Annotated in this window: 86 protein-coding genes and 1 pseudogene (2 of these 87 cut by a window edge); 52 read left to right on the top strand and 35 right to left on the bottom strand. The window is 41.8% G+C overall.

Annotated features, from left to right (window positions below):
- The 4 genes from gmk to miaE form a co-directional block, all read left to right on the top strand.
- Nucleotides 1-142: the 3' end of a guanylate kinase gene (gene gmk / locus HH214_RS07835; protein ID WP_390622377.1), read on the top strand. The gene continues 422 nt to the left of window position 1, outside the view; the window shows 142 of its 564 coding nt (coding positions 423-564); the start codon falls outside the window, past its left edge; it ends in the stop codon at nt 140-142.
- A 125-nt stretch (nt 143-267) separates the two neighbouring features.
- The gene (nadD, locus tag HH214_RS07830) at nt 268-840 is read left to right on the top strand and encodes a nicotinate (nicotinamide) nucleotide adenylyltransferase (RefSeq protein WP_169606793.1); all 573 of its coding nucleotides are present in this window, start codon (nt 268-270) and stop codon (nt 838-840) included.
- A 51-nt stretch (nt 841-891) separates the two neighbouring features.
- Nucleotides 892-1,842 carry an FUSC family protein gene (locus tag HH214_RS07825; RefSeq protein WP_169606792.1) on the top strand — a complete coding sequence of 317 codons (951 nt, stop codon included), beginning with the start codon at nt 892-894 and terminating at the stop codon, nt 1,840-1,842.
- 79 nt (nt 1,843-1,921) lie between these two features.
- Nucleotides 1,922-2,521 carry a tRNA-(ms[2]io[6]A)-hydroxylase gene (gene miaE / locus HH214_RS07820; protein WP_248282232.1) on the top strand — a complete coding sequence of 200 codons (600 nt, stop codon included), beginning with the start codon at nt 1,922-1,924 and terminating at the stop codon, nt 2,519-2,521.
- 22 nt (nt 2,522-2,543) lie between these two features.
- Here the strand turns inward: miaE and pnuC are convergent, their stop codons facing one another.
- Both pnuC and HH214_RS07810 read right to left on the bottom strand, forming a co-directional pair.
- Nucleotides 2,544-3,170, bottom strand: coding sequence for a nicotinamide riboside transporter PnuC (gene pnuC / locus HH214_RS07815; RefSeq protein WP_169606791.1), 627 nt, complete (start codon nt 3,168-3,170; stop codon nt 2,544-2,546).
- Between the two features lie 158 nt (nt 3,171-3,328).
- Nucleotides 3,329-5,383, bottom strand: a complete 2,055-nt coding sequence (locus HH214_RS07810) for a M13 family metallopeptidase (RefSeq protein WP_169606790.1) — start codon at nt 5,381-5,383, stop codon at nt 3,329-3,331.
- A gap of 137 nt (nt 5,384-5,520) precedes the next feature.
- On the opposite strand from HH214_RS07810, the gene HH214_RS07805 reads away from it, so the two are divergent.
- A complete protein-coding gene (locus tag HH214_RS07805; protein WP_169606789.1) occupies nt 5,521-6,033 on the top strand; it encodes a shikimate kinase in 513 nt (170 codons plus the stop codon).
- Here the strand turns inward: HH214_RS07805 and HH214_RS07800 are convergent.
- From HH214_RS07800 to creD, 7 genes are all read right to left on the bottom strand, one after another.
- Nucleotides 6,030-6,332: a type II toxin-antitoxin system RelE/ParE family toxin gene (locus HH214_RS07800; protein ID WP_169606788.1), complete on the bottom strand. Its 303-nt coding sequence runs from the start codon at nt 6,330-6,332 to the stop codon at nt 6,030-6,032. The genes HH214_RS07805 and HH214_RS07800 overlap by 4 nt on opposite strands.
- The gene (locus HH214_RS07795) at nt 6,322-6,561 is read right to left on the bottom strand and encodes a hypothetical protein (RefSeq protein WP_169606787.1); all 240 of its coding nucleotides are present in this window, start codon (nt 6,559-6,561) and stop codon (nt 6,322-6,324) included. The genes HH214_RS07800 and HH214_RS07795 overlap by 11 nt, the downstream gene beginning before the upstream one ends.
- A 24-nt stretch (nt 6,562-6,585) precedes the next feature.
- Entirely contained in the window at nt 6,586-7,095 is a 510-nt protein-coding gene (locus HH214_RS07790) for a phosphoribosyltransferase family protein (RefSeq protein WP_169606786.1), read from the bottom strand.
- Between the two features lie 117 nt (nt 7,096-7,212).
- Nucleotides 7,213-7,602 carry a hypothetical protein gene (locus HH214_RS07785; protein ID WP_169606785.1) on the bottom strand — a complete coding sequence of 130 codons (390 nt, stop codon included), beginning with the start codon at nt 7,600-7,602 and terminating at the stop codon, nt 7,213-7,215.
- Nucleotides 7,603-7,648: 46 nt separating this feature from the next.
- Entirely contained in the window at nt 7,649-9,058 is a 1,410-nt protein-coding gene (rlmD, locus tag HH214_RS07780; protein ID WP_169606784.1) for a 23S rRNA (uracil(1939)-C(5))-methyltransferase RlmD, read from the bottom strand.
- 341 nt (nt 9,059-9,399) lie between these two features.
- Nucleotides 9,400-9,702 carry a hypothetical protein gene (locus HH214_RS07775; RefSeq protein WP_169606783.1) on the bottom strand — a complete coding sequence of 101 codons (303 nt, stop codon included), beginning with the start codon at nt 9,700-9,702 and terminating at the stop codon, nt 9,400-9,402.
- A 55-nt stretch (nt 9,703-9,757) separates the two neighbouring features.
- The gene (gene creD, locus HH214_RS07770; RefSeq protein WP_169606782.1) at nt 9,758-11,122 is read right to left on the bottom strand and encodes a cell envelope integrity protein CreD; all 1,365 of its coding nucleotides are present in this window, start codon (nt 11,120-11,122) and stop codon (nt 9,758-9,760) included.
- 293 nt (nt 11,123-11,415) lie between these two features.
- On the opposite strand from creD, the gene HH214_RS07765 reads away from it, so the two are divergent.
- Both HH214_RS07765 and HH214_RS07760 read left to right on the top strand, forming a co-directional pair.
- On the top strand, nt 11,416-12,396 hold the full coding sequence (locus HH214_RS07765) for a glycoside hydrolase family 5 protein (RefSeq protein ID WP_169606781.1): 981 nt from the start codon (nt 11,416-11,418) through the stop codon (nt 12,394-12,396).
- Between the two features lie 241 nt (nt 12,397-12,637).
- Entirely contained in the window at nt 12,638-13,609 is a 972-nt protein-coding gene (locus HH214_RS07760) for a hypothetical protein (protein ID WP_169606780.1), read from the top strand.
- Between the two features lie 246 nt (nt 13,610-13,855).
- Here the strand turns inward: HH214_RS07760 and HH214_RS07755 are convergent, their stop codons facing one another.
- The 4 genes from HH214_RS07755 to kbl are packed head-to-tail and all read right to left on the bottom strand — an operon-like array spanning nt 13,856 to nt 17,161.
- Entirely contained in the window at nt 13,856-14,437 is a 582-nt protein-coding gene (locus tag HH214_RS07755) for a TetR/AcrR family transcriptional regulator (RefSeq protein ID WP_169606779.1), read from the bottom strand.
- A gap of 3 nt (nt 14,438-14,440) precedes the next feature.
- Complete coding sequence (locus HH214_RS07750; protein WP_169606778.1) at nt 14,441-14,863, bottom strand: Rieske (2Fe-2S) protein; 423 nt, start codon at nt 14,861-14,863, stop codon at nt 14,441-14,443.
- Nucleotides 14,863-15,912 carry a phenylalanine--tRNA ligase subunit alpha gene (pheS, locus tag HH214_RS07745; RefSeq protein WP_169606777.1) on the bottom strand — a complete coding sequence of 350 codons (1,050 nt, stop codon included), beginning with the start codon at nt 15,910-15,912 and terminating at the stop codon, nt 14,863-14,865. Before pheS ends, HH214_RS07750 begins: the two co-directional genes overlap by 1 nt.
- Nucleotides 15,913-15,970: 58 nt before the next feature.
- Nucleotides 15,971-17,161 carry a glycine C-acetyltransferase gene (kbl, locus tag HH214_RS07740; protein WP_169606776.1) on the bottom strand — a complete coding sequence of 397 codons (1,191 nt, stop codon included), beginning with the start codon at nt 17,159-17,161 and terminating at the stop codon, nt 15,971-15,973.
- A 132-nt stretch (nt 17,162-17,293) separates the two neighbouring features.
- Here kbl and HH214_RS07735 point away from each other — a divergent pair, with 132 nt between their 5' ends.
- Nucleotides 17,294-19,807, top strand: a complete 2,514-nt coding sequence (locus HH214_RS07735; protein ID WP_169606775.1) for a DUF5686 family protein — start codon at nt 17,294-17,296, stop codon at nt 19,805-19,807.
- Nucleotides 19,808-19,881: 74 nt separating this feature from the next.
- Here HH214_RS07735 and asnS read toward each other — a convergent pair whose 3' ends face one another.
- On the bottom strand, nt 19,882-21,330 hold the full coding sequence (asnS, locus tag HH214_RS07730; protein ID WP_169606774.1) for an asparagine--tRNA ligase: 1,449 nt from the start codon (nt 21,328-21,330) through the stop codon (nt 19,882-19,884).
- A gap of 145 nt (nt 21,331-21,475) precedes the next feature.
- Between asnS and HH214_RS07725 the strand changes: the two genes are divergently transcribed.
- The 4 genes from HH214_RS07725 (at nt 21,476) to HH214_RS07710 (ending at nt 25,492) form a co-directional block, all read left to right on the top strand.
- Nucleotides 21,476-21,961 carry a DUF6882 domain-containing protein gene (locus HH214_RS07725; RefSeq protein WP_169606773.1) on the top strand — a complete coding sequence of 162 codons (486 nt, stop codon included), beginning with the start codon at nt 21,476-21,478 and terminating at the stop codon, nt 21,959-21,961.
- A 154-nt stretch (nt 21,962-22,115) separates the two neighbouring features.
- The gene (gene dnaG / locus HH214_RS07720; protein WP_169606772.1) at nt 22,116-24,044 is read left to right on the top strand and encodes a DNA primase; all 1,929 of its coding nucleotides are present in this window, start codon (nt 22,116-22,118) and stop codon (nt 24,042-24,044) included.
- 1 nt (nt 24,045) lies between these two features.
- The gene (locus tag HH214_RS07715; RefSeq protein ID WP_169606771.1) at nt 24,046-24,414 is read left to right on the top strand and encodes a YraN family protein; all 369 of its coding nucleotides are present in this window, start codon (nt 24,046-24,048) and stop codon (nt 24,412-24,414) included.
- A gap of 10 nt (nt 24,415-24,424) precedes the next feature.
- Nucleotides 24,425-25,492, top strand: a complete 1,068-nt coding sequence (locus tag HH214_RS07710; RefSeq protein WP_169606770.1) for a glutaminyl-peptide cyclotransferase — start codon at nt 24,425-24,427, stop codon at nt 25,490-25,492.
- 90 nt (nt 25,493-25,582) lie between these two features.
- Here HH214_RS07710 and HH214_RS07705 read toward each other — a convergent pair whose 3' ends face one another.
- Nucleotides 25,583-25,891 carry a hypothetical protein gene (locus tag HH214_RS07705; RefSeq protein WP_169606769.1) on the bottom strand — a complete coding sequence of 103 codons (309 nt, stop codon included), beginning with the start codon at nt 25,889-25,891 and terminating at the stop codon, nt 25,583-25,585.
- A 167-nt stretch (nt 25,892-26,058) separates the two neighbouring features.
- A complete protein-coding gene (pgi, locus tag HH214_RS07700; protein WP_169606768.1) occupies nt 26,059-27,708 on the bottom strand; it encodes a glucose-6-phosphate isomerase in 1,650 nt (549 codons plus the stop codon).
- Between the two features lie 254 nt (nt 27,709-27,962).
- Between pgi and HH214_RS07695 the strand changes: the two genes are divergently transcribed.
- The 10 genes from HH214_RS07695 (at nt 27,963) to HH214_RS07650 (ending at nt 42,868) form a co-directional block, all read left to right on the top strand.
- A complete protein-coding gene (locus HH214_RS07695) occupies nt 27,963-28,400 on the top strand; it encodes a hypothetical protein (protein WP_169606767.1) in 438 nt (145 codons plus the stop codon).
- Nucleotides 28,401-28,739: 339 nt separating this feature from the next.
- A complete protein-coding gene (locus HH214_RS07690) occupies nt 28,740-29,096 on the top strand; it encodes an RNA recognition motif domain-containing protein (protein WP_169606766.1) in 357 nt (118 codons plus the stop codon).
- A gap of 253 nt (nt 29,097-29,349) precedes the next feature.
- Nucleotides 29,350-29,745 (top strand): hypothetical protein, encoded by a 396-nt coding sequence (locus tag HH214_RS07685; protein WP_169606765.1) that lies wholly within the window; start codon nt 29,350-29,352, stop codon nt 29,743-29,745.
- A gap of 126 nt (nt 29,746-29,871) precedes the next feature.
- Complete coding sequence (locus tag HH214_RS07680) at nt 29,872-31,008, top strand: efflux RND transporter periplasmic adaptor subunit (protein WP_169606764.1); 1,137 nt, start codon at nt 29,872-29,874, stop codon at nt 31,006-31,008.
- Between the two features lie 68 nt (nt 31,009-31,076).
- Nucleotides 31,077-34,250 (top strand): efflux RND transporter permease subunit, encoded by a 3,174-nt coding sequence (locus HH214_RS07675; RefSeq protein ID WP_315853199.1) that lies wholly within the window; start codon nt 31,077-31,079, stop codon nt 34,248-34,250.
- A gap of 11 nt (nt 34,251-34,261) precedes the next feature.
- Complete coding sequence (locus HH214_RS22265) at nt 34,262-35,704, top strand: TolC family protein (RefSeq protein WP_169606763.1); 1,443 nt, start codon at nt 34,262-34,264, stop codon at nt 35,702-35,704.
- Between the two features lie 377 nt (nt 35,705-36,081).
- Nucleotides 36,082-39,207: a SusC/RagA family TonB-linked outer membrane protein gene (locus HH214_RS07665; protein WP_169606762.1), complete on the top strand. Its 3,126-nt coding sequence runs from the start codon at nt 36,082-36,084 to the stop codon at nt 39,205-39,207.
- Between the two features lie 10 nt (nt 39,208-39,217).
- Complete coding sequence (locus HH214_RS07660; protein ID WP_169606761.1) at nt 39,218-40,795, top strand: SusD/RagB family nutrient-binding outer membrane lipoprotein; 1,578 nt, start codon at nt 39,218-39,220, stop codon at nt 40,793-40,795.
- 17 nt (nt 40,796-40,812) lie between these two features.
- Complete coding sequence (locus tag HH214_RS07655; protein WP_169606760.1) at nt 40,813-41,730, top strand: DUF4397 domain-containing protein; 918 nt, start codon at nt 40,813-40,815, stop codon at nt 41,728-41,730.
- 112 nt (nt 41,731-41,842) lie between these two features.
- On the top strand, nt 41,843-42,868 hold the full coding sequence (locus HH214_RS07650; RefSeq protein ID WP_169606759.1) for a S66 peptidase family protein: 1,026 nt from the start codon (nt 41,843-41,845) through the stop codon (nt 42,866-42,868).
- 130 nt (nt 42,869-42,998) lie between these two features.
- On the opposite strand, the gene HH214_RS07645 is transcribed toward HH214_RS07650, so the two are convergent.
- The 5 genes from HH214_RS07645 to HH214_RS07625 all read right to left on the bottom strand — a co-directional run bounded on the left by HH214_RS07645 (nt 42,999) and on the right by HH214_RS07625 (nt 54,315).
- Nucleotides 42,999-43,511 (bottom strand): hypothetical protein, encoded by a 513-nt coding sequence (locus HH214_RS07645; protein WP_169606758.1) that lies wholly within the window; start codon nt 43,509-43,511, stop codon nt 42,999-43,001.
- Complete coding sequence (locus HH214_RS07640) at nt 43,508-47,056, bottom strand: DUF6443 domain-containing protein (protein WP_169606757.1); 3,549 nt, start codon at nt 47,054-47,056, stop codon at nt 43,508-43,510. Before HH214_RS07640 ends, HH214_RS07645 begins: the two co-directional genes overlap by 4 nt.
- 74 nt (nt 47,057-47,130) lie before the next feature.
- Nucleotides 47,131-50,418 carry an RHS repeat protein gene (locus tag HH214_RS07635; RefSeq protein WP_169606756.1) on the bottom strand — a complete coding sequence of 1,096 codons (3,288 nt, stop codon included), beginning with the start codon at nt 50,416-50,418 and terminating at the stop codon, nt 47,131-47,133.
- On the bottom strand, nt 50,415-52,331 hold the full coding sequence (locus HH214_RS07630) for a hypothetical protein (RefSeq protein WP_169606755.1): 1,917 nt from the start codon (nt 52,329-52,331) through the stop codon (nt 50,415-50,417). Before HH214_RS07630 ends, HH214_RS07635 begins: the two co-directional genes overlap by 4 nt.
- 922 nt (nt 52,332-53,253) lie before the next feature.
- Nucleotides 53,254-54,315: a helix-turn-helix transcriptional regulator gene (locus tag HH214_RS07625; RefSeq protein WP_169606754.1), complete on the bottom strand. Its 1,062-nt coding sequence runs from the start codon at nt 54,313-54,315 to the stop codon at nt 53,254-53,256.
- A gap of 99 nt (nt 54,316-54,414) precedes the next feature.
- Between HH214_RS07625 and HH214_RS07620 the strand changes: the two are divergent.
- From HH214_RS07620 to HH214_RS07605, 4 genes and pseudogenes are all read left to right on the top strand, one after another.
- Nucleotides 54,415-55,869: pseudogene (locus HH214_RS07620) on the top strand (RtcB family protein).
- Between the two features lie 69 nt (nt 55,870-55,938).
- Nucleotides 55,939-56,775 (top strand): hypothetical protein, encoded by an 837-nt coding sequence (locus HH214_RS07615; RefSeq protein ID WP_211166328.1) that lies wholly within the window; start codon nt 55,939-55,941, stop codon nt 56,773-56,775.
- Between the two features lie 111 nt (nt 56,776-56,886).
- Nucleotides 56,887-57,402 (top strand): hypothetical protein, encoded by a 516-nt coding sequence (locus HH214_RS07610; RefSeq protein ID WP_169606753.1) that lies wholly within the window; start codon nt 56,887-56,889, stop codon nt 57,400-57,402.
- A 172-nt stretch (nt 57,403-57,574) separates the two neighbouring features.
- Nucleotides 57,575-59,155 (top strand): TROVE domain-containing protein, encoded by a 1,581-nt coding sequence (locus HH214_RS07605; RefSeq protein ID WP_169606752.1) that lies wholly within the window; start codon nt 57,575-57,577, stop codon nt 59,153-59,155.
- Nucleotides 59,156-59,792: 637 nt separating this feature from the next.
- On the opposite strand, the gene HH214_RS07600 is transcribed toward HH214_RS07605, so the two are convergent.
- From HH214_RS07600 to HH214_RS07585, 4 genes are all read right to left on the bottom strand, one after another.
- The gene (locus HH214_RS07600) at nt 59,793-60,287 is read right to left on the bottom strand and encodes an SRPBCC family protein (protein WP_169606751.1); all 495 of its coding nucleotides are present in this window, start codon (nt 60,285-60,287) and stop codon (nt 59,793-59,795) included.
- A gap of 25 nt (nt 60,288-60,312) precedes the next feature.
- On the bottom strand, nt 60,313-60,804 hold the full coding sequence (locus tag HH214_RS07595) for an SRPBCC family protein (RefSeq protein ID WP_169606750.1): 492 nt from the start codon (nt 60,802-60,804) through the stop codon (nt 60,313-60,315).
- Between the two features lie 12 nt (nt 60,805-60,816).
- Complete coding sequence (locus HH214_RS07590) at nt 60,817-61,122, bottom strand: ArsR/SmtB family transcription factor (RefSeq protein WP_169606749.1); 306 nt, start codon at nt 61,120-61,122, stop codon at nt 60,817-60,819.
- A gap of 808 nt (nt 61,123-61,930) precedes the next feature.
- Nucleotides 61,931-62,986 (bottom strand): AI-2E family transporter, encoded by a 1,056-nt coding sequence (locus tag HH214_RS07585; RefSeq protein ID WP_169606748.1) that lies wholly within the window; start codon nt 62,984-62,986, stop codon nt 61,931-61,933.
- A 206-nt stretch (nt 62,987-63,192) separates the two neighbouring features.
- Between HH214_RS07585 and HH214_RS07580 the strand changes: the two genes are divergently transcribed.
- From HH214_RS07580 to HH214_RS07555, 6 genes are all read left to right on the top strand, one after another.
- Nucleotides 63,193-63,630, top strand: coding sequence for a hypothetical protein (locus HH214_RS07580; RefSeq protein ID WP_248282231.1), 438 nt, complete (start codon nt 63,193-63,195; stop codon nt 63,628-63,630).
- Between the two features lie 33 nt (nt 63,631-63,663).
- On the top strand, nt 63,664-64,137 hold the full coding sequence (locus tag HH214_RS07575) for a BON domain-containing protein (protein WP_169606747.1): 474 nt from the start codon (nt 63,664-63,666) through the stop codon (nt 64,135-64,137).
- 83 nt (nt 64,138-64,220) lie between these two features.
- Nucleotides 64,221-65,732 (top strand): trypsin-like peptidase domain-containing protein, encoded by a 1,512-nt coding sequence (locus tag HH214_RS07570; protein ID WP_169606746.1) that lies wholly within the window; start codon nt 64,221-64,223, stop codon nt 65,730-65,732.
- 809 nt (nt 65,733-66,541) lie between these two features.
- Nucleotides 66,542-67,525, top strand: coding sequence for a helix-turn-helix transcriptional regulator (locus HH214_RS07565; protein ID WP_169606745.1), 984 nt, complete (start codon nt 66,542-66,544; stop codon nt 67,523-67,525).
- 98 nt (nt 67,526-67,623) lie between these two features.
- Nucleotides 67,624-68,691 (top strand): alkene reductase, encoded by a 1,068-nt coding sequence (locus tag HH214_RS07560; protein WP_169606744.1) that lies wholly within the window; start codon nt 67,624-67,626, stop codon nt 68,689-68,691.
- Between the two features lie 26 nt (nt 68,692-68,717).
- Nucleotides 68,718-69,608, top strand: coding sequence for an NAD(P)H-binding protein (locus HH214_RS07555; protein WP_169606743.1), 891 nt, complete (start codon nt 68,718-68,720; stop codon nt 69,606-69,608).
- A 35-nt stretch (nt 69,609-69,643) separates the two neighbouring features.
- Here the strand turns inward: HH214_RS07555 and HH214_RS07550 are convergent, their stop codons facing one another.
- The 4 genes from HH214_RS07550 to HH214_RS22060 form a co-directional block, all read right to left on the bottom strand.
- Nucleotides 69,644-70,768 carry an FAD-dependent monooxygenase gene (locus HH214_RS07550; RefSeq protein ID WP_169606742.1) on the bottom strand — a complete coding sequence of 375 codons (1,125 nt, stop codon included), beginning with the start codon at nt 70,766-70,768 and terminating at the stop codon, nt 69,644-69,646.
- Nucleotides 70,769-70,846: 78 nt separating this feature from the next.
- Nucleotides 70,847-71,740, bottom strand: coding sequence for a helix-turn-helix domain-containing protein (locus HH214_RS07545; RefSeq protein ID WP_248282230.1), 894 nt, complete (start codon nt 71,738-71,740; stop codon nt 70,847-70,849).
- A gap of 464 nt (nt 71,741-72,204) precedes the next feature.
- Nucleotides 72,205-74,628 carry an ABC transporter permease gene (locus HH214_RS07540; RefSeq protein ID WP_169606741.1) on the bottom strand — a complete coding sequence of 808 codons (2,424 nt, stop codon included), beginning with the start codon at nt 74,626-74,628 and terminating at the stop codon, nt 72,205-72,207.
- Nucleotides 74,629-75,055: 427 nt separating this feature from the next.
- Complete coding sequence (locus HH214_RS22060; protein ID WP_248282229.1) at nt 75,056-75,331, bottom strand: hypothetical protein; 276 nt, start codon at nt 75,329-75,331, stop codon at nt 75,056-75,058.
- A gap of 563 nt (nt 75,332-75,894) precedes the next feature.
- Between HH214_RS22060 and HH214_RS07530 the strand changes: the two genes are divergently transcribed.
- The 4 genes from HH214_RS07530 (at nt 75,895) to HH214_RS07515 (ending at nt 86,549) form a co-directional block, all read left to right on the top strand.
- The gene (locus HH214_RS07530) at nt 75,895-79,119 is read left to right on the top strand and encodes a SusC/RagA family TonB-linked outer membrane protein (protein ID WP_169606740.1); all 3,225 of its coding nucleotides are present in this window, start codon (nt 75,895-75,897) and stop codon (nt 79,117-79,119) included.
- 11 nt (nt 79,120-79,130) lie between these two features.
- Nucleotides 79,131-80,876: a RagB/SusD family nutrient uptake outer membrane protein gene (locus tag HH214_RS07525; RefSeq protein ID WP_169606739.1), complete on the top strand. Its 1,746-nt coding sequence runs from the start codon at nt 79,131-79,133 to the stop codon at nt 80,874-80,876.
- Between the two features lie 259 nt (nt 80,877-81,135).
- A complete protein-coding gene (locus HH214_RS07520) occupies nt 81,136-84,315 on the top strand; it encodes a glycoside hydrolase family 2 TIM barrel-domain containing protein (protein ID WP_169606738.1) in 3,180 nt (1,059 codons plus the stop codon).
- 101 nt (nt 84,316-84,416) lie between these two features.
- Nucleotides 84,417-86,549, top strand: coding sequence for a GH92 family glycosyl hydrolase (locus HH214_RS07515; protein WP_169606737.1), 2,133 nt, complete (start codon nt 84,417-84,419; stop codon nt 86,547-86,549).
- Between the two features lie 233 nt (nt 86,550-86,782).
- On the opposite strand, the gene HH214_RS07510 is transcribed toward HH214_RS07515, so the two are convergent.
- Together HH214_RS07510 and HH214_RS07505 are read right to left on the bottom strand one after the other, a co-directional pair.
- Nucleotides 86,783-88,384, bottom strand: coding sequence for a glycoside hydrolase family 76 protein (locus tag HH214_RS07510; RefSeq protein WP_169606736.1), 1,602 nt, complete (start codon nt 88,382-88,384; stop codon nt 86,783-86,785).
- A 377-nt stretch (nt 88,385-88,761) separates the two neighbouring features.
- Entirely contained in the window at nt 88,762-92,931 is a 4,170-nt protein-coding gene (locus tag HH214_RS07505; protein WP_169606735.1) for a hybrid sensor histidine kinase/response regulator transcription factor, read from the bottom strand.
- Between the two features lie 234 nt (nt 92,932-93,165).
- Between HH214_RS07505 and HH214_RS07500 the strand changes: the two genes are divergently transcribed.
- The 3 genes from HH214_RS07500 to HH214_RS07490 all read left to right on the top strand — a co-directional run bounded on the left by HH214_RS07500 (nt 93,166) and on the right by HH214_RS07490 (nt 96,301).
- Nucleotides 93,166-93,690 carry a glycoside hydrolase family 125 protein gene (locus HH214_RS07500; protein ID WP_211166327.1) on the top strand — a complete coding sequence of 175 codons (525 nt, stop codon included), beginning with the start codon at nt 93,166-93,168 and terminating at the stop codon, nt 93,688-93,690.
- 388 nt (nt 93,691-94,078) lie between these two features.
- The gene (locus tag HH214_RS07495) at nt 94,079-95,308 is read left to right on the top strand and encodes a site-specific integrase (protein ID WP_169606734.1); all 1,230 of its coding nucleotides are present in this window, start codon (nt 94,079-94,081) and stop codon (nt 95,306-95,308) included.
- Nucleotides 95,309-95,311: 3 nt separating this feature from the next.
- Nucleotides 95,312-96,301 (top strand): hypothetical protein, encoded by a 990-nt coding sequence (locus tag HH214_RS07490; RefSeq protein WP_169606733.1) that lies wholly within the window; start codon nt 95,312-95,314, stop codon nt 96,299-96,301.
- Nucleotides 96,302-96,350: 49 nt separating this feature from the next.
- Here the strand turns inward: HH214_RS07490 and HH214_RS07485 are convergent, their stop codons facing one another.
- Together HH214_RS07485 and HH214_RS07480 are read right to left on the bottom strand one after the other, a co-directional pair.
- On the bottom strand, nt 96,351-96,524 hold the full coding sequence (locus HH214_RS07485) for a hypothetical protein (protein WP_169606732.1): 174 nt from the start codon (nt 96,522-96,524) through the stop codon (nt 96,351-96,353).
- Nucleotides 96,514-97,098: a zeta toxin family protein gene (locus tag HH214_RS07480; protein WP_169606731.1), complete on the bottom strand. Its 585-nt coding sequence runs from the start codon at nt 97,096-97,098 to the stop codon at nt 96,514-96,516. The genes HH214_RS07485 and HH214_RS07480 overlap by 11 nt, the downstream gene beginning before the upstream one ends.
- Nucleotides 97,099-97,317: 219 nt before the next feature.
- On the opposite strand from HH214_RS07480, the gene HH214_RS07475 reads away from it, so the two are divergent.
- The 4 genes from HH214_RS07475 to HH214_RS07460 all read left to right on the top strand — a co-directional run bounded on the left by HH214_RS07475 (nt 97,318) and on the right by HH214_RS07460 (nt 99,850).
- A complete protein-coding gene (locus tag HH214_RS07475; protein ID WP_169606730.1) occupies nt 97,318-97,668 on the top strand; it encodes a helix-turn-helix domain-containing protein in 351 nt (116 codons plus the stop codon).
- 251 nt (nt 97,669-97,919) lie between these two features.
- Nucleotides 97,920-98,324, top strand: coding sequence for a plasmid mobilization protein (locus HH214_RS07470; RefSeq protein WP_169606729.1), 405 nt, complete (start codon nt 97,920-97,922; stop codon nt 98,322-98,324).
- A complete protein-coding gene (locus HH214_RS07465) occupies nt 98,299-99,243 on the top strand; it encodes a relaxase/mobilization nuclease domain-containing protein (RefSeq protein WP_169606728.1) in 945 nt (314 codons plus the stop codon). Before HH214_RS07470 ends, HH214_RS07465 begins: the two co-directional genes overlap by 26 nt.
- A gap of 25 nt (nt 99,244-99,268) precedes the next feature.
- Complete coding sequence (locus HH214_RS07460) at nt 99,269-99,850, top strand: hypothetical protein (RefSeq protein ID WP_169606727.1); 582 nt, start codon at nt 99,269-99,271, stop codon at nt 99,848-99,850.
- 176 nt (nt 99,851-100,026) lie between these two features.
- On the opposite strand, the gene HH214_RS07455 is transcribed toward HH214_RS07460, so the two are convergent.
- Nucleotides 100,027-100,437, bottom strand: coding sequence for a helix-turn-helix transcriptional regulator (locus HH214_RS07455; protein WP_169606726.1), 411 nt, complete (start codon nt 100,435-100,437; stop codon nt 100,027-100,029).
- A gap of 140 nt (nt 100,438-100,577) precedes the next feature.
- Here HH214_RS07455 and HH214_RS07450 point away from each other — a divergent pair, with 140 nt between their 5' ends.
- A complete protein-coding gene (locus tag HH214_RS07450; RefSeq protein WP_211166326.1) occupies nt 100,578-101,921 on the top strand; it encodes a HEPN domain-containing protein in 1,344 nt (447 codons plus the stop codon).
- 797 nt (nt 101,922-102,718) lie between these two features.
- Here the strand turns inward: HH214_RS07450 and HH214_RS07445 are convergent.
- A complete protein-coding gene (locus HH214_RS07445) occupies nt 102,719-103,804 on the bottom strand; it encodes a hypothetical protein (protein ID WP_169606724.1) in 1,086 nt (361 codons plus the stop codon).
- A 644-nt stretch (nt 103,805-104,448) separates the two neighbouring features.
- On the opposite strand from HH214_RS07445, the gene HH214_RS07440 reads away from it, so the two are divergent.
- From HH214_RS07440 to recC, 8 genes are all read left to right on the top strand, one after another.
- Nucleotides 104,449-106,119 (top strand): tetratricopeptide repeat-containing sensor histidine kinase, encoded by a 1,671-nt coding sequence (locus HH214_RS07440; RefSeq protein ID WP_169606723.1) that lies wholly within the window; start codon nt 104,449-104,451, stop codon nt 106,117-106,119.
- A 9-nt stretch (nt 106,120-106,128) separates the two neighbouring features.
- Entirely contained in the window at nt 106,129-106,794 is a 666-nt protein-coding gene (locus HH214_RS07435; RefSeq protein WP_169606722.1) for a response regulator, read from the top strand.
- Nucleotides 106,795-107,280: 486 nt separating this feature from the next.
- Entirely contained in the window at nt 107,281-107,661 is a 381-nt protein-coding gene (locus HH214_RS07425; protein WP_169606720.1) for a DUF6232 family protein, read from the top strand.
- A 361-nt stretch (nt 107,662-108,022) separates the two neighbouring features.
- Nucleotides 108,023-110,014, top strand: coding sequence for a phospholipase D-like domain-containing protein (locus HH214_RS07420; RefSeq protein WP_169606719.1), 1,992 nt, complete (start codon nt 108,023-108,025; stop codon nt 110,012-110,014).
- A 26-nt stretch (nt 110,015-110,040) separates the two neighbouring features.
- Nucleotides 110,041-111,024 (top strand): hypothetical protein, encoded by a 984-nt coding sequence (locus tag HH214_RS07415; protein ID WP_169606718.1) that lies wholly within the window; start codon nt 110,041-110,043, stop codon nt 111,022-111,024.
- 31 nt (nt 111,025-111,055) lie between these two features.
- On the top strand, nt 111,056-112,426 hold the full coding sequence (locus HH214_RS07410; protein WP_169606717.1) for a DUF4236 domain-containing protein: 1,371 nt from the start codon (nt 111,056-111,058) through the stop codon (nt 112,424-112,426).
- A 758-nt stretch (nt 112,427-113,184) separates the two neighbouring features.
- Entirely contained in the window at nt 113,185-114,981 is a 1,797-nt protein-coding gene (gene recD, locus HH214_RS07405; protein ID WP_169606716.1) for an exodeoxyribonuclease V subunit alpha, read from the top strand.
- A gap of 28 nt (nt 114,982-115,009) precedes the next feature.
- On the top strand, nt 115,010-115,343 hold the start of the coding sequence (recC, locus tag HH214_RS07400) for an exodeoxyribonuclease V subunit gamma (protein ID WP_169606715.1). 2,861 nt of this gene lie beyond the right edge of the window; 334 of the gene's 3,195 nt are visible here — the first part of the coding sequence; it begins with the start codon at nt 115,010-115,012; its stop codon lies beyond the right edge, outside the window.

Raw genomic sequence — 115,343 nt, 5'->3', positions numbered from 1 at the left:
ATCCAAACTGAAAGAACGTTTTGAAAAAGCTGGTAAAGAGCTGAACTATGCTCCAAAGTTTGATGTTATTCTTAAAAACTACGACCTGGAAGTAGCTTGCAAAGAGGCAGAACAACTAGTAAGTGATTTTTTAAGGAAATAAAAATATAAACCATTAGGTTACTGCGAGCAGTAAAGTAGCAGTTTCTAAACTGTTTTATCCGTGTAGAAATTGCTGCTTAATAGCTTATCATGATATTTTCTCTGGAACTGTAAACCACTGCTGACATGAAAATAGGGCTGTTATTTGGTTCGTTTAATCCTATTCATATTGGACACTTAATAATTGCTAATTATATGGCTAACCATACCGAACTGGATAAAGTATGGTTAGTGGTTACTCCGCAAAACCCGTTAAAAAAGTACGGTAGCCTGATTAATACTTATGATAGGCTGGAAATGGCCCGGCTGGCTACCGATAACGCTGAAAATATTGAGGTGAGTGATGCAGAACTGAAATTACCTCAGCCTTCCTATACTATTGATACACTTACTTACCTGAAAGAAAAATATCCGCAGCATGAGTTTGTGCTCATTATGGGGTCAGATAACCTGGCCAGTTTGCACAAGTGGAAAAACTACAAACTTATTTTACGCGATTACCGGATTTATGTTTATCCGCGTCCGGGATATGAAAACGCCGATCTGGCTTCACATCCATCCGTAACTATTACCATGACGCCGCTGATGGAACTTTCGGCTACCTTCATCCGCAACGCCATAGCTGCCGGCAAAAACGTACAATATTTTGTGCCCGATGCAGTGTTGCAATTTATGGAGAGTAAAAATTTGTATAAATAAGTATATTGCCTATGATGTATGCTGGCTCCACAGCAAGTAGGCAAATCAACCATGAAGCAAATACTTAAAGACAGAAGCTTTCAGCTTTCCATTATTTTAACTTTCATCTTTCTAGGTACAGGCATTACATTCTTGTTTCTGGGATGGGTATATTATAGCTGGGTACTTTTCATTTTGTTGCCGCTTATATTAGGTTTAGCAATAGGTGCCATACCCAATACCCGGTATGTACTGATCGGTGCTATTGTGGCTACAATCATTTGTTTGATGGGACTATACGTACCAGGGCTTTCAGGACTGCTATGTATTGTAATGACTTTACCCATTGTAGTTCCAATTATTTGTATAGGTTATATTGTTACCCATTTGGCAAAACGTTATGATGAAATTAAATCAACTAACCTGCTTCCTGTTTTGCTAATACCCCTGATCCCTTTTCTGATAGCAGCACCTGTAGAACAACGCATCCGTAAAGATGAGCAAGCTATTATTGAAGTTAAAACAGTAGGTGTGTTTAATTACACGTCGCAACAGGTATATGATGCTATCAAATCTGTAGATACTTTAGATGCTGATAAGCCCTTTTTAATGAACTTTGATTTACCTATACCTACTAAATGTGTACTGGAAAAGGAGGAAGTGGGAGGGTTAAGAACTTGTTATTTTAAAGGTGGCCGATTAAGTAATGCCGATTTTGGAGGAGGTACTATTGTTGAGAAGATTACGCGCTTGCAGAAGGGTAAAGTATTGCAAATGGATGTGGTAAATTACAACTTAATAGGCCGTAAGTGGCTGGGGTTTAAGCAGGCCATTTACTACTTTGATAGCGTAGGTGCTCACCAATGTAAAATGACCAGGATAACCACTTACACCTCTGTACTTACACCTCGCTGGTACTGGGAGCCCTTAGAAAAGATGGGGATTAGACAAGAGCACGATTACGTATTTAGTAACTTGGAGAAGGATTTAAAAAGAAAGTACCGGAGCGTTATAAGTCATTGAAATGGTTTTAATAACCATAAACTTTTTGTTGCTACCCTAACACTTGGCTGTTGATTCCATATTCTGTAATTTTGTTACTGTGAGCGAGAAAACTATCCTGAAACTGCAATTGCCTACCGACCCACGCTGGGTTACCAATGTGGTAGAAAGCAATATTGAAGAAATTTTAACCGATCATGCTTTTTGTGAGCAGAAAGCGGCTAGTAATGCCATTACCCTGATTGTACAAAATCCTGATTTAAGCGACTTAGTACAGGAAATGGCTTTGCTGGTGCAGGAAGAGATGGACCATTTTAAGCGGGTACATGATATTATTCTGGCACGTGGCTATGTGTTAGGCCGAGAACGTAAGGATGATTATGTTGGCGAACTACTGAAGTTTTTGAAAAAGGGCGGTAGCCGTAAAGAGCAGTTGATTGATCGGCTGTTGTTTGCAGCCATGATTGAAGCGCGCAGTTGCGAACGCTTTAAAGTGCTTTCAGAAAATATTAATGATGATGAGCTGGCGGCTTTTTACCACGAGCTGATGATTAGCGAGGCTACGCACTATACCACCTTTATACGCTTGGCTAAAAAACATGCCGGTGGTATTGACGTAGAATCCCGTTGGACCGCCTTTTTAGCTTACGAGGCTCAAGTTATACAGAACTATGGCAAAAAAGAAACTATACACGGTTAACAGTAAAGTTCAGGGTAAAGCTTTATGCTTTGCCTTGAGTCCCATACTCTTTACGCCAATCAAAATAGCCTAATAAGGCAATAATAGCATATACGGCAAACATGAAAGCCGTAGGCTGCAGGTGTTTGCTCAAGTAAACGCCTACGTATATAATATCCACAAAAATCCAGATTAACCAATTCTCCAGCACCTTACGGGCCATATATATTTGGGCTACCAGGCTACATACCGTACAAAAGCTATCCAGGTAAGGGTAAGCAGCCGGCTGATAATGCAATAGGGGAGCTAATTGAGTAAGCGCAAAGCCCAAAACAGGCGTAATCAGCGCAACAATCAGGATAAATGCCAACACCTGCTTGCGGCTCATGAGCTTAATAAGGACTTTAGGCGCATTTTGGGGCTGCCTGCTCCAGTAATACCAACCATAAATGTTAATAATCAGCAAATAGGCATTCTGCCCCATATCGGCATATAGTGCCGCATGACCGAAAATGTAAACGTAAATGGCCGTATTAATAATGGCAAAAGGCCAGTTCCAGATATTGTTAATGGCGGCAAGATATACGCAAAGCAAACCCGTAACTACGCCTATTAATTCCAGCCAGCTTTGCTGGTGAAACCAATCAACCAATATGTGGAATACCTGCATACTTAAATATAACAGCAGCGGTAAAGTTTTGCTTCGCCGCTGCTGAATGAATGTTGTTAGTATAAAATATGTCAACCTATATGACGGAACTGTAAAGCTCATCAATCCAGTTACGGAATTGCCACGCTACCGCTTGCCATGACATGGAAAAGGTTAACTTACCAAATTTTTACTCGCTTATCCGGATCAACCCACATTTTATCGCCGGGCTTAATTTGAAAGGCGGTATAAAATTCAGGCACGTCAGTAAAAGGTACATTGACCCGTAAAAAGCCAGGGGAGTGTACATCAGTTAAAATCTGGTTAGCTAAGGCCTCGTTACGCGTATGGCCCAACCAGCCCAATGCATAGCCTAAAAAGAAACGTTGCAATGGCGTTAAACCATTAATGGGCTTACCCTCTTTGTACTGCTGTGTTTTTTCGAAAGCCGTTAAGCCAATTACAATACCGCCTAAGTCGGCAATGTTTTCGCCTAGCGTAGCTTTACCGTTTATATGCAAGCTATCCAGCACTACTTGGTTGTTAAACTGGTTTACCAGCAACTGGGCTCGTTGAGTAAATTTGGCTGAATCCTGTGGTGTCCACCAAGCTTTCAAGTTACCTTTGGCATCAAACTGCCGGCCTTGATCGTCAAACCCATGGGTGATTTCATGTCCGATAGTAGAAGCGGCTGCATAACCATATACCACAGCATCATCTACATCAGCATCCTTAACACCTGGAATAATGAACTGTGCAGCAGGTAAGGTAATTTCATTGTTGGATGGGCTGTAGTTGGCATTGTAAGTTTGCGGCGTCATGTTCCATTCCTGGTGGTCAACCGGTTTGCCTAACTTGTTTACGCTGTTCAGATAAGCCCAGTGGCGTGCCCGAATCACATTGCCAGCGTATGATTTACGATCGATAACCAACGTGGAGAAATCTTTCCAATGGTCAGGGTAGCCCACTTTAGGGTGAACGGCGTTTAATTTGGTAAGCGCTTTTTGCTTGGTTTGCGGGCTCATCCAATCTAACTTCTCAATATGCTCGCGAAAAGCGATCCGAACATTCTCTACCATCTGCGTATAACGGGCTTTAGCCTGTACCGGGAAGTATTCCTTTACAAACAGCTGGCCTAAAATTTCACCCATGATGCCATTTTCCGTATCCAACACTCGTTTCCAGCGTGGCAGTTGTTCTTTACGACCTGATAGTACAGTACCACTGAAACGGAAGTTTTCATCTTCGATAGCCTTGCTCAGGTAACTGGCGTTTGTAGAAATTACTTTCCAGCGCAAATAAGCTTTCCAGTCATCAATGCCAAAGGTTTTTAAGGCGGTGTTTACAGCTTTATAATATTCTGGCTGACCTACAATTACTGAATCTACAGCTTTCAGCTCTAAATCTTTAAATAGTACTGGCCAACTGATTTCTGGTGTTAACTGATTAAGTTGCGCTACTGACATTTTATTGTAGTTGCGGTAAGGATCGCGCATGTCTTCCAACTTACGGTTGTTCTCAGCCAGGTACTTTTCAATTTTGAATACGCTCTCGGCACCTTGAGTTGCCATTTGCTCATTCCAGCCCGCTAACTTCAGCATGGCAGGCAAGTGCTTGGTACGGTAATCTTCCCGAATGCGGGTAGTGCGGGCATCTGTACGGAAGTAATAATCGCGATTAGCCAAACCTAAACCACTCTGACGCAGGTGCACCATCATTTTAGTACTGTTTTTAGCATCTTGCCCTACACCAGCGCCTATAATGCCGCGAGTGCCATAAGTGTTCAGGTAGGCCGATACATGCAGAATATCCTGTACATTCTTAATACCATCAATCATGGCCAGCTCGGATTGAATAGGGGCAATACCTTCCTTTTCGATGGTTACTGTATCCAAGCCACTGTAGTAAAAGTCGCCTATTTTTTGTGAGGCAGAACCTTTAGGTGCATTGGCTTTTTCGGCGTCCTCGTTAATTTTACGTAAGCGTTCACGAATTTCTTCACCTACTTCGTTACCAATACCCCAGCTGGAGTAAGCTGCCGGAATAGGGTTGCGCTTAATCCAACCGCCATTGGCATATTCAAAAAAGTTATCACCCGGCTTTACGGAAGTATCCAAGTTTTTGTAAACCGGATCATTTTTAGGATCAATAAGCGGCGCAACTGTATAGGCTGATAAGCCTAAAGCAGTAATGGTAGCCGCATAAATCAACGTTTTAGTAGAAATTTTAGTCATTATAAATGATGAGAATAAAAATCCCCTAAAATTAAGATTTAATACCTGTGAGACAGCTGTCTAAACTAATTACCTATGTATTTTTTACAAAAGCACTTAAAGAGCTATGGCAAAGTCTGTAGCTTTGAGCCATAACCATGAATAATTCGCAAATTGTTTTCCTGATTGGCTTTATGGGATGTGGTAAAACCACGTTGGGGCGCAAGTTGGCCAGCCGCTTAGGCTATCCTTTTTTTGATTTGGACCATTTGCTGGAAGAGCAGGCGGGCATGAGTGTAACCGAGTACTTTTCAAGTTTTGGTGAAACGGCTTTTCGGCTAGCCGAGGCGGAAATCTTAAAGCAAACGGCTTATGGTGAAACAGCTGTTGTTTCAACGGGTGGCGGTCTGCCTTGCCATTTTGATAATATGGATTGGATGAATGCACATGGCAAAACTATTTACATTCAGTTATCACCCAAAACCTTAGCCAGCCGCTTGGAACATGGTAAAGAACACCGCCCTTTACTGCGCGATAAACATGGTGATGAGCTGGTAACATTCATCGCTGAAAAACTGGCAGAGCGCGAAAGCTTTTACCAGCTGGCACAAATTATTGCTGATGGGATAAGTTTAACCGCAGAAAGGGTAGAGGAGATATTAAAAGGCTAAAGCTTTTTAGTAAAATCCATTCTGTTATCTAAAGCAGCAATAACAGTGATTTTTGTTTCAGATACTGTATAGTAAACAGATAATTCCTTGCTGAGTACTGCTCTGTGCAATCCAGGTTTTGTTGTACTGGCTGGATATAAATCTGGATAAATGGCTACCAATTTTTCAAAATGCTGAAGAAGCTTATAAAATTTACTAAGCTCTTTTGGTGAAAGTTTGCGAAGCAGATATCGCTTTATAGCTAAAGTGTCAGTCAGTGAACGTTTAGTCCATTCAACCTGTAACTGCTTACTCTCCATTTTTTAAGTTAGTCCAGAAATCACCAGAAGAAAATACACGGCCATTTTCTTGATCGTTAAGCCCTTCTGTAATGTGTTTCTGTTGATCTTCAGAAATATCCTGCCACCAATCATGGTTAACTTTTGAATCTTTTAAACCATCCAAAAAAGCTAACGTGTCTGAATCTGATAGTTGTTCAATCCAAGCTATCAAGTCTGTTTTGATTTTCTCAATTTCAGCTACTGACATAATCTTGCCTTTTGTTAGAATTATTTACCCCAAATAAACCGCATCCTCTTCGCCACTTTCGCTAATTGATACGTACACGTGCTCTTTGATTACGGTAGAAAGCGCAATACCAGAGTAGTCGGTGCTTACCGGAAAGCTTTTATGATTACGGTCAACCAATACTACGGTACGTAGTTTTTTAAGCGGAACGTCCAGGAAAACGCCGAAACCGTAGGCTAAGGTTTTGCCGCTGTTCAGTACATCATCTACCAAAACTACCACCTTGTTACTGCAAGTATTTACATCCTCATCAGTGCTGAACTGTAACGTGTGGCTTTGTTTATCCAGTTCAATATTAATCATGCGGCAGGTAAAGGGGGCAATTTGCTCCAGTACCTGTTTGATGCGTTGAGCAATCAGGCTACCCTGAGGCATAATACCAGCTATAATTACCTCAGGCTCATCTAAGTTATCTTCCAGAATCTGGTAGGCAATACGATCAATTTTTTGCTGTATCTGCTGATGGTTCAGTATCAGTATTCTTTTATCAGGCATGTTGGGTTGCGGATTACGGGTGGTCGGTTGCGGGTTGAATAACTATAATATTATCGATTAGTCTTTGATATCATTTTTCCTCTTTAGCATCTGTTCTCACCTTAGCGAAAATACAAATTATTCTTTGCCGTAAGGGAAATATACAAAGTTGGCACCTTCAGGCACAATCACGAACAGGCACATATAGTCGTGCGGATTTTTATAGCTCTCTATAAAGCGTTGTTTCAGTTCTTTCTTAATAATGCCGCGTTCTATAAACTCCTCCAGCGTAGAGGCATGTATGGACCATTCAGTATTCAGTTCATTTTTATCCAATACCAGTTCGCCTAAACTTACTTCATGCTGGTGAGCTATAAAAATAGGGTAGCCTGATAGCCCTTCTACCATAACTTCTACTGATACCTCACGCAATGATTCGCTATACAGGCGTAAATCAACTTCCAAACTTTTCAGCGGACTTTCCTGGCGTTTTTCGTTGTTATCATTTAATAGTTCTTCCGGATCCATGAGCGTTATTCTGTATTATTAATGTCTCGCAACAACGTGGTAGGTTTTACTTCTTTAATTCCAGTAGTACCACATTTTCCACATGCTGTGTATGCGGAAACATATCTACCGGTTGTATTTGTGTTACGTTGTATTTTTCTTTTAAAACCAATAAATCACGCGCTTGTGTGGCTACGTTGCAGCTCACATACACGATTTTTTCGGCTTCAATCTCCATCAGGCGGTTTACCACATCGGCGTGCATACCGGCACGTGGCGGGTCGGTAATAATTACATTAGGTTTGCCATGAATAGATACAAATTCGGCATCCAGTACATCTTTCATATCACCGGCATAAAACTGGGTATTATGAATATTGTTGATGGCTGAATTAATTTTGGCATCTTCAATAGCCGAAGGCACGTATTCAACCCCAACTACATTGTGTACATGGCCCGCTACAAAGTTGGCAATGGTACCGGCACCGGTATATAAATCGTACACCAGTTCATCGCCTTTAAACTGGGCAAAATCGCGCGCTACCTCGTATAAACGCTGAGCTTGCACGGCATTGGTCTGGTAAAATGATTTCGGGCCTATGCGGAACTGTATGTCATCCATACGTTCATGAATATATTCCGGACCTTTCCAGGCAATTACTTCCTGATCAAAAATAGTATCGTTCTTTTTCTGGTTCAGGATGTATAGTAACGAGGTAATTTGCGGAAACTCCTGTTCTACAAACGCCATCACCAGCTTTACTTCTTCTTCGGTAGCATAAGCAAATACCACAATCACCATTAATTCGCCGGTTACTGCCGTACGAATGATGAGGTTGCGCAAAGCTCCTTCATGAGCTTTTAAATTATAGAAGCTGATGTTATGCTGTTTGGCAAAATCGCGTATGCGCAGGCGTAAATCGTTAGATGGATCGGTTTGCAGGTAGCAATGGTGAATGTCCAATATTTTATCAAACCGTCCCGGAATGTGAAAGCCCAAGGCATCCATATTCATAGGCTCATCGGTGCGGTTTTCACCATCGTTCAGCCAGCGCTTGTTTGAAAAGGTAAACTCTAATTTGTTACGGTAATAACGATCGGCCGGTGAGGGTAAAATAGGTGAGGCGCAGCTTACCTCTACCTTAGCCAAGCGGCTCAGGGCATCAGTTACCGTTTTTTGTTTAAACTGTAACTGGGCCTCGTAGGTCATGTGTTGCCATTTGCAACCGCCGCAGGTACCAAAATGCTCACAGAAAGGCTCGGTACGGTGAACCGATGGTTGCTTAAGTGCTACAATTTTGGCTTCGCCAAAATTTTTCTTTTTACGATATACTTCCAGGTCGGCTACATCGCCTGGTACGGCTTTTTCTACAAACAGTACAAAATCGTCGGCTTTGCCAACGCCTTTGCCTTCTTCGGCAATGTCAATAATGGTTACGTCTTCAAACAGCTTGTTTGGCGCAGCTTTTTTCCTCATGAGGTTGCAAAGTTAAGCAAACCCCTTTAAATCTTTCCGGCAGGCTTATACTTTACCTGCATTAACGCTTTCCCTGCCGGATAGATTGGATGATGCTCATTGAAACAGACTTAAAATGTACAGCCAAAGCTTTTCCATTTCACTATTAACTTCTGCCGGTTCAAAGTGCTCATCAATTTGGTCTGAGAATTCAATTAGTTCACGGCTCATAGTATTTTGGTTTGATTCAAACAAATGTAAGTATATTATATACCAAATACCAAATCGGTATAGTGATTGTTTTTGAAAAATTAGAACAATGACATATATTACCTTTTAAAGAAACATCACAAGTAAAATGTTTATAGTTGAATGGTGAACTTATGCAGGCAATATTTACATTTCATCTGTTCTGATGGTTTAATAAGTACCGCAATTACGTAGCTTAAGACTAGAATAGGTATCACTATAATACTTATACCCAAAAGTAATATCAGCAGAAAGCCAAGCCATTCAGGAACATTATCAAACCATCCTGCTTCCATAGTCAAAATAATACCAATTGCAAGCCATAAAATGATAGCAATCATCCTGGAAAAATATTCCTTGTTGGATAACTGCATACTTACCCCACTACAATTTGGGCAATGAACCGCTTGTTTCATTTCTAACGTTTTTAAATAAGATCAGGAAAAAGGCAGCTATGCTGCTGGTAAGTTATTATAGGACTTCCGGTTCGGATAATTGTTCTCTGTTATTCCAATCAATTGTTCGTGAGAAATACATTAGCGTAGCAATGATGATGAACAAAGCAATACTGCCTACCAACAAAGCCAGGTCTTCAAGCTGTATAATAATAAAGATGAAACTGTAAAACAGTGTAAGTATACCGGCAAAAAGAATAGCCGCTTTTTGATGTGATAGTAGAGAGGCAACAAACCAGGTAATTAATGCTATAGTGGCTATTGCTGCAATTAAATAAGCTATATTAAAGCCAACCTGTTCAGCAAAAGAAAGCAGTAGAATATAAAAAACAATCATGGCAGCGCCAATAAGCGTGTAATTAAGCATATGCACTTTTTGTTTTTGTACCACTTCTGTTAAAAAGAGAGCCACAAAAGTGAGCGCGATAATTAGAATAGCATATTTACTGCTGCGCATGGTTTTCTGGTACTCATCTACCGGTATGCGTAGCTTTACACCAAACAAAGCATTTTTCTGATTTTTAAGGTTGTTGAGCAAAGTGTCATTATCAATCCATTGTTGTGGAAACGGACGGTTGTAGTACAGCATACGCCAACTAGCGGTAAAGCCTTTGTTATTAATTTGTCTGTTATCAGGTAAATAGCGGCCATCAAAACTAGGGCTAGGCCAATTGCCGCTTACTTCTACTGCTGTTGTTTTACCAGTATGTATAAATTTAAGTTCCTGGCTACCTTTTAAATTCAGATTAAAGCTAAAAGGGATAAGGTTACTGGAACTGTTAGCTAAATTAACGGCTACCTGCAAGCCATTGTCAAGCAGGTGGCCGTTGGTTAGAACAGGTTCGGCAGTTGATGCCTGATTCTGCACTTTTATGATAGGGTTAGATTGAAGCCCTTTTAGATCCGATACACTAAACAATAACCGAGCTTTATCCATCATTATTAAGCTAGGATCTATCTGCAGTTTGCTCAAATCGGCTTTGTTAAAGTTGCCTGTAATCTGAATACTGGCATTATATACACCAACGTTGAAGATGCCCCGGTGTAAAGTTTGTGATTGTATAGCTGCCTTAATTTTTAATGCTTCAGGCAGTACATACAGGTTTTCAGTAAACTCCTGAATAGAAACTTTATGGTTAATGTCTTCATGGCTAGTTCTTACTTTGTAAGGAATTAAGAGTACGGGACCTTGTATCATTTGCGTGCCCGACCATTTATCAGATACATCTTGATTGATTTCGCGCTGGCGGTTTGAGCGTTCTACAATTAACCCATCTATCCAAGCTGAAGGAATAAGTAGCAGAATGGCAAGTAGGGCAATGAACAATAGTTTCAGTAATACAGATTCTTGCATCCCAAAAAGTGAAGATTGATTTCTCATATATTTTCTTATTTAAAAGTGCTTTGTATTGCAAAGTAAATAATGCTAAAAAATGCCCGTCTCTGGGCCAACTGTGATTTATATACTTATGAAATCAAAGGTATGTAAAAGAACTTTGTAATGCAAAGTGAGATGTAAAAAATTATAAGTACTGTAAAATTGGATAGTGGTGAAAGTATTAAGGTTTTTTAAAACTGATGCATATTTTGCAAAATGTAATTCAAAAACGGCAATCTGAATTAATTATAAACCATAGCGTGTAGTTTTACTTTATAGCATCTGTAAACAACACTATGAAAAAGCTTCTTTTATCAATCATATTAGTAACTGGATGGGTACGCTATATGCAGGCGCAACATTTATCTGACGCTGTTACCAAAAATGGTTCCCTGCGTGTAGTGGATAGCCACATTGTAAACCAGCACGGGCAGCAGCCGCAACTTCGGGGTATCAGCATGTCGTGGAGTATATGGGGGGGGCGTAAGTATTATAACACGGATGTACAAAACTGGCTGGTAACTGATTTTAAAATTACCCTGTTGCGTGTAGCCATGGCTGTTGAGCCGGAACATGGCTATTTACAAGAGCCAGTTGCACAAACAAAATTGGTAACTGAACAGGTTGACCAAGCTATAAAGAATGGTATTTATGTGCTGATTGACTGGCACGATCATCATGCCTGGAAAAATGTTGATCAATCTAAAGCTTTTTTTAGCCGGATGGCCAAACGCTACAAGGGTAAGCCAAACGTGATTTATGAAGTATGGAACGAGCCGGAACGCATTGGTTGGGACACGATTAAAAATTATGCTACCCAGGTAATTACCGAAATACGTAAATACGACCGTAATAATTTAATTATAGTAGGTAGTCCGCATTGGGACCAGGATGTTGACGTAGCCGCTGCCGACCCAATTACTGGCTTTAAAAATATTGCTTATTCCTTTCATTTCTATGCTACCGAACCAAGCCACCAAGATGGTTTGCGGGCCAAAGCTGAAAAAGCTATGCAATTAGGCTTGCCTTTAATGGTAACTGAATGGGGGGTAGGTGAAGCCGATGGAAATGGTGAATTTAACCGGGAGAAAACCGCTAAATGGATGGATTGGTTGAATAAATATCAGCTGAGCTGGGCCAACTGGAATGTTGTTGACAAACAGGAAACTACAGCTTTGCTACAACCCGGTGCTCCTACTAAGGGCCATTGGACAGAAGATCAGCTTACACCTGCGGGATTGTATATTCGGGAGCAGTTACGGAAGTTGAATAAGTAATGTACAAAATCATTAACTTCTGCCCTCCTGTATTATTAGCTAAAATATCTGTACATAAAATCTTTAAGTTTGAATTAGCCCTTAAGATAGGGTGTTGAGTAAATTATCTATTAGTTTAATTAAGCTGGTTTTTTTATGAAGTTGGAGTGTGCTGCTTTTTTGTGTAGAAATTGTGTATTGCTTTAAACGACATAAATCCAATTAATACAAGATTTTTGTTGTAATTATTTAAAAACCAGTTATGACAAGAAAATTACTAACCTTATCGGTTGCTGCTACCATGCTGCTTTTTTCGTGTAAAAAAGAGCATAGTAACCCAACAGACAGTAGCAGCAACAAAACTTACCAGGTGAGTTTTAATGTATCTTCAGAGTTAACACAAAGTACAACGCCGCTGATCTCTGCCAGTAGCAGCCAAATGCATACCTTAGCTGCAGCAAAGCCTATCCCGGTAGCTACTGCGTACCTGACCGCCTTGTTTTATGATGCCAACTCTAAGTTGCTGCAGCGGGTAGATCAAACTAAAGCTTCTACCACTAATTACGGTACCATTTCGGTACAATTACCGGTAGGAACAGTATATGCATTTTTTATCGCTACAGATGATAATTCATATACGCTTAGTACGAGTACAAACAATAAGCAGGATGCAGCTAAAATGCCTAAGGGATACCCTGTCATTTCTTATGATAACAGTTATTTTGGCCCACCAACCACCAGCGTGTTTACTAAAGGGCAGGCACTTAATATAACTGCACCATCTACACAAGCCATAAGCTTGTCACGTGCGGCCAGCCGCCTTACTGTTGTTGTTGACGATGTGCCGCCAGCCAATACTAGTTATACATACACACAGGCTCCACCTAATAATGCATTGGATTTGCTAAGTCAAACCGGCGAACATACCAATATTTACTCATCTGTAGCACAAGGTTTAAATCCAACAGCAGGACAATCAGGTTACACCTACGAGGCAATCATCTGGCCAGGTGTTGGCAGTACTCATTCCTTTAGTGGTTATTTCCCTTCTTTAACGCCGGCTAGCATAAACAAAACATTGTTTGCAGCTACAGATACTATTAAGCCTAATACTCGGTACAGATTTGAAGGTTACCTGACCAACCTGCGCCCAACTACCAGCGTTATTACTACCGATACTGCCTGGAACCCCACTATTAATAAAACATTTAGCATAAAGCGCAATAACAATTAAATATTTACTATGAATAATTAAATCATGCAACGTGTTACATTTAACACGTGCAGGTGATAAAATGAAAAGCTCAGGTATTCAAAAGAATGCTTGAGCTTTTCATTTTCTTACTGACAAATTCCTGTATATGAACGGCTTACTAAAAATGGTACTGACAAAATAGTGCCACCACCGCCAATGGTTTGACAGTGTTTCATGGTGTTACACACTGAAACATGTAACACCTGTAACAGGTAAATAGTAAACTTAAACGGTAATAGCAGCCTTTACCAAATAAGGCAAAATTTCTTTCTGAAAGGAAACAAAGTTTTTGCGCACGTCGGCATCGCTTACTGAGGTGAAAGCAAAGCTGAATACAATGTTTTTGCTGCATTTAATCAGAAAACGGATGCGCTGCTGGTAGCTTTCGTGCTTACGCATACCGCTAAGGGTAGTAAAGGAGCTTACCAGCAAATCTTCCAGTTCGTTAGAAAGGTTACGCAAAAACTCCTGTGAGTTGGTAGATTCGCGAATAAAATCCCAACCGATAAACTCATTACATACGGTGTATGATAGCCGGCAGGTTTTCATAATCAGGTTGCTCAAGTGAGTTTCTTCATCCAGCTCTGGTGTATCACTGTGTATCAGTTCATCTACACTCACCTGAATATAATCCATCAGCAAAGAGTGCAAAATAGCCTCTTTGCTGTCGAAATATTTATAAATGGTGGCCTTGGCTATTTTAGCCTTTTTGGCAATTTCGTTAACGCTGGTTTTATGATAGCCGAACTTGCGGAACAGATCCTGCGCAGACCGTTTGATGGTATCTCTGATTTTATCGGCTTCCATGTATCAATTAGACACAAATATGGTAAAATTACTTACATATACCGAGTAAGATTTTAGTGACCGGGTAGCGGGTGCTTTCACCGGCGAACCATCAGACAATAAAAACTTAGAACCGCTGCATGGGTCGGTAGCCGTAAGTCCGGTAGCATCAATCGTTACGGCACACTTGTTTTGAGGCAAATAGCTGCTGCAGCGGTCATAAGCTACATAATCATTAGTGCCGGTACCATAACGGTATATAATTAACCCGGCTACACCATAACCGGTAATTACTGTCGAACCGCCAATGCCGCCCAGTTTGCTCAGGCGAGGGTCGGTAAGCGGAGCCGAAAAGTTAACGGCTACGCTGGGTATGTAACTGGTATCACCTTTACCGCAACCCACCAGGCACAACATCAACATGGAAAGATAAACCAGTTTACGCATTATACAATATCAGTTTTAAATTGTTTCAGGAAGCGAACGTCATTCTCAGAAAACAAACGCAAATCGCGGATCACATACTTTAAGTTGGTAATACGCTCAATACCCATACCAAAGGCAAAGCCGGTATATTTATCGGCATCAATGCCACAGTTGGTTAATACATTAGGGTCAACCATACCGCAACCTAAAATTTCAACCCAGCCAGTGTACTTACACATATTACAGCCTGCACCTTTGCAAATGGTGCACGAAATATCCATTTCGGCCGATGGCTCGGTAAACGGAAAGTAGGATGGACGGAAACGCACTTGCGTACCCTCGCCATACAATTCCTGTACAAAGTGATACAAGGTTTGCTTTAAATCAGCAAAAGATACATTCTCATCAATATACAAGCCTTCTACCTGGTGGAAAAAGCAATGGGCACGTGCCGAAATAGCCTCGTTACGGTAAACACGACCTGGCATAATAGCACGGAATGGTGGCTTGCCGCTTTCCATCATGCGTACCTGTACTGATGAAGTATGGGTACGCAAGGCAATATTGCTAGCTTCGTCTTCACCCTCTTTGGCTGGGTGAGATACAAAAAAGGTATCCTGCATATCGCGCGCCGGATGCTCAGGCGGAAAATTCAGTGCCGAGAAATTGTGCCAATCGTCTTCAATTTCCGGACCTTCAGCTACCACAAAGCCCAAGCGTTTGAAAATATCTATAATCTCGTTCCGCACCAACGATAGTGGATGGCGAGAGCCTACCGCAAAGCCTTCTCCAGGCAAGGTCAGGTCAATATCTGCTTTCTGGTTGCTTACTGCCGATTCAAAATGTTCTTTCAGCGTTTGGTATTTACTTTCGGCCAGTTGTTTAAACTGGTTCAGTACTTTACCTAAAGTCCGTTTTTCTTCGGGTGTCGTATTTTTAAACTGTTCAAAAAGATCTTTAATAATGCCTTTGGTACCCAAAAACTTAATACGGAAAGCTTCCAGTTCATCGGCATTAGCCGGAGCAAAAGCTTCTATCTCGGTAGTATATTGATTAATTTGATCCTGCATGTTCAGGGTTATAATATTCTTAAAAAAAGTTCGGCTCCTAATCTGATTACAAAAACGCTTATTGAATTACGCCCAGTTCTTTACCTACTTTGGTAAACGCTGCAATAGCTTTATCCAGATGTTCCTGCTCGTGAGCGGCTGATATTTGTACACGAATACGTGCTTTGCCTTGAGGCACTACCGGGTAGTAAAAACCGATAACGTAAATACCTTCTTCCAGCATGCGGGCAGCAAACTGTTGCGATAACTTGGCATCGTGCAGCATTACGGGTACAATCGGGTGTACGCCCGGTTTGATATCAAAGCCGGCTTTTGTCATTTTCTGACGAAAGTACTGGGTGTTGTTTTCCAGCTTGTCGCGCAGGGTAGTGGTTTCGCTCAGCATATTCAGCACGGCAATAGATGCGCCTGCAATAGAAGGAGCCAGTGTGTTGGAAAATAAGTACGGGCGTGAACGCTGGCGTAGCATATCAATAATTTCTTTGCGGCCTGAAGTGAAACCGCCCGATGCGCCACCTAAAGCTTTACCCAGCGTACCTGTAATAATATCTACCCGATCCATTACCTGATGGTGCTCGTGAGTGCCGCGGCCGGTTTTGCCCATAAAGCCTGAACAATGGCTTTCATCAATCATCACCAAAGCTTTATACTGGTCGGCTAAATCACAAATTTTGTCTAGTTGGGCAATCGTGCCATCCATCGAGAAAGCGCCATCAGTTACAATAATACGGTGACGTAAGTTTTGGGTTGCTTTCAGCTTTTCTTCCAAATCTGCCATATCATCGTGCTTGTAACGATAGCGTTGTGCTTTGCACAGGCGTATGCCATCAATAATAGATGCATGGTTCAACTCGTCAGAAATAATAGCATCCTGATCGTTAAACAAGGGTTCAAAAACACCACCGTTGGCATCAAAGGCAGCTGCATAAAGTATGGTATCTTCAGTACCTAAAAACGTAGATAATTTTTTTTCCAATTCTTTATGCACATCCTGGGTGCCGCAAATAAAGCGTACAGATGATAAGCCATACCCATGATCGTCAATAGCCTGCTTAGCCGCTTCAATCACCTCAGGGTTGGATGATAGTCCTAAATAGTTGTTGGCACAAAAGTTAATCACCTCTTGTCCGCCTAGTACTTCAATCTCGGCACCTTGGGGCGAGGTAATTACACGTTCCTTTTTATATAGTCCTGCTTTTTCAATATCACTCAGTTCTTGTTGTAAAACCGGTTTCAGGGTATCGTACATAATTCAGTATGTTAAGATGCAAATTTAAGCATTATCAGGCATTTTGACAGCCTTAACTAATACCCTGTTAAAATAATTGTGCTGTAGCCAAACATTTTTGCAGTGAAAGCTATATACACATAGAGACCCGCTATGAGAAGATCCTTTTTACTTATTGTTTTGATTATTACAGCTTTCCAGGTATCTGCCCAAAATTACCGCCTGTATGGTAATATTACAGATACTGATGGTAAGCCCGTATCTTTTGCTTCCGTGTATATCCGGAACAGTACTTATGGTAGTACGGCTAATGAAGATGGCGATTATGAATTTAAACTCAAGCCCGGAACTTATACCGTAGTATATCGTAGTGTAGGGTATTTGGAGCATCTGGAAAAAATAACCATTACTAACCATAACGAACAGCACAACATCCGTTTAGGAAATGAGCCTTTTGCTTTGCAGGCCGAAGCCGGTAGTGGTAATGAGGCTGATCCGGGTGCAGATATTATCCGCAAAGTAATAGCCAAGCGTGAGGGTTATTTAAATCAGGTACCAGGCTATTCTTGTGCGGTATATGTAAAAGGTGTACAAAGATTAGTGAGCGCTCCCAAAAAGTTACTGGAACATGGCGTAGCAAAGGCTTTGCAGATTGATACTACGGGTAAGGGTATTTTGTACCAATCTGAATCTATTTCGCAATACAATTTTGAAAATCCTGACAAGGTTCGGGAGTTTATGACTTCGTCAAAAACAGCCGGACAGAATACTGCTTTCAGTTACAACAAGGCATCTGACTTACAGGTTAACTTTTACAAAAACAGCTTCAATATCCAAGGTTTAAGTGCTCGTGCCTTCGTATCACCTTTTGCTGATAATGCTTTAAATTTTTATGATTACAAACTGCTGGGAACTTCTATTAAAAGCGGTCGGCGGATTGATAAAATTCAAGTAATCCCGAAGCATGAACATCAGGCAGTTTACCAGGGCAATGTTTACGTAATTGATGGCGACTGGCGTATTTACAGTGTGGATTTGTTTCTGACCAAAAAGAGCAACGACATTAACTTTGTAGATACTTTACAGATAACGCAACAATATATCCCAATTACTGATACAGTATGGTTACCTATAGCTACCCGATTTAATTTTCAGGGCGATGTATTCGGATTTAAATTTAAAGGGTACTATTTGGCTATTTACAACAACTACAATCTGAATCCACAATTCAAGAAAGACTTTTTTAATGGCGAGGTACTGCGTGTAGAAAGCCAGGCTAACCAAAGCAAAAATAGTTATTGGGTGAGCAATCGCCCGGTGCCATTAACTGATTTAGAAAGCAGTGATTATAAAAGAAAGGACAGCTTAGGGGCTATCCAAAATACACCACGTTATTTGGATTCGGTAAACAAAGCGCAAAATTACTTTTTTACATTAAGTAATCTGATTTACGGTTACCAGTATTATAATCGGCATACCCGCGAATCATTTTATACCTATCCGTTTTATCAAACCCTGTTTTACAATACGGTTGAGGGCTATGGCATTAACTTAAAAGTAAACTATATTAAAGGCTTTGATAATGGGCAGTCGTTCTCTCTTAGTCCGGCTATACGATATGGCTTTTCTAACAAAAAGTTCAGTGCTAACATTGGTGGTACCTATACGTATGATCCGGCTCACCAAGGCGTGTTTATGGGGCGTTTTGGCAGCGATATATTAGACCTCAACAATGTAGGTACACGTACGCTGGTATTTAACACATTGAGTTCCTTATTAAGCGAAAACAACTATGTAAAGCTATACCGCACCCGTTTCGGTATAGCGGGCTGGCAGCGTGAGTTGGCGAACGGCGTTTTGCTAAACACAACATTATCTTATGCTGATCGCCAGCAGTTATATAATACTTCGTTTAATCACATTAAAGATTTTCCGGACAAGCATTATACCGCCAACAACCCGTTAGCTGCGCCACCTACGGTAGAGTCGCCTTTATTCCCGACCAACCAAGCGCTTACATTCAAAGCTTCCGTAACCTTTACCTTGCGCCAGCAATATATAACCCGGCCTGATGGTAAATACTACGAGCCATCGGTGTTCCCTAAAATCCGGTTAAACTACCGGAAGGGTATTGATGGCATATTAGGTTCGGATGTAAATTATGATTTTGGTTCGGTTGATGTTTTTGCCGATCGCCTTAAAGTGGGTTTGGTAGGTTATTCTGCATTCAAAGTAACTGCGGGTACCTTCTTTAACCATCGTAGCTTGTACTTTATGGATTATAACCATTTTTTGGGTAATCAAGGTACTACGTTTAACCCTACTATTGGTAACTTCCACTTCCTGGATTTTTATGACTACAGTACCGATCGTTCTTTCTTAGAGGCGCACTATGAGCATAATTTTGCCGGTAACTTGCTGAGTAAAGTGCCTTACCTGCGTAGGCTGAAATTGGAAGAAGTAATAGGGGTTAACTACCTGACTCAAGCTCAGCATAGTAATTATTCAGGTGTAACCAACAATGCCTTAATACAAGGTGTGAAAAGTAATTATTCTGAGTTCTATATTGGTGTGCAACGCTTTATTTTCCGCATCGATTACGGCTTTGCTTTTGAAGGGAGTCGTCGTATTACGCAAGGCTTCCGGATATTTTATGGCTTGAGATAATAGCTAAAAAGCACATAAAGAAAACGCCATTGCTAAACTTTAGCAATGGCGTTTTTTTATAAGGATTAATGTTATTAAAACTCTGCGTTTTTTGGAAAGCGTGGGAACGGAATCACATCGCGGATGTTACCCATGCCGGTTACAAATAGTACCAAACGTTCAAAGCCTAAACCAAAGCCCGAATGCGGACAGGCACCAAAGCGGCGAGTATCCAAATACCACCATAATTCTTCTTTCGGAATGCCCATTTCATCCATACGTTGTTCCAGCTTATCTAAACGTTCTTCACGTTGTGAGCCGCCTACAATTTCACCAATGCCTGGGAACAGTATGTCCATTGCACGTACAGTTTCATGCCCATTTGCATCCTGCTCGTTTTGGCGCATGTAGAAAGCTTTGATAGCTTTTGGATAATCGGTCAGGATTACTGGTTTTTTAAAGTGCTTTTCAACCAGGTAGCGTTCGTGCTCTGATTGTAAATCAGCACCCCATTCTTCAATCAAAAACTGGAACTTCTTCTTTTTATTTTGAGTTGAGTTTTTTAGAATTTCAATAGCTTCAGTATAAGTCAAACGTTCAAAATCGTTGTTCAAGCAAAACTCCAGCTTCTCCAGCAAACTCATGTCTGAGCGTTCTTGCTGTGGCTTGCTCTTTTCTTCTTCCTGCAAACGCTGGCTTAAAAACTCAATATCTTCACGGTTGTGTTCTAAAGCGTATTTGATTACATATTTCAGTAATCCTTCAGCCAAATCCATATTATCATCCAGATCGTAAAAAGCCATTTCAGGCTCAATCATCCAGAACTCAGCTAAGTGTCGTGTCGTGTTCGAATTTTCTGCACGGAAAGTAGGACCAAAGGTGTAGATATCACTTAAGGCCATAGCACCCAGTTCGCCTTCCAATTGACCAGATACCGTCAGGTTGGTAGCCCGGCCAAAGAAGTCTTGTTTAAAATCTATTTCTCCGGTTTCTGTTTTTGGTGGATTGTTCAAATCCAAGTTGGTTACCTTAAAGGCTTCACCAGCACCTTCCGCATCTGAAGCGGTAATTACCGGGGTATGCAAGTACACAAAACCCCGTTCCTGAAAAAACTGGTGCACGGCAAAAGCCAGGCTGTTGCGTACACGGAATACAGCACCAAACGTGTTGGTTCGGAAACGCAGGTGCGCAATTTCGCGCAAAAACTCTAAGCTGTGTTTTTTAGGTTGCAGCGGGTACTTCTCCGGATCGCTGTCGCCTAGTATTTCTATTTGGGTAGCTTTTACTTCAACCGTTTGGCCTTTACCTAACGAGGCTACCAGCGTACCGGTTACACTCAGGGCAGCACCAGTGGTAATGCGTTTAAGTATAGCTGCATCGGTATTTTCAAAATCAACTACAATTTGCAGGTTGCTATTGGTGGAGCCATCATTTAAAGCAATAAACTGATTATTACGAAAGGTACGTACCCAGCCTTTCACGTTTACTTGTTGTTCAGTCGGTGTGGTTTGCAGTAATGCTTTAATTTTTATCCGATCACTCATATACAATAGTTTTTAAAGCGGCAAAAATACAATTATTTAAATATTTAGACCATTAATTGAATTTAAGAAGAGTTATTAGAGAGGAGCAGCAAGTTGTTTTATTAATGTTTAACATTGTTTAATAAATATAGTATATAGAGCTTGTATGGAAAAGATTAGTGAATGGGTTCAGCCCATTAAAACGAATGAGTTTGAATCTTTAAGTAAAAAAGCTTACACATATATGTTTGAGCAACAGGAAATTGTTCAACAGAAATATGGGTTAACAGGCTATGAGAGCTGGTACTACGATCAAGGTGCTGGAGTTCTAACTTTTTCAGATAATGGAATGGTTAAATTAAAGATAGATTATGAAGAGGTTGGAACTATTTCGAAGATAAGTAACACATGGCTTTGGTCATGGGCAAATCCACATATTGATGAAAAAGTTAAAATGGCAATTTTAGCTGTAAAGGAATATGGTATAGAAAATAACATTAAAGCACTAACCAAAGAGAAATGGTATGCAGATGAGTATGATGGTTGGGAGATGACAGCTATTGCTGCTTACCTTATAAAAGCAAAGGGTGCGTACAGAGTGCCACTTGAGAACACAATCTCTTTCATGCTTTTCAAAAATATAATTGACTAAGATAAGTTATGATAAGAGTTTTCAAGGTAAGGAAATTTAATAAATGTTAATAACCTGTTGAAAGTTCTCCAGACTCTCAATCAATCATCTTACCTAACTTCATGTTTAAATAAAAGCATGGCTTTTAGTATTTGCGTACTTTTGCTGCTCAATCATGATTACCAAATCTACCATCGACCGCATTATGGAAGCCACCGACATTGTGGAGGTGATCGGTGATTTTGTACAACTGAAAAAGCGGGGTGCCAACTACATTGGTTTGTCGCCTTTTGCTAACGAGAAAACGCCGTCGTTTACGGTATCACCAGCTAAAGGTATTTTCAAAGACTTTTCTACGGGTAAAGGCGGTTCGGCGGTTACCTTTTTAATGGAGCATGAGAAATACAGCTACCCTGAAGCGTTGAAATGGCTGGCTAAAAAGTATAACATTGAGGTAGAAGAACTTCGTGATAAGCCTGAAAACGCTGAGGCAGAAAATCACAGGGAAAGCATGCTGTTGGTAACTAACTACGCTGCCAAGTTTTTTCAGGAAACCATGTGGGATACTGCCGAAGGTAAAAACATCGGTTTAAGCTATTTCAAGGAGCGCGGTTTTACTACCGAAATCATTAAGAAATTTGAGTTGGGTTATTCGCCCGATCATTGGGAAGCTTTTACCGGCACAGCTATCAACAAAAAGTATAAGCCGGAATTACTGGAAGAAACTGGCTTATCTATAAAACGTGATAACGGCACTTTGTACGACCGTTGGCGGGGCCGGGTCATGTTCCCGATACATGGTTTTACCGGCCGGGTGATTGCCTTTGGGGGGCGTACGCTAAAAACGGATAAGAACGTACCCAAATACGTAAACTCGCCCGAGTCGGAAATCTATCATAAATCCAACGTACTGTATGGGCTGTTTTTTGCCAAGAAAGCTATTCGGGATGAGGATAACTGTTATCTGGTAGAAGGGTATGCTGACGTGCTTTCGGTACATCAGGCAGGTATCGAGAATGTGGTGGCTTCGTCGGGTACCTCGTTAACGGTAGAACAAATCAGGCTGATTGGCCGCTTTACCAAAAACATCACCATTTTGTATGATGGTGATGCGGCAGGTATCAAAGCTTCTTTGCGCGGGCTGGATTTAATTCTGGAAGAAGGCCTGAATGTAAAAGTGGTATTGTTTCCTGATGGGCACGACCCTGACTCGTATGTACGGCAGGTAGGCAGCAGTGCCTTTAAAACCTACATCGATCAAAATCGGAAAGATTTCATTCTGTATAAAACCAGCATTCTGCTTAAGGAAGCTGGTAACGACCCCATACAGCGGGCCAACGTTATTCGCGAAATTGTAGAAAGCATTGCCCGCATACCGGATTCTATCAAACAATCGGTGTTCGTGCGTGAATGTAGCCAGCAGTTACAGATTGATGAACGGATACTCTTGTCGGAGTTGAATAAAATGCGGCTGGCTAAGAGTAAAAAAGACGGTAAGCAGCCGGAGCCGATGCCTGTTGAAGAACCGCCAGCCGACCTATGGGCAGACGAGCCAGTTAAATCGAATGCATCTGAAAAAAGCACCAACCAGGAGCGCGAGATTGTGCGGTTGTTGCTTATTTACGGTAATCAAATCATCAACTGGGATAATATTGCCAATACTTACATTGGTCCGTTTATGATTGCCGAACTAAGTGATGTGGAGTTTGAGCAGCCTGCTTGTAAAGCCTTTGTAGACATTTACAAGAAGGAAGTTGAAAATGGCGTATTGCCTGGTGAACAATTTTTCATCCACTATCCGGACAAGCAGATTGTGGATTTAGCGGTAGATATGCTGGCTACTAAATATGTATTAAGCGAAAACTGGTATAACATGCACCGCATTATGGTGCATGATGAGCAGGGTAATATGAAGGCAACTATACTGGGTGCTATTTTCCATTTAAAAAAGCAGAAAGTAAGCCAGATATTGGAAAAGTTACAGGCTGATTTACAAAATGCGCAGAATGCTACCGATCAGGACATGATTATGATGCAGTATCAGCAAATGAAAAAGATTGAAAAGCATATATCCGACTATCTGGGTTCGGTTATTTTAAGATAAGATGGCCCGACATAATGAACTAGGCCGACAAGGGGAGGAGCTGGCCAAAACCTATCTGGAAAAATCAGGTTATGAAATACTGGATGAAAACTGGACGTTTGGTAAAGCCGAAGTTGACCTGATTGTGTATAAGAATCAAGTGATTATATTTACCGAGGTAAAAGCCCGTACTAGCAACAGCTTTGGCGAACCTGAAGATTTTGTAGATAATCGCAAGCAAAAGCTGTTGGCCCAAGCTGCCGACGAATATATTTACCTGATGAACCACCAAGGCGAAGTGCGTTTTGATATTATTGCGATACGATTTCGGCAGGATGGCAGTTATACCCTAAAGCATATTGAAGATGCCTTCTGGCCTTCGGCCGATTAAAATTGAATAAATGAAAAATAAGATACTAACCGCAGGAGCAGCCCTGCTGCTGCTGGCTTATAGTTGTAAACAAAAAGATCAGACTAGTGAAGCTACTTTAAGCCCGGAAGCAGGCACCACTTACAAGCAAGGTGATAAAGTAACTGTAAAGTTAAGCAACGTGGCTGATGGCAAAGCAGATTCGGTAGTTTACCAATTAGATTCGGTAAAGATTGAAACCAAAAAAGATTTATCTGCTATCAGTATTGCTACTGATACGATGCCTTTAGGCCCAAGGGTGGTTACTGCTAAAGTTTATCAGGGGGGGCAAGTGCAGGAGGTAAGCACCAATTTTAATCTGCTGGCTGCCAAAGCACCTGAAGAACTGACTTACCAGGTAGAAAAGGTGTTCCCGCATGATACCAGCAGTTATACTGAAGGTTTGCTGTACCAGGATGATTATTTATATGAAAGTGATGGCGGCCGGCTTAGCGAAGGCGAAGGTAGGTCGAGTTTGCGCAAAACAGATTTGGCTACCGGTAAAGTGGTACAAAAAGCTGATGTTGCTCCGGAGGTTTTTGCTGAGGGAATTTCTATTGTAGGCAATAAAATTATTCAGCTTACTTATACCGAAAAGATTGGCTATGTGTATGACAAGAATACTTTTAAGTTATTGAACACTTTTACCAATAATGTAGGAGCTGAAGGTTGGGGTATGTGTTTTGATGGCAAGCGCCTGTATATGGATGATAGCACCAATCGCTTGTGGTTTCTAGATAAGGACACCTATCGTGCAACTGGCTATGTGGATGTTTATGATGATAAAGGCCCCATTAATCAGATTAATGAACTGGAATACATTGATGGTAAAATTTATGCCAATATCTACCAGTCAGATGCAATAGTAGTGATCAATCCGAAAACCGGCGCTGTAATGCAGCGGATAGATTTGAGTAAATTATATCCGCAAAGCGAACGTGAACAATCACCAGGTGCTGATGTGTTAAACGGTATTGCGTGGGATGCTGCCGGCAAGCGCCTATTTATTACCGGCAAAAAGTGGCCGCACTTGTATCAGGTGAAGTTTACTAATAAATAAAATTTTGATACCAGCAGATTGCTGTTAATCAATCAGTGGTACTGTTTGCGTATTGTTTATCAATAACGTGCAAACAGTATCACTGATTGATTAGATAATAGGTCTGCCTTCATTGGGCCCTACTTCATGCCATTTATCCAACTTGTCATTCACAAAGTATAAGTAATAGGTTCTAGTTTGACCAGCGCCTGTGTATTGCACTACTTCAATAATAGTTTCCGGATCGGTATAATGTTTAGCTGCAACAATATTGTCAGGCTTTTTCTTGAGTGCCGCTTGTACTTCGGTTTTACTCATGCCTATTTTTATGGCTGTCAGGTCAACGCCTTTTAAAGTTGCGCAAGATGTCAGTACAGAGGCGAGTACAAAAGTTAGTAAAGTTTTAATAGGTTTGGTCATGGTTGAAAAGGATTAAAGGTGATACAGGTAAGATGTTTTACTGAGGCAAAGGTTTAGTCTAATTTTGAATTTTAGATTATACCTTATACCTATAAAAAGAAAGCAAGTTGAATTTCAACTTGCTTTCTTTTTGCTGATAAAACATTTCATTTATGCGGGTTTGCAAATTAGCTTCTCCAAGCCTTATACTGGTTAATCAAGCCATTGGTCGATGAATCATGTGAGGTGATTTTATCTTCAGTTCTCAACTCAGGCAGAATTTTGCCGGCCAGTTGCTTGCCTAGCTCTACACCCCATTGGTCGAAACTGTAGATGTTCCAGATAATGCCTTGTACAAATATCTTATGCTCGTACATTGCTACCAGCGAACCTAATACTCTTGGGGTAATCTTTTTAGCCAGAATAGAGTTGGTTGGTCTGTTGCCTTCAAATACTTTAAATGGTGCTAGCTTTTCAATTTCTTCCGGGCTTTTTCCGGCAGCTTTAAGTTCTGCAGCAGCCTCCTCATAAGTTTTGCCGTTCATTAAAGCTTCAGTTTGCGCAAAGAAGTTAGATAGCAGCAAAGTATGGTGTTCGCCTACAGGATTGTGAGTTTGTGCGGGTGCAATAAAATCACATGGAATCAATTTAGTACCTTGGTGTATCAGTTGGTAAAAAGCATGTTGGCCGTTAGTGCCTGGTTCGCCCCAAATAATTGGGCCAGTTTGGTAATCTACTACTTCGCCATTACGGTCTACATATTTGCCGTTACTTTCCATATCTCCTTGCTGAAAATAAGCAGCAAACCGATGCATATACTGGTCGTAAGGCAAAATAGCTTGGCTTTCGGCACCGAAGAAGTTATTATACCAAATACCCAACAAAGCAGCAATTACCGGCAAGTTTTGTTCAAAATCTGTATTACGGAAGTGTTGATCCATGGCATGAGCGCCACCCAGTAAATGTTCAAAATTATCAAAGCCAATGCCTAAGGCGATAGATAAACCGATAGCGCTCCATAAGGAGTAACGGCCGCCTACCCAATCCCAGAATACAAACATATTTTGAGTATCAATACCGAACTTGGCTACGGCAGCCGAGTTGGTGGATAAAGCGGCAAAATGTTTGGCAATATCAGCTTCCTGTGCGCCGCTATCTAAAAACCATTGGCGGGCACTATGGGCATTGGCCATAGTTTCTTGTGTAGTAAAGGTTTTAGAGGCAATCAGGAACAGCGTAGTTTCTGCATTTACCCAACGCAAAGTTTCGGCAATGTGCGTACCATCTACGTTAGACACAAAATGCAGGTTCAGTCGGGTTTTATAAGCTTTTAAAGCCTCCGTAACCATTACTGGCCCCAGGTCAGACCCGCCGATGCCTATGTTTACTACATCGGTAATGGGTTTGCCGGTGTAGCCTTTCCACTCACCGCTAATTACAGCTTCGCTGAAGGTTTTCATCTGCTGCAATACTGCATTTACTTCAGGCATTACGTCTTTGCCTTCAACATATACCGGCTCATTGCTTTGGTTACGCAGGGTGGTGTGTAGTACTGGGCGGTTTTCAGTAACGTTAATAGCTTCACCGTTAAACATCGCTTCTATTGCATCGTTTAACCTACACTCCTTAGCTAGCTGTACTAATAAAGCTATAACCTTATCATCTACCCGGTTCTTAGAATAATCAAACAGGAAGTCTTCAAACTGGATAGAAAACTTACTAAAGCGTTGGCTATCAGATATGAATAGGTCTTTTAATTGTTGAGGTTCTATCTCACTAAAGTAATCAGTTAGATACTGATAGGCCTGGGTGGTGGTAAAATCGATGTTTGGCAGCATAATTGTACAATTACTACTCCAAAGGTAAACCAATTGTTTGCTTTTACCATTCACAAATTTTACAATATTCCGAGATATAAAGTGTTAAACCTACACTTTATGAAATGTGTGTAATAAATGCACCATAAGTTTATAAACTTCTTAAAATATATTGTATTAAATTTTGGAATTTTAAATTTATATTTATATTTGTATAACTGACACTTAAAACAGTATTGCACCAATTTTATTCATGTCTGCTAAAAATTAAAGCTATGTTTGAGAAACTTTTTATGCTTGTTAAAAATAACGCCGCAGCGGCTGTTATAAACAATCCAGCAATCCCTGCTAACTCACGTGAATCTGTGATTAATGAAGCTTCAAGTTCTATTATTGAAGTGTTAAAATCGCAAATGGAAACGGGTCGTATTAATGATTTAATTCGCTTTTTCAAATTTTCGCACACGTACAATGAGGGTTTGATAACGAGTATTACTAATAAGTTTGCGAACAAGCTTAATAAATATTACAACATTGATATGGCTTCGGCCCATGCAGCTGCAGTATCGTTAATTCCACCAGTTATGAAACAACTGGTGCAGCAATCCAACAGCCAGCAGCATAAAGAATTTGCTTTAGGTACTATGCTTTCTCAATTAAACGGCAACCGTGCCGATTTAAGCGGACTGGTAAACCAGTTGATGATTGCATAAGCATCTTTTGCAGACAATATGAAAAGGCTTGTTTTAACCAAACAAGCCTTTTTTATTTTAACATACCTATAGTCTCTAATTCCGTTAAAAAACAAGTGCTTAAGTTTAATAAACAGGTATAACTCAAATCAAGAGATTAAAATTTAGTTTAATACAGTAGTGGCCTTCATTGCTTTCAAAAAACTAAATTGTTGCTTTACAGTCAGGAGTAAAATATTTTGCAAAACTATTAGTTATACGCTGTAATATTTGATTAGGGCTGCCGTTTGAGTTGAATTATATTATGAATGATTAAATTAGTGCAGGTTAAAACTCGCTTGTCTATAATCAACTTGAACAATGGTAAAACTCTTTGTAGGCGGTTTTCCGCTCGATATAACTGAAATTGAATTAGCTAAATTATTTTATCCTTTTGGAGATATAAGCACTCTTAAACTGGTTTGCGATCGTAAAACCCGCATTTGTAAAGGTTATGCTTTCATTGAAATGGTAAGTGAGCAGGATGCCCGAAATGCAGTTGCTGGTTTGCACGATATGCCGATGGGCGACCGAAGCTTAACCGTCAAGTTTGCGGAAGAGAATGCCAAGCCAACTCAAAGCCCACGTTCTTACGCGCCCAAATCTAACAATGCGAAGCCTTCTTCTGCTCCATCATCTGCTAACCAAAGAATAAAACGGCCGCGAAGAGCAGTTTAAGCGTTTGTACTACTAACAAAGTGCTGGCTTTAGTATAGCTTGTTCAAGGTATAAATGGGGTGAGGGAGTAAATCATATTTTACTCCTTTTGCAATAATGGGTGGTTATTAAAAAGTTTTGGATATGGTTCAGATAAAGAACTTATAGCAAAGTACCTGCTTAATGCTCTGAGAAGAATTATTTCAAATAGACTACTCAAATTTCAAATTATGCCACTCATTGTTCCCGAAAACAACTAACTTTGCAGTTAAGCATGTGGAAGAAGTGGCTTCATATTGTTCTATCTTTATGGCTGATAAATGCGATTACTTATTTTCACGCAAGTAATCCTTTTGATCATACCGATGAAACCAACGGTAGCGATGCCGTGTCTTCATGCTTGGCTATCAATACCTGGGCCGATTGTATTTTGCAGTTTGTAGCTAATGATGATGGTGTTTCTGCCCAAAAAACACATAAAATAAAGTTTCAGCGCCGGTACATACATACTAGGGTAAATAGTGTAAGCGTATTTTTAGCTATACCTATTTTATACCTGCTTTTTGCATTTATAAAAAGGCCCGTAAAAAAGCAGCCCAATCATTACTCCATCGGCGTAGCCTTATTACCGGCTTACTATAATTTCCTGTTCCGGCTCAGTCCTTTCTAAGGCAAGTATTCTTACTCTTTATTTAAAAATTTAGGTATTGAGCCATTGAATGGCCAAGTGCCCTTATGCCTGCATGTAATTTTTTGCAGCGCATTCAAATTCATTTCTAAGAATACTTGTACAAACATGTTCAAACTATTGCGTGCGAATAGTTGGCTAGGCATAATTATATTATGTTTGGTAGCCGGCTGCTCATCTAATAATCATAAAAAATCTGGTCAGGATACTTTGCAACTGCCAGTAATTACATTAAATGCAAAGGATACTGTATTACAAACTGCTTATGTGGCCGATATACAAGCCCAGCGTAATGTAGAGGTACGTTCAAGACTTAAAGGCTTTCTCGAGAAAATATTTATAGATGAAGGCAAACCTGTTCATAAAGGGCAGGTGCTATTCAAGCTTAACGATGAAGAATATCGTGTAGCTCTATCTAAAGCGAAAGCGGCACTCAGCAATGCCGAGGCCGATGCTGTAGCCACCCGGCTGGAGGTTGACCGCGTAAAAATGCTGGTAGATAAAAATGTAATATCTCCTTCAGAACTGGAAGTAGCTAAATCTAAGTTCAAGGCTGAGCAGGCTACTATTGCCGAAGAACGTGCCAATGTGCAGAATGCACAAAATCATATTGCTTATACTATTATTAAAGCACCGTTTGATGGTATTATTGACCGCATTCCGTTAAAAGCGGGTAGCCTGATTGATGAAGGTACGTTGCTGACCAGCATATCAGATATTAGTTCGGTTTATGCCTACTTCAGCTTTCCCGAAAATGAATATCTGCGCTACCAACGAGCTAAAAACAATGACAAGCTTAATGAAAGTAATACTGTAAAGCTGGTGCTATCTGATGGCAGCAGCTATGCACATGCTGGTACCATTGAAACTATTGAAGGTGAAATTGAGCAGAACACCGGTTCTATCGATTTACGAGCTAAGTTCCCGAACCCGCATGGTTTGCTGCGTCATGGCGCCAGTGGCAAAATATACATCTCGTCGGCAATGGATAACGCCTTGATGGTACCTCAAAAATCAGTTTTTGAAATACAGGATAAAAGCTATGTGTACCTGGTTGATAAAGCCAATAAGCTGCATATGCAAAGCTTTACGCCGCTTACCCGTTTTTCACAATACTATATTGTAAAAGAAGGTTTACAGGCAGGCAGCAAAATCTTGTTTGAAGGCACGCAAAATGCACATAATGGTATGGTGATTAAACCCATACCTGTAAAAAGCGCCCTAATTTTTGCTGCTAAACCCTAAGCTGAATAGGGTTACCACTATATAGGCTGCTGGTTTGCCTGGCAGCTATTATCTGATATTTTAAAACCTTGAAATCCTATGTTCAATGTGTTTATCAAGCGACCGGTTTTGTCGCTGGTTATCTCGTTAATTATAACGTTACTGGGGTATTAGCCTTATTTACCCTGCCGGTAACTCAGTTTCCTGATATTGTACCACCATCGGTTACAGTTACCGCCAATTACACCGGGGCCAATGCCGAAGTTTGTGCTAAAGCCGTAGCTACACCGTTAGAAAGAGCTATTAATGGTGTGCCCGGTATGACCTACATGTCGACCGTGTGTAGTAATGACGGACTTACCATTATCCAAATTTATTTCAATGTAGGTATTAACCCCGATCAGGCTGCCGTTAACGTGCAAAACCGGGTTTCTACCGTAATTGATGAGTTGCCTGAAGAGGTAATTAAAGCCGGTGTAACCACCGAAAAAGAGGTAAATAGTATGCTGATGTATCTGAACGTAATGAGTACAGATAAAAGCATGGATGAAAAATTCATCTACAACTTTACCGACATCAATGTACTGCAAGAGTTGAAGCGAATTGATGGCGTAGGCCGCGCCGAAATTATGGGAGCTAAGGAGTATGCCATGCGTGTATGGCTCAAGCCCGACCGCATGATGGCTTATCATGTATCAACCGATGATGTAATACAAGCTATCCGTAATCAAAACGTGGAAGCTGCGCCAGGTAAAACTGGTCAGAGTTCTGATCAGGCACCGCAAATGCTGCAGTATGTGCTACGCTATCCGGGTAAGTTTTTTGAGCCTAAGCAGTATGAAAATATTGTCATCCGGGCTGATGAAAGTGGTACGGTATTAAAGCTGAAGGAAGTAGCTAACATTGAGTTTGGTTCACTTACCTACGGCATGGTATCCAAAACCGATGGGCAACCATCGGCTTCCATCATGATTAAGCAACGACCAGGATCTAACGCCAGCGATGTAATTGCCAACATTAAAAAGCGTATGGCCGAGCTGAAGCAGACATCGTTCCCGACTGGCATGACGTATAATATCAACTATGATGTTTCACGCTTTTTGGATGCTTCCATTCATGAGGTACTCCGTACGCTGGTAGAAGCATTCGTGCTGGTATTTATTGTGGTATATCTGTTCTTGCAAGATTTACGGTCAACGCTTATCCCGGCACTGGCAGTACCTGTGGCGTTGGTGGGTACTTTGTTTTTTATGCAGCTGTTAGGTTTTTCCATTAACCTGCTTACGCTGTTTGCGCTGGTGCTTTCTATCGGTATAGTGGTTGATAATGCCATCGTCGTGGTCGAGGCTGTGCACGTAAAAATGTCTGAAGAACATTTAAGCCCGATGGAAGCTACCCTAAGTGCTATGAAAGAGATAAGCGGAGCCATTGTAGCTATCACTTTGGTGATGTCTGCCGTGTTTGTGCCGGTAGCGTTTATGTCAGGTCCGGTAGGAGTATTTTACCGTCAGTTTTCGCTTACCATGGCTATTGCCATTGTTATTTCGGGCATCAATGCGGTAACTCTTACACCAGCATTATGTGCTATTTTATTAAAGCATCAATCTGCCGAAGGTAAAAAAGGATTAGTAGACCGCTTTTTTACTGGCTTTAACAAAAGATATGATGCGGTTTCTAATCGTTATTCTGGCCTGATTTCGAAAGTGGCCGGACGTAGGCTGATTACTATAGCTGCCTTGCTGCTATTTTTTGCAGCTACCTGGGGGTTAAGTACTGTACTGCCTACCGGATTTATACCAACGGAAGATCAGGGTATGATTTACGTAAACGTAACTACACCGGTAGGCGCTACAGTAGAACGTACCGAAGAAGTACTGCGTGAAGTACAGCGGCAAACTAAAAGTATAGAAGCAATTGAGTCTATATCTACTTTGTCGGGCTATAGTTTGGTAAACGATGTGGCTGGTGCTTCCTATGGTATGGCCATGGTGAACTTAAAGCCTTGGGACGAGCGTAAAGAGTCGTTGGAGGAGGTTATAGACGAACTGCGTAATAAAACCAAGAACATTGCTGATGCTACTATTCAGTATTTTCCACCGCCTACAGTTCCCGGTTTTGGTAACTCTAGTGGTTTTGAAATCCAATTGCTGGATCGTACCGGGTCTGGAAATTTGCAGCAAACCGGTGAAGTATCTAATGGCTTTATTCAGGCGTTAAATCAAGCGCCCGAAGTCTCCAATGCTTTTTCCAGTTTCGACCCTAACTTTCCGCAATATTTAATTCAGGTTGACCAACAAATGGCCGCCAAGAAGGGAATTACGATTGATAAAGCCATGTCGGCCTTGCAGGCTTTGGTAGGTAGCTATTATGCTTCCAACTTTATACGTTTTGGACAAATGTACAAGGTAATGGTGCAGGCTTCGCCTGAGTTTCGGTCTAAACCTGAAGATGTACTACGTTTGTATGTGAAAAACGATAAAGGCGAAATGGTACCTTTTTCAACGTTCATTAAAATGCAGCAGGTTTACGGTCCAGAGCAGTTAACCCGTTACAACATGTACACCTCAGCCATGATTAATGGGGATGCCTCGCCGGGTTACAGCAGTGGTGATGCTATTGCTGCTATTAAACGGGTAGCTGCCGAAAAGCTGCCGAAAGGCTATGCTTTCGAATGGTCGGGCATGACGCGCGAACAGATTTTATCGGGTAACCAGGCTATTTATATTTTTATTATTTGTTTGGTGTTCGTGTATCTATTGCTGGCTGCCCAGTATGAAAGTTTGCTGTTGCCGCTGGCCGTAATCCTGTCCTTGCCTACCGGTATTTTAGGTGCCTTTTTCTTTTTGAAAATTACTGGGCTAGAAAATAATATTTATGCTCAGGTAGCCTTGGTCATGCTGATAGGTTTGCTGGGTAAAAACGCCATCTTGATTGTAGAATTTGCCGTGCAACGCGAGCGTGAAGGTGCTACCGTGCTGAAAGCAGCAGTGGAAGGTGCCGTATCTCGTTTGCGCCCTATTCTGATGACCTCGTTCGCGTTTATTGCCGGCCTGATACCGCTATGTATTGCCAGTGGTGCAGGCGCTATGGGAAACCGTTCTATTGGTACGGCAGCGGCAGGAGGGATGTTGCTGGGTACTCTGTTTGGGCTGTTGCTTATTCCGGGTTTGTACTTTATATTTTCAAGCCTTGCCAAAAAGAAGCAGGTGGTACCGGTTGTTGTACATGAACCCGAAGCCGAACTGCACTCTACCTCTCATTAATGCCAACTTTTATGTTCAAAAACAAGTTTAAATTTTCATATATCTTATTCGGCATACTTTTCCTGGCAGCCTGTAGTAATCTGAAAACAGTTACCGTTGCTCCTCCGGAGAATATGCCGGCCACTTACCAAAATTCGCCAGATACGGCCAATATTGCTGCCTTACCTATATCCAGCTTTTTTACGGATGCTTATTTAGTAAGATTGATTGATACAGCCTTAAAAGCTAACCCCGACATTCGGATGGCCTTGCAGCGCATTGAAATTGCCAACGCTAATCTAAAATATACAGGCTTGCAATTATTACCCTCGGTTAATTTGAATGCCAATGCTGGCTTAGAAAAATATGGTGATTACACCATGAACGGCGTTGGTAATTACGATACCAACCTATCGCCCAATATCAATGGCAAGCAGCATATACCTAACCATACACCCGATTACTTTTTAGGTTTTCGCAGCTCGTGGGAGGTAGATTTGTGGGGTAAACTGCGGAGCCGTAAAAAAGCGGCCTTTAATCGCTTTCTAGCTAGCCAAAGTGGTTATAAAATGGTAACTACGGCTCTTACGGCACAAATAGCGACCAACTATTATCAACTGCTTTCTTTAGATAATGAGTTAAGCATCATTCGCAAAAACATTGCTTTGCAAAGTAATGCGCTGGAAATTGTTAAAATTCAGAAGCTAGGGGGTAGAGCTACCGAGTTAGCGGTTCAGCAATTTTTAGCTCAGTTGAAGCGTACGCAGGGTTTAGAGTATCAGACCCTGCAGCAAATTACCGAGACTGAAAACCAGCTTAATTTTTTGACTGGTAAGTTCATACAACCTATTTACCGCGATACGTCTATCAGTACCTTAAAAGTACCTGCGGTTTTGAAAGCAGGTGTGCCTTCACAATTGCTGCTTAACCGGCCCGATATTAGGGAGGCGGAATTTGAATTGAAAGCTCTAAATGCCGATATTAAAGCGGTACATGCTGCCTTTTTTCCTGCGTTAACGCTTTCGCCATATATTGGTTATAATGCTTTCAATACTTCTTTGTTGTTCAACTCAGGCTCACTTGCCTATGGCGTTTTAGGTGGATTAACAACGCCTATATTTAACCGGCGATTACTAAAAGCTGATTATGCCCGTACTATAGCGCAAGGCAATGAAGCATTGTTTAATTATCAAAAAACAGTTTTATCCAGCTTTCAAGAAGTGATGAACAGCTTGAACAGCATACAAAATTATAGCCAGATGTATAATCAGAAACAGCAGGAAGTTCAGGCTTTAAACAATGCAGTGGCTGTAGCTAATGATTTGTATTTGGTAGGTCGTGCTAACTATCTGGAAGTAATTACTGCACAACGTAATGTGCTGGATGCCGAATTGGAACTGGCGAATACCAAGAAGAATATTTTTATAGGTGCCGTTAATTTGTACCGTTCTGTTGGTGGTGGCTGGAAAAGATAATTAATATTTTGAAGCTTTTATCCGGTAAGAAATAACTCTAATACTTGTATTAAGCAACACAATTTATTTAAAAAAAGCAGGCAGCTAAACCAATTTATGTATCTGAAAAACATAAGCTGGTTTAGCTGCCTGCTGCTTTTATAATGCTACCTGATATAATCAAAGGAAATTAGTTTTTATAGTGATAAAGCTATGAATGAAGCATTAAATTTTCTTTTATGTAAAAATTATAAAACAATTTATTAAAGTAGAAGCAAAAAACTCTAATTTTCATCCGTACTTATCACTTAAATCAGCATTGCAGTAAATGCTCCATCATTCTCACTGCAGAATTATTTGGGTAATAAGTTTTTTATTAACCTTTTAACAATAAATGTATGAGGAGATTTCTACTCTTTTTTCTTTTAGTGAGTTGTTGCTGCTTTACACAAGTAATTGCGCAAACCCGAACTATAACCGGCAGAGTAATCAGCAGTGATGACAATAATGCATTGCCAGGAGTTACGGTGAAAGTTAAAGGTACTACTACCGCCGTAACCACCAGCATTCAGGGGCAGTATAGCATCAAGGCCAACGCCGGGCAGGTACTGGTATTTACCTTTGTGGGCACTTTGCCTGTGGAGCGTACCATTGGTGCAGATAATGTAATTAATGTTCAGCTGCAGCCCGATGTTACCAACCTGAAAGAGGTGGTAGTACAAACAGGCTTCGGGGTAAGGCAGGAAAAGCGTGATTTAACTTCATCGGTACAGGTGGTAAAAGGTGCCGATGTGCAGGCCACCCAGCGCGAAAACTTTGTGAATGCTTTGCAAGGCCGTGTAGCAGGTGCTAATGTAACCAGTACCAGCGGCCAGCCTGGAGCATCGGCATCAATTGTTTTACGTGGTATTACCTCTATTGGTAACAGCAATCAGCCGTTATTTGTGGTTGATGGTATAAGGGTAAACAATGACGCATTAAGTCAAAGTGCCTTAACCTCCAACGGCGATAACCGCCGCGAAGACTTTACCAACCGTATTGCTGATTTAAACCCTGACGATATTGAAAGTATCACTGTACTTAAAGGCGCTGATGCTGCTGCGGTATATGGTTCGGATGCAGCAGGTGGTGCTATTGTAGTTACTACTAAAAAGGGAAGAAGTGGGAATGGCGCCTTGACTTACGATAATGATTTTAGCTTTTCTAATGCGTATCGTTTTCCTAAAATACAAAGTACCTTTGGGCCGGGTACAAACGGTTATACAAACCCATTAACCCGGCAGGCTTTTGGCCCTGCCTATGCTGCCGGAACACCCACCTATAACAACCTGAAAAATATTTTCCAAACCGGCTTCAGCCAACAACACAATTTAGCTTTCGAAGCAGGTACTGATGCGGCCAGTTACCGTATATCATCCGAGTACCGGCATACCGGAGGAGTATTACCTGTAGCTTACAACGATAAATTTTCATTACGTTTTGCCGGTTCAGCCAAGCTTACCCCTAAGTTAACCAGCAGCGCTACCTTCAATTACTTCAATATTGATAACCGAAAGCTGAACAAGGGTAATTCAGGCACTTATATTAATGCCTTAGCTTGGCCTACTAATGATGATGTGCGCAATTACCTGAACCCTGATGGTAGCCGCAGGCTATTACTGCCACCCAGTATAGCAAATGTGGTTTCTGATGCTAGTGTTGATTTTGATAACCCCCTATGGGATGCCAACAAAAACATTAGTCGTGATAAAACTAACCGTATGCTAGGCAATGTTGATCTATCATACGATCCGGCAAAATGGTTAAATCTACGTGGATTGGTGGGTATTGATTTTTATACCACCAATGGTAACAACCTATTGAGTCAATACAGCTCATCTTATCAAAATTCGGCATTAAACAGTTTTGCTTCTACTAGTGGTATCTCCAGCGGGGGAATTATTGATAACTACAGCGATACTAACCTATTGCTAAATGGGTCATTCTTTGCCACACTAAAGCACAACTTTGGTGATTTTCGAACTACACTTGCACTCGGAACGGAGCTTTATGATAACCGCGACCAAATTAATGGTTATTATGGTGAACGGTTTTTGCAGCCCGATTTTAACAGCGTTAATAATACAACCCCAACCACGCAACGCAACTCCAGCAACTTCTTTGAAAGCCGACGCATTGCTCAGATTGCACGGTTAAGCATCGTTTGGAAAGAGATGTTCACCTTTAATGCCAGTGGACGTAATGATTATTCCTCACGTTTAGGAGGAACATCAAACTATAGATATTTTTATCCTTCGGCAGGTGTTGGCTTTAACTTTACCGAGCTGCCAGGCCTTAAAAATAATAAAGTGTTAACCTTTGGTAAGGTACGCTTTTCATACGCTGGCGTTGGTAAAGACCCATACCGTCCTTATGAAATTTTGTCAAGTGTAATACAACAAACTACTACAGGTGGTGGCTTTGCTTATGATGTTACAGGTAACAACCCCAACTTAAAAGCTGAGAAGGACTATCAAATGGAATTAGGTGCTGAACTGCAATTCTTTAATGGCCGTATTGGTGCAGAAATTAACTTGTATAAATATCGCGCTACAGACCAGATATTTGATCCTCGCATTAGCTATGGTTCTGGATATGTGCTGGAGTTTGTTAATGGCGGCGAGATACAGAATAAAGGTATAGAAATGCAATTAACCGGTAAGCCTGTGGTAGGCCAGAATTTTAGTTGGAATACCTTTGTGAACTTTACCTTAAACCGTGGTAAGGTAATTAACCTGGGTAACTTACCTGAGTATTATAATTCGGATACGAACATTTACGCTAACGTTCGCGCCAGTCTTTTTCCGGGCAGTAGCTTAAGCAATATTGCTTCTTACTCCTATGCGCGTAACAATCAAGGGCAAATACTGGTTGATCCAAGCAGCGGCTTGCCTATATCAAATGCTACTTTCGTTACCGTTGGCGACCGTCAGCCTAAATTTAATATTGGCTTTGGCAATAATTTTACTTATAAAGCTTTCAACTTGTCGTTCCTGTTTGATATTCGAAAAGGTGGTGACGTATTTAATGGCAATGAATTATTCTTAACCCGCTATGGTTTAAGCACCCGTACTCTTAACCGTCAAACACCAATTATTATTCCGGGCGTGTTGAAAGATGGCAATGAAAACTCAGCTACACCTACTGCTAATACTATACAAATCACTCCATACAACCAAAGCACTTATTATAGCAGCGCCATTGAATCTGATTTTGTGGAACACAACATCAACTGGTTGCGTCTGCGAGATATTACCTTGAATTATACTTTTCCGCAAAAGCTATTGGCCAAACAAAAGGTATTCAAATCTGCCGGGGTATTTGTAACCGCAACTGAGGTATTCATGATTACTAATTATTCAGGTGCTGACCCCGATGTAAATGGTACTAACTCATCAACCCGCGGGCCTGGTGCTGCTGGTTTTGATTATGGTACTTTGCCTACACCGCGCACTATTTCTTTTGGGGTAAGAGTAAAATTATAATAAGAACAAGATGAAAAAAATTATATACTCATTAACAGTACTGTTTGCCTTGGGCCTGGCAAGCAGCTGTAAAAAATATATTGATATTAACACTAATCCTAATGCACCTACCAGTGTAGATGCCAGTACCTTGTTGCCGCCTATGTTGGCAGGCATGGCCCGTGGCGTTTGGTACGATAGCCGATACGTTGGCCAGTATGCACAGATATGGGGATATGCAACCGCAAATAATATTTGGGATCAAGAAGGCTATGCACCAGGTTCTGATTCGGGCGGCGAGATGTGGCGTACAGTTTACTTTAGTTTAGGGCAGAACGTGAACCTGATGTGGCAGGATGCTAACGCCAATAAAAAGTATGATTATGTTGGCGTGGGCTGGGCTTTGCGTGCTTGGGGCTGGCAAACCGGCGGCGATATGTATAACAACATGATTGTTAAAGAAGCATTTGACCCAAACCGACTTACTTTTGATTACGATACACCACAAGATGTATATGCTGAAGTAGTAAAAGATTGCCAATTGGCTTTAAACTACCTGAACCTGGCTATTAAAACTGATGGTAGCCCTGTTTCTGCCAGCTTGGCTAAAGGTGATTATATGTATTCTGGCGACCGCAGCAGGTGGGTAAAGTTTGTGTACTCTATATTAGCACAGAATGCTTTACATCAAAGTAACAAATCAACCTTTAACCCAGATTTAGTTAAAAAGTATGTAGATAGCTCATTTAGCAGTAATGCTGATAATGCCAGTGTGCAATGTAATGGTTCACAATCGGGCGATTCCAACTTTTGGGGGCCAACCCGTGGTAATCTGACCAACTATCGGCAGTCTGATTATATAGTTCGCTTGCTGGACGGGCGTGTATTTACGGGTTCCACTACGCAAAATCTTACTATCGACCCGCGTTTGCCTTTGTTACTGGTGGCCAGTAAAGATGGCGCTTACCGCGGTGTGGTTCCGCCACTGGGAGATCCTAACACCGCCGATGTAAATACCGCTATACCGCAGTTTGTTGGTGCAACTACAGCTACTTCAAGTACATCAGCAGCTAAATACCTATTTAATGATAACTCCAGAGCTGTGCTCATGACTTATCCTGTACTACAGTTTATGAAGGCTGAGGCACTTTATAAGAAAGGAGATATGAGTGGCGCTTATGAAGCTTATATAAAAGGAGTAACAAATGCCTTAGATTTTGCAAGCAATCCACCCATTAGTTCTTCGCTTACAGGTACCCAGAAATATATTTCTGATGTAACTATCAACAACTATCTGAAAAGTGCATGTGTGCCACAATCGGCGGCGGCCTTAAAGCTAAGCGATATTTTGCAGCAGAAATTTATTGCGTTGTTTTTATGGAACCCGCTTGAAGCTTGGGCTGATGAGCGCAGATACCAGTATGATGCGAGCGTTTTTCAAGGATTTACGGTACCTGGCACTTTGTATCCTGATAATGCAGGTAAGCAGGTGTATCTGCTTAGGCCGCGCTACAATTCAGAATACATCTGGAATGTTCCGGCTCTGAAAAGTATAGGTGCCTTGGATCCTGATTATCATACCAAAAAACCTTGGTTTATTTTACCATAAGCAATCATTCCATAAAAATGAAAAGAACCTTATACATAGCTTTGAGTCTGCTAGCTGCGACACTTGTTGGCTGTAAAAAGAATAATATAACCCAGGTAGGCGATGTGGCTACAGGGGCGCAAATTAAACTAATTCATGCCGCACCGGGCGTACCTGCATTGGATGGCTATATCAACAATACTAAAGTTACGCCTTTAACTACCGTTTCAGTTACTGATAATGCCGTGGCTACCTCTATCAGTACCGGGTACGTTTACTTAGGCGTGTTTCCGGGCAGTAACTATGCTGTGGTTGCACCCGGTAGTACGGCTATAAAAATTGTAGCTTCCATACCAGTACCGGCTCTTAAAAGTGTACAAACTGTAGCACCAGGCGCTACGGTGGGCAACGTGACGCAAGCTACAACTAATGGCAGTGCTTATTCTGTATTCACTATGGGTTTACCGGGAGCTACTATCAATGCTTTAACTACCAAAATAGTGGAGGATAAATTTCCGGCAGCCGCAAGTAACAAAGCTTACATTCGTTTGGCATACCTAATACCCAACGGTGCACCGGTTGATTTATCAGCAACCTACACCCTTACAGGCGGTACAGCTACCTCCCGGGTTTTAACTAGTAATACCAGCTATGGCAACGTGACTGATTTTGTTTCGGTTGATGTTAACTCATCCAGTACTACGGCTTATACCTTTCAGTTGTATTTAACAGGTACTACTACCAAGTTGGGCACTGTATCTGCATCTATTGCCTTGGCACCAGGCCGTTATTACACCATTATTGGTCGTGGTTTGGCTGTCGATTACGTTGTGCCTGGTACCGGCATTACGCTGAAAGCAAGCACCCGACCTACGCTTCCGGTTAGTGACCCCACTACCAAATACCCAGAAATCTATTTCAATCCGGCGGGTATAACTTATTATACTAACAAATAACCAGTAAGCATCGGCAACTCATGCCTGATGAACAGATAAAAAACGCCAGCCATATATTGTAGCACATTGGTACAATATATGGCTGGCGTTTTACTTTAAGCTAATCTCTCTTATGCAGCGCAAGCATTTCCTTTCTACCTTAATTCCGGTAGCGGTTACTTTATCCTCCTTAAAAAATGTGGAAGCTGAAACGGAAGTTATGCCGAAGCAGATTAAGATACCGCCATATTTACAACTCGGCGATGTGATCGGGATTACCTGTCCGGCAGGCTACATCTCGCTAGAGGATATTCAGCCAGCTGTTCAGTTAATGCAAAGCTGGGGCTTTCAGATAGAGGTAGGCAAAACAGTAGGGAAGAGGGACTTCACCCTGGGAGGCACCGATGAGGAACGCGCCGCCGATTTGCAATACATGCTCGACCAGCCCCACATTAAAGCCATTATGTGTGCCCGTGGTGGCTACGGTGCTGTACGGATTATTGACCAATTGAATTTTAACCGGTTTAAAAAGTACCCTAAATGGTTGATTGGCTTTAGTGATATTACGGTTTTGCACAACCATATTCATAGCAACTGCCGTTGCGCTACGTTGCACAGTAAAATGTGTAACAGCTTTCCTGAAAACTGGAATTTGGCGGAACCTATTCAAAAAGAAACCATCTTATCCATCAGGCAAGCGCTTACCGGCGAACGCTTGCGGTATCAGGCTCCGGCTTCCGCTTTTAACCGGCTGGGAACGGTTACTGCGCCGCTAGTTGGTGGCAACCTAAGCATTATCGCTAACCTGGCGGGAACTGTATCAGATATAGATACCAAAGGAAAAATTCTTTTTGTGGAAGATACCGGTGAATACGCCTACAACATTGACCGGTTGTTTTATAATCTTAAACGTACCGGCAAACTAGACCGCTTGGCGGGCTTGATTGTCGGCGGCTTTAAACTCAAACCCGACGATCCAGGCGAAGAGTTTGGAAAAACCTTAAGCGACATTGTACTCAGCAAAGTAAAAGATTTTAGTTATCCCATTTGCTTTGATTTTCCGGTTGGACATCAAAAGAACAATTTTGCTTTAAGGTGTGGTGTACCATATACTTTAAAGGTTACTGTAGGTGGTGTACAATTGGAAGTACAGGGATAATTGGTCAGTGTGTATAGATAAGAAAAAGCCCAGCTTGGTAGCTGGGCTTGATTTTGCATTAGTTATGGCACAAGTATTTATTACTCTGCACTTGTGCCATATACTTCCGCCAGTAAATGGATATTTCAGTTCAATTATACTGTATAACCTTCTTGTAAATACTTTTTATCCTTAAATGTCTATCCAAAACAAACAAGTATCTTTCACCATGATTGAAATAGGTCTGCTCATTGTAAGCTAAGCTATACCCTGCCTTTCTAGTAATGATTTCTGCAACAAGTAGATGTTTTTTTATACTTGAAAAATAAATCAGATACTCAGGTTTAGTTCCTGTTACATTTAATCTTACAAGTGTAACTACTGCTTTAAAATATTCTTTCGAAGAGTAGTCTAGACTATCAAGTATCTTGATGGTTGTGGAGGGTCGCTGTTTCCAATCTTTACTTAACTCTTTATAAAAGGAAGAGAAATTTGCCTGTATCAAAGTATCAACAGTAACCAACTGCTTGCCTTTATGGTTTTTTTGCAAGTAATTAAACGCTTGTAAATATCCTCGTTGATTCTGAGCCAAAGCGGAAGTTTTTACAGCAAATGACAAAGAAAAGGCAATTAACAATCTAAATTGTCGCATTTTCGAACTCATGGAATAAACTTAATGAATTTATCAGTGTTCGCTGGTACTATTCCTCGTTGTAAAGAATTTAAGGAGTTGTTACTAAAAGGTAAATATGCTGGCGGTGTTCCTGGAAAAAATTCTGTTGCCTGATATGATGTTCGTTGACCAAAGTTAGCTCCTTTTTGATTAAGTTCACTTCTAATTAAATTCATTTTATTCACAGTAGCCCCAGTTGGGCCAAAACCGGAACTAAGTGGAGGATCTACTAAACCACCACCTAGAATAGAATGAAACATTTCATGTAAAAAAGTCATACCAAAACCCAATGTTCTTGAATCTATATTAGTTGAACCAGCTATGAATTTTCCTATTTGTGTTGGATCCAGATTTATCAAATTGCCACCAACAATTGCTGATGAATTAATTGCTACCTTTGCATAAGCTGTTGTGGTATTATCTATAGCCTTAGTTAAAGCATCTCTCGCCGTGGCACTTCCCACTTCTCTCAAGCCACCATACCCATCATCTTCCATATTTACAATTGCATTCCCATATATAGGATCTTTGTCGTAAATAAGTTGTCCATTTTTATCATAAGATAGAGAAAGTCCAGTTTCCGAATTAAGATCACTTTTTACATTTTGTGTTATGTTAGTGCTATTTTGTTTATCATACCTCTGAACGAGTGTAAAGTTAACACTATCGCCATTCATATCTATATTTTTGATAGGATTAAGGGCACCATATTGGTAAGGTGTCATAGCAGCATATTTTTCAGCGAACCTGTCAATAGTACTAAAACGTCCTATCACCGGATCATAGAACCTTGCGCCATAATCATACTGGTTTAATTCATCTTGTAGCTCCTTCTTGTTATAAAGGTACTTGTTTTTAGCTCCACTTGTAGCAGTATTAATTTCTAAACCAAAAGGGTAGTAATCATCTACCTGTTTGGCTGTTGTACCCGAGGTTTGGTCGAATGTTCTGCGGCTGTTACCGAGGTGGTCGCTTAAGTTGTATTCGTAATTCCAGTTATTGGTTAAATCGGCACCATTCTTTAATACACGGCCTTCTTCACTTTGCACAAACTTTAAGTCGCCGTTTTCATATTGTACACCGGCTATATAGTCGGTTGAGGTTGATCCATTGTTTTTGTTAAGTTTCTGGCCTGCGGCATCATAGGTATAAGTTAAGTTTTTGCCGGGTACGCTCCGGGGTAGGTTAAGCATGTTGTAAGCTACATCGGTACTATTTCGGCCATCGTGGGTCATGTTCCCATTTGCATCGTAATTATAATCGCTCTGCGTAAGTCCGCTTACTGATTTAAGCTGATTGCCATTGTAGTTGTAAGTGAAGGTACCCGGGTTCATGACGCCGGTTCGGGTTAAATGCTGAATGTTGCCTAAATCATCATAATCAATCCCGTTTTCACTGTTACCCGTTTCGCTATTACCCGCCGTTAACCGGTTCATCGGGTCATAATAGTATACATAACGTTTATCCAGGTTGCCTGGCGTACCCCAATATTGGGTAGCAATGTTGCCATTAAACTGGGCATTATCGCCGGCATTGTAGTATAACCGCATGGCAAACAGATTACTGGTTATATTGGTAAGCCAGCTACGTTCATTGTAGGCGTAAACAACATCTTGTAAAAAGCTGCCGCCCTGGTTGGTAGAGTGCAAACGTTTATGCAGCAGCTGACCACTTTCATCATACGCAAGCTGACTCAGTAAAACTTCGGCACTTGCATCTGTTCCGGTTTTTTGCCAGGTGTTTGTTTTACGATCCATGTGGTCGTAATCATAACGGGCATTAATCACCAGGCCTTGTACCCATTGCGTATTGTGCGTACGGTGACTTTGCGTAAGCTTACCTGTAAAGCTATAATCGTTTACAGTATGGTCATAACCGCCGGCATGGTTCTGCACATAGCTTTCTCTAAGCTGTCCTTTAGTATCATAGTAGTGCACGGTCCAGAGCATATCACCATACGTGCCGTCAGACTTTAGAATAGCCGTTTTTGAGGCGGTAAGCAGTCCGTTTACGTTGTTGCTTATGCCACTGGCTGATGCTGAGTAATTAGATGGTTTACCTGGGAAGTTATAGTCGTCATAATAGTTGATAGTTAAATAAGCGGCTATATCCACATTGATCCGGTTTGAATTTGTATAGCCTGTTGCCGAGGTATTATCTCTATTTTCCCATAGTACCAAATCAGAATTGATATAGTCTTGAAACCATAAACGATGTTCCCGGTTTGGATTGCTCAGATTGTTATCACCTGGCGAGTTCGGATCTTGATAAATAGCGGTAAGTATAACACGACCTAAGTTGTCGTATTTGATCATCGTCCACTGCTGATGAGGTAGTGCCCGTTGATTTGCATCTTGGGTGAGCCGAACTTGATCCAAGGTGTTATATACCATAAATTCCCAGCCTTTACCCGGTAACTTCTTTTCTACAACCCGGTTTCTTCCATCATAATGATAGGCATAAACGTAATTGAGAAATACATTATCAGCTTCTCCAAAGCTTTGCGGATAGTTGCCTTGCGAAACAGGAGGGATTACATAAGCCAAATTCTGATAATCATCATACACGTAGTAAGTGGCTGCAGAATTACCGTTGTTGTCTTTCTGCACCATCTTACATACCACATGGCCTTGCTTATCTTTATACTCGATGGTTTGATGGGCATTTTCATCAGCAAAGGTGGTTTTATAGAGTTGGCCAGCTGCGTAATAATTATTATTCCAGTTCGCTCCATTGCCATCGCTGTTCACTTGCCAGAGTTTAACTTCCGAATCAACATTGGTACCATACGCAGTTTTTGTAGTATGTCCATCTACACCGGGTGAACCAGTACTACCAGCCAGTTGCCAGGCTAAGCCTGGTGCTCCCTGTTCTACTACACGGTTCAGAGGAGATGGTTCAAATACAATGGGTGTCCAGGGAAAATCATTATGAGCAAAGCTTTGTCCATAATAGCTGTTAGAATAAAAATCGGCTTGTTCACCTAAAGCGTTATCTCGGTAACTGCCAGGCGATGTGCTGTTAACTGCATAGGGGAGAAACTTTTGGGATTCTCTGCCATAAGCATCATAAACAAAAGGTTGCACCACATCAAAGCCATTAGTACTACCCTTAACCTGAATGTTTTGCAAGGGTCTGCCCAGTCCATCAAAGTAGGCAATGGATGCCATGACTTTACAGTTAGAAAGGTTTTTTAGCCCATTGGTGCTAAGGTCAGTTACCGTACTATCACGTGGGACGTAAGTAATCACATAATTCTGGTTACTGCTGGGTGTGGTGTTCAGGTTTTGACAGTCGGCCTCTGCCTTGATCAGTAATTGCAGATTGTTGCCTGGCGTGGCTGAAAAGGAGAAATCGTGCTTGAGTGAAATATTATAGGGGTGAGAGTACTGACCAGCAGGCAAAGTACCTGTTCTGCTATTAGGATCCAGTAAGGTTTGCCCCTGTAACTTGCCTGTACTTAAAAGCAGTACAAGCACCAGTGTGGAAAGCAAGCGCTCTGCACACCTGGGTTTAGGCATAAAGAGATTGTTCACGAAAATTCGAGTTAATAAGATTTAAGAATAGAGGAGTACCCTTGCTGAGCAGCAAGGGTATTTGTACCGGTTAATTAATGACCGGCGTAGTTGTATTCGTAGTGAGATTTTACGTTGCCGTAACGATCCCGAATGGTGATGAGACGTTGAAAGCTGTCGTATTCGTAATACAGTGTTTCGCCTTTAGCATCTGTTACGGAAGTGGTGCCTACTAGTGGATCATAGGTGTAAGTGGTCATTTGGGCATCCGCAGGACAGATGCGCAGATCATCAAACCAGATGTTAGTGCCGCCATTAGCGGCTCCATTATTATCTACTCTTAGGTTTAATTGAACCACATCTGCAGGAACTTCAAACACCTTGTCAAGATAAACCCAATGGCCAGTTTGATTAGTGCTCACATTATCTACATACGAATAGTAAGCTTGCTCACCTGGCTTCATCATAAATAAAAACAGGTCTATACTTGGCCCGTCACTATATACCCAGCCTGAATAGCGGAACTTACGGGATTTATTATGCTGATCAATTTGCAGCCAGGTATTACTATGGTAAGTAGCTTCCTTAGCCGGATCGGTGTTGGTAATACGAGCCGAATAATGGCCAGTGTGAGCGCGAGCGTTATCCTGCATCACGTAGTTGGCGGGGTAATCTGTTTTCTCTTCCACATTGTTGTAATAGACCTCGCTGGTGTCAGCTCCTGTGACTTGAGCTATTGGGTACTCCTTCTGGTAACCCCACAAATAGGTAATAGGTGCACCATCTGCTTTACTAACTGATCTAACATTTCCTTTTTCGTCGTAGCCCTGGTAGTTTATGCGAGGAACATAATCGTTGCTTACTGCACCTTTTTTGGTAGATACTTTTTGAGGATAAATTTGTTGTGTAACAGTAGAGGTAGAATGGCCACTGTTCCAAAAGCTGTAGTCTGTTTTTGTTGATTGTAAAAAATTATCCGTAGAGTTCTTGTACTCTAATTTCTCAACGATGGGAGTCCATTTATGCTGATCATTGACCATAGCAGTATAAGGTTGGCTTCCGGCAAAATCATGAGGATACTTCAAAACGGTTATAATATTATCACCTTTGCTTGTAGTAATCGTTTCCTTGGTAGGCTGTACATGAATTGGGTTATCATATTGATAGTTAATAGTGGTAGTTATACCATCTTTGAATGTATACTTATTGGCAAGCCTGTGCTGCCCTGAAGTGATGGAATAATCGCCATAATTGTAAGCAGAGTTCACCCTTGAGCCCAAGTAACTATCATAAGTTTGCAGATTATTTGCACTGAGCGAACCACAGTTATAGCTATCAGAGGCATACTCCACATATCGATCAATTTTAAGAGCACTTAAGGCGTCACCTAAAATATCTGTATAGTCATAATCTTCTTCATCAACTATCGAGTAATTGCCGTTGTCGTTTTTATAATGAGTCATCCCAGTAAGGTTCCCGGATGTCCAATCCTGAAAAGGTTTAAGATACTGCTTATAAATAACAGAGCCTTCGTTGTAAGCTGTAGACCCGTTACTCTCGTAAGTAGTTTTCTCTGCTGGCGAATAATCGTAGGAATATACCGTTTTACCTGCATTCTGCTGCCCATCACCAATATATTCAGCTACCTGCTGATAAACTACCGGACTGCCATGTGGGCAGATGTTGAACAGCGGATCACTGTAAATGTATCTTCTGCGAAAAGGCATGTCTAACGAAGCGATGTAGTTATAATTTGGATCATTCACTTCAGGAAAATAACCTTGTATGGAATATGAGTAATCTTCTATATTCCCCGGTACAAAATCCATAGCAGGAATCATATATTCATAATTTCTTACTTCCGGCGTTGCGCCTGGTGCACTATAGTGAGTAACTGTTTTCACCCGTAATCCGCCTACATCAGATCCTACAAAGTAATTTCCGTTTCCAAAGTTTGCGATAGATTTATTGCATTCATAATCATATGTCGTATAACCTCCTGTAGGGTAAGTTATTTTATTGAGTACAAACATTTTCATGTAAGTACTATCTGTTTTTCGACCATTTTGTCCAAGCGTTACATAGCCCCGTGAGGCTGGATTCACCTGTATTGTCCAAGCTGGCATCAGTGCGCCTGCAGCATTATTCCCCGTCGGCATTGAGCCGTTATAATACCCCCAATAATCCGTATTAGCCGATAAGGCTCCAGGTACTTCACCATTTTCTCTATTGTAATTAAACAAATAATGATTGATGAAATGATGATCAGCATCATAAAAACCGACTTGTTTAAGTAGGTAGCGCAAGTTCCTATTGCTGTATTCAAATTCAATGGTTTGTAATATAGTACCGGCTTTATTGTAAATTTCTACTCGCTGTAACATGCCTGTACTTGCATCAGGAATGAATTTAATTTCACCGTTTCTGAACTTTATTTTTGAGATAACATTTTCAGTGTAGTTTACTGTACTGTTAAATCCAAAGTCAGGACCATAATGCTCCAGTACTTCACTTTGTGTTTTTTGCATTCTGTAGCCCTCACTATCAAATCCGTAACAAGGCTTCCAAATCGGGTCATTATCGTCAATGTCGTCAATTATTGCATAGTCGGTTCGATTCGAGGTATATTCATGCAGGTATGAACCGCTGCTGAATGTAATATAATTATTGGGGTCAGTAGCTGATGTAATCTTGTTAACATCCCAGCAGGTGTTAACTCCTCCTTGATCTGCCAGTTCGGTGCCAACAAACTCATACTTAAAACCGTTTTCATCATAAATTATAGGTCCTAAGCCACCAGAATGAAACGAAATATTAATTGGTTTATAGGGAAGTAATAGCGGTGTGCGATTGTCGTCGCGACCTAAGACAAATTTTCCCGAATGATTATTAAAACTATAGGAAAAAATATCTGGTTCGGTATCATAGTTGTCCTGAGCCCATGAATCCATTAGTATATTCCGCTTATCCGATGTCATTATATCTAAGTCATATTTGGACTTAAATGGGACAGGAACCAAATTTGTCTCATCGGCTTTTCCTACAATGGTCCGGGTGATTCTACCACCATTGTTCAGTGTCCAGCCCATACCTACAAATCCATTGGGATCTGATGGCTTTGTGCCAGAAGCGTGATAGCTTAGCGTAATTGGAATAGTCAGATCACCTTCTTTAATAATATAAAGCGGAATATTAATGTCTGGTATACCAGTAAAATGCCCAATAGGATAATCAATGTATTTTTGAAATTGTTGCGCAGAAGGAGAAGGCGGAATGATTTGTGGCAAACGATCTGGAATTTGTGCTTTACTTAGATCGGCAAAGTACAGTAAAGTAAGTATTACAGTGACTACTTTACAAGAAGCATAATTTAGAATGTTCATTTTCTGCTGCTATATAAGGTTTTTAATTCCGCAATCTGTCGCTGCTGAGTTTGAAGACTTTCTTGTAGCTTATTAGTCTTCTTTTGTTGATTGATTTTAAGTTCGTCCATCTGTTTATCTTTTTCAATCAAATACAAAGTCAATTCCTCCACCTTTTTGGTAAGTAGCTTGTTCATCTCACCCAGGTTAATACCTTCTTTGGCTACTTCCTGCTCAGATGGCATATCCGGCAAATGGTGGTTTTGATCAATGTAGGATTTGACCTCAGCTAATGATTTTAAGTTGTAAGATGACTTAAATACGTAGTCAGGCCAGTTGTTTAAATCCACACGAACCTCTTTACTATGTATAGTGCCATTTACAGCTAATTTGGCGTCAGGATTAGCTGTACCGATACCTACACTACCACCATCTTGCGTTGATTTAATTATCATCGACAAATCCGGGAACATGCCATAGTCGTTGATTGCACTATTATAAGAGTGGGAAGTATAAAAAAGCATGTCGGATGATCGGGCGTATTCCGGATACCCATAAGTGCCAGGGCGGTCACTAAAAACTATTTCAGCAGAAGCATTACTAGGTCGATTAGCATCCTTAGTTGCATAAAAACTTAAAGCAGGAAAGTAATGAGTTTTAGTATCACTGAAAAAGTTAGCCCCCGATATCTCTATGCCTTTGTTATTCTCACCTGCGTTAACCACTAATTTGCTTAATGGATTGTCGGTTCCTATTCCCACATTGCCATTGGATAAGGCAAGTTCATCTTTGTTGCCATCCCAATATGAACTTAAAATCAGTTTGCTATAGTTATGTTCACCTGCATAAATTAGGCTGCTTCTCACCGATGGGCCAGGAAAATTCCTGTCGTACCCCGTAAATCGTAGTACTCCACCTGCGTTAGATGTATTAGACAAATTGCGGATAGTTAAGTCACCAGATACATCTAGTTTACTTTGTGGGTCGGGATTACCAATGCCTACATTACCGTTGCTGTTAATCCGCATTTTCTCCGTTCCTCCTACACCTAAAGCAAGGTTGGTTGACATGGATGGTGCAATTAGAGAGTACTTATCAGAAGCACCAGGTGCAGAAACAGAGATCTTAATATCCTGATCTACCAAGTTAGAAAAGTTACCAATGAGTCCAGAGCCTCCTACCACGAGTTTGGCATCGGGTGATGTTGTGCCAATACCTACATTGCCTGTGGGTAAAAACGTCATTATTGGACCTCCACTGTTTGGATTGCCAACAACAAATTTTTCACCACTATTCCATGCACCAGATCCAATAACCCATTGATTGCTATAGTCCTGTTCTGAAGTATGTGTATTAAAACCTATGCTAGCTTCACCATTCTCGACGGTTGGCGTTAACCTAAGTAGACCACCACCAGATGGACCCTTCAAGCTTAGTAGTCCTTCTGGTGTTGTTGTTCCAATGCCAACCTTTCCTGTTTGGCTGATAGTCATAGCATCATTGCCAGCTATCTGGAAAGCTAGTGGTTTGGTATTATCATCCGTAGTAATAATGGCTTTCTTGGTTCCCCAACCCAAGGCTAAGCCCCACAGCGTTGCATTATCACCCCATACGCTCAGTTTAGAAACTGGATTCATGGTGCCAATACCTACACTACCACTAATAAAGGCATTACCATTGGCAAAGCTTTGGTTTGCACCTGATGGATAGCCGATTAATAAACTAGTGTTTGCAACTTTGATAGGTTGGACATCAGTTCCCAGCAGGTTTAATCCATAATATTCTTGAATAGAAGTTTTATCGCCGCCACTTAGAAATCTAAGCCAAGAGCCGCCTCCCATCGGACCAGCATTATTAACTTGGGGAATATCTGTTTGCGCACGAGAGTTGTAGCCAGCCAGTAGGCAAGCTATTAAGAAAAAAAATTTTTTCATAAAGAATTTAGTTGTTAAAAGAATGTTGAATGGTAAGAATGTGTAGAAAGCATTCTTGTGAAAAGTAAAATGATGAGTTGAATTTAAAACACAAGTTAGGTGTCAGGATGGGGTTTCATGTGATGATTAAATTGTAATGGAATCTGGTTAATGTAATTATAGCATGCAGTATTGCTCCTCAATAGAGCGTTCATTTTCAGTATGATGTTGACGGAACATCTTTTGGTGAAGTATTTTAATTATACCTTATTAATTTACTTTATGATTTATATGCTTATCGGCATAACTTATGTTGTTTTTTTATCTTTGAGAAACAGTATCCTTAAAATTATTTACGTGAATAATTTTGGTTGTTACATAGTCTGAGATAATTTTAACAGCAAAGTACTACGCAACATAGGTTCGATAATGAGACTTTTAATTTTTACAATGCTAGAAAAACTGAAGTTTTGCTTTGAATTAGAGAGTAATTCGAAAGAGTAAGCAAACATAAAACTTAGGTTTGATATTTCCTAATATTTTTAGCAATTTATTGTAATCAAAATAGACATTTGTCTTAATGCCTTTTATAAATACAACCATTGTTAATCCATTTAGCAATACATTACCTCACCAGTTCCGATGAGTTCAGCAAGAAAAAGAGTAGTGTAACTTCATATTTTTTAAAGTATCTTCTTTAATTAAGATATATAATTTCGTGTAGAGATAAAAATTGTTTCAAATGCAAAATCAGCCCAATCGAATGTAAGCTGTTTTATTCGTTGCAGCATAATCCTGGTTGTATCTAACACTACACTCTCCGAGTTGAAAGGGAACAAACCTGTGCAATTCAGTTCCTTGTTTGACTTGTTTAATCATCAGGCTTTGACTGTAGTAGGTCATGAGTCGTTAGAAAATCAAGCATTAAAGATAAACTATTGTATTAGTTTTCAGGAAGTATGGTTTGTAATGTTTTTTCTTCTTTTTCACCCATAAGCTCATAATTATTCAGTGCCTTGGCCAAATTTTGCTTTATCTGTTTGACCAAAATTTTTGGTCCGAGTACTTTTATCTTAGCACCAAAGCCCAATAATTCTCTTTCCAACTCGAAATTAAGTATTACCCGTATGCTTAAAATTTTATCATCTGGTTCTTCGCTCAATATCTGCTGAGTATGATGTAGCGGTTTGGTAATTACATATGGCGCACTCTCCTTATCAATCCAAAATACCACTTGGCTATCTTTCTGATTGGGCGATTTAGTTACCCCAATGCAGTTATTATAATAGGTAGATAAATCAATGATGGTATTCTCACGGTAGGCATCCGCATGTTCTTCCAGCGTCTGGATACGATCAAGTGCCAGCGTAAGCAAAGGCGAATAGCGCGCATGCGATACACCGAGCACAAACCACCGGTTACGATATTCTTTTAATAAGTACGGACTAAAGCAAAACGTATTCGCCTCACGCGCTTTAAACGACTGGTAAGTTACGCACATCGTTTTTTTAGCGACGATAGCTTTACGGATAGTTTCAATCCATTCCAGTCCTTTCAGGTTCTCGTTCTTCTCAAAATCAATTACAGGTTGGGTTTGATTTTTTTGCGTATAAATTTTATCCTCCAGTTTACTCACCATCTCGTTTAAGTCGGCAAAGTGGTTAAAACCTTTAAACTGTTTGAGTAGATCTGATACTTCGGTGAGCACCTGCATATCTTGATGATTAAGTGGAATATTGGTAATGCTATAGTTTTTGTCGCTGTAGGTATAGTAGCGCTTATCTACTACAATAATTGGTGCTTCGTAACCCAGTTTATTACTGCGCATTGTTTTAATATCCGCCTGTACAGTTCTGCGGCTTACGCCTTTGTCAATCCCCTGAAACTCGTACAAGGCATCTGAACAAGCATCAATTAAATCCTCCAATGTCCATTTTTTATAGCGATTGCGTAAGCAGTTATCAATGGTGCGGTAACGAATTAAGGCATTACGGTTGACAGGCATAAGGTTGAATATTTTGATAAATATGAATAATATTTTTTACTACGCAAAAAGGCTGCGCATTGGTTATTCTACTTTGCATCGTCAATCAAAAATGAAGTTATGGAAAAAGAGAAAATAAGTAATGGTGAGATCAGCAATTTAGGTGTAACCGACTTGGAACTGCTGGTTACCTTTAGCCGGGTAGCCAACGGTTTGTTAAAGCACAACGTGATGGATAAACCACAAATACTGGTCAACCTGGAAGCTCTTATTGATGAGCCCATGCCTTACGCGCTTAAAAAAGGCGGCAAGTTTAAAAATCTGGCCGAAAAAGTAATTGAACTACGCAAAGAAGGCAAGTTTGTAAAGCAACAACGCTCGGTACATGAACTTAAAAAAGAGATAGCTAATTTTCCGGTTTATGGTATTGAAAATATTGAACCCGGGGCGCTGGCACAGATGAAAACAGCTATACAATTGCCTATAGCTGTGGCCGGTGCCCTGATGCCTGATGCGCATCATGGTTATGGATTGCCTATAGGTGGTGTGCTAGCTACCCATGTAGATACCATTATACCTTATGCGGTAGGGGTAGATATTGCCTGCCGTATGTGCTTGAGCATTTTTGACTTGCCAGCAGAAACCATTGATAGCAAAAAGGACGACCTGAAAAACCTACTGCTAAACAATACGCATTTTGGTATGGGTAGCGAAACCAAAAGCCACCACGATACCACTTTATTCGATTGGCCCGAATGGAGCGCTACCAAGCAAATTCGTGCGTTAAAAGATAAAGCCTACAAGCAGTTAGGAACTTCGGGTACGGGTAATCACTTTGTAGAATGGGGCGAATTAACTGTTGAAGAAGGTGCTCTGACAGGCGTGCCATCCGGTAATTACCTGGCTTTGCTATCGCACTCCGGTTCGCGTGGATTTGGGGGGAGTATTGCAGCTTATTACTCAGAAATGGCCATGATGAAGACTAAGCTGCCGTAAGAAGCCAAGCACCTGGCTTGGTTGGATATGAATGCCGAAGAAGGGCAGGAGTACTGGATTGCCATGAACTTGGCCGGTGATTATGCCAGTGCTAACCACCACGAAATACATAATAAGATAGCTGCGGCTATGAAGCTGGAGCCGCTGATGCGAATTGAAAACCACCACAACTTCGCCTGGAAAGAACAACTGGCCGATGGTACCGAAGTGATGGTACATCGCAAAGGTGCTACCCCGGCTGGTGAAGGTGTGCTGGGTATTATACCGGGCAGCATGAGTACGCCAGGCTTTGTAGTACGGGGAAAAGGCAATGCCGAATCGATCAACTCTGCCTCGCATGGTGCCGGGCGTTTAATGAGCCGGAGCGCGGCTTTTAAAACCATTAAGCGAGACTTGGTGGCTGCCGAATTGCTGGACAAAAGGATTACCTTGTTGGGCTCTGATCTGGATGAAGCGCCAATGGTGTATAAAAACATCCATACTGTAATGGCCGCACAGCACGATTTGGTGGATGTGTTAGCAAAGTTTCAGCCGAGGATTGTGCGGATGGCAGATCCAAAGGAAAGGTCAGAGGGTTAGGAATCGTATGTTAATATACCTAAGTAATATTTATTTTATCTGTATATTAACAATATAATAGAAGACAAAATGATTGTACGAGATTATTACTCAGTTAGAACTGGAAAAATAACACCGGAAAGCAAAGTGAACTTTGATGTATTGAAGAAGCTATTTCAAATAGCCTACAACAAATTGAATAACGAAGGATACTTTCAAAAATATTTTGGCATCGATTGCTCCGATGGTTTTATTGAGGGTAAGTTGGGTGGAGATGTTGAATCAATCATTTTTATAAATTTAAGAAAGGAAAATTTATATCCAATATGCAAAAATTTGCCTGACTACTCTGAGGATGACTTTTTTGATATGATCGAATTTCTGCATGATCATTCATCTAAAGGTTTAAGCGGCACATATCACCAGTGGAATCAATGTGGTATGCACTACGAAACGTTTGATGATGAAGAAGGCAAAAGATATTTTCGGCAAACATTAAATCCAATTTTGAAAGAATACTTGAATGGATTCGAAATCTCAAAAGATGGTGAAATTTTGGTATTCTCAGACACAGGGCTTTCTACACTCTTGGATGCTAAGATTCCAGCTGAGGATGAAGAAAATATAGCTGACAAAATAAACAATGCTGTCATAAAATTTAGAAGATATAAGTCGACATTGGACGACAGGAAGAATGCTATTAGAGAGCTGGCGGATGTTTTGGAGTTTTTACGTCCACAGCTAAAAAGTTATTTGAATAAAAAAGATGAAAATGATCTTTTTAATATTGCCAACAACTTTGGGATTCGACATCACAACAATGACCAGAAGATAAATTATGACAAAGGGATATGGTACAGTTGGATGTTTTATTTCTACCTATCTACTATACATGCTGTTTTAAGGATGATAAACAATCCTAAATAAATACCTTCTTAAAGTGAATTTTAAAACTTTGATGGGTATGAATATCAATGATTAAAGTATTTGCGTATAAATTACCAATAATTTATTTTTAAATCGTTCAACTTAATCATTATGTCCGAAGATAATCTAAACCTTCAAAATGAAACCATCAGTTTATTACAAATTTCAAGAAGAAGAAAGTTACTTCCTTGGTGGGTGCTAACATTTACCTGGATATTCTTAGTATTTGGGGCCGCAGTTCCTGTAATAGTTGTCATGGGATTACTTAAATTTAAGTTTCAAATTTCATTGTTAGGTTTATCAACAAACAATCCATTGTCAATTACTGCTTTATTTTTGATACTTATTTATTTGTACAAAGGATTGGTTGCATTTGGTTTATGGACCGAAAAAGATTGGGCCATAAAGACCGCTAAAGTTGATGCTATATTGAGTATTGCTATTTGCCTTTTTGCAATGATTTATACATGGATAATACCACAAACAGCAGGAATGCACAATTTTAGCTTCAGGCTTGAGCTGTTTATTATTATTCCGTATTTACTTAAAATGCGACAAATTCAATCTGCTTGGGAAAGCTTTGATACTAAAGAACTACAAGGTGATAGTGCTTATTTAAACAATTAAGTTTCCTTACTTACCATAGTTTTCTTAATGGCAGAATTTTTACCACTAAGTTTAGTAGTGTTAAAAGTTTTCAATGGCAGTAAAAAATTATTAAAAATATATTTTACTACGCAAAAAGGCTGCGCAGTAGCCTCCAATCTTTGTATCAACAAATCACAAAAAGGAGGCTTCCATGAAATTCAACCTGTTAAGCAAAGCAAAAAAAGCACTGGTAAACCATGAGGGTGCCAAAGCTTACGCTATGTCGCCAGAGATGGAGTTGTACACTACGGTAGTAACTTGGTCGCTTAATGATTCGTTTTATGAAAAGGACGAAGACCGGTTAAAGCGTCTGCGTACACTAATCGGCAAGTGCAACCCGGTATTTGTAGGTAAGTTGGCGGTTTACGCCCGTACTAAAATGTATATGCGTTCGGTACCACTGGTACTAGTAACCGAATTGGCCAAAATTCATTCGGGTGATGACCTGATTGCCCGTGTAACGGATAAGGTGATTAACCGTGCTGATGAAATTACCGAGCTTTTAGCTTGCTACCAGCAACTCAACCAGCGTTCCGGCCCTAAAAAGCTGAACAAGCTAAGTAAGCAGCTGCAAAAAGGATTATCGGCGGCTTTCAATAAGTTTGACGAATACCAGTTTGCCAAGTATAACCGGCCTGCCGAGATCAAATTGCGTGATGCCTTGTTTCTGGTTCACCCTAAAGCAAAAGACGAGTTGCAGCAACTACTATTTAACAAAATAGTGAATGGCTCGCTGCAAACGCCTTATACTTGGGAAACTGAACTATCAGGATTGGGCCAATTGAGCTTTGACAGTGAAGAAGCCAAATTTGAAGCTTTTAAAGTAAAGTGGGAAGAACTGATTGACAGCGGTAAGCTGGGCTACATGGCTATGTTGCGTAACCTGCGCAATATAATGGAAGCTGGCGTATCTTATCAGCACATTCAAAAGGTATGTTCAATACTTTCATCTGCCGAACAGGTGGTTAAAGCTAAACAGTTTCCATTTCGTTATTTATCGGCTTATCGTGAATTGCTGAATATAGAAGCCGAGCCTCAAGGCCGTAGCTTAGTTGAAAAAGTGAGTCGTTTATTATTGAACGGCAATATGGGTTATACTGGAGAGGTATTGGAAGCGCTGGAGAAAGCTGTACAGGTTAGTGCAGCCAATATTAAAGGCTTTAACTTTAATACCCGTGTGTTGCTGGCCTGTGATGTGTCTGGTTCTATGCAGCAACCCATATTTGCCAAATCAAAAATGTTGTTGTATGATATTGGTTTAATGCTGGCCATGCTGTTACAATCGCGCTGCAAAAATGTGCAGGTGGGCATGTTTGGCGACAAGTGGAAAACGATTGCTGTGCCACGTAATAACATATTGGGCAACGTGCAGGAGTTTTACAAACGCGAAGGTGAGGTAGGCTACGCCACGAATGGTTACTTGGTAATTAAAGACCTGTTGAATAGGCGAGTAGAAATGGACAAAGTAATGCTGTTTACCGATTGTCAGTTATGGAACAACATGGGCAATAATGACCATATACAATCCTTGTGGATACAGTATAAGCAAAAGGTAGCTCCTGATGCTAAACTATACCTGTTTGACCTGCGAGGTTACGGACAAGCGCCATTACAGCTACAGCAGTATGAAGTATACTTGATAGCCGGCTGGAGCGATAAAATATTTGAAGTACTGGATGCTTTAGATAAAGGCGGCTCGGCTATTACCGAAATACAAAAGACAGAATTATAATACAGTATGGGCCGCTACAATCTGGCCCATACCTTGAAAGAGATCAAAATATAAGGATGCCGTAGAAACGGGTTACTTCGCTAGCATTGGAAGGGGGAGGGCAGTGTGGTGCAAGCCGTGCTGTGGGTTCGAGTCCCAAAAGCGGTTCCCCCGGCCTGAATCGCCTGTTGCTCCTTATCTTAAAGAAGGTGCCGTAAATAAGTGTTACTTCGAGTTTTTACCTCCCAAGTCGCCGTTTCGAACCCGGCCTTAAGTGTCACAGTTTACCGTACGCTTTTGTAGCTCAGTTGGTAGAGCAGGAAATAGTCACTTGTTGCTTGTAGCCCTTCTTAAAAGAATTTATACCTACCTTGTCATAAAGAACGTGGCGTAGATGTACGCTACTTCGGGTCGCCAGTTCATCTGCTCCGCTGCTTTATCTGTTAGCCTAATGGGTATACAACCCTGAAACTCACGGTGCTTGCAACATCGCTTTTTAATACTGCATGCTGCTGAACGGCAGAAAGCTCCTGTATTGCTGTCACGAAAATTCTGTTTTGATTTGCAAATCAGTTCGTTACCTAGCTTAGGTAACTATTTAAGCGACGTTCAATAGTAGACAGAAGCCGCTTAAATAGTTCCGGGCAAGAAATTAAGGTTATTCCGAAGTCAACACTTCATCCAGTTGGTTATAAGTCATTGCAGAACCTTCTATAAAGCCGCCTTCCGCAAACCATTTAAAGGTGTTTTCATCATCAAAGACGTGAGTAGCTTCTATCTTGGTTCTATTACCTTCGATGGAAAAGAATTTGTTCTCTGTATAGGATTTTGGCCCTTCTCTGTTCGGGTTACCTTGGTCATCACAATACATACCTATAGATGAAAAACGGGTGCCGTTTTCTATCGTAGTAAATTCATCATACATCCAGTGCCGTTCGCCCTCGGGGCCAATCATGAGATAAGTCGATACGCCGCCAACTGTAAAATCCCAAGTCTGGTCTTGAATCGTCCAATCTTTTGGCACGGCCCATTGTTTAAGCAGTTCAGGATCTGTAAACGCTTTCCAAACTTTTTCTATCGGCGCATCAAATTCGCGCGATAGGTAAATTCTTTTGACAGTCCAGTCGACTTTAAAAAGAAAGTTCTTGTTCATAATGGTTAAGTTTACATAAATACAATTATGCTGTAGCCAGTAATTCTTCCAGTTGATTCAGGCCCATAGTAAAGCCGCCTTCAAAGCCCATTTCCACCATCATCTTTATGGTTGCTTCATCATCGAAGCTCAGGTTTACCACCACCTTAGTTTTACTACCTATGGCGATAAATTGGTTATCCCAATGTCCTACTGGCGCACCCGGCGTCGAGTTGCCGTTCTCATCCGAAAACACAGCATCAGCCGCAAAACGGCTTCCCTCTTCAATAGCTGTAAATTTTACATGGCTCCAGTGCACTTGACCTTCTGGGCCTTCCATAAAATACAACCAAGCACCGCCTACTCTAAAGTCCATCGATTTGGTTTTGGCCACCCAGGGCTTTGGTCCCCACCATTTTTCGAGCAAGTCCGGATCTGTCCAGGCTTTCCATACTTTTTCAATCGGTGCATTAAACTCACGTACAACATGAATTTTCTTTGCAGAAAGGTCTTTTTCAAAAACAAAATTGTTGGTCATAATTGGTTGGGTTTATAAGTTTTCTAATAAGTTGTCTAATTGGTTAAAGCGGTCTTCCCATAATTTGCGGAATGCGGCCAGCCATTGATCTACCTCTTTCATTTTCTGAACATTTAAATAGTAATAGATCTCACGACCTTGTTGCGCTTGTGTTAGTGCACCACACTCCGTCAATATCTGCAAGTGCTTTGAAACCGCCTGCCTACTGCTTGCAAATTGCTCTGCAATGGCATTAGGGGTCATGGAGCCAGCCATGAGCAAGGTTAAAATAGCCCGGCGGGTCGGGTCGGCAATGGCTTGGTAAATATCACGTCTCATAATTATATGCAACTGATTAGTTGCAAATATAGATGCAATCGTTCAGTTGCACAAATCAACTTGAAATTAATTTCATCATGAATACCCTGGGTAGTTATGGACCGCAAAATTCAATTTAGACTTAATGGTAGTGAAAAATATTCCGGTGACAAGTTCAATTGTTACACGCTGAGGTTGGATTTTTGATTGACACCTTTTAACTCGATGATGGTTTTGCGGAATAAAAAACACATTGACATTATCAAAAATTTAAGCTTGGATAGCTTACAGGCTCGTAGGTGATTTACCTCATTAAGTAACCATTTATTTAGCACCATTACAGACTTAACGAAAGTTAGATTGGGGAGGGAAGATGTTGTGCGCTGGGAGAGTTCTTCCCCAAATGAGCAGATGAAACTATTTTCAAATTGATAAAAAGCAAATATACAGCTATAACAAGGTGTATCTTCAAAAAGGTATTCAGGAACAAAATCAGTTTAAGGCCCCGATGTTATTACCAAGCGCAGCAGTAGCTGCATTATTTGCTCAACAAGCTCGCCCTTACAAAAGCAATTCTTATGTCCATGTTATTTACTAGCACACCCATAGCAATACTAATAATTGTAGGGAGGGCTTCCTTATTAATCAGGCAACCATTCGGCCAAGTAAGCAGTGGGAAAGAGATCGAATCAACAATCAGGATGAATTGTAATCAAGTATGATTCGTAGCCTTAGTAGCTTCGGAACTTCAAATAGTGTTTACTAAATTATGCTTGAATCTGCCCTGAAATTACTACGGAGAAGTTCAGACGGGCCAACACTATGTCGCTTAGTTCAGCGGATACTTATGATAAGTTTGCTTTTTTACATACAGTTCTTGCACCAAGGTCATACCAATGGCCACAATCGGGGTAGCCAGCAGCACGCCCCAGAAGCCGGTTAGTGCGCCCATAGCTACCTGCGCTACTACGGTAAGCACCGGTGGCATGCTGATCATTCTTTTTTGAATAATGGGCTGTGTAACGGCGCTTTGTATCACCTGTACCAGGGTGTACAACCCGAAAGTGAGTAAAGCCGTAGTTGGCCCCTGCATCAAACCCAGCAGCGTGGCGGGAATAACGGCGATGATAGGCCCGAAATTAGGTACAAAGTTGAGAAAGCCAGCAATCAGCGCCAGGGTGAATACCAAAGGCAAGCCCAGCGCCCACAAACCCAAACCGGTAAAAACAGCAATAAAGAAAAACCCGATAATCTGTCCTTTAATCCATTTTTTCAGCACATCACCCAATTGGTCAAGCAGCTCATCCCCTTTGTCTTTCGCTGTTTCCGGCAGCAGGTGCACCACTCCTCTTTTGTACATCATAGGGCTGGCTACAAAGAACATGGTAATCAGGATAATCAGATACAAATCACTCAGGGCGCCAAAGCTGGATGAAAAGAAATGCCTCACGAAAGCAGAGGTTTTACCTCCGGTTCCGCTGGAATTGATGTAATCCAACACCTTGCTGCCCAAAGCAGATTGCTGCAACTGCGACTGGGCGTGCTGAATGGTGGAAGGCAGAGTGTCAGACAACTGCGTGATCTGCGACTCGAGCCTGGAACCGGCGAACCAAAAGAAACCAACCAGCAGCAACAGGTTTAAAGTTACCGAAACAATCAGGCTTACTTTGGCCGGCAAGTGCAGGTAGCGCTGTAAAAGCCCTGTAAAACCGTAAAAATAAATAGCCAGCAACGCACTGGCTAATGTGAGCAGGATAATACTGACAATGGCTTTAAACAGCAGCAAAAACACGGCGATTAGCGCCAGTATGCTCCACTTGATCCATGTCTTTTTGATGTACACGGCCCAGTCCACTGGTTCTTTGCTTTTGTCTTCAGGGCTCATAGTTTTCAATCAGGAATGTTAACTTTTAACAGACATTTGTATTAACTTAAGGTTAACTACCAACCATCAAGGTTGTTTTTAGTTTCAAAAGCAAAGTTTCAAAAACAATCGCTTAAACTTAAAGTTTTATCCTTCTTGCTGATCCTTGCTCATCCTCCGAAGGATGAACGATAATTATTCACTTTTATCTTACTTAGATTCCGCTTATGCAACATGTCAGCTTTTTTATACACAAACCCGTCATTGCTATTGTGGTTATTGCAGCGCTTGGAATAACTTCCTGCTCCAAAAAAGTAAACTTCATTACCTCGGGTGTTGTGCCTGCCGCCGAAGGGTACATCAAAATTTCGAAAGACGAAAATCAGAATTATGCTATTGATGTAAATGTAAAGCGGCTGGCAGAACCCTCCCGCCTGAAACCACCAAAAGAGCTTTACCTGGTGTGGATGGAAAGCAAAAGTAACGGTGTTAAAAACCTGGGCCGGCTGAACAGTTCCAGCGGTTTCTTCTCCAGCGACCTAAAAGGTTTACTGCATGCCGTTACCCCGTTTAAGCCGGAAAGAGTATTTGTTACGGCAGAAGACCAGGCCAATATTCCTTATCCGGGCGCCCAGGTCGTGTTAACCACTAAAGAGTTTAAATAGCGATTATACCCTTGATTATCAATAACTGAAAACATGAAATATACTACATTCAGAAAACCATTATCTATTTTATTGTCATCCTCGCTGCTGTTTTTAATCAGTGCCTGCGGTGGGCCAAATGATAAAGATATTCAGGCTAATGTTGCCAAAGCACTGCAAAGCAACCCGGCTTTAAAGGGGGTAACTTCCAACGTAAAGGATGGCGTTGTGACGCTTTCGGGTGCATGCCAGGGTGAAGGCTGTGACTCCCTCGCCGAGCAACAGGTAAAAAAAATAGACGGCGTGAAAAGCGTAAAAAGCCAGATGTCTCATGAAGCAACTACGGACCTGACCCTTCGCACCACCGTACAATCTATTGTAAGCCGGTATGATGGCGTGCAGGCAGATGTGGCCGCCGGTGTGGTGGTGCTACGCGGTACAATTGAGAAAAAGCAGGTGGAAGCATTGATGAACGAATTGCAGGCGCTAAAACCTAAAAAGCTGGACAATCAGTTAGCGGTTAAGTAAATGTCATAAGCTTCTACTTAGGTTAGAAAGTATCTTTTTCTGAAAGAGTTGGTATAGGTTTTATAAACTTTGATCATACAGCCATGAACAAATGGGGTTTAATGGTGCTGACCATTCTGGTGGCAGCTGGAGTAAGTATTGCTTCCTTCAAGATAATGGAACATAACTTCCATCCAGTTCCTGTTAAGGATAAAACCGGGCGTATCCGTTTTGTGCCGGAAAGCAGCGTGCCGGATTCAGCAGCAGCAATTTACCCTGACCTCACCCAGGCAGCAGCCATGGCCTCGCGGCAGGTGGTACATATCAAGGTGAAGCTAACTGCTCAAAACAGTGCGGAAAGCAGCGTAATACCCGGTTACTATGGTGCTCCGCAACAACCCGTTCCGGTAATGGCCTCCGGCTCAGGTGTTATACTCAGCCCGGATGGTTATATTATTACCAACAACCATGTGGTGGAAGATGCGGCCCAGATGGAAGTGGTGCTCACCGACAAACGCACATTTCCGGCAAAGCTGATCGGCCGTGACCCAAACACCGATCTGGCCTTAATTAAAATCAGTGCTTCCGGACTAAGTGCGGTAAAATTGGGCAATTCCGATAATGTGCAGATCGGCCAGTGGGTACTGGCTATTGGATACCCGTTCTCCCTGAATACTACCGTTACGGCCGGCATTGTGAGTGCTAAGGAAAGAAGTATCGGTATTATCGGTAATCATGAACGGGAACGTTCTGATGAAAGCTCATCTATTGCTACAAATTCGGCCATTGAGGCCTATATACAAACCGATGCTGCCATCAATCCGGGTAACAGCGGCGGCGCATTGGTAAATACCCAGGGCGAACTGATCGGGATTAATGCAGCCATTGCCTCCCAGACCGGTGGCTATGAAGGTTACGGTTTTGCCATCCCGGTAAACCTGGCCCGCAAAATTGTGGATGATTTGAGAAAATATGGCACGGTAAAACGTGGGTACCTGGGCGTTGTTTTCCCTTCGCCATCTACCGAAACGCAGGAGCTTAGCCAAAGAGGAATTGATCCGGGCAGTATTCAGGGGGTATACATTACCGGTGTGCAGGAAGGGAGTGCTGCCGCTGCAGCAGGCCTGAAAGAAGGCGATGTGATTCAGCAGATCGACGGACATGAGGTGAATTCATCGGTAGAGTTTTCAGAACGGATAGCCCGCCACCACCCGCAAGATAAGGTAAGCTTAAAATATCTTCGGAATGGTAAAATAAATGAGGCCACCGCAACATTAAAAGCTCAATCATCGGCTGCACCAGTTACCGCAACAGGCCCATCAATCAATGACATATATAATAAGCTAGGAGCTCGTTTTGCACCGCTCACTGAGCAGCTCAAACAGCGCTTTCAGGTTAGTTCCGGTATGCTGGTTACAGCTATAGCGCGGGGTGGCTTTTTTGAGCAAATTGGTATACAGCCCGGATCCATTATCGTGAGTGTGAATGGCGTACAGGTCAACAACCCGCTCGTACTCAATAAAACCCTGACGGCTGCTACCAGCGGAACTGTAAGAATTGCCTGTATCACACCGGATGGGTCAAGGGTGATGTTCAATTTGTCATTAGGTACTTAATTAATAGTCCATTTTTAAGGGCAAATTAGGGAGCATTTTAAAAAGAATATAATGAGTGATGAAGAAAAGCAGTTCCAAAGTAATCGCATTATCTACTAACTGGGCGCTTTTATTCTGTTCGGCTTAGTAGCCCTAATCGGTCAATACTTTTACTGGAAGTATAAGGAAGGAGCAAAAAACAAGACCACTACGTCCGCTGTACAGCCTACAGCCAGTCGGCTTTCTTCGGCTGTCGATGAATACGTCCGTTGGTCAGATGCGTTACCGGACCGGAAAATGAACGTAGGTCATGAGCTAACGAGAACGGGACTCAGGAAGATCGCTGCTGTTTTAATAGCCTTTTCAAATGCTGCGGACACCCGGGTTTAGGCAGCAGCTACCAAGATTAATCTGCTGATTATGATTTCAGTTCTTCAAACATCAATTATATGTATGTAGCTAAATAAGATGCGTCATGAGGACACTTAGAGAAAATAGACCTAAGCTTATGGTGGATATATTTGAAGGACAAACCAAGCTGTTCTGTGTGCCTCGAATTATACTAAGTTTTGTTGACGTTAAAGAAATTTTATGACCAAAAACAATAAATTAAAATGGTCAAAGTGTTTTGATTCTCTTGTTAACTTTTACACTGACAGATGTAAATTTTTACATAAAGTGGTTCGGCTTTAGTTCTAATGTGACATCAACATAGCGATAACCTACCAATAAGACTACCTTAAGGTTCAATGATTCGACTTATTTTAAAGATACTTTCATTTCGGATTACCATTTCGTAGACTTGCCTTAGAAAGCTTCTACTTTTAAAGATGATATTCAGTTTCTCCGCTACACCTGATTTTGATTTTCTAACACATTTTGCCCGTCATGTTGGTACTGCAGTACATCATGATCTGCTGATCATGCCAGAGCACTTGGGAAAGGGTTATATACGGAAATTAGCCTTCGGTTCAGACTTTAAAATTACGCTGCACCATTATACACTCCGAGAGGATTTGATCATCAAACGTAATTCATCAGGCTTGGGCAATGAACTGATCACTATCTTTTTTTACAGCAACGAGCAGTCGCTAAGTATCGCTTTTAATGACAATCCGCTGGTACTTTTCTCTCAGCGGGATGATTCGGCTGTCCAGGTCACTTCAAACGATTTGAGTTCCACTATACATTTTCCTGCACATCATGATATTCACTATGTGGTGGTTGCCATTTCGCCCGCTTATTTAACTGCATTATTAGCGATGACCAATGCCAACTCGGTCATCCAGACCATTACCGGCAGCAGCAATTCCTTTCTTTTCTTTGAAAGCATGACGGCTGAAACCAAGCTACTGCTCAAGCATATTGCAGCGGTAGATATGAATGGCAGCCTGAGCCACTTTTACATGCAGATCAAGGTACAGGAGCTACTATACCTGCTGTTTCATCAGTTAACCTCACGGGAAAACACCATGCATCAAAGCATCAATAGTGCAGATGCAGAGCGATTATTGCATATCCGCAGCGAGATCATCAGCGATTTAAGCGTACCGCCGGTACTTAGTGAGTTAGCTAGGATTGCTGCCATGAGTGAAACTAAACTCAAGCAGTTGTTTAAGCAAACTTTTGGCGATACCATCTACAACTACTATCAGCAGGTACGTATGCAGGAGGCCGCCTTCCTGTTAAAGCAAGGCAATCGGTCCGTTGCAGAAGTAGGTTACGAGCTCGGCTTTACTAATCTCAGCCATTTTAGTCGATTGTTTGAAAAATATTATGGCCTCAACCCTAAACGGTATTCCTCCCAATACTAATATAGCTTATACCGGATTGGACTGATTTTGCGTCCTATAGTGCTATTATCAGCTGCGGATTAGGCCCACCTTTGCTATGTCAATCAAAACATAGCAACATGAAAAAGTTATTCATGCCGTATCATAACGGCGCACTGCAATTAAAGAATCATATCGTCATGGCACCCATGACCCGAAGCCGAGCTGTAGGCAATCTGCCCAATGCCCTCATGGCTACCTACTACCGCCAACGCTCAGGTGCCGGGCTCATCATTACAGAGGGGACTTCACCAAGCCCTGAGGGTTTAGGCTATCCACGTATCCCCGGTATTTTTTCAGAGGCTCAGGTGGAGGCATGGAAAACTGTAACCAATGCTGTTCACGAAGGTGGGTCAAAGATATTTCTGCAACTGATGCACACCGGTAGAGTCGCTCATATTGCCAATTTACCGGAAGGTTACGAAGTGGTAGGTCTTTCCAGTATCAGGGCTGCCGGCGAGATCTATACCGATAAGGAAGGTATGCAGGAACACTCCGCTCCTACAGCGCTGGATGCTGCTGGCATCACTAATTTGATCAGTTTTTTTGTTAAAGCTGCTCAGAACGCTATTAAGGCCGGGTTCGATGGTGTGGAGCTTCATGGAGCTAACGGTTATATTTTAGAGCAATCGTTGAATACTTTTGTTAATAACCGTACAGACACTTATGGTGGTTCTATAGAGAATCGTAGCCGTTTAATCTTAGAGGTAGCTGAGAACATTGCTTCTGCAATTGGTGCTGAAAAGGTCGGAATAAGATTATCGCCATACTCAACACTAAGCGATATGCCAGCTTACGGCGATGCAGAAGTTCATGAAACTTACGCATACCTTGCCGGTAAACTACAGGAAATAAGCGTTGCTTATATTCACGTATCCAACAGTCCTAGCATTCCAGAAAAGACGCATCAGGTAATTCGTAATAATTTCCTTAATACCCTCATTTATTGTAACGGACTCACCGCCGAAACTGCCGAAGCCAAGTTACAGGCTGGTACAGCCGACCTCGTCGCCTTTGGCAGAAGTTTCTTGGCTAACCCCGATTTTATCAGGAGGATAGAAAAAAACGAACCCTTAAACGAGCCGGATTATAATACCCTTTACACTCCAGGCGAACAGGGATATAACGACTACCCTGTATTAAATTAAGTATTTACCATTAAAACATAAACAACATGAAAATTACCACCACAGGCTCATTAGGTAATGTAGCCAAACCTTTAGTTAAAAAATTGATTGCAGCTGGTCATGAAGTCACCGTCATCACCACCCAGGCTGACCGCCAAGCAGAGATTGAGGTACTTGGCGCAAAAGCAGCCGTAGGTTCAATCAGCGACGCCACATTTTTAACCGAGGCTTTTAAAGGTTCAGATGCGGTATACATCATGATGCCGCCTTCCATAGGAAGTGCTAACTTCATTCAAAATATTGCGGATGCTGGGGAAGCTTGTGCTGAGGCGATTAAAGCGTCTGGTGTAACCCGCGCAGTAATGCTCAGCAGCGTAGGCGCAGATGCGGACAGCGGAACCGGCCCGATACAAGGCACGCACCGTGTAGAGCAGATACTGCAAAAGTTGGACGGGGTTGATGTGACCGTATTAAGGTCAGGATTTTTTTACATAAACTTTTTAAGAGATATACCATTGATCAAAAGCAGAGGCATATTTGGCAACAATTATAGCGGAGATGTCCAACTGGCCCTTACCCATCCTGAAGACCTATCCTTAAGCATTGCAGAAGAACTGCAAGCCAAGGGAAACGGCGTTAAGGTCAAATATATTGTTAGCGATATTTCAACCGGGAACCAGATTGCTGCTATGTTTGGTTCTGCAATAGGCAAACCTGAACTGACCTGGGCCAGTATTTCGGATGAGCAACTTAAACAAGGTATGCTGTCTGCAGGTCTGTCGCCGGAGTTAGTGGATCTGATTACCGAAATGGGGCAAGGCGTAAGAGCAGGTATTGTCACCCGGGACTTCTTTGCCAAGGGTGGAAAAACAGTTGGTCATGTCAAGTTGGAACAGTTCGCAGAAGAGTTTAAAACGGCCTACCAGATATCCTTTTAAGTGACCATCTACGTTCTGATTTTTAGAGGGCTGGCTTAAAAACCAAAGCCCTCTAAATTTCTTTTACAAATAGCCTCTTCGGTCTTCGGGATTAATACATCTAAATTGTATTCGACCACATTGGCTTGTAATTCCTCAATGAAAGGACGAAAGCTTTGATTGTATTCTTGAAAGGCTAATTCAATATTTTCGCTATGTTTTTCAAAAGCATTTGCCAGCGCGGCTGCTCCATCTATAGCCAGTGAGCCGCCTCTACCAGCCGCTGGTGAGGCGCAGTAACCGGCATCACCTACCAGCGCTACCCGGCCCTTTGTCCATGATGGCATTTTCATCTGGCAAAGCTTATCAAAGTAAAAGGTTTTAGAGCGCTGCACTTCTTCCAACAATTCCGCCGTACGCCAGCCGGTTCCCTTAAATTGATCCATAATCATCTTCCGTTGTTGCTGTTCGTTTCGGTAGTCGTAAGGGACCTCCTGTTCTGAATAATACGCTAGGCATATATCAGTTTTGTCATTGTAAGCATTAAGCATAATGGTCTTACCGGGCTCACTGTACATCTGCATGGTAAATTCCGGGATCAGCAGTTTATTTACAATAGTAATGGAGAAATAAGTTTGAAGAAAATGGGAGAATTCTGCTTCCTCGCCGAACCAAAGCCTCCGGACTACTGAATGAATACCATCGCAGCCAAAAACCAGATCAAAGGTCTGTGGTGATCCTTTCTTGAAGGTTACTTCAATTTGGTCTTCCATCTCTGCAAGTCCAGAGATACTTTCGTCAAAAACAAATTCGACCTCATCTTTGACCGCCTCGTACATCATCTCTAATAAGATGTCCCGCTCAATTTCGTATTCTTCTTCCCGGTGGTTCTCCGGGCTTGGTTCTGTCAAGTCCTGCCGTTGGGTGACATCATCAGCGTCTTTGAATTCCACTGACTTCATGACAAGTTTGTTGGACTGGATCTGGTCAAATAAATCCATCCGTTTCACAATATCAATGGTGTCACCAAGAATGTTGACTGGTGTGCCGCCTTCTTTTAGCCTCGGAGCAATCTCTACAATGGTGACCTGGTAGCCAAACTTGTTCATCCAATAAGCGGTGGAAAGTCCCGCAAAGCTAGCCCCTGATATAAGTACTTTTTTAAGATATGTTGTTTTCACTTTAATATATGTTTTTGCTGGAGCAAAGGAACAGCATATTGATCAGGCACTCTAGGTTAAAGCGGTGTAAGACTTGGACTAACCGAGGTTTTTGCTGCGAAAGGCAACCGGCGACAAGCCTGCAACTTTGGTAAACAACCTGGAAAAATAAGCATAATCATCATAACCCAAGCTTGCAGCAATCTCTTTGAGCGACTGATCAGCGTGATAAAGTAAACGTTTGGCTTCTAAAATCACGCGTTGCTGAATGTGATAAGTTACTGACTGACCAGTGGTGTTTCTGATGCACTCGTTTAAGTAAGGGGTAGATAAATGCAGCATCTCCGCATAATCTGCCGGGCGTTTAAGGTGGATAAAATGAAGTGCCAATGCTTCGCGGAAGGATTTGGTTACGAGTTCGGCTCTGGCTAACTTTTCGGCTGGAGCTTTTCTTTCTAAATAAAGCGAAATGAGTAACCCAATCAGCGCGTTGCAGGTATCCTTGAGCACAACATGAGAGAGCAGGCCGTTTTTCCGTTCTGTAAGTCTGAGGCCTAACGCAACCGCTGCTGAAAGCAGTGCGAACGCTTCTTCGTTCAGCGAGATGGGAGCTACAGGAGTAAGGTCTCCCAGTAGTGCTAGGTATTCCGGATTCACATTAACGTCAGTCATGGCCCAAGCGCTCGCCGTGACCTGCTCAAACAGCAGTATTCGGTGTACCTGGTCAGGATGCATATAGATAGCAGCCGGTGCATGAATTTCATATCTCTGGAAATCAATCTCTATTGTAACGCTTCCCTGCTCTAGCAGAAAGAAGGAGTGGCGATCGTGCCGTTCGGGTTGTTGCCATTCTCCCAAATCAGGTAGTATTTCAGCGGAAATCCTCTCAATAGAAATACCGGTGTCAAGTTCGTCGCCAAATCTGTTTACCGGAATGGAACCATTCTTGTTGCGCATCAGGATATTTTGTTCTAAGCAAAAATAGTTTTCCAAGGTGTCCTATTCCTAAATTAATTTGACTAAGGTCATATAGATCTCAGTTGAACGAGATTCAAGGTTGACATCCCAAGCATCGAAAGCAATTCTGTAATTTTTACGTATATATTTCTTCTGATCAGTAATCCAATGTTGAAAGTTTGGTTTCTATAAATCTGCCGTGATGGTGAGGACGTCTGTTTCAGACGCGTTATTGAATTCACCGGCAAGAAATAATGGAATGATCTTTCTAAGTTTCGGCAAAGACAAGTTACAGTGCTTAGATTGAATACATATATTATACGCAGTGCTTTGGCGTATAGAAAAGCAAATCAATTCCCAATTAAAAATGACTCCTGCTTAAGGAGCTCTTTCAACGAGGTAACGTTGGTTGTTTCTCGGTATAAAAACAAACTTACTTTCTGGAAATTTTCCAATCAAAAGATTATTGTTATAAATTTATGTATAACTTGACCGAGTGTTCATATCGGAAGACTTGAAATGCTGGGCAAAAATCGGCTTTTCGATATGCTTAACACATCCGCTACTCGCTCCTCAAACTTTTTACCGGATTGGCAAGCGCGGCTTTGATGGATTGGAAACTGATTGTAACAAAAGCGATAACAATGGCTATGCCTGCAGCCAATACAAAGGTTGTCCATTGAAGAGGCTGACGGTAGGCAAACGCATCCAACCAGCGGTTCATGGCGTACCAGGCTAAGGGGGGAAGCTACAACAATGGCGATGAGTACCAGCTTGATGAAATCTATGGCTAATAAACCGATAACGCCTGTAACCGATGCCCCCAATACCTTACGTACACCAATTTCCCGAGTGCGCACCTGAGCGGTGTAAGCTGCCAAGCCCAACAAACCCAGGCATGATATCAGTATGGCCATGCCCGCAAAATAGTTAAACAGCGTTCCTTCGCGCTGTTCACCCTGGTAGAGGTTGTTGAACATATCATCTAGGAAGTTATAAGAAAAAGGGAACTCGCCATTGTATTGTTTAAATTGGCTAGCCGCTAAGGCTATTGTTGAGGCAGCATTATGGATATTGGTTTTTATATATAAGGTTTGGTAAGTGGACGGTCGGTAAAAGAAAATGGCGGGTGCGATTTTTTCGCGCAGGCTGGCAAAATGAAAATCTCTAACTACACCGATGATGGTGCCATTAGTTTTTTGGAAACGGAAATGCTTGCCGATAGGATTTTTTATCCCTATTTCCCTGACAGCGGCTTCGTTAAGAATAAAATGAGCCGAGTCCGCTATAGCGCCGCTAAAGCTGCTGCCTTGCTGCATTTTGAGATTAAAAAAATGGGTAAAGTCTTTATCAATCCCCATCAGGTGCAGAATAAATGTTTGGCCTGGGGCTTTGCCATCCCATGAATTATCGCCCGAGATTAGGCCGCTGTTGATAATGTTACCGGTTGCCCGGGTTACACCCTCTACGCCGGGCTGCTTCAAGAGTTCGGCCCTTATAGCATCATAATGCTTTGAGGCATCGCGCATCCAAACACTAAAAACATGACTTCGGTCATATCCCAAATTTTTAGTCTGGATGTATTTGAGTTGCTGGGTGATGACCAAAGTGCTCACGATAAGCACTACGGAAAAGGTAAACTGAACCACTACCAGTATTTTACGGAAAAGAGCGTCGCCAATGCTGCCAGTTACTTTACCCCTCAGTGCTTTTAAAGGTTCAAAGGAGGATAGCAGCATAGCCGGGTAGATGCTGGATAAGGCCAGTGTAACGATTACGGTGATGATAATAATTAGCCAGATGTGCGGATTGAGCAGATTGAACTCTAGTTGTTTGCTAGCCAATTGGTTAAATGCCGGCATCAACAGATAAATGGCAAACAATGCAAATAGGGTGGCGATGAGGAACAGTAGAGATGTCTCGGCCAGAAACTGCATGAACAGCTGCAATTTGGCTGCCCCGATGATCTTACGCATACTGATTTCTTTGGCGCGAAGCAATGAACGTGCTGTGGAAAGGTTTACGTAATTGATGCAGGCTATCAATAAAATTACCAGGGCGATGATGGTAAAGATGTGTACTGTCTGAATGCCATGATCAGTACCATCGGCATTATACAGGTGCATTTTGTTGATAGGTAGCAGGAGGTAATCGACATCGGTATCATCCGCGCGGTGTTTGATGTGAATCTTAAACAAATCGGCCGAAAGCTTTTTTAACGATGTGCCCGGTGCAATTCTCACGTAGGTTTGATAAGCATAATTGCTGAAATCAGTATTCACATCTACTTTATTGGTTACCAGCAGATGCTTAACTTGGTAACTCATGGGCATAATCATATCAAAGTTGATGCTCGAGTTAAGTGGAAAATCGTTAATCACTCCGCTTACGGTAAAGTTCTCCTTACCATCGGCAGAAATTGCTTTACCAATAGCATCATCGGTACCAAAATATTTTTGCGCAGTTTTCCTAGTAATAACAACAGAATTATCATTTACAAAAGGCTTTGTGGTATCGCCCTCCACAAGCGGAAAATCAAAGATTTTGAACAGTGAAGGATCGGCGAAGGTTACGTTTTGCTCACCAAAAACTTTTTCTTTGTATTTATATAAAGAAAAAAAACAATTTGGGGTTATTCGCACTTGTTCCTGCACCTCAGTGAGCTCCTGTTTAGCCTGCGGACCTATAGCAGCTACTGTACTTTCCCAGATCTGTTTACTGGCACCTGTGCCACCAAAAAGCTCTACACGGTAAATGTTACCGCCGTTTTTATGAAAGCCATCAAAACTTAACTCGTCCTGTACCCAAAGCAAAATCAATACACCAACAGTGAGCCCGGTAGTCAGCCCAATAATGTGGATGAATGAATAAAATTTATTGCGAAATAAATTCCTCCAAGCAGTTTTAAAGTAACTTCTAACCATAACAACGTTGTCTTATTAAACTTATGATGGTGTAAAATAGTACCAATTAATTAATGTGTTGATGTTCAGGTATTTGTTGATCGTTTTGCCATCTTGTATGTTCATAAGCGTACAGTTGCGTGCGATTGTGTTACAGAGATTGGTTAGGTGCCTTTTACTTGTTGATAAGATACATGCCATGAGCGGCACCTACAAGTGAGCGTTCTGCTACAAAATTTCGTTGCAGCATTAAATTATATCCCAATATGGCACCAAGTAACTTGTTCGTTGGAGTATAAAATCGATAATTGTTTTTGCAGTTGTAAACTGCCAAAATTTAAAATTGTGCAGATTAGAGAATCGGGTATGATTGAATTTGATTATTTCATATTGGCTCCTACTTCCTCTATTACCGATTTGATTTCCTATGCATTAGCAACGTTCATTTTTACTGCCATGTTATTACATTCGCAACTTTTTCTGTGCCTTCTTCGCCGTAATTACAATTCACAACAACCTTTGCACCCTCTGCCGCAAAACGTTTGGCTATTGATGCCCCTGTAACTATGGCTGTCTTATTCTCTAATTTCATTTTGTAAATATTTAGTACTTCCAAAAATGAGACATTTTGCTCCCTTAGATAAAGGGCATTTGTTACCAGATCTATAAGGGCGTTATTTTTCTTACACGCAGTTTCTAACATTTCCAAATCATTCTTCGTCATTACAAATTTCTTAATGCCATCTTCGAAAAATGTTCAGATCAGATGAAGTTTCAATTCAATAAGGCACAACACTCCGGGCTTCCAAGTTGGTGGGTTGGTAAACCTGATGGTGTTTTCTGCTATGTTATATAGGGCTGTTTTATTGATCTATTGCGCTATTTCTAAAATTCAAGAAGAAGCAAATTTAATTCTGAAATCACTTCCGCAGCACCATAGGAGCTCATTAAAGGCTATCGTTGGTTGTTTTTTGAAGCATTTTGGTTTTTCAGATAATTATCGAAAGCCGCATTCAATATGCGGCTAAAATGGACCCTCGGTTAAGAAATATGTATGTAATGACAAACTCTCTAAACGTCTAATAAGGGTTCTTTGTCTCACCAGTTGAACCGATTTTAGCTTTCTGCAGTACTGAACTTTTTGTGGATTTCTTCCAGTTTTAGCCTAAGGAAGGCATCGCATGAATATCCGTCATCTGCAAAATTCATTAACACCTAAAATCATTATGAAATTAAAAAAAGTTCTATGTGCCAATTATTAACCAACTAAATCTTTAAAACTTAATTATGAAGAGAAATTTACTTAAGTATCGATTAGGGAACCGAAAAATAGGATTGTTTTTACTTATAACAGCCCTGTTTTATATTCCCCTTACAAGTTCAGCTATTTCGTTAAACGTCAATGTCAGGATTAAGCCTTATACAAAGAATATCCTAAATGGTTATCAGGATGCAATCGTTAAAGGTAAAGTAACGGATGCTTCAACCGGACAAACCTTGCCTGGTGTAAGTGTAAAAATCAAAGGGTCTAAATCAGGCACGGTCACAGATGTTGATGGAAATTTTACGATCAGTGCTCCAGATGATGGCACATTAGTTTTTTCATTTGTTGGTTACGACGTGGCGGAAGCCGCTGTAAAGGGGCAAAACTTTTTGAACATAACCCTTCGTGCAAAATCTAATAGTCTTAACGAGGTGGTAGTGGTCGGCTATGGTACACAGAAAAAAACTTCTACCACAGCAGCGGTATCAACTATACCAATTACTGAGATCGCACAAAAACCGATAGTTAATATTACCAACGGCCTTGTTGGACGAGCCGCAGGCCTTATCGCCACTCAAAGTGGCGGTGAACCTGGCTTTGACGGTTCCGGATTATTGATCCGCGGTCCTGCGACTACTGGACGTACATCGCCGCTTACTGTTGTTGACGGTGTTCCGCGCGATTTTAGTCGTCTGGATCCCAATTCCATCGAAACCATTACCGTATTGAAAGATGCTGCTGCTGTTGCCCCGTATGGTGTGGCAGGTGCAAATGGGGTAATCCTGATTACCACGAAATCTGGTAAAGCAGGAAAGCCGACCTTGACCTACAATGGGTATTACGGCATCCAGAATCCGACCTATGTGCCTCGTTTTGTAAATAGTTACGAGTATGCTCTTTTGCGTAATGAGGCTGCGGCAAATGATGGAACCACCAAACCTTACACTCAAACGGATATTGATCTTTTTCAAAATCACCAGGATCCAGATGGGCACGCAGATGGACATCCGCTGGAAGACATTATTAAAAGGAATCGCCCCATCCAGTATCATAACATCTCAATGTCGGGTGGTACCGAGGATATCAAATATTTTGCTTCAGTCGGCTTTAATCGGCAAGACGGTATGTGGAGTACTACTTTCTTAAATAAATACAATGGGTCTTTGGGAGTAACTGCCAATGCAACCAAAACCACAACTGTGAATTTGAGAGTAAATGCTTACGAGGAAGATCAACATTTTCCATCGGTTGGCGCCGGTTCAATTATTGATCAGGCACAGCGTCAAAATCCTACCTATCCGGTACAATACTCCAACGGTCTTCCTGGTGGTTATATTGGGCGGTCTTTGTATTCACAAATTTACAACAGTGGTTACACGCTGAATAAAAACACTGCATGGCTGAGCCAATTGTCCATTGATCAGAAATTACCATTAAAAGGCTTGAGCCTTAAAGGTATTGTAAGTTATGACATTGGGCCAGACCCGCTTGGGTTTAGCGGAAATAATAACTCTACCGTCCGTACCTGGCAAACCCCGATGCCATTTACCAACCCAATATCTCCCAATGGTGTTTATGCACCAGGAATCGTGTACAACTTTCCCATATCAATTTCTGGTGTTGACAAGCCTAGGTTAAGTCAAACTTATAACGAAAATAAGATGATGACCTTCCAAGGACTATTAAATTACGCTAATACCTTTGGGAAAAGTCAAATAACCGGAACGTTGGTAGCAGAGTATCGAAAGGTTCGTTGGGAGAACTTTAACGCTTCAAGAATCAATTATAATTTAAGTATAGATGAGCTCAATTTTGGCGGCCCTCTACCAACTGATGTTACTGTTTCCGGTAGTTCAGGTGGTCAGAAGCAGTTAGGTTATGTTTACCGTTTCACTTATGCCTATAACAATCGTTATTTGTTTGAGACAGCTGGTAGGTATGACGGGAGCTATTTGTTTTCACCAGGCAATCGCTTTGGATTCTTTCCATCCTTTTCAGCTGGCTGGCGTATTTCAGAGGAAAGTTTCATGAAAGGTATTAAGTGGGTAGATAACCTGAAATTACGCGGATCTTACGGTCAGTCAGGTAATTATCCTAGCGGTGGTCAATATCAATATCTCAGCCAATTTGGAATCAATAACAACTCGGCCGTCATCGGTGGCAATGCTACACAAAGCATATCCGAGAATCTGCAGGGTAATCCAAACATCACCTGGGAGCGGGCAAAAAAATCAGATATTGCTTTAGAAGGAACGTTGTTTAACGGCTTGATAGGATTTGAAACGGATTTCTTTTACGAGAAACGTTCCAATTTTCTGGTGACCATTGGATCTGTGCTACCGGGTGAATATGGAGTAGGTACCGGACAGGTGAATGGAGGCGTCCTGAACAATCGTGGTGTCGAGTTCACGCTGACCTCTTACAAAAACTTTGCAAACGGTTTGCGCTTAGATGTTCGCGGAACCTTTACTTACGCAAAGAGCAAAATTTTGCAGGTTTTTGAAAATGCCGCAACCTTCAACAATCCAAATCGACGAATCACCGGGCGGCCTTTGGGCGAGCAGTTTGGTTTAAAAGCGCTTGGCTATTATACGCCGGATGATTTTACAAACCCAAATGCACAAAACCCAACTTTGAAAACGGGCGTTCCGGTTCCAAACTTTGGCCAGGTTCACGTCGGAGACCTGAAATATGCAGATTTAAGCGGACCCAATGGAGTGCCTGACGGCAAGGTAAATTCGGACGATATCACGGACATTGGACATCCGCAAACACCGCAAATTCAGTTTGGCCTGGAACCACGCTTGTCTTTCAAAAATTTTGATCTCGATTTGCTCTTTCAAGGTTCTGCAAGATCAAATATTCAGTTATATAACTATTATGTATTCCCATTCTTAGGTTCAGGCTCGGCTACAGAGGCGGTGTATTTTGATCACTGGACACCGAACAACGTGAATGCAACTTATCCAAGGATCTCCGCCACCCCTTCATCAAACAACACACAAACCTCAAGCTGGTTCATGCGGAATGATTCGTATATCAGGCTGAAAAGTGCGGAATTAGGCTATACTATACCTAGAAAGCTTTTAGGCAAGAGTATCAGTTCGGTAAGAGTGTTTGCATCGGGGCAGAACCTGTTCACTGTAACGCCAAATATGAAAGAGGATATTGATCCGGAAAATAGCGGAAATAACCAAAACTACTATCAGCAACGAGTAATCTCTTTTGGCTTAAATGTTACCTTTTAAAGTTCGAGAAAATGAAATTCAAATATAATCAAAAAGCAAATGCGGTGTTATTAGTCTCACTGATCATCAGCTTAAGCGCTTGTAAAAAAGACGATTTCTTGTCCGTTCCGCCTAAGGGCGTACTTACCGATGCGACTACCTTTAGCACGCAGACTAATACGGATCTTTTTGTTAATGACATATACAACTCGCTTCCCGATTACAATAATGGAAACCAGGTGGATCGTATTTTAGATGCCTGGACCGATAATAGTAATAGTGGTGCCACTAACCATGAAGGTCAGGCGGTGATCCGTAGTAACGCCTTAAGCGCGAATAACTCTACCAATGGCGTTGGTGGTTATTTTGGCTGGTCATTACTGTATACCGACATTCGGAAATGTAATGTATTTTTGAAAGATGCAGCAGCAAATGCCTCTGCCTATGATGCAACCTGGTATGCGCAGCGCGTAGGAGAAGTTAGGTTCTTGCGTGCTTTCTTTTATATGCTTCTATTTAAAAATTATGGAGGAGTTCCATTATTAACAGCTCCGCTAACCAATACTGACGGTTCAGATATCTTCAATGAGAGGGCTACAACCGATGCTACGCTGGCATTTATTGAAGCAGATTGTGATGCTGCAGCAAATGTGCTCCCTTTAAAGCAAACGACAGCCAATTTAGGCCGGGCAACAAAAGGCGCTGCTTTGGCTTTAAAAGGTGATGTTGAGCTGTTTGCAGCAAGTCCTTTGGTTAATACCTCTAATGACCAAGCTAAATGGGCTAAAGCTGCAGCCACTTATCAATCCATTATAGCACTTAATACCTATAATCTGTTTACCACATCTTCAGCAACACCGATCACCTCAACAACTGGCTCAGGAACAACCTCAACAGCGTACCGCGATCAGTTTCTGGCTGTAAATAACTGGAACAATGAAACCATTTTTGCCCGTGCTTATGCTTTACCCAATAAAGGGCATAAACGTGAAGGATATATGGGACCAGTGATCGTTCATGGTGGGGCACAGACCTGGGGAGGGGCATCACCGACACAAAGCTTGATCGACGATTACCAAATGGATAATGGGAAACCGATTACAGATCCAACGTCCGGCTATGATCCGGCGCATCCCTACCTGCACCGGGAATCACGTTTTGAGCAGTCCATGGTTTATGACGGGTCTTACTGGCAGGGTGAAGTATTTAAATCAAGAATAGGCGGTTCAAATCAGATCGATCTAGGGTCAACTAGTGACATCTCTAACACTGGCTATTGCATCCGTAAAACTTTAGACGAATCTATTTTAGGTCAGACGAGTTTAGGTACGGCTATTGGTACGTCCAATTATCAGTTTTACCGCTATGCAGAAGTGCTGCTAAGCTACGCAGAAGCACAGAACGAGGCAGTAGGCCCTGACCTGAGCGTGTTCGACGCAGTTAATAAAGTTCGGGCCAGGGTGCTGTTGCCACTAGTACCTGCTGGAACGAGTCAGGTAGATATGCGCACCATTATCCGACGGGAACGCCGGTTAGAATTTTGTTTTGAAGACAAGCGTTGGTACGACATCAGGCGTTGGGACATTACCGTAAACAGTCCGGCTGTGATTAACTCGCCTGAATATGGCATGAAAATTACGGCTGATGCTTCAGGAAATCTTACCTATGAGCGTGTAGTTGTATTTCAAAACCGTTTTTCGGAGTACATGAACTGGTTGCCGATTCCTCAGGGAATTATCAATCAGAATCCAAAACTTAAGCAAAATCCAGGTTACTAAACCTTGCTAACATTTTAAAATAACAAAGCCCCGGGATGACCGGGGTTCTTGTAATCAAAAGGCTGTTTAAACAATAGTTTGTAGAGGCATTAATGCAAAAGTATCGGCGTCTAAACGCTAGTTTCCTGGCGCATAAAAAAAACGCTGATATGTGACAAGTGGCATCTCATGGTAAATAATATGTATAATAAGACAAGCTCCATTTCTAGAAATACAAGTTCTTTGTACTTCCGATCTTTAAATCCATTTTTAATCTAATATGATCAAAGCTATCTGCAAAAAAATTCCCCTAACCGTTTTGATACTCGTTTGCCTAATATCATCAAACTTAATTGTGAATGGCCAGGAGAATCACTTATTTTCGATAAAGGATACAGCAGCGGTACCAAAGGAGATTGAAGATCCTGAATGCTTGGGAATCAACAAAGAGCCTGAACACGCCACACTAATGCCTTATGCTTCCTTGAAAGAGGCTTTGGCCGCCAAAAGACATGCTTCATCTTATAGCACTTCCCTTAACGGCAGCTGGAAATTCAACTGGGTTGACTGGCCTCAAAAAAGACCGGTTAACTTTTACAAAATTGATTACGACGTCAGCAACTGGAAAACAATTAAAGTTCCTTCGAACTGGCAGATAGAAGGATACGGCACGCCTGCTTACAGTAATTATAACTACATCTTCAAAAAAGATTTTCCTAGGGTAATGAGTACACCGCCGGTCAGTTTTACTACTTACCAAGAGCGTAATGCCGTGGGTAGCTACCGCAGAAATTTTACCATGCCTACAGGCTGGGATAAAAGGCGTGTTTTTGTAACTTTTGATGGTGTTGACGCAGGTTTCTTTTTGTGGATCAACGGCAAAAAGGTAGGTTACAGCGTTAACTCCCGCAATGCGGCAGAATTTGATATCAGTAAATATCTACATTCCGGTGAAAATATGATCGCTGTGGAGGTTTATCGTTTTACTACAGGTAGTTACCTGGAGGATCAGGATATGTTCAAGTTGAGTGGTATTTTCCGTAATGTCACGCTCTGGAGTGCCCCGCAAGAGCATATCAGGGATTTCTTCATTAAAACAACGTTTGACAAACAGTGGCAGAATGCAGATCTATTGGTGAGTACAAAAATCAAAAACTATTCAGACCAACCAACGCCTGCACGTACATTAAATATTCAGTTGTATAACGGCGAAACACCGATGGCTGGCCTCAGTGCCATTAAGGATATTCCGGCATTGCAGCCAGGACAGGAGGTCACTGTTGATGTCTCTATTACAGTTCCCAAACCCCAGAAATGGACAGCGGAAACACCGAAGCTGTATACTACGGTATTGACAGTCATGGAGAAAAATTCAGTAATTGAGCTGATCTCCGCCAGGACAGGTTTCCGGCAGATCGAAATCAAAGGCCGCCTTTTTTTGGTTAATAACGTTCCTATTAAGTTAAAAGGCGTGAACCGGCATGAAAACTGGCCCGAAGACGGGCATGCGATAACCGAAGAAGAAATGATACGTGATATCTTGCTGATTAAGCAAGGGAACTGTAACCATGTCAGAACCAGTCATTATTCAGATGATCCGAGATGGTACGAGTTATGCGACGAATATGGCATCTACCTCGTGGCAGAGGCTAATCTGGAGAGCCATGGTGCATGGGACGAATTCAATGAAGAGCCCCGGATTAAAGCGGCTTTGATTCAGAGGAATGTCGCTAACGTGGAGAATTTTAAAAATCATCCGTCGGTGATCATCTGGTCACTTGGTAATGAATGTGGTTCGGGTGGCTCAAACTTCCTGGCGATTCTAGACGCCATCAAGCGAATCGATCAATCGCGGCCAACCCATTATCAGGGATTTGGTATTGGTGCGAAAAACCCGGCCGATATGGATAGTGAAATGTACACCCAGACCGAAGATCTCGAAAGGAAAGCTAACAACAATGCACTAACTAAACCCTTTTATTTGTGTGAGTATGCGCATGCCATGTTCAACTCGATGGGGTCTCTGGATATCTACAATGAGTTATTTGACAAATATCCTTCACTGCTAGGCGGCGCTATATGGGAGTGGCAGGATCAGGGTTTGTATAATGATCGTGATCCTAACCATCATATTACGGCCTATGGGGGTGGGTTCGGTGAGTATCCGAATGATCATTACTTTATTCATAAAGGTGTTGTCTTCTCCGATAGGGCTCAGAAGCCGCATTACCCTGAAATGAAACATGCCTATCAATGGATTACCATCACTAGTAAAGATCCGCTAAATGGAAAGTATCTGATAAAGAACAGATATCAGTTCACTGATCTAAAGCAATTCCAGGGTGAGTGGGTCATCACCGAAAATGGCGATAAGATCAAGACGGGAACATTCACCATTGAAACAGTACTGCCCGGTCAGGAAAAGGAAATAGCGATTCCTTACAAAATTCACCCGAAAGCCGGGGCAGAATACTATATCCGATTATCTTTTAAATTATCCAAACCGGAGCAATGGGCACCAAAAGGCTTCGAGATCGCTTGGCAGCAGCTGGCATTGCCCATCAACGCACCAGCTTTAACAGCAGCCGATCATAGTAATGGGAATCTGACGATGAATGACCATGATGGTATAATAGATGTAAAAGGTAAAGCTTTTTCTCTTTCCTTTAGCCGCCAAAAAGGCACGTTCATTAAATTGGAGAAGGATGGTAAAAACCTTCTTGAGGAAAATGGCGGGCCAAGGCTTCATCTTTGGCGTGCACCACACCAACAAGATGATATGTGGGCCGCTGAAGATTGGAACCGCAAAGGCCTGAAGGAACTTAATTGGTCGGTTTCTGGGTTAGTGGCTAAGCAATTAAAGCCGGGGATCATTGAAATCTCAGCTGACCTAAAAGGTATCGGTCGCCAAAATTTTGTCGTTAATCATCATGTCGTTTATACGATCTACGCGGACGGATTGATCAGATCGAAGAATGCGATCAGCTCCAATGACCCTAACTTGCCGGTAGCACGCCTTGGCGTTCGTTTCTTGTTGGACACCAGCTTTAATCGCTTTGAGTATTTCGGTCGTGGTCCTATGGAAAATTATGCAGATCGAAAACAGGGTTTCGATATTGGCCATTATGCAAGTACTGTTGCTGAGCAAATGACGCCTTACGAAAAGCCTATGGATTGCGGCAATCACGAGGACGTACGTTGGGCCAACCTATCTACCAGCACCGGCGTGAACTTGAAGTTCCGCTCTGATTCCTTGATGCAAGTTTCAGCCCTTCCTTATACGGATGAGGAGATGGAACCTGTGGAATACAAAATTGACCTCCCCAAGCAGAAAACGACATCTTTAGTAATCAGTCATCAAACGCTTGGCGTTGGATCCCATAGCTGCGGCCCGAGACCATTAAAACAGTACCAGGTCTATATCCGGCCAACAACGTTTAATTACGAATTTAAACTTTAAATTATTGCCCTCCCATCCCTTCTCATCCGAGAATAGAATTGGTTTAGCCTTGGAATTTCCGGGGCTTTTTTCGAAACTTTGGAAGCGTACAAACTAAGCTTATGAATAAAAGATCCATAATTTTCGCGCTGTTCTCCCTGGTCGGATCTGTAGCCATTGCGCAAAGATCACCTGTGGATTATGTAAACCCACTCTTGGGTACAGCTACCATATGGGATAAGAAGGATGCAGGGTTTCAGCCTACTCACCGGGTATGGGGCGCAGAGGTTTTTCCCGGCTCTTCGTTACCCAATGCCATGGTTCAGTTAACCCCAGTAACGCAGTTCCATAGCGGATCCGGCTATCAGTATGAGGATACCACCATCTTTGGCTTTGCACACACCAGTAAAGGTCATTGGAACTTATGTAATATTCCGATTTTGCCTGCTACCGGCAACTTTAGCGCAGATGATTATGCATCACCCTTTCGCCATAATCGTGAGGTTGCCCATCCGGGTTATTATAGTGTAGTTTTAGATCGGTATGGAGTCAAAGCCGAACTAAGCTCTACTTTACGCTGTGCTTTTCATAAATATCAATATAAGTCAAAAGCGAATAAAAGATTGATCGTCAACCTGCCTATGGCCAATGAGCGGGTAAGAAGTTGGGATATTGAAAAAACAGGTACCAACTCGTTTACCGGTTTTCAGCAGTGTGGCGAAACTATGTATTTCTATGCCGTTACCAATCAAAAAATCCGGTTTATTGATACCCTTAAAAAAGACAAATTAAGGCTGCCTGTAGTAGAGTTTTCTGAAGGAAACCCAACGCTCGAAGTTAAGATCGGTTTTTCTTTTGTGAGTATAGCCAATGCCAAAGAAAACCTGGAAAAGGAGATGTTGAATAAGCAATTCTCGCAGGTTAGAAACGAAGCTGCGGCAACATGGAATACTCTTTTATCAAAAATAAAGGTTAGTGGCGGAACTGAACGTCATAAGAGGTTGTTTTATTCCTGCTTATATCGTTCGTTTCTTTGGCCAGCCCTACGCAGTGATGTGAATGGAGAATTCACTAACCCAAGCGGAAAGGTGGTTAAAAAGAATTTTAACTACTACACAGAACCATCGTTATGGGATGATTACCGTAATAAATTAATCCTCTTAGGTCTTCTCTCTCCAAAAGTAACCGCTGATGTAATCCAGTCGTTAATTGAGAAAGGCAGACCAACGGGTTTCATGCCGACGTTCTTTCACGGCGACCACGCATCCTCTTTTATCACCGGTTCTTACCTGAGAGGCATTAGGGGGTTTAATGTCAAAGAAGCTTATCAGATGATGCTTAACAATGCCTATCATGAAGGGACAAGAAAGTATGTAGAAGAATATGAGCAAAAAGGCTATATCTCGGAGCAGGACATTCCTGACCCGCAGTTAGAAACAGTTGCTAAAGCAGCAGTTACCAAAACGCTGGAATATGCTTATGATGATTATGCAGTTGCTTTATTAGCGAAAGCGCTGAATGATACCAGTAATTACCACTCCTTAATGCAACGGACAAGCAATTATAAGAACTTGTTCGACCCTGCAACTAAATTAATGCGCGGGCGTCTTGCTGATGGTTCCTGGATTAAGAAGTTTAACCCGTACTTTCCATATTATGAATATATGTACAGAGAGGCTAATGCTTGGCAGTCTTCCTTTTTTGTGCCGCACGATGTTCAGGGGCTGATTAGCTTGTATCCTAACAAGGCTGGTTTTGAGCAGAAATTAGATTCTTTATTCAGTATTCCGTGGAAGGGTTATGAAGCTTACAATCTGTCTGGTTTTATTGGCCAGTATTGTCAAGGAAATCAACCCGATCACAGCTATCCCTTTTTATATTACTTTGTGGGGAAGCAGCAAAAATCGCAGGTATTACTAGATTCTATCATGAACCGGTTTTACGATATGGGAAAGGAACACTTAGCTTATGCTGGCATGGATGATGCCGGTGAAATGTCTTCCTGGTTCGTATTCTCTGCTTTAGGCTTCTACCCGTTTTCTCCGGCAGACCCGCAGTACATTATCTCCGTTCCCTTATTCGACCGGATCGATCTTCAGTTGGATAATCATCCATTTCAAATATCCAAAGTCGGTAAAAGCAAAAAGATCTCTAAAATCAATTTGGATGGACGTACAATAAATGGATTTTACTTGCAAGACCGGCAACTGAAAAGCGCATCGAAACTGACGATTATTACAGATAAACTTAAATGACAGGTCAGTATGAGCGAAAAATGAAATTCCTATATAAATAAGGCTCACGTTAAAGAACAATTGGATGGGTACATGTACCCGCCGTCTAGCTTCATAAACAGAAGCTATGGCGAAATGAACCTCAACCCAATATCAACTATTTCAAAAACTTAAAAAGACGGCTATACGAAAGTATAGCCGTCTTTTTAATTATCTCGTTCAGCAATCAAAGTAATCTTTAACCTCAAGCGAAACTATTGTAATTGAAATAGCCAACGTTCGTTATCGATAAAACTTTCCTGCCACAACACGCACTTTGTTCCATTGGTTGTACCAGCGCCTTTTACATTAACGCAGCTGCTTGGTCCGCAACGAGGCTTTAATTTGTAATAACCGTCGTAGTCGTACACCAATTTGAAATATTGTGATGAATTATTGTTGGTCGTGTATATTTCAATAGGTGTATCATTGACATTGCTGTTATTGGTAATATCAAGTGACATGGTGGTTGCACTTTGAGGAACTAAGCGGTAATACCCATAATTTAAAGGAACAATCTTGAACTTTTGGTTGCTACCACCGTTCCAGCCCCATATATCGGCCAAGCTGCTGCTCATGGCAATATCAAGTGCGCTCCCGCTAGCCATCTTTGGCGTTATCCGGTAAATACCGTTGTCGATCAAACCAGGCTGTGTAGCCGGCGTAACTTGTTGCATTACCACAGCGCTTATGCATTCGTTTGCCCCAGTCGTGTTATCTGCCGGGGTATTTGCCAGCCAGTTGTTCCAGGTAACGTTGAGATCGGTGCGACGTTTGGCCCAGGCAGCATCCGCGTTTTGTTTCATCCAGGTGTAATAGGTGCTCCACAAATTATTATCCCTGACGAACTCGCCAAGACCGCGGGCAAATTCTGATGCCCAGGTTCCGTTACGAGTAGTTCCACTCAAAACTTCACCCGTGGTTTTATTATTTCTGACATAATCTACAGAACGTTTAGCATCGTCGTAAATTGATGTTAAACCCGTAATACGATGTAATTGGTTGGCGGCACTGATGAATGCACCGACATTATATACATTGGCATCGGTAACGGGGGTTCCGTCAGGTAACATTTTTTCATAAACAGCGCCAGTCGTGTGATCATAGATATGACCCCAAATCCAGTTATAAATATTTTGTGCTTTCGTCAAATAGGTGGTCTCTTTGGTGAATTCATAAATATAACAACCCAGAATTACGGCAGTATTGTTGCTTAACCCCGATTTGCTTTCATGAGTGACATCCCACCAGATGCCTCCTCCCAGCGTAGTATCCCAGCCTCGGTCATAAGCTCGGTTAAAGGCGTACTTTGCCTGGGTGAGGTAAGTTGCATTCTGCGTAATTTGGTAGCCACGAACGAAAGCGATCCCTGCCCACAGGATATCGTCATTATAGTTGTTCCAGTTCCAATCGTACAAACCGCCGGTACCTTGGTTTTGCTGTAAAAAGGTATTCAGCAGGTTGGTGAGTAACGTTTTATGCGCGTCACTCTTCGTTCGGAGATAGGTGTCTTCTACCCCTTGAATATCCAAGGCTTGCTGCCAGAAATAATCCTTAGTGGCATCGCTCAGGCTTGTTTTGAAGTACTGGGTGTTTCCTTGTGTTGTTAAAAAAGCACTGGTATAACCATTGAATGCAGCATCCGCCTGTGAATTAACTTCACTGACTTTGAGATTGAATGATGTTGGCGCTGTTCCGACGTCTGTTTTTGTCAAATTCGCGATCGTTTCTGATTTCTTACAACTGGTGATCCAGAACGATGCCATCATCAGAATCAGCCCAAAGGCGCGTTTTTTTAAGATGTTTGTTTTTCTCATAACGTTTATATTTAGGTTTTAATGGTATAATGCGAGAAAAAGCAGTACATACAATTCAGGTACAAATAAATATGTACTTGTTTGCGTTCTTAAATTATTGAGAGGTAAGGCTTATATTAAAGCGAAATACTGAAATATAAATTAGATTTTTAAGCTAGAAGAGGGGATATGTACGCTACGTAAACTAATATGTACATGGTACTATGTTTCGCTTAAAAACTGTTGGATAGATTGGTCACAACGAACCTCAATCAATGCTTAATAGGCCCGTAGATTAAAATTAGAGGCACAACTGTTCAACTCATAAAAGGTATTTGGTGCATATAGGTATTTATTATCAACGGTTGGTAAATCTTGTTCGTTGATCTTATAGTGTATTAGTTGTTTTTCAGCGACTGCATAAATTGCATAGGCGATTTACCGTATTCCTTTTTAAATGCTCGCGAAAAGTTTGAGCTGCTTTGTAAACCTACCCGGTCGGCAACTTCACTCATGGTAATGTCTTCGTGGGTCATGATAAATATGGAACGCTTTAGCCGAACTGTACGGATAAATTCAGCTACGGATTGGTCTGATATGCTTTTGATTTTTTGATATAGTTTGGTCCGGCTTACATAAAGATGCCTGCATAGAAAATCAACATCCATTTCCGTATTTTCTAAATTTTCCTCAATAATGTTCAATAACTTGTTAAAAAATTCTTTATCCTTTTCTGAATGTACCAGCTCGGTAGCTTCTGAGAGGTAATTATTGGTGTAAGTCTCTTTTAATACTTCATGGCGCTGAAAGAGGTTGTGTACGGTCAACAATAATAAATCGACACTCAGCGGTTTAGAGAAATAAAAATCAGCTCCTGATTCCAGCCCTGCAATCTTTGTATCCAGGGCATCCTTAGCAGATAAAAGAATGATCGGTATATGCCGAGTTTCAAACCGCTCTTTGATTGATTTGCTGAATTCAATACCATCCATAAGTGGCATCATAATATCGCTGATAATTAAGTGGGGGAGGTTCTCCAACGACAAGTCGATTGCCTTTTGCCCATTCTCCGCTTCAAGAATTGAATATTCTTTTTCCAGTATCTGCCGCAGAAATAAGCGTAGTTCAGGATTATCGTCTACAATCAGGATGGTTTTGCCGGGTTTTGGAACGCTCATCTTCGGCTTTTCATCCGTTAAAGCCGGAACTAGCACCGATGTGTCCACCAGTTCCAGTTGTGCAGATTGCGTTGAGATTGGACTTATTTGCTCTTGCAATGTATAGTTGCTCTCACCCCAGGGAATTGCGATAATGATTTCCGTTCCTTGGTTACGTTCACTAAATACGGTGATGTTACCTTTGTGCAGTTGAGTTAAACTTTTAACAAGCGCCAATCCTATCCCCGAACCTAAATGACTACTGTTGATCCGGTAATACCGGTCAAATATCTTGGTAATTGATTCTTCGGAAATGCCGATACCAGTATCTGCCACCCGGAAATAGATATATTGATCTGCGCGGTACTCCTCATTTTTCAATTCGAACCCGGAGCTGTACTGGGGTTGAAAATGTGCGAAATCATCAAATACCTCTAGAACTACTGAGCCTTTTACATTGGTGTATTTGAATGCATTATTAAGGAGGTTATAAATGATTTTTTCCAAGACCTGAACATCGAACCAACCTTTTAATTCATAATCAACCGGTGCTCTGGTACTGTCTTTAAATTTAAAGTTGATAAGCTTAGAATCTGCTATATCCTCAAACTCTGCAGCAATTCCTTTACAAAATTCTCGGATATCAAGTTGTTGTACCTGCAACCTGATTACACCATCAGCAATTTTTTTAAAATTCATCAATTCAGCAATCAGATTGATAAGCCTTTTAGCGTTCCTGAGCATCATTTGATAGGAACTCTGCAGTAGAGAATCTTCGTTCTCTTTGATCAGCGCCTCCAACGGGCCAATAATTAACGTCAGTGGGGTACGAAATTCATGTGAAATATTAGTAAAGAACATCAACTGCTGCTGATATAATTCCTCCCGGTGCCGGTGCATTTCTTCGCGTTTGGCTTCATTGACAGCACGTACGGCCATGTCTTTTTTAAACCCGTGCCATCTTGCCTGATAAATGTATATGCCAATCAGGATACTCAGAATTAAAATGCTGTAGAAAACCTTGGCAGTAATACTTTTCCACCACGGCGGTGTGATTGTTAAAAAAAGCTTGGCTTCTGCGGTGCTCCAGATGCCGTCATTATTAGTAGCTTGAACAAGGAATTGGTAGTCACTGTAATCCAGATTGCTGTAAAAAGCGGAGGGCTTCCTGCCATTCGTATAGATCCAGTCTTTATCGAACCCGACCAGCTTATAGCGATATCTGCATTTCAGCGGATTAGGGTAATGCATCGCTGAAAAAAAGATGACAAAATTATTTTGAAGGTAATTCAGCGTGATGGACTTACTATAAGTTACTGTTTCAGGAAGGCTAGTCGTATCATCTTGGACTGATCCGTAAACCGGGTGCTGGTTATTAATTAGTATATCGGTAATAACTGGCTTTGCGGGTATGTGATTGGCCAATATGTCTCTAGGATTAAAAACGTTCAGGCCGTTGATCCCACCAAAGTAAAGCTTACCGTCAGGGCCCTTATAGGAGGTGCCAACTTTAAAACTATTCCCCTGCAGGCCATCATTCTTGTCATATTTTACTAGTACATGTTTTCGTAGGTTGAGAAACTGCAGCCCATTGCCACCCATCCAGATATTGCCATCTTGATCGATTTCCATGGATTCTACATCTTTAAAGATATCATATTGCTTATTCAGGTTATCAATCTGGTACCCTCCGGAAGGCTTTAGTCGGAGACGGTTTAGGCCACCGCCAATCGTTCCTATCCAGTATATACTATCACTTTGCTTACAAATTGGGTACGTGTAGTTCGATGTCAGTGAATTTGGCCCAATGCCTGCGCGATAGCTGGCATCATTTTTTATTTGCCCATACCGGTCTATCTGATAGCGGTTAAGGCCGTGTGTACTTGATACTAGAATCTCAGGTTTTCTTTCATCGGGTAAAATGAAATAACCTTCACCGAAATAGCGTACATGATAACTTGAATGTTGGTCTTTCCAGATCACACCGAATTGGTTGGTATGATTTCCAAACCAAATGTTGCCAAAACAATCTTTAGCTAGGTTTTCAATCATGAAGGCGGGAAACTCTGCCTCTCCGTCAAGATGCAAGACTTGTAGCGAAACCGGATTAATCACTTGTAAGCCCGTATAACTGCCAATCCACAAATGCTGATCATTATCCAGAGTAAGCGACAATATATTGTCACTTTGAAGTTGCAAGCCAGAACTGTGGGTATTAAAATGTTTGAATTTCTGATGTAAAAGATCATACCGGTTTAATCCACCCCCCATAGTTCCAATCCAAAGTACATCTCGTTCTGCGAGTATAGATCGGATATAATTTGCTGAAAGTGAATTTGCATTTTCTGGATTATGGCGGAACGTGTAGAATTTCTTTTGGTTAAGATCACAATAGTTCACTCCACCACTGAACGTTGCTACCCATAAGCATTGTGAACGGTCGATCAGAAGCTTTGATAAGGAGCCTGCGTTAAGGTCATAAATTCCCGATCCGTCCTTAATGACCTGCTTTAATTGTAAATGCCGGTCCAGCAATAAAATGGATGACGAAGCGTTAACCCAGTAATTGCCGTGGGCATCCTGCAGTATTTGCTTTATCACTTTGTAATCCGGCACAGGAACACTATAGCTGATCAAGAAATTATTTTGCGTACCTGTTCTCCTGGCAAAATAAATCTTCTTATCTCCGGCAAGTAACAGGTTTCCCTGAGCATCTATAGTTATACTCCCGGTTTCTTGGAGTAACCCACCGGTAAAATTAATTTTCCTGACCGTTCCTCTTTGGTCTAAGTTAAAGATACCCTTATCAGCACTCATCCATAATCCCTCATGTGTAGAGTAGGCCACGTCAAACACCCGCTTATTGTCAAAGTCATTCATGTGCTCACTAACTAAGTCGCGGTCTGTAATCCGGAATTTTCTTAATCGTCCGTCAGCCAGAACATAGAGATAATCGTTTTCCGCTTTATATAGCTTCTCGGGTGTGAAGGATGCTTCACCAACGATTTTGAAGTCTATATAAGTTTCCGTAGCAGGATCAAACCGCTGTATACCGCCCTCTGTTCCTAGCCATATTTGATCGTTCTCCCCGGCGAACAAACATCGAATTCGGTTTTTGAAGGCATTCTTGATCGGTTCATTGTTGTTATAATACTTTTTCAGGCTGTAACCATCATAGCGGTTCAGTCCAAAATAGGTAGCTATCCAGATAAATCCTTTATGATCTTGAATAACATCGTTGGCATCGGTATGGGATAAGCCTTCATCAACGGTCAGGTGCCGGAACCTGAATGGGTTGGCTTGTGCATAGGATCGTGCCGAAAATAACAACAAGCCGCAGGAAAGCATCACGCAGGTGAAAAAGCAGCATGCCGCAATCTTGAACCGCAAGGCAAAACAGGATAAAAACATCTTGAACAGAAGAATAGGTTTACTGATCTCGACAGTATACTGTCGAGGGAAAATAAAAATAGCCTTTATAGCCGTCAAAAGTGATGATTAAAGCATATAAAAATCGTAATGTTAATTTATATGTACAAATCGTTAATTTAACCAATGTCTTTTTAAGGTTGTTTTCATTGGTCAGGCTTGTGCCAGACAATTTAATTACCTATCTGATCACTCCTTCAATTAAACTTTTAAATATTGGAGAGAAGAGTATTTATACGAGAGGCTGGGTTAATTACAGGAGGTATCATGATGAGTGTTCCTGTAAAAGCATTTACATTCGATTACTATCCAAACGTCCCAATTTCGAAAACTGACCGAAGGTTTGAAAGCAAAGTAATTGAACAAGCCATTCTGCAGTTTCAACATAAGGTAAAAAATAAAGAGCCAGGCTGGCTTTTTGGCAATTGCTTTTCGACTACCCTAAATACTACTGTAACATTTCATAACCAAGGTGGCAGACCGGATACGTATATGATTACTGGTGATATCGATGCCATGTGGTTTCGGGATTCTAGTGCTCAGGTTTGGCCCTGCATCAGTTTCATCCCAAAAGACGGGCGTTTGAAGGGGTTAATTGCTAGTGTAATCAACCGAAAGACTGCCTATATCCTGAAATATCCGTATGCAAATGCATTTTACTATGACCCTGCTAAGGTGGGTAAATGGGCTCATGACCTAACCGATATGCAAGCCGGTATACATGGTAACAAACAAGCCTAAATAGTTGTAATTTTTATTGATTCAATTAATTGCAAACTTTTAGAGTGCCAAAAATAAGAAATGAGTTTGGTACTCTGATTGGTAACATAAATCTTGATAGAAAATGGCCAAAATTGCTGAGTCTGAAAATAAAAAAACCCGTAAATGATGAAATTTACAGGTTTCTGAGTCTATTTGACTCTCTTTTGGTGGGAGCAACAGGATTCGAACCTGTGACCCTCTGCTTGTAAGGCAGTTTTTTTGTTTATTTATGTTACTCTTTTATTTATAGATTCTTTACAAAAAGTGCCTTTATAGCGTTATTTAACCATTTTCGTACAACTTAGCATTCTGTTCATTATCTTTGATTTGTAAGGTTTGTGTAAACCACTGTGTAAACCGATGTAAAATGGCAGCTGAATATACCACCGTCAATGTTGTGCTTTATAAATCGAAGGTACTGTCTAACGGAGAACATCCGCTGATGATTAGGGTTTGTAAAAACCGAGTACGGAAGTACATCTCATTAGGCCTCTCTTGTCATGCAAAGGACTGGGATGGGAAAGCCAATCTCCCGAAAAAGAATCATCCCAGCAAAGCCAAATTTGATAGCATCATATCAAAAGCGATTAGTACATACAAGGACAAGGTTATTGACTTTAAACACGAAGGAAAAGATTTTACTCCTGATGTCCTAATCGCGGTAGCAAACAAGCCGGTCAAGAAAACAACCGTATTCAATTACTTTGCTATAAAAATACAGCACCTGAAAGATTGCCACCAGATCGGCAATTCAAAGGTTTACAATGACACCTGTAATCAGCTTAAGGCTTTCGCAGGAGATAAAGACATGACTTTCTCTCAACTGGATTATAACTTCTTACTGAAATTTGAAGCACATATGAAAGCAAATGGTTTGATGGATAACGGAATTTCTGTACGGTTTCGAACGATCCGGGCCTTATTCAACTCCGCTATCGCCGAAGATTATGTAAAAAAGGATTTGTATCCATTTGATAAGTTCAAAATTTCCGAGAGGTATAGTACAAAGACCCAGAAGAGGGCAATTACAAAAGAGGATATCAGGAAAATAGAGGCAGTTAGTTTGAAAACGGGCAGTGCCGTATTTGAGGCGCAACAGTATTTCTTGTTTAGCTATTACGGGCAGGGTATCAACTTTGTAGACATTGCCCATTTGAAATGGGCTAATCTGATCAACGGGCGGATTTTTTACAAAAGAGCAAAAACGGGAACTGAACTTAATTTCAGACTACCCTTACCGGCTCAGGCCATTATTGAACACTGGAAAAAATCAGATAACTCAGACAGGGATGACTACATATTCCCCATACTGAACCGCGATGTGCATAAAACGCCTACCCAGCAGCATAATCGGATACACAAAGTACTGACCAGGGTAAATCAGGATTTAAAGGATATAGGAAAGGAAGCTAAAATTGATATACCTTTAACCAGCTACGTGGCAAGGCATACATTTGCCACTGTACTCAAACGCAGCGGTGTCTCAACAGCAATCATCTCAGAGTCGATGGGCCATCAGACAGAAGCGATCACTCAAACCTATCTGAAAAGTTTTGAGAACGCTATTATCGATGAGGCTATGGAAAATCTTCTTTGACCTATGCAGAACTATACCGCTTGCTTAACTAAGCTTCAAACTTTTACTCTCCGGATAAGAACGCAGTTGGCGAACAACAGCCAGCCGGAAAGAATCTATTACGAGTTGAAGCACGAAACGCCCTACTATGACTCGTTTAGTTTTAAGAGCGAGCTTAGAGTACTTAGAGATATGGCCGTTGTTGAACTGATCAATTTAGACAATCGCCAACTTCAATTACAGATAGCACAAGCGGAGAAACTCCGGCAACGGTTTAAGACCTTTTGGATCAACTACCAAAATAATTACAACGGCTGGGAACGTACCTATGAGCGGGACTACATTCTGAGTATCCGGCTGCATGAATTATTCATTGTTCACAATCTGCAATCGACACTTAAAGATATACTCATCATAGAAGATTTTGTAGACGACCTTGCCGAGTCTGTTAAACTGAGAGAACAAATTCTTGATGGCTTGCTGAAGCAAGCAAATAGCTTACTTGTATGTGATCAAGGTTCTGCCGATAAGCCAGATAACGATATGATCCCTGTAGTAAGCATGGTGGAAGATAGTATAGGAGAACCTTCAGCATCTTCCATCGTTCGGACTCCTGCCTTTACCGCTGGAACTACCGAGGCTCTTTATACCATATTAAAAAGCTACTTCTCTCCTGCTGACCAAGAGCGTTTGTACGCCTTAATCACAGGGAACTATCAGCCGGAAACAACGTTGGTGTTCAACGGTAATGGAAACCAATTGGCAGATGCTTTTAAGCAGTTGTACGAAGCTAATTTGGTTGTCGGATGTAGCAAAGGTGAGATGGAAGAATGGATGGCCTCAAATTTCGAGTATGTCTACCGTGGGCAGCAAAAGAAATTGCCGGTAAGTTACCTTAACTCAATTATTTCATCTAATACCAAGCCTTGCCAGTCACCTATCCTTGATGTTAAAAAGCAAGCTGATGGAATGCTAATAATCATTCCTGTGAGTAGAACCCAAAGAGGAAGTTAGTTTGTGGAGAATAGATTAAGTTGATTATGAAATTTGTTTACAAATAAGTTTACAGCGTTTTCAATAAGTCTTTAGCGGGAATAGTTTTGACATTGCCACTTTTATCAGCAATCACCAAATCTTCATTGTTAGCAGCGCTCTTTTCCGCAAGTTTGACCAGCGCCTTCTTAACGCCAGATAATACTCTGCCGGATAATTCATTTATATCTGTTTTACTCGCCATAAATTTTGCTTTGTTGCTTAATGGTTTCCCAAATATCGGAATTTGCAATCGTTCTTTCTTCTGCTCCTTTGCCCTGAATAACGATTTGTGGGTCTAAGTTGTTATTATCAATTACCATCCAATTATCACATACAGGCAGGTACAGGTTCAGTAGATTCCAAATACCTCGATAATAACGCCGCTCAACAACTTCATCAGGAATATGGTGACCGCCATTACTGACCCGTTTGGCAACCCGGTATCTCGCCACCTCCGGCGAGCTTAGCCAAAAGAAAACCAGCGTAACCTCATAGCCCTGTTTTACGGCATCCTTTATAAAGGTAACATAGCTTCGGGTAGACAAAGTGGTTTCTAATGCAAAATCGGCCTGTTCGTAAAGCAACTGTCGGATTCTCTGCAACATAATCCTGCCTGCTTCGAGTGCTACACTCTCCGGATTAAAAGGTGATAAACCTGCTGCAATGTTATCTGCATTCACAAACTCTTTACAGCGGAGTATTTCCGGTAACACGGTTAAACTCGCCGTTGTCTTACCTGCGCCATTGCACCCTGCTATGATATATAAGTCAGGCATAGATGATTGATTACCGTTTTAATTACGTTTTACAAGTATAGTCAAATACAAGATAAACAGTCAACTTATGATAGCTGACACTATTTTGTTCTATACTAAGCTTATGAACCATAAATAAGCAGCTAAAATAAGGAGGTAACAGGTAGGTTACAGGTATCCCTTCTTGTAACCCTGCAAAACAAGCGCCTACCATTGCAGCACAACGTAAAAAATGCTGTTATGGAACAATTCACATTTGAACAATTACCGCAGGCCATCAGCCTGTTACACCACAAGCTCGATCACATTGAGCAGCTTCTGTTGGAAAGGCATACACCAATGCCAACTAATGCTGAGGAAGTACTAACTGTTCATCAAACCGCAGACTTCCTAAACATAGCTGTAGCTACAGTATACAGTAAGGTAAGCCGCAGGGAAATCCCGGTCAATAAGCAAGGTAAACGCCTGTACTTCTACAAGACTGAGCTCATTGAATGGATCAAGTCAGGCAGGAAGAAAACAGCTATCGAATTGGACGGCGAGGCTACTCAATTCCTTATAGAAAAGCATCACAAACCAACCAGCTTCTGATCTATGCAGACAGAACTCAGCAGAGCATCCCTGATCCCGCAAGCATGTATCCAGGCAAGGGTATCATCAAGCGGATACTCGTCCGGCGGAAAGGGAGCGAGTTTATGTTTCTGTATATACAGAAACCCTTCCGGCCCTGCGTGCGGAAGAAAACTCGCTCCGCTGACTCCCGATGGTCGCACCAGAGAAAAGGCATAAGCGCATCTAGCAAAGAGGCTGGCAAAAGAGAGAAAACAAGCAGAGAACAGAACATGAAGGAGCAACATTCACCATCTAACTTACCAGATCAGCGCACAAAAAAAGCAAAAGGCGGCAGGCCGCCCAAGGCCATCAGGCGCAGCGTTTCGATGCTGATCCGCTTCACGCCTACGGAAAAAATGCTGATTGATAGTAAGGCTAAAAAGGCTGGCCTGAAAACCAGCGAGTGGATCAGAAGCGCCGCCAGGTCGGCCCGCATCGTGCAGCGGCTGACACCGGAACAACTGGGGCATTTAAAGAGGCTGTCGGGCATGGCCAACAACCTGAACCAGCTGACCAGGCTTGCGCATATTTCGGGGCTGCTCTCGTTTACAGCCGAATGCAGAGTACTGTTTGCGGATATAAGAGGAGAACTGACACAGTTACGCAGCGATGGTAGGCAAGACGATCACGGGTAAGAGCTTCAGCGGCTGCCTGCGCTATGTGCTGGGCAAAAGTGGGGCGCACTTGCTGGACGCCTCAGAGGATCTGCGGACAGACAGCATCAGTGCGCTGACGCAGGACTTTAACTTCCAGCGTAGCCTCAATCCCAACTTGGGCAAGGCGGTCGGTCACCTGGTGCTGAGCTGGCACCGGCAGGATGCACCCAAGCTGAGCGGGGAGGTCATGGCCGCAAGGGCCAGGGAGTACATGGAGCTGATGGGCGTCCGTGACACACAGTATATCATCGTGCAGCATACGGACAGATCTCACCCGCACCTGCATATCGTGTATAACCGGATAGACAACCAGGGACGAACGATCAGTGACCGGAACAACTATAGGCGGAATGAGAAGGCCTGTAAGATGCTCACCGCCAAATACGGCTACACGTTCGGCGAGGGCAAGGAACAGGTCAGCCGTGAGCGGCTCAGAGGCAGCGAGAAGGCCAGGTACGAACTGTTCGACACGATCAAGGCGGCAGCAAGAGAGGCAATAAACTGGCAGCAACTGGAAGCCTTGCTCAACGTTCAGGGTGTCTCCCTAGAGTACAAGTACAAGGGGCAGAGCACCGAAGTGCAAGGCATCTCTTTCTCCAAGGGAGAGCTAAAGTTCAAAGGCTCGGCCATTGACCGCTCCCTGAGCTATGGTAACCTGGACAGGCAATTGCAACAAAACTGGCAACTGGCAGAGCGGACGGCGATGGAAGAAGAAGAATTACCCGCCCAGGCGAACGATACCCTGCAACCAAAGGCAGCTCACCAAAGAAGTCAACAGGCGACAAACTGCGATGAAGCAAAAGCCGGTAACTGGCTGGACTGGATGCAGGGCTTTGGTGGCGCGGGTGACGTAGACGACGAGCAGGTACATAAACGAAGAAGAAACCGGGGCAGATAACAATAACACATTAACCAAAATCAGTATGAACACACAAGAGATACAGGAGCAGCTCCGGGACAACCAGGAGGTGCTGATGAGCCACGCCGAACGGATCGGCTCACTGGAAAAGAAAGGAACAGGCATGCGGCCCGTACCACCACCCGACTACAGCCGGGACTTTGCAGAAATAAAACAAAGCCTTGAAGAACTGGTTAAGGCCGCAACACCCGCCAAACAGGCCGAGGAGTTGACTTCAATCGTAAACTCTCTCCTTGCGAAGATGCCAGAGAAGATAAAAACCGTCATCGAGTACCGGCTGACGGGAGCATCCAAGCCGGTGTTGCTGAGCGGAGCCTGCGCACTGCTTGTCTTAATAGGAAGTGTAAGCCTGAACATTAGTTTATGGCGGGAGAATGGCAGGTTGGAGACCGGTGACACTAAGCTGAATCTGCTCAGGCAAAAGTATCCTGCAATAAGTGAATGGGCGGATAGTGCCTATGTGCATCTTGACGATTCCCTATGGAAGAAACGGGATGTGGACGATGACAATCAACGAAGTCAGGTACAGCAGAAAGAAAGACGCGGGCAGCCGGGCAGAAGGCGAAAAAGTTTGCTGGGCAGATGACGGATTGAGTACGCATGAGTTAAAAATAAAAGCCGCCCTGTACTCGCTACACGGCGGCTTTCAACCTAAACCTTATCACAATTAAGCGCGATAAGTATCGCGCCAATAAGTTGCTAATATATAAAGTCCTTTGGTAGCTGTCAAGAAGGTACATTGTAGCTGGTAATTTAACTGGGCTATTTATCCCGGCTAAGCAGCTCATTCTTTTCCTTTTCAGCTTGCAGTAGACGTTCTAACAAAGCTACTTTGTCGTTATAAAGCTCAACTATCTTATCTATTGGGTTAAAATTAAAAGTTGGATTATAATTCACTAATCCACTTGTGTGATGTAAGGTGCTTGATATGATGTTTATCACGGCTTCTTCGCTAAAATTCTTGATGGCCTCTGCGGGTACGCCTAATATCTTAGCTACCTTTTCCAGCAACTCGTCCTCCAGTACCTCACTCTGCTCCATGCGGGAGACGGTCTGCTGACTGACACCCAGCTCCGTAGCCAGCGTTTCCTGCTTAATACCGCGCAGTTCCCTGATGCGGCTGATCTTGCGCCCGATATGTGTGGTCTTTGAAGTGGGATTGGTTGCTTCCATATTCCCAAATATACTAAAGTTTTTCCATGGGTAGAAAACCCATAGCCAGGATAAAGTACAGGCGCTTTGAGTTCGGTACCGGTCATACCCCGCCTTATTTTGCATTACGCTGCCAGTGGCGGCAGGTAAAATCAATGACGATGAATATGGATGAACACGGGCTTCAGTCTTTAGACCTCCTGCACCTGACTGCCGGGGAGAAAACAAACACTTTACAGGTGATCTGTGACTTCTTTGATGACGATCGTCTCAGCGGGCAACTTGAGCGGCTGCGCTCCTGGCGCGATAGCGTGCTTAGGGATGACTACTTCAGGGGGGATAAGGGCAGTCCTTCAGAACTGCTCTATTTTCAGCGGCTCAACCTGCGCCTGCTCGAAGCCCTGTACCAACTCTTACAAGCCGATGGTCCGCACTTAGGCGGGGCGAAGAACACGGTAGCCGCCGTATTCAGCCAGCATCCGCTACCCTGGTACCGGGAACAATTAGAAGAATGGCTGGAGCATGGCCTGTCCAGCAAAGGGGCAGGCGAGTTTATCACGTCCGCCAGCCTGATCACCGTTTATGAGAACCTGATTCAGTTGTATCATGCAGCCGCAGGGATTCAGGAAAGTATTGCAGCAAAAAATATCGAAAGCAAAAACCAAATCCTAACTCCTATGAAAACGGTCAGCTTGTACCAGCCCGACCCTTCGGTGGACCAGCACAATACGGAAACCATCAGCCGTGTGGTCTCTTCTATCCGGCATAAGGTGCCGCTTACCCGGATCATATTTTATCTGGGCGCATCGCCGCAGCCGGACCTGCGCCTGTTCTTTCTGGTAGTCACTTCTGATGAAGAGCGCAGGCAAGCCCAGGAAATCAGTCAGCAGGTAGAGGAGACCTGCAGGCCACTGGGCAGCATTACCGTTATCGCGATGCATGCGCATCTGGCACTCAGCCGCAGCCAGGATGCTTCTTCCTTCTTCAGCCGGTCACTTACCTGCCCTGTCGTATTTCTCTCAGGAGAGTTGCTGCCTACTGCATTGTTTCCTCATCGTTTAGCGGAACGAACGCCGGATGATCGGGCTACTGTTTGCTGGCAGCGCTGGCAAGGGCAGGCGCGGGACTTTCTCAAGGGAGCTGGGTATTATCTCAACGAGGGCATGGCGGAGCCTGCACTGTTCTCGCTGCACCAGGCGGCGGAATGCGCGCTTTGCGGCATCATCAAGGTGGTCAGTGGTCACCAGGGAGGCAGCCATAATCTGGCAACGCTGCTCAAACTGACCCAACTCTTCACCGGCGATCTCAAAGCGGTTTTCGATCTGAACACGCCGGAAGGGGTACAGGCATTTGATCTGCTCAAAGGCGCTTATGTGAACGTTAGGTACAAGGATGGCTACGAGGTAAGCATTGAGCCGGTTAAGTCCTTGTACATGGTTGTGGAGCGGTGTCTGACAGCTACGCAGGCACTCTATAAGCGGTTCATGCTCATCAGCAGTATTTAGACGAAGGCATATAGGCTATCTTCGCTTCAAAGGGATACCATGACCATTGAACAATTGTTTAATGTGATTAAACTGCCGCTGCATGTCGTAAACGAGCTGATGTAGGAGATGAGCACAAATAACCGGCAATATACGCACCTACAGTTCACGGAATAGATTGGAACCCCAAAATCGGTGAACTGACAATGGCGTCCCTGCCATTCATCGCCCGTGCGCTGGCGAAGGTGCGGGGAGATGTCTGCCTTGATGGAGGGCAGGATTACTCTTTAGAGCAAGACGAGAACGCAATGTTCTATCCAGCAACTATACCATATTTCCGCAGGGACGCTGCAAAGGTTGAAAAATAGTGGGCTTCCAGCGTACATCAACAGATAGAAAGGGCTGTTGCCAATGGCCACATTGCATGCTGCCCAAGCCTCATCCTAAAGCGAGGGCTGCAGCGAAGCGCGCTACCACTTATAACACCGTAGCCAAACTAATTTCAAGAAAGGAACTACATTGCACTGCAGCCAATCCTATCTTTATTTTTGAACTGCCTTTTAGGGTAAAAAAACTTATTTCTAAACAAAGTTTTACAAGTTATAGATCCTATTAAGTTGGATATACTATGAATAAAAAATAGGAACCAGTTACACTAGCTGGCACATTATTTTGATCTTTCTCACATACAGCACACTGCCGTTCAGTTGCAATTGAACGAATATGGAAAAAATTACTGGAGCATTTTATAACGGTCTTGCCCCATATGAGCCCACACTATTCTGAAAAAACACTCCTTTTGTAAACAAATTAAACATCTAATTATGCTTGCTTTCGTTCCAAAAAGTTAACCAATCTTTGATTTGTTGAAATACGCTCATTTGCTCACTCGTTTTATCTGCATAATGAAAGAGGTATTTATTATAGATATACAAAGTCAATGGTTTCAATCTCAAATCCCTATAAACTGGGTCAAATCCTGGTGCGGTATAGTAGGTTAGTTGCCCCTTGATTTTGACATACCATACATGCCCAAATGCCTTGGTCGTAATCGTATCTGGCCGGGTAATTTTCGACAAATGTGCTACAGTTCCGGAATCTAAGCATGGTGTGAAAAGACCTTTTATTTGTTGTTCACAAGAGGCAGCCTGGTAATGATCCTCAACCCAAATCACACATCCATTCCTTCCGGTTATTAAGGAAACAACAGGTTTCATGGTGATCGGTTTCTCATATTTACGCCGTAAAACAACAGCTACCAGCATCAATATTAACACTATAGCCACACCATATTGCTGAGCTTTTTTCTTCAATGTTTTCCCGACCTTCTCCTGAGAGTGATTTTTAGAACGTTCTTCCACCTCCGGTTCATCTGTGGGTGGAACTACCATCTTCACTGCTTCAATTTCGGCAACTGCTTTTGCTTCTTCCGGAACGGGGTGAATTACCGAAGGATCTGAGGATGATGTAATCGGTGGATTAGACACCTCTTCTAGTTCTGCGGATACCGAACTGCCAACAGGGGTGGCTTGAACATCATCTGTATGAATTGGGGTATAATTCCATTGATGTGGCCTTTCAGGAAAGTCAATCAACCAAGCCAATAGCTCAATATTCATCACATCAGTCGATTTAGACTCTTCATTTAAAAAATTAATGAGTGGTCTGTACTTGTCTACCCCTAACTTTTTGACAGCAAGTATAAAATCATTATTTACTCCTACCTTAAAATATCTACGGATAAAGGATTCATCTTTTCGCTCAAAACGGGTTTCCAAGACATCGATACAAGCATTTCTAATTCTGGCTGTTGTGGGATGGGGGATAGTGAAGATCAAGCTATTTTTTGCTTTCTTCTGACGATAATCTTTTATAACCCTGGATTGGTATTCGGCAAAATTCATCTAATACATCTAATTAAAATTAAAGGTATTTCTGGAATTGTAATGGTACTTACGGAATCCCGTAAGAATTGCAATGGAAAAATTGGAATTACTGGAAACTACTGCTGGTAAGCCAGTTACACTCATATACCTTTGCTTTCGTAATCGGTTGACACCTCGATAGCTAGCGGGGCTGGTGCACCCAACCTATTGCAACCAAGAGCAACGATAACGGCTGTTGACCCTGGCTTGGGAAGCAGAAATCAACATCCGTTATCAACGCTCCTACTTCCCAAAAAAAATGTGAGAGGCGCCTCTTACGCGGTCTGCATCCATGTCCCCGAGAACAGTTCCCGGGGGCATCTGCAGGAGTTATTCACCTTTTAATTTTTGGAAAATGTTAGAAATTGTGTTAGCAATATTCGTGGCATGCTCATGCCCAAACCATAAGGCCAGCCATAATGGCCCTCACGGTACAGGAATTACTCCCACAACTGTCACTGTTAAAGACACTGTTGGTGATCCAGTACATTTCCCACCGCGAATAAAAAAGCTGGGAATTTAATAAAGAAAGGCAAGCTACAGCTTGCCTTTCTTTTTGTTAGTCAAATATTCATTATTATCTTAATAGCTTTTCTTTCTTATTTTAGAATTAAATAAAATCCTTGAAGAAGCTGTTAACTCTTTTCCCGATTAGCGTCGCTCTAGTTCTGTTTTCCTGTCAGAAAAACAAGAAGCAACCACCGCCAGCCGTTGCAGCCGATTACGTTAAAGCCGTTACTATGCTAGAACGGCAACCAGATTCCGCATTTTATTACTTCAATGAAGTGGTAAGTACATCTAAAGACAGCTTGCAGATTGCAAAAGCTTACTGCAATATGGGTAGGATTCAGTCAGATGCTGGTGATCATTATGGTGCACAGGAAAGCTTAACCCAATCCTTAAAATATTTGAATGAAGCTGAACCGCAGGACTACCGTTGTCTCGCAAGCGACTACAATGAATTAGGAATCACAAGTACTAATCTTAAACAGTATAACCAAGCCTTAAATTATTTGAATCGGTCTATTCATTTTGCCAATGACTCCAGTTTCCTAATTTCCATTCTCAGTAATAAAGCTAACGTTTATCGAAAGAAAAAACAATACAGTCTAGCGCTTCAGTTTTACCGCGAAATTGCGCACGCTACACCGCCAAACGGAAGGAGTTATGCTTGGCTACTAACCAATATGGCTAGTACACAGTGGCGTGATAATCCTTTATATAATCCAGTTGGACAGCTTCAAAAAGCATTACAAATCCGCATCAAAACAAAGGATGTGGCTGGCACTAATTCAAGCTATGCACATCTGACTGATTATTATATGAGCGACCGAATTGACTCTGCTTTTTTCTATGCAAAAAAATGGTATACCATTGCAGAGAAAATCCGTAGCCCGGAAGATGAGTTAGACGCTTTATCCTCACTCATCAAATTAAGCCCTCGAAATACCAACCGTTATTTTGCGATTTATAAGCATATCAATGATAGTCTGCAAACCGCACGTAATGCCACAAAAAATCAGTTCGCACTGATCCGGTACGAAGTGCAAAAAAATAAAGCTGACAATTTAAAATTACAACGCGACAATGCGGAGAAAGGCTACCAGTTGAGTAGACAACGTTTCATTTCATTAGGAATCTCAATCTTGCTTTTAGGGGTTAGCCTAATAGGATGGTTGTGGTTAAAAAAGAGACAGGAACGGATGCGACTGGAGAAAGAAAAAGCGGTGCAGGAAAGAGAATACAACATACTAAAGCGAGTACATGACGTTGTTGCCAATGGCCTATATAGATTGATGAAGAGTGTTCAAAACAAAGACCAACTCGTTCGTGCTGCACTTGTCAACGATCTAGACCAACTTTATGAACGCTCAAGGACACTTTCCTATGACGGATTATCATCATCAACGGACCGCTTTCAAGAAGAAGTTTCACAATTGATCAGGTCGTTTGCAGATGAGGAAAGAAGAATTACCATTGCCGGTAACGAAGAGGAGTTGTGGAAACTTACTGACTCAGCACTACAGATGGTTGTTTTAGATACTCTACTAGAGTTAATGGTCAACATGGACAAGCATAGCCAAGCCAAGCAAGTAGCTGTTCGATTCCAAAATGAGGATAATCAGCTTCGTATTACCTACACTGACGATGGTATTGGTCTACCAAACAATGTAAAATTCGGCAATGGCCTCATAAGTACGGGAAACCGTATCCAACAATTCCATGGCTATATTACTTTTGATAAACGTACCACTGGCGGATTACAGGTGCTATTATCCATCCCTCTGCCCTAATCTTTATCTATGTTTGAAAATGTACTCATCGCCGAAGATCATGAAAGCGCCAGCATCTCGGTCCGCAAAACTTTGAATGACCTTCAAGTTCCTAGTCCACGTTATGCGTATTACTGTGATGATGCTTTAGAGCAAATCAAACAGCGCATAGCGCAGAATCGGCCATTCGATCTGTTAATTACCGATCTATACTTTGAAGAAGACCAGCAAAAGCAAAGTTTATCAGACGGAATGGCATTAATTGCAGCAGTACGAAAAGTGCAGCCAGACTTAAGAATTTTAGTATTCTCAGCCGAGCACCGACCAGCTATTGTCACACGACTGTTTGATGAGCTCCATATCAATGGCTACGTACGTAAGGCGAGGTTTGACGTACAGGAACTTAAAATAGCCATTGGTAAACTAGATAAGCACAAGCGTCACGTTCCATTGGAATTCCGGCAAAACAGCTATCAACAAAATGCACATGATTTTTCCAAATTAGATCTGGCAATTGTGACGCTGCTCTCCCAAGGAATCCGTCAAAAAGATATACCGGAACATTTGAAAGAACAAGGAATTATACCATCAAGTTTAAGCAGTGTAGAAAAGAGGTTGAACTTAATTAAAGATGCATTAGAGTTTACCATGAATGAGCAATTAATTGCCCACTGCAAAGACATGGGACTTATTTAGATATACAACAAACAAGACGACTTAAAGCCATTTCGGCATCATCAAGCGCTTGTTTCCCTAATTGCTCTGTTTTTCATTAGTTCGTATCTTGTAATTGTTCGCTTAATATTTGATGGCGGTCAATTGTTCAATGCTTCTTGTAGAAATCCAAATCCTATCGAAAAACTCAACATTTCTAAATCTTTTTTGCCTTACGGATTCCCGTAAATATCTCTCCAAGCATCATTGTAGATTTGATTTAACAAAACATTAAACAATGGCAAAAAAACCTTTAGGCACACGTGCAACAACCGGAGAGAGTTGCCCGGAATCTGGAGTCTGGAAAGTAATTGGAAACCCTTCAACAACAGCACCGATTAGTGTCGGCAATAGAATGCCGCCGTATGGAGGCAAAGCCGTGACTTGGGAACTGATTGCTTACGCTTAAATTTCCACAACCTTGGATTTATTTTGGATAAATCCAAGGAATCTTTAAGATCAATTCATATGGAAACAAACTTACAAAACGAAATTACATTCTACCAAGATAGTCAGGTAACAATCACTCAGGCCCGGTTCGTTACCGATTCTAAAACTTACGCCATGCGGAATATTTCCTCTGTTCACCTGTTCGAGATCATCAAAAGTAAGAAACTGCCTATTGTTATGATTATTATCGGTGCTGCACTCTTGCTTAGTGACGATTCTAGATGGATTGGTATTTTATTAGCTGCGGCGGGTGCCTTAGCTATTGCATTAATGAAAAATGATTTTGCAGTAAGAATCAGTACCAATTCAGGTGAAGCCAATAGTATTGTCTCCAAGGATCGCTTATATATTCAAGGCATTGTAGATGCGCTGAACGAGGCCATCATTCATCGTGGTTAGCAGCTCCTACTTGCTATATCGTTATCTATAACTAGTTCCAGAATCATGAAAATCATATTCGTCCTTTTCTGTTTAGGGATAAGCGTTACTGATTCTACTTATGTATATGTCTGCGACAGCTTTCGTACGACACGATATCATTATAATATCAACTGTCGAGGATTACGTAATTGCAATTACAGAGTTTTAAAAATAACTGAAAATCAAGCCAAAAAGACAGGAAAAACACTTTGTCAATGGGAGAAGCACAATCTTGGCAAAAACTTGTAACGAATGAAACAAGTTGAAAAATTGATACAGCTTCATACGCTGATTGATATCTCATATTAGTAACATCTAAAACCTAAACCTTATCACGATTATGGAATTAATCGACCAACAGGTAATCAACGATAACAAGGAAATTTATGCTAAGATTCAAAGTGAACTACTGAAAGCTGAGTTTGAAATCCTGATTGCGACAGCTTGGTTTACCGACAACGAGTTATTTGATATTTTACTGCGCAAACTATCCGAAGGTGTCCACATTGAGGTGATTATTGCTGATAATCAAGAAAACGAGAAACTGGATTTCAACCTGTTGACACTCCAGGGTGCATCCGTGCATAAAATCAAAAATGCCGGCTATGGGACAATGAATCAGAAGTTCTGTGTCATTGACAAACGGATAGCGCTGCATGGCTCTTATAACTGGACGGTTAATGCAAAAAAGAACAATCAGGAAAGCATCATCAGCACCAATCATCAAGAAACCATTGAATCACTCGTTGCGAATTTCAACGCGATCAAAGCAAAGATCAGAGAACAGAAGATTAGCCCACCTCTCGTAAATGACAACACTGACATTAAAGTAGACAGGGCAAAAATTCTCCCAGCAGAGCCTTCACTGATGCCGGTGGCAGAATTTGAGAAAGTCTTGGATTCAATGATTGCTGCGGAAGTTGGGAGTTTTGACCGAAAATTACTCAGAGGTCAGGGCTTTGAACGATGTGCTGCCAACAATGGTGATCATCAGGTCCTCCATAAGGCATTTGATACGTTGTATTCTGTTTTTATCAATGATATCGATGTTATTGAGGATAAGAAGAAGCGGTTAATTACCAAGATTGAAGAGCACCGTGTTAAAAGTATGGAGCTGCTCAATAAAGACTGTGAGATGCAGGTCGCCTATCAGGAACGTGAGCATGAACTCGACAAGGCTAATTTACAAAACCGAAAAACAGACACAGAAGCGGATCAGGAAGTTAAAAGCAAAAGCATCAAAGAGATCAAGGAAGACAAAATTCCAGCGATTGAGAAATTGAATGCAGATCTGGACCAACAGATCAAGCGTATAGAAAGTGAACTGATCAAGCCACACTTTAAATGGTTTGACTTTATTCCGACTTCAATATTTACAGCTGCTTTGATCGTTTACCTATTTTTGTTCTACTCATCGGCAGCTTACATTTTGTTATTTAGCGTTGCGGATGCCAAAGAAGCAGAAGCGAAAGGGTTACCGATTGCGGCAACAGACATATTTAATCCTGAAGCCGTAAGTAGCGCATGGCATAAAAGTGGAACGGCTCCTTACTTCATTTTCTTATTCGTATTCATTCCACTTGCTTTTGCAGTGGTAGATCGTTTTGTTGCCGGTAAATGGGTAAGTCTATTCAGCACTATAGGAGGCATACTCATTCTAGACGTTGCAATAGCTTATAAGGTAACTCAGGCCGTTTATGAGGTGAACTATGCGCGCGGGAACGTCAATACACCTTGGCGAGCATCAATGGCATTTACCGATACCAACTTCTATTTGGTTTTTGTCTTTGGGGCTTTTGGCTTATTGCTGTTCAAACTTGTTTTCAAGAAGCTAATGAGCATGTTTGAGGATCGTAATCCTGATATTATCGCGCAACATAATCAGTTGTTAATCCAGCACCGTCGTGAAGAGAGTAATCTGAACACGGCAAGGATTAAGGTACTTAAAGACGAGATGTCTGTTTTGGAAGAAAACATCATTCAACTGAAAGCAACCATCAAACACCTTGATCAGGAACTATCGTCTTTGCCTATTTTGCTAAATCAGGTCATACAGCAGAAGCGAACACAGCTACTGAAAGATACAACTCATATTGACCAAATCGCAGCCATCTATACAACGCATATCCAGTCCGATAATCTGCCTATCTCAGTTGATGCTTTGAAAGACCGGATTAATGTTTTTCTGGAAGGCTGGAACGACTTCCTGCATCAGGAGTATGCGGTTACCCGAGCGATTCTTAAAGCAGCAGAAGCAGCTCATGTTGCCTTGGAATGGCAAAGTGAAAAACTGGATACCAACAAAGTAGATAAACGCATAAAATCAAATTAGAAGTGATCAAACTATTAATACCGGCTATGATCGGACTGTTGCAGTTGAGTGCTTACAAGCCGATTAACATGCCGAACCCTCTACATGATGCGCCCAACAAATATGTGATTACACACTACAATATCACGTTCGCGCCGGACCTGTCTAACCGGGTCAACCCTAAGCTTTATCAACGTCCGTTATCTGACGTCGACATCCTTGCGATTATCGCCGGTGACCTATATCCAACGATCTTGCGGGAAAAGCGGTCTGAAAATCAAAAAGACAAACTGTTGGTCGACTTCATCAATAAGGGACTCATCAGTCAATATGCGGCGAAGACAGACAAACTGTTGATAGATTTTGGCCGCTTTCACCGGCAAAACGAACGCATTGACTATATTATGGAGAGAAACCATGTACCACAAACTCTGAATCAGGATGTGCAAAGTATGGTCAGGGAATTTAGTCGCATCTACAATATCGCCACTCATCAAAACTTCGGGGCAGATATCTGGACTTATTTGAACGAAGGTGTGGATGATAAAATCGTTATACCGGCAGAGCCGCCGCTTGCCAACGGTTCTATGAGCATCATTAATACCTACCGCAACGTTATGATTCTGACGACAGACGGCTACATTGAAGCCGGCATCTATGGCAAAGGCTTCGACTTAAGTAAAACAACCGTCGATAATTTCAGAAAAGCTTTCTTAGCTTCCAAAGAAGACAATATCCAAAAGTTTTTTAAAAAAAATACACAGTTCAGGATCAAGCCCGTTCACAACGAGCATTTAAAAAATCTGGAAGTACTGGTTCTGGAGTTATATGATCGTTCCAAGTCTAAGGGCGGGTCTGCTACCATTCAACCTACCGACATGGAAATTATCAAGCTTTTCTGGGCGGACTGGTTACAGCAGTCGCACGTCAAAAGGTGGGAGCTGCATCCTTACGCTAATTCCAAAGATGAGGCGGAGAAAACGATTCTTCAATTCCTGGGCGTGACTAAAAAGAACATGCCCTCTGTCTAAATCTTATTATCAGAATCTACAAAACTAGCTTATGGGTTGGTCTTATCGAAAATCATTGGGTTCCGGACCGTTTAGAATCAATTTTTCCAAAAGCGGTATCAGCTATTCCGTCGGCGTCAAAGGCGCACGCGTTAACATGGGACCGAAGGGCACTTATGTCAATCTCAGTTCTCATGGGATCAGTTATCGCCGTAAAATTTCAGGAGTTGAAGCACCACCTCATCTGCCTTCACTACAGCCGCAACGGATGTCCTCTGCTCAACTATACCAGATTGCATCCGCAGACATTGACCAGTTAACAGATACTGACTCTAAAGATTTTGTCAACGAACTCACCCAAAAAGCCGGGCAGCTATCCTATGTAGGATGGTTAGGCGTGCTTCCCATGGTCATTTTAATCATGGTACTGTTATTTTCTTCATTCGGAACTCGTACTACAGTTATCCGGCCGGTGACCGACAGCACCTTGGCTAAGGTTACCTCGAATATTGGTGTAAATATCCGGCAGCATCCTACGGCAAAATCTGCCATAGTGAAGGCGGCGACCAGCGGGCAAACGTTCATTCTTTTGGATTCCACTCACTCTAAATGGCTGCAAGTACGCATAGATAGTTCCTCCGGCTATATCAACCGCCGCTTTGCTGAAGTGGAACATGTACACCATGACCAAGAAACCGGGACGCAAACCTATCTATCGAACACTTATGCAGTCTTTGAGCTATTCGGGATGTTGACATTTTTCACCCCTTTGATTGTTTGGCTAAAAAAGCTTGACCGAAAGCGCTTTGAGATAGAACTGCACTACGATATGGATGAGCAATTCCAGCGTATCTATCAGGAGTTTAGTGGTCATTTTAATACTTTTGCCCGCTCAGTCAGAATATGGCAGTATTTAAACAAGCAGAAAACCAATGATTTCAAGCGAAATGCGGGTGCTGGCCAGTTGATTAGTAGGACGCCCATACGCAGTATTTCCGGCAATCAGGCTCCGTTGCCTCATTTTGTTACGAATGTCGCTATCCCCTGTTTAAAGCTCAGCAACCTGCATTTCTATTTTTTGCCGGAGCGACTGCTTGTCAAAAGGGGGAATACGTTTGCCGCCATTTTCTATAGAAATCTTTGTATTAAGGGTTCAACGACGCGCTTTATTGAAGATGAAGGTGTCCCTTACGATGCCCAAGTCGTGGATCAAACCTGGCGCTATGTCAATAAGCGAGGTGGCCCAGACCGCCGGTTCAACAACAACCGTCAAATCCCCATTTGTGCTTATTCGCAGTATACACTTACCTCTGATACTGGGCTCTACGAAGTTATTACAACATCCAAACAAGGTGCAATGGATTCCTTTGCCAACTTTTTGAGAGGTATTGGCAATTTGCAATCGCAACTAGTAATTAGATAGATTTGTTCTGGATGATGAGTAACGCAACATTCTAGGCGTATAGAATTTATTCTAATCAGTCAGATGCAGAATGCTTCGTTTTGGTGCGTTTCTGCAAAGGCAATTTAATTGTGAGTTATTGATATTGAATCAGAGTACGGCTTTCCGTAATATATTGATCACAATCATACTTAACTTTATTGAATAAATTAGTAGTTGAAGATATGAAAGAAATAAAAGTGATCAAACCAGGGGCTAAGCCAAAGAAAGAAGATGGGAGTGATGATAGAAGGAGACGAGTCGACCCGCCGAATCAACCCAAGCACCCAGGGTTGAAACCTCACATCCATAAACCCGGAGAAAAGCGCTGAATCAAACGCCTATTTAGGTTAGTAAAAGTCAAGAAAGAGTCACCTTTTTAAGATCTAAAACTAGCCTAATTAACTGTATTAATTATTTTTAATAAATGCATTTTTCATTTACTACAAAATTTTCAGATTATTTCTTGTAGGTGTGAAAGAGAAATTTTAGATCAAATTAGCGAAGGCATGAATCGATTTGCCAATTAAATTTGAATACTATCGTTGCAAGATTAGTAATTCGAATCAATTAAAATTAATAGACATATATTTACTTATGCATAATATCACAATGTAAATAGATTTTGATAATTTTTTATCTAATAAGGTTAGTAATCTATATTAGGCGATTTATCTGATTTTAAAGGAATTTGTGATTCTCTCACTTTGTGTATACTTTCAATATTTAACCTAACCGAAATGGAAACACTGGAGGATGTTCATCATCAGTTTGCCTTGTTTTTTAAAAGCGAAATCATACAGCCCTATGCATATTTATTGTTTAAAAAGCTTCAGGAAGGACATATATGCCTAAACTTGGCGGAATCCGAGGCTGAAGCGACTAACCTACCTACTGCTTTACAACAAAGAGGTCTGCAGATGGAGCTACTTTATACGGATATTTTGGTGGGTTCAGCTAACACTGATCGTAAACCGTTCATGCTATGTAACAATCATTTGTATCTTCATCGTTATTACCGGTATGAAACTATTATTTTAGAGCAAATCTTAAAGCTGATATCCCAGGAACATGCACTTTATGCAGAAAGAGTAAGTCACCTACAAGAGCAAGCGGCCTTTTTAAGGGAATTATTTAACGGAATTATACCAGACCCATATAACCAAGAACAAGCAGATTGGCAAATGACGGCTGCAGTGACAGCCCTGTTAAATAATTTTACGATTATTACCGGTGGCCCTGGAACGGGTAAAACCACAACAGTCGCCAAGACACTTATACTGCTCTTTAAAGTTCAGCCAGCCTTGAAAGTAGCATTGGCTGCACCCACTGGAAAGGCAGCTGCGCGCTTAGGTGAATCACTCAAAAAGGCCTCTGCAGGAAAAAGTCCAGAAAATTCAGCCCTGTTTCAATCCCTGCAGCCGGTAACCATTCACCGTTTGCTCAAAGCGATACCAGACAGCCATCATTTCCGTCATCACCGTCGAAACCCTCTCGATTTTGACGTGATTATAGTAGATGAAGCGTCCATGATCGATGCTGCATTAATGTCTAAGTTATTGGATGCGGTCGGAGAGCATACCCGGTTGATCTTGTTAGGAGATAAAAATCAGCTGGCCTCTGTTGAGGCAGGTAGTTTATTTGGGGATCTCTGCCAAGCTCATATTAACAAATTCCATCCTGCTCGCTTGGGTTTTATCAATGCATTAATTGACAATCCTAGCCGGCAGATAGGAGCTTCAAAACATGCGTCTGAAGCAGGACATCCGCTGATCAATCATACAATTGAACTGACATATAGCCACCGCTTTTCTGGCTACAGTGGCATCGGTGTATTCAGCAAGGCTATCTTGAATAATGATGAGTCTTTGCTCTTGCAGTTTATCAATACTGTTCGTCAAGAAGATGATATAGAGGTGTTTACCCATCAACAACCAGAATATTTTCAGAAATTTATTATAGGATACAGCGCATTTATTCAAGAAGAAGATATCCGCCTGGCTTTACAAAAGCTGCAACAGCTTCGGGTGTTGTGCGCTGTACGGGAAGGTGAACAGGGAGTGCTTGCTGTTAACCGAAGGATCGAGAAATTTTTGGAATACAAAGGTTTCATTAGTCTTAACGGAGAGTTTTATGAGCATAAACCAATTATTATTACAGCAAATAATTATCCGCTTGGCTTATTTAACGGCGATATCGGCATTATTCGAAAGGATGCTAATGGTACGATGAAAGCGTGGTTTGAGGATCGGGATGGTAACTTATTCTCGGTTACGCCGGGGTACTTGGGAGCATCAGAGCCGGTATATGCCATGACCATTCATAAGAGCCAGGGTTCCGAGTTTGACCAGGCATATGTTCTACTGCCAGCTTCTGAAGATGTTTCCTTACTGACTCGGGAGCTACTGTATACCGCCATTACTCGGGCAAAGCACAAAGTCTATCTACAGGGAGCACCAGATGTTATAATAGGTGCCTGTAGTCGAAAGATCAAACGTGCATCTGGTATTAGCCAACGTTTTGAAGCCGCTATTTAGACTAATATTTTATCCTTGACCTATCCTTATGGCCTTACGACTCAATGCTTCTAACTCCTTAGAGCAACTGGCTCAGCAATTATGTGCTGAACTTATACAGCAACGTCACCATGTTTTCCAGCCGTACTATATCATTACTCAGACGGAAGGAATGAACAACTGGTTAAAGCAACAACTTGCAAATACGCTGGGTATTGCAGCAAATTACAGATTTATAAAGCCCTCGGAGTTAGTCTATGAACTATATCGCTTGTTCGATGGGCCTTACAATTCTGGTGTTACTCCTGGTAACTATTGCTGGCTTATTTATCAGTTCCTGGACGAGCCTGATTTCAGGAATAGGTTTCCGGTAATTGCTACAT

The sequence above is a fragment of the Mucilaginibacter robiniae genome (genome assembly GCF_012849215.1).
GTDB lineage: Bacteria > Bacteroidota > Bacteroidia > Sphingobacteriales > Sphingobacteriaceae > Mucilaginibacter > Mucilaginibacter robiniae.
Note: the sequence above shows the minus strand (reverse complement) of the source record. Positions and strands in the feature narration are given on the sequence as shown.

Coding starts and splice junctions, on each gene's coding strand:
- nadD (WP_169606793.1), top strand. CDS start 268: ATGAAAATAGGGCTGTTATTTGGTTCGTTTAATCCTATTCATATTGGA.
- HH214_RS07825 (WP_169606792.1), top strand. CDS start 892: ATGAAGCAAATACTTAAAGACAGAAGCTTTCAGCTTTCCATTATTTTA.
- pnuC (WP_169606791.1), bottom strand. CDS start 3,170: ATGCAGGTATTCCACATATTGGTTGATTGGTTTCACCAGCAAAGCTGG.
- HH214_RS07810 (WP_169606790.1), bottom strand. CDS start 5,383: ATGACTAAAATTTCTACTAAAACGTTGATTTATGCGGCTACCATTACT.
- HH214_RS07805 (WP_169606789.1), top strand. CDS start 5,521: ATGAATAATTCGCAAATTGTTTTCCTGATTGGCTTTATGGGATGTGGT.
- HH214_RS07800 (WP_169606788.1), bottom strand. CDS start 6,332: ATGGAGAGTAAGCAGTTACAGGTTGAATGGACTAAACGTTCACTGACT.
- HH214_RS07795 (WP_169606787.1), bottom strand. CDS start 6,561: ATGTCAGTAGCTGAAATTGAGAAAATCAAAACAGACTTGATAGCTTGG.
- HH214_RS07790 (WP_169606786.1), bottom strand. CDS start 7,095: ATGCCTGATAAAAGAATACTGATACTGAACCATCAGCAGATACAGCAA.
- HH214_RS07785 (WP_169606785.1), bottom strand. CDS start 7,602: ATGGATCCGGAAGAACTATTAAATGATAACAACGAAAAACGCCAGGAA.
- rlmD (WP_169606784.1), bottom strand. CDS start 9,058: ATGAGGAAAAAAGCTGCGCCAAACAAGCTGTTTGAAGACGTAACCATT.
- HH214_RS07775 (WP_169606783.1), bottom strand. CDS start 9,702: ATGAAACAAGCGGTTCATTGCCCAAATTGTAGTGGGGTAAGTATGCAG.
- creD (WP_169606782.1), bottom strand. CDS start 11,122: ATGAGAAATCAATCTTCACTTTTTGGGATGCAAGAATCTGTATTACTG.
- HH214_RS07765 (WP_169606781.1), top strand. CDS start 11,416: ATGAAAAAGCTTCTTTTATCAATCATATTAGTAACTGGATGGGTACGC.
- HH214_RS07760 (WP_169606780.1), top strand. CDS start 12,638: ATGACAAGAAAATTACTAACCTTATCGGTTGCTGCTACCATGCTGCTT.
- HH214_RS07755 (WP_169606779.1), bottom strand. CDS start 14,437: ATGGAAGCCGATAAAATCAGAGATACCATCAAACGGTCTGCGCAGGAT.
- HH214_RS07750 (WP_169606778.1), bottom strand. CDS start 14,863: ATGCGTAAACTGGTTTATCTTTCCATGTTGATGTTGTGCCTGGTGGGT.
- pheS (WP_169606777.1), bottom strand. CDS start 15,912: ATGCAGGATCAAATTAATCAATATACTACCGAGATAGAAGCTTTTGCT.
- kbl (WP_169606776.1), bottom strand. CDS start 17,161: ATGTACGATACCCTGAAACCGGTTTTACAACAAGAACTGAGTGATATT.
- HH214_RS07735 (WP_169606775.1), top strand. CDS start 17,294: ATGAGAAGATCCTTTTTACTTATTGTTTTGATTATTACAGCTTTCCAG.
- asnS (WP_169606774.1), bottom strand. CDS start 21,330: ATGAGTGATCGGATAAAAATTAAAGCATTACTGCAAACCACACCGACT.
- HH214_RS07725 (WP_169606773.1), top strand. CDS start 21,476: ATGGAAAAGATTAGTGAATGGGTTCAGCCCATTAAAACGAATGAGTTT.
- dnaG (WP_169606772.1), top strand. CDS start 22,116: ATGATTACCAAATCTACCATCGACCGCATTATGGAAGCCACCGACATT.
- HH214_RS07715 (WP_169606771.1), top strand. CDS start 24,046: ATGGCCCGACATAATGAACTAGGCCGACAAGGGGAGGAGCTGGCCAAA.
- HH214_RS07710 (WP_169606770.1), top strand. CDS start 24,425: ATGAAAAATAAGATACTAACCGCAGGAGCAGCCCTGCTGCTGCTGGCT.
- HH214_RS07705 (WP_169606769.1), bottom strand. CDS start 25,891: ATGACCAAACCTATTAAAACTTTACTAACTTTTGTACTCGCCTCTGTA.
- pgi (WP_169606768.1), bottom strand. CDS start 27,708: ATGCTGCCAAACATCGATTTTACCACCACCCAGGCCTATCAGTATCTA.
- HH214_RS07695 (WP_169606767.1), top strand. CDS start 27,963: ATGTTTGAGAAACTTTTTATGCTTGTTAAAAATAACGCCGCAGCGGCT.
- HH214_RS07690 (WP_169606766.1), top strand. CDS start 28,740: ATGGTAAAACTCTTTGTAGGCGGTTTTCCGCTCGATATAACTGAAATT.
- HH214_RS07685 (WP_169606765.1), top strand. CDS start 29,350: ATGTGGAAGAAGTGGCTTCATATTGTTCTATCTTTATGGCTGATAAAT.
- HH214_RS07680 (WP_169606764.1), top strand. CDS start 29,872: ATGTTCAAACTATTGCGTGCGAATAGTTGGCTAGGCATAATTATATTA.
- HH214_RS22265 (WP_169606763.1), top strand. CDS start 34,262: ATGTTCAAAAACAAGTTTAAATTTTCATATATCTTATTCGGCATACTT.
- HH214_RS07665 (WP_169606762.1), top strand. CDS start 36,082: ATGAGGAGATTTCTACTCTTTTTTCTTTTAGTGAGTTGTTGCTGCTTT.
- HH214_RS07660 (WP_169606761.1), top strand. CDS start 39,218: ATGAAAAAAATTATATACTCATTAACAGTACTGTTTGCCTTGGGCCTG.
- HH214_RS07655 (WP_169606760.1), top strand. CDS start 40,813: ATGAAAAGAACCTTATACATAGCTTTGAGTCTGCTAGCTGCGACACTT.
- HH214_RS07650 (WP_169606759.1), top strand. CDS start 41,843: ATGCAGCGCAAGCATTTCCTTTCTACCTTAATTCCGGTAGCGGTTACT.
- HH214_RS07645 (WP_169606758.1), bottom strand. CDS start 43,511: ATGAGTTCGAAAATGCGACAATTTAGATTGTTAATTGCCTTTTCTTTG.
- HH214_RS07635 (WP_169606756.1), bottom strand. CDS start 50,418: ATGAACATTCTAAATTATGCTTCTTGTAAAGTAGTCACTGTAATACTT.
- HH214_RS07630 (WP_169606755.1), bottom strand. CDS start 52,331: ATGAAAAAATTTTTTTTCTTAATAGCTTGCCTACTGGCTGGCTACAAC.
- HH214_RS07625 (WP_169606754.1), bottom strand. CDS start 54,315: ATGCCTGTCAACCGTAATGCCTTAATTCGTTACCGCACCATTGATAAC.
- HH214_RS07615 (WP_211166328.1), top strand. CDS start 55,939: ATGATTGTACGAGATTATTACTCAGTTAGAACTGGAAAAATAACACCG.
- HH214_RS07610 (WP_169606753.1), top strand. CDS start 56,887: ATGTCCGAAGATAATCTAAACCTTCAAAATGAAACCATCAGTTTATTA.
- HH214_RS07605 (WP_169606752.1), top strand. CDS start 57,575: ATGAAATTCAACCTGTTAAGCAAAGCAAAAAAAGCACTGGTAAACCAT.
- HH214_RS07600 (WP_169606751.1), bottom strand. CDS start 60,287: ATGAACAAGAACTTTCTTTTTAAAGTCGACTGGACTGTCAAAAGAATT.
- HH214_RS07595 (WP_169606750.1), bottom strand. CDS start 60,804: ATGACCAACAATTTTGTTTTTGAAAAAGACCTTTCTGCAAAGAAAATT.
- HH214_RS07590 (WP_169606749.1), bottom strand. CDS start 61,122: ATGAGACGTGATATTTACCAAGCCATTGCCGACCCGACCCGCCGGGCT.
- HH214_RS07585 (WP_169606748.1), bottom strand. CDS start 62,986: ATGAGCCCTGAAGACAAAAGCAAAGAACCAGTGGACTGGGCCGTGTAC.
- HH214_RS07580 (WP_248282231.1), top strand. CDS start 63,193: ATGCAACATGTCAGCTTTTTTATACACAAACCCGTCATTGCTATTGTG.
- HH214_RS07575 (WP_169606747.1), top strand. CDS start 63,664: ATGAAATATACTACATTCAGAAAACCATTATCTATTTTATTGTCATCC.
- HH214_RS07570 (WP_169606746.1), top strand. CDS start 64,221: ATGAACAAATGGGGTTTAATGGTGCTGACCATTCTGGTGGCAGCTGGA.
- HH214_RS07565 (WP_169606745.1), top strand. CDS start 66,542: ATGATATTCAGTTTCTCCGCTACACCTGATTTTGATTTTCTAACACAT.
- HH214_RS07560 (WP_169606744.1), top strand. CDS start 67,624: ATGAAAAAGTTATTCATGCCGTATCATAACGGCGCACTGCAATTAAAG.
- HH214_RS07555 (WP_169606743.1), top strand. CDS start 68,718: ATGAAAATTACCACCACAGGCTCATTAGGTAATGTAGCCAAACCTTTA.
- HH214_RS07540 (WP_169606741.1), bottom strand. CDS start 74,628: ATGGTTAGAAGTTACTTTAAAACTGCTTGGAGGAATTTATTTCGCAAT.
- HH214_RS22060 (WP_248282229.1), bottom strand. CDS start 75,331: ATGACGAAGAATGATTTGGAAATGTTAGAAACTGCGTGTAAGAAAAAT.
- HH214_RS07530 (WP_169606740.1), top strand. CDS start 75,895: ATGAAGAGAAATTTACTTAAGTATCGATTAGGGAACCGAAAAATAGGA.
- HH214_RS07525 (WP_169606739.1), top strand. CDS start 79,131: ATGAAATTCAAATATAATCAAAAAGCAAATGCGGTGTTATTAGTCTCA.
- HH214_RS07520 (WP_169606738.1), top strand. CDS start 81,136: ATGATCAAAGCTATCTGCAAAAAAATTCCCCTAACCGTTTTGATACTC.
- HH214_RS07515 (WP_169606737.1), top strand. CDS start 84,417: ATGAATAAAAGATCCATAATTTTCGCGCTGTTCTCCCTGGTCGGATCT.
- HH214_RS07510 (WP_169606736.1), bottom strand. CDS start 88,384: ATGAGAAAAACAAACATCTTAAAAAAACGCGCCTTTGGGCTGATTCTG.
- HH214_RS07505 (WP_169606735.1), bottom strand. CDS start 92,931: ATGTTTTTATCCTGTTTTGCCTTGCGGTTCAAGATTGCGGCATGCTGC.
- HH214_RS07495 (WP_169606734.1), top strand. CDS start 94,079: ATGGCAGCTGAATATACCACCGTCAATGTTGTGCTTTATAAATCGAAG.
- HH214_RS07490 (WP_169606733.1), top strand. CDS start 95,312: ATGCAGAACTATACCGCTTGCTTAACTAAGCTTCAAACTTTTACTCTC.
- HH214_RS07485 (WP_169606732.1), bottom strand. CDS start 96,524: ATGGCGAGTAAAACAGATATAAATGAATTATCCGGCAGAGTATTATCT.
- HH214_RS07480 (WP_169606731.1), bottom strand. CDS start 97,098: ATGCCTGACTTATATATCATAGCAGGGTGCAATGGCGCAGGTAAGACA.
- HH214_RS07475 (WP_169606730.1), top strand. CDS start 97,318: ATGGAACAATTCACATTTGAACAATTACCGCAGGCCATCAGCCTGTTA.
- HH214_RS07470 (WP_169606729.1), top strand. CDS start 97,920: ATGAAGGAGCAACATTCACCATCTAACTTACCAGATCAGCGCACAAAA.
- HH214_RS07465 (WP_169606728.1), top strand. CDS start 98,299: ATGGTAGGCAAGACGATCACGGGTAAGAGCTTCAGCGGCTGCCTGCGC.
- HH214_RS07460 (WP_169606727.1), top strand. CDS start 99,269: ATGAACACACAAGAGATACAGGAGCAGCTCCGGGACAACCAGGAGGTG.
- HH214_RS07455 (WP_169606726.1), bottom strand. CDS start 100,437: ATGGAAGCAACCAATCCCACTTCAAAGACCACACATATCGGGCGCAAG.
- HH214_RS07450 (WP_211166326.1), top strand. CDS start 100,578: ATGAATATGGATGAACACGGGCTTCAGTCTTTAGACCTCCTGCACCTG.
- HH214_RS07445 (WP_169606724.1), bottom strand. CDS start 103,804: ATGAATTTTGCCGAATACCAATCCAGGGTTATAAAAGATTATCGTCAG.
- HH214_RS07435 (WP_169606722.1), top strand. CDS start 106,129: ATGTTTGAAAATGTACTCATCGCCGAAGATCATGAAAGCGCCAGCATC.
- HH214_RS07425 (WP_169606720.1), top strand. CDS start 107,281: ATGGAAACAAACTTACAAAACGAAATTACATTCTACCAAGATAGTCAG.
- HH214_RS07420 (WP_169606719.1), top strand. CDS start 108,023: ATGGAATTAATCGACCAACAGGTAATCAACGATAACAAGGAAATTTAT.
- HH214_RS07415 (WP_169606718.1), top strand. CDS start 110,041: ATGATCGGACTGTTGCAGTTGAGTGCTTACAAGCCGATTAACATGCCG.
- HH214_RS07410 (WP_169606717.1), top strand. CDS start 111,056: ATGGGTTGGTCTTATCGAAAATCATTGGGTTCCGGACCGTTTAGAATC.
- recD (WP_169606716.1), top strand. CDS start 113,185: ATGGAAACACTGGAGGATGTTCATCATCAGTTTGCCTTGTTTTTTAAA.